The organism is Pseudomonas antarctica (genome assembly GCF_900624995.1).
GTDB lineage: Bacteria > Pseudomonadota > Gammaproteobacteria > Pseudomonadales > Pseudomonadaceae > Aquipseudomonas > Aquipseudomonas antarctica.
Map to the genome: position 1 here is coordinate 228414 of NZ_UYXQ01000001.1, position 115343 is coordinate 343756.

Here is a 115343-nt window from a genome sequence, read left to right on the forward strand (position 1 = left end):
CTGCCAGTGCCCGCCTGGCGCTTTCGCGAAATGTCGCCACTGATCGACAGTGCCAACATGACCCCGGCCTACTGGCAGCGCCTGCGCACCGCCGTCGTCGAGGCCGTGGATGAGGGCTGCGACGCCGTGCTGATCCTGCACGGCACCGACACCCTGGCCTACAGCGCGGCGGCCATGAGCTTCCAGTTGCTGGGGCTGCCGGCGCCGGTGGTGTTCACCGGCTCCATGTTGCCCGCCGGCGTGCCCGACAGCGATGCGTGGGAAAACGTCAGCGGCGCTCTCGCCGTGTTGGGCGAAGGCTTGGCACCGGGCGTGCATCTGTACTTCCACGGTGCGCTGATGGCGCCGACCCGCTGCGCAAAAATCCGCAGCTTCGGCCGTCATCCCTTTGCCGCACTGCAACGCAACGGCGGCGCAGCCAAGGCCGATGCACTTCCCGCAGCCCTGGATTATCGCCAACCCAAGGCCCTGGCCAACGTCGGCGTATTGCCGCTGGTGCCGGGCATCGCTGCCGGGCAACTGGATGGGTTGATCGACAGTGGCATCCAGGCGTTGGTGCTGGAATGCTTTGGCAGCGGCACCGGGCCCAGCGATAACCCGGCGTTCCTCGCCAGCCTCAAGCGTGCACAGGCGCTGGATGTGGTCGTGGTGGCAATCACCCAATGCCATGAAGGCGGCGTGGAGCTGGATGTGTATGAAGCCGGCAGCCGTTTGCGCGGCGTGGGCGTACTGTCCGGCGGCGGCATGACCCGCGAAGCGGCGTTCGGCAAGTTGCAGGCCCTGCTCGGTGCCGGGCTTGCGACCAGCGAAGTGCGCCGTCTGGTGGAACTGGACCTGTGCGGCGAACTGAGCTGACCGGCATGTAACTTGCTCCACTTCCAGCCATCCCCTGGCTGGAAGTTCCCATGCTGCACTCCCACCTCACCACCCTCAATGCCGTCTCTTTGGTGCTCAATACCTTCAAGGCCGAAGGGTTGCCTTTTGAGGCGCTGCTGGCCGGCAGTGGTATCTGCGCGGCGGACCTGAGCCGCTCCGACACACGCATCACCACCAACCAGGAAATGCGCGTGTGCGCCAACGCCGTGGCCCTGCGCCAGGATATAGGCCTGGAGCTGGGCCGCCAGATGCATGTTTCAGCCTACGGCATGCTCGGTTACGCGCTGCTCACCAGTGCCACCTTCGGTGACGCTTTGCGCTTGGCGCTGCGTTATCCGGCGCTATTGGGAACACTGTTCGAGCTGAGCCTGGAGGCGGACGGTGAGCGCATCTGGTTCACCGCCAGCGACTACCGCGAACATCCCGCGCTGAAAATGTTCAACGTCGAACTGTGCCTGGCCTCGCTCAAGGTGATCTGCGACGACCTGCTTGGCCAGCCCCTGCCGCTGCTCGCCGCGCGCTTTGAACATGACGCCCCGCACTACCGCACTCGCTACGCAGAACGCTTTCCTTGCCCGTTGCAGTTTCAGGCCACCGCCAATGCCTTTGCCTTCGACAAACATTGGCTCGACCAGCCGCTGCCGTTGGCTGACGCGGTTACCCACCAGGCCATGGCCGAGCGCTGCCGTAAACAGAACCTGGAGTTCACCGGACGCCAAGCCTGGCTGGGCAGGATTCGCCAACTGCTCACCACCCAACTCAATGCCGCGCCCGGCCTGGAAGGCCTGGCCGAGCAGTTGAACTGTTCGGCGCGTACCCTGCGCCGCCATCTGCATAACCTGGGCAGCAGCTATCAGGAACTGCTGGACGAGCTGCGCTTCGAGCGTGCCAAGCAGTTGCTGACTGAAGAGCAATGGCCGATTTACCACATTGCCGAGGCGCTGGGGTTCAGCGAGACCGCCAGTTTCAGGCATGCGTTTGTGCGGTGGAGTGGCGTGGCTCCGAGCCAGTTTCGCCCGCGACGCCCCATTGAGGAGCGAATTTCGGACAGATAATTTGGCCGTATTTATCCCCTTTTGGCCGCTCCTGCCGTTCTCATAAACACGGCCCGCCGCAAGACTGCATCCACCGATACAGCCTGCGGAGAACAACAAATGCTGACGATCTACTCGGACGATCATCACCTGCATCACGGTCGTTGTGAATTGATGGACGGGCAACTGATGCCCTGCTTCGAAATGCCGTCGCGCGCCGACCATGTGCTGCAACGCGTCAAGGACCGCGAACTGGGCCCGGTGCAGGCGCCGCAGGACTTTGGCCTGGCGCCGCTGCAACGCATTCATAGTCGCGACTACCTGAACTTCTTCAAAGGTGCCTGGGAACGCTGGACCGAGTTCGGCCAGGACGGCGACCTGCTGCCCTACACCTGGCCCGCCCGCACCTTGCGCCGGGTGCTGCCCACCAGCCTGCACGGCCAGTTGGGCTATTACAGTTTTGATGGCGGCGCCCCGATTACGGCCGGCACCTGGCAAGCCGCCTACAGCGCGGCCCAGGTCGCACTGACCGCGCAACAAGCAATCATGCAAGGTGCGAACGCCGCCTTTGCTCTGTGCCGCCCGCCGGGCCATCACGCCGCTAGCGATTTGATGGGCGGTTATTGCTACCTCAATAACGCGGCCATTGCCGCCCAGGCATTTCTGGACCAAGGCCATAAAAAGGTCGCGATCCTCGACGTGGATTACCACCACGGCAATGGCACCCAATCGATTTTCTATGCCCGCAGCGACGTGCTCTTCACCTCGATCCATGGCCACCCGGAAGCGGAATTTCCGTTTTTCCTGGGGTATGCCGACGAGCTGGGAGAAGGCACAGGCGAAGGTTTCAACTTCAACTATCCGCTGCCGGCAGGTTGCGGCTGGGACCGTTGGAGCGCTGCACTCGCACAAGCGTGCCAACAGATCGAGCGCTACGGCGCCGATGTGATCGTGGTGTCCCTGGGCGTGGACACCTTCAAGGACGACCCGATCTCACAATTCAAGCTCGACAGCCCCGATTACCTGGCGATGGGCGCACGCATCGCCCACTTAGGCAAACCGACGCTGTTTGTCATGGAAGGCGGCTACGCCGTGGAAGAAATCGGCGTCAACGCCGTCAACGTTCTCGAAGGTTTTGCAGAGTCCACCCAATGAACATGCTCAAGTCACTCGTCCTCTGTGCAGCCGTTATCGGCGGCGCAGCTCACGCCGAAGAGAAAACGCTGAAGGTCTACAACTGGTTCGACTACATCACGCCCAAGGCACTTGAAGACTTCAAGGCACAGACCCCCAAAATCAAACTGGTGTACGACATCTTCGACACCAACGAAGCCTTGGAGGCCAAGCTGCTCACCGGCAACTCCGGCTATGACGTGGTGGTGCCGTCCAATGTGTTCCTGGCCAAGCAGATTGAAGCCGGCGTGTTCCAGCCGTTGGACCGCAGCCAGATACCCAACTGGAACCACCTCGACCCCAAGCTGATGAAGTTGATCGAAGCCAACGACCCCGGCAATAAATTCGCCGTGCCTTACATGTACGGCACCATCCTCATCGGTTTCAACCCGGCCAAGGTCAAGGCGGCGCTGGGCGATAACGCGCAGGTGGACAGTTGGGACCTGATCTTCAACGAAGAGAACATCAGCAAGCTCAAGCAATGCGGGGTCGCCCTGCTCGATTCGCCCTCGGAGATCTTACCGTTGGCCTTGCAACACCTGGGCCTGGACCCCAATAGCAGTAACCCCAAGGACTACGTCAAGGCGGAAGCGCTGCTGATGAAAATCCGCCCCTACATCACCTACTTCCACTCATCCAAGTACATGGCCGATATCGCCAACGGCGACATCTGCGTAGCCGTCGGTTATTCCGGCAGTTTCGCCCAGGCCGCCAACCGTGCTAAAGAGGCCAAAAATGGCGTGACCGTGGACATGCGCCTACCCAAAGAAGGTGCGCCGATCTGGTTCGACATGCTCGCCATTCCCAAGGGTGCGCAAAACCCGCAGGACGCCTACCGCTTTATCAACTACCTGCTGAAACCTCAGGTAATCGCGCCGATCAGCGACTTTGTCGGCTACCCCAACCCGAACAAGGACGCCACCGGGTTCGTCGACCCGGCCATCCGCAACAACCCAAATCTGTACCCCACTGAAGCCGCCATGGCCACGCTCTACACCCTCAAACCCCTGGGCCGTGATGCCGAGCGCGCCAGAACCCGGGCCTGGACCAAGATCAAGTCCGGTACTTGATCCCGAGCGGGGCGGGCGGGCTCGCCCCCTATTTATCTACCGTCCTCGCCACATCCGGACTCATTACCTTGCGCATTCCAAGGCCCGTCGCCGTCGCGACGGCCAACGCTTGCCAAGGAGCTGCAGATGCCTCACGACACGCCCGCCACGGACGCCTCACCAAACAACCGCCCGCCCGATGCCTATGAACTGCTCACCCAACTGACCAGCGTTCCCACCACCCGAGAAGTGGCCTCCACCACTTTGCGCACCGCCCTGCGCGAGCTATACCCCACGCTGGATATCGACCCCGACCTTGCCATGGTGTGCAGGCCACGCTGGCGAGTCGTCGGCGATACGATCGTCTCGTTCAGCGGCTATGCCGAGTCACTCACCTCCGTCCTTGCACGCCAGGCCATCTCACCCAAACCCGTGATCTATCTCGACGGCGAGCATTATCTTTCACTGCAACCCGAGGACTTTAATGCCGTGCACCTGCCGGTGAAGATTGATGCCGTCGGGCGCTTGATCAACGAGCTGTCGCCGCTGCTGTTCACCGCCTTTCAGGAACAGCAACTGGATTACTGGAACCAGTCCAACGGCGGCAAGGGTCCGCGCTGGCAAGTGTTCGCCAACTCACTGAGCAAGGTGTGGAACGTGACCACGGTTGACGGTTGGGACGCCGACGACTGCGCCATGGCCAGGACGCTGTATCACGCCCCACAGTGGGAGACCCGCACCCTTAAGGATTTATACAAGAGCCGGGCTTATCTGATCGATGTCGATTTGCTGCACGATGACCAGCGTCGTCATGTCAGCGTACTGGACAAGGCCGTACTGATCGGCACGCACGAGGAAAAACCCAAGATCCTCGTCTACTCACTGGTCGGCGGCTACGAAAAATTCGACTCACTGGCAGCGCTCGGCGAAAGCCTGCCGTCCAAGGTGACAGAGGCGAGTGGCGATATGACGCTGCAATGGCGTTTGTCCGAGCCGGTCGGCAATTTTTTCGACAGCCTGGCCTGCGCGTTGATCAGCATACAAATCGATACCATCGCAGACCTGAGTAACGCACAGGCCAACGAGCCACTCGAACTGGCCCAGGCCCCTTCGACCCTTACCCGCTCCCTGCCCAGCATTGAAGACCTGAACGACCAATCCTTGGCGAACATTCGCCAGATGCATCAACACATTCCCGACTGGCTGGCCGAGGCCAACGATGCCGATGTCGCCGCTTACAGCCGTTACCTCATCGACCTTTCCCAAGTGCACACCTACAACCAAGGCCGCTCGTTCCAGGACGCTATTGCGCCGATACGCGACTACACCCGTGCGCAATTGCAACGCAAATTCCAGGGCCATAAGCAGGGCGCCCAACTGAACCCTGACAAGGTCGAAGTGATCATCCGCAGCCCGGTTATTTGGGGCTCTTTCACCGTGCCTGGGCAGGTGGATATCACCCGCCGCAACCTGATCGACCTGGCCCTGGAAAACCTCACCGGCCTGCCTACCGGCGACAAAAGCGTGGTGTACAACGGCGGCGCAACACCGGATTGGCTGACCTACAGCTATCTCGAAGAGGTGATTGCACAGCTGGATATCGGCGAACAGTATCCGGCGCTGGTCAAACGCACGCTGCTCGAAGACTCAAAGCAGTCGCAGGCTCGGCGGTTGCTCTACGCCACCCAATTGCGTGTGCAGTTACCGCTACTGGCCCTGCAATGGAAAATCCAGGCGCGCAACGGCCTTACTGAACTCGGCTACCGCTATGTCGCTGCCGTGATGCAAGCCGAGGCGCATGAACGCCAGGTGGACGGGCAGGAAATCGTCATCCGCCCGTTGGCCTTTATCCCCACATTGCGCCCCGGTCACGAGCAGGATGTGGTGACCAACATGTTCGTGATCGGGCCGAAGTCAGCCGACAGAGGGCCCTGCCTGCTGTACCGCCCGCTACTGGAACCGGCGCTGCGCCAGTTCCCTACCCGGCAAAACCTGTTGTATGCGATCAAGCATGACCGACCGCTGCGCGAGTCAGTGCTGGCCTGGTTACCCGAGGCGGCACGCTTCAACTACGCGCAATACGTGTTTCCCGATACCCTGCCGTCACCATGGACCTTGGTCCGCGTGTTGATCGAGCCCGCCACCGTGGTGTACATGAGCGGCCCTATCGTCCTGAGTGACGATGTACTCGGCAATGGCGTACTGGACGCGCTGTTCAAGGCCAACGCCAACGCCATGGTCGACCTCGCAACACGCCAATCGGTGTCCAACGTTAAAAAACGCTGGGCGACCTATCGCCAGGCTGGCTGGCGAATTTTCAATGCCGCCCTGCCGTACCTTGGCCCTACCGTGGGCGTCGCGGCCTGGATGTGGCAAATCATGAGTGACCTGGAGGAAGCCGGGAAAGCGATCAATACACCGGACGAGCCAACGCCCTGGACCTCGCTGGTGGACCTGTGGCTTAACTTGGGCATGGCCCTGGCCCTGCATGTAGCTCTGCGTCATCCGCCCACGCAGGCAACCGCCGAGCCGTTGAAAATCAAAGTGGCCGACGAGCCGGTGCTGATCACCGAGCCGCAACAGCCGGCGCTGCCGGCGCCAACCGTCACCCGCGTGCAGATGCCAGATCTGTCCAGCACCGAATTGTTCGCGTCGCATCAGAAATCCCTGCACGTCAGCGGCGCGCTGAGTCGCAGCCCCTCAGCCCTGAAGACGCGGCTGGACAGCTTAAAAGTCGACCGCCCCACCGATTTGGGTGAGCAGAACAAGCAAGCCGGCCCCCACCTTCACCTCTACCCGTCAGAAAATAAATGGTTTGCCCCGGTGGGTGAGCGCTGGTTTGAAGTACAGGTGGGCGCCGACGATAATGTGATGATTATCGACCCGCTCATCCCCACACGCACTGGCCCATTGCTGATCGGCAATAAGGCCGGGCAATGGTTCGTCGACACCCGCCTGCGTCTGCGCGGCGGCGGGCTGCGCAACCGTCGCAAAGCTGCCGAGGGCCCCAGACCCGCGCGCATTGACGATCTGCGTGAAAAGCTCGAAGAATTCCGTCTCAGCGAACCCGATCATCAAAAAAAGCTCTCTGACGCCCTCGCCGCCATAGGCTCGCAACCCGGCCCGTCCACCGACGCGCGCCGGCAAACCTTCATCACAGAGGTCAATAAACGCCTGCTGGAATACGACGAGCCTATTCGCCAACTCAGGGCCCTGGGCATCATCGATGCGGTACCCAACTACCAGAGCCTCATGATCAATTACATGAAAAACCAGCTGATGCTGACTGAAGCCGCCCTTGATGAGCAGCTGCCTGCTTACCGTGACACCTTGCTGGCCGCCTTGGACATGCTCCAATCGACAGAGCCGGTGGACCCCGCCATCGAGACGCAAACCGCTCAGGGTATGGCAACCCAGAGCCTGGAAATAATCATGCGGCTGGAGTACGTGGCCAGCCGTATCAAAGAGCTGGAAAACCTGGGTTCAGAGGGGGCTAAGGTCATCCAATCGACACTGCGCACCCTGCCAGATATCAGGCTGGTCGACATGAAAGCGGTGCTCATCACCGTGTCGCAGTACCTGTGCGTCAATGCCGGTGACAGCGAACTGCTGACCCGTGTGCGTACACAACTGAACGCCATCGTCGACGCCGCCGACCTTAATGTGCAGAGCGTCATTGATATGCTTGGCCTGCCTCACAACAACACCTTGAGTGAACGCATCGAAGCGCTCAACAGCCTGGCCGAGCAATTTTCGGTTGTAGACCGGCGCCTGCTGGACCTGCACGCCGATTACGCCGAACAGCTGCAGCGCACGCCCTTGGAAGCTTTGCGCCAGCGCATCGACGAGTTTCATCAACAGACCCTCGGTGAGTTGGCGCGGCTGTTGCGCGAACGCAAAGCCCTTGAGCCCAAGCCCGGCCCGTCGAAGCCACCCGAGCGGCCGCGACGCAAAATCATCAAGACCCGCTTCAAAGGCGTCGTGGTCGGAGAGCCACGGGAAAACGATGCCACGCTGGTGGACGTCAAGGCCCCGCTGACGGGCAAACTAATTGCGACCTTTCACGAAAAAAACCCGGGAAACTGGGTCGAGCACAAAACAACCAACGTACCCACGCCAACATCAAAAACCGCCGACCTGGGGGTGAGTCTCAACGCCGGGCAGCAGTTACTGGATGAAGACCGGGCCGTCACTCAACGCCTGTTGGCCCACTCGCGCAGGCCGGGGCGCATCCCGGTAGAAATTGAAGAGATGTTCCACCAGCACGCGGCACGCTTGGAGAGCGCCGCGATAGAGGTGGAAGCGGCCCTGACCCAGCTGAACCTCACCGAAAGCGACCGCCCTTCAGCGGCCACACTCAACCGCAGGCTCAATGACGGCGCCCGACGGTTCTATGAGCTGGGGACCCAAACGCGAATCACGATGACCAAGCAACAACCGCCGACAGCAGCGCGTGTAGAGTGGTTGCACGCTCAAGGGCTGGTGAAGATTGCCAAAGTGATCAATCGTCGGCGCCTCAAAGGGCCCGGAAAAGATTACTTGGACGAGTACGAAATTCGCGACTCGCAGAGCCAGTCCGTGCTGTGGTACGCGCATTTTCACTATGCCGCCCCCCAGGCCGGGGCCGACTATTTTACCGCCGCGCACCTCAAGACCCGCGAACAGCAAAAACTCGGCGGCGCAGTGCAGCGCACAGGCACCAGCGATAAAGACCAGATCGCGATTTACCGCAGTGAAATCAGCCCTCAGCTGGCCAGATCCGTGTTTTTCGACGCTTGACCTCAGCCCTTCCAGATTGACTGCAGCCGCGTCAACGCAGCCCTGATCGCCGCTTCCGGCACGGCGGCGAAGCCCAGCACCAAACCGGCGCGTTGGTCGGCGGGCGTCGCGCAGTCGGGTAGCCAATAGCTGCTCAAGCCGTTCACCTCTACGCCGACCGTGTGCGCCTGCGCAAGCAACTGCTGTTCACGGGCCAGGCTGGCCACGCGCACGGTCAGGTGCAACCCGGCCGCCACCCCAGGCAAGGCGCCGACGCCGGGCAAATCGTTCGGCCAACCGGCAAGCAAAGCGTTACGCCGGCTCAACGCCGCGCGACGCATGCGCCGGATGTGTCGTTGAAAATGCCCAGCCGCCATAAACTCGGCCATCACCGCCTGGGTACTGACTTCCGAATGGCGCATGTCCACGGCGCGACGCCGGGTGAAAGCGTCCACCAGGCCCGGTGGCAACACCAAGTAACCCAGGCGCAAGGCCGGGAACGCCACCTTGCCGAAGGTGCCGACGTACAGCACGCGCCCACTGCGATCCAGTGCCGCCAACGGTGACAGCGGCGCGCCGCTGTAGCGGTACTCACCGTCGTAGTCGTCTTCGATGACCCAGCCGCCCGTACGCTCGGCCCAGGCCAACAGTTCCAGGCGCCGCGCCAGGCTCATCACCACACCCAGCGGGTACTGGTGGGAAGGCGTGACATACGCCACCCGGCAATCACCAAGGGTGTTCAGCACTTGGCAATCAATGCCTTCGGCGTCCACCGGCACACCCTGCAGGCGCCCGCCAGCCAAGGCGAACGCATGGCCTGCTGCGCGATAGCCGGGATTTTCCACCGCCACCCCGTCGCCAGGCTCTACCAGCAACTGTGCACAAAGGCTTATTGCTTGCTGCGCACCACTGGTGATCACTATTTGCTCAGCCGTGCACTGCATGCCTCGCGAGCTGCGCAAGTAAGCGGCGATCAACCCGCGCAGGCGACCGTCACCTGCCGGGTCGCCGTAGCACAGCTGTTCCAGGTCCGGCTTGCGCCAGAACGCCCCATTCAGCTTGGCCCATACCTCGAATGGGAACAGATCAAAGGCGGGCACGCCCACGCGAAAGGCCCTGGGCGGCCCCGATGGAGGCAAGGAAAGGTGATTGTTTTTTACCCGCGCCAGGCCTGCGCTGTGGATAACTTCAGCGTCGAGATCTACGGGTAAATCCTGCCATTTTGTGGATAAACCTGGGGATAACCCTGTTAGTAACCCTGTGGACACTTTTGTGGATAGTTTTTTTGCCGTGGGCAATTGAGCTACGTAAGTGCCATCGCCAACCCTGCTCTCAATAAACCCTTCCGCATACAGCTGGTCGTAGGCGCGCACCACGCTGTTACGCGAGATCGACAATGCCTTCGCCAAGTCACGGGTGGCGGGTAACCGCGTGCTACTGACCAGCCGCCCGTCCAGCACTCGCTGGCGCAAGGCTTCATATAGCTGGCGAGTCAGGCCTTGGCGACGGTCCAATTCAATACCGGCAGGGTTAAATGACAGCGGGGGCGAAATGGGCGGCATATTGGACCTATGAAATGGGCACTAGATGGCTCTTACAACGAGCCATTAGCCTGCCTAGGATGCAGGCATTCGCCAAGGAAAATTTCCATGTACACACCCCGCGCCTTTGCTCTCGACGATTTGCCCGAATTGCAGCAACTGATCCAGCACACTCGCTTGGCGCAGTTGGTGACCTTTGGTGAGCCAGGCCTGCAGGCCAGCCACTTGCCGCTGTTGCTCAACCCCGATGAAGGCCCGAATGGCACCCTCTACGGTCACCTGGCCAAGGCCAATCGCCAATGGCGCGACCTGCAAAACGGCAGCGAAGCCTTGGTGATCTTTGCCGGCGCCGAGGCCTACATCAGCCCGGCGTTTTACCCGGCCAAGGCCGAGCACGGCAAAGTGGTGCCGACTTGGAATTACATCGCGGTGCATGCGTACGGCAAGGCAGAAGTATTTACCGACGCCGAGCGTTTACTCGCCTTGGTCACGGCACTCACCGATCGCCATGAAGGCAGCCGCGCCCAGCCGTGGAAAGTCAGCGACGCCCCGGCCGACTACATTGACGGCATGCTCAAGGCCATCGTCGGCTTCGCTCTGCCCATCGACCGCCTGATCGGCACGCGCAAACTCAGCCAGAACCGCAGCCAAGCCGACATCAACGGCGTGCGCGAGGGCCTGGCTGCCAGCATCGATGTGCGCGACCAGACCCTCGCGCGCTTTATTCCTCAAGGAGCTTCAGAATGAGCCAGATCGACATCCGCCAGGTCACTGCCGCGGACCACGCCGCGTGGCTGCCGCTGTGGCAGGCGTACTTGGCGTTCTACAACACCGAGTTACCGGACGCCGTCAGCCACAGCACCTGGCAACGCCTGATCGACGCCAATGAGCCGACCCATTCGGCGCTGGCCTGGCAGGATGGCAAGGCGGTGGGCCTGGTCAACTTCATCTACCACCGGTCCAACTGGAGCATCGAGAACTCCTGCTACCTGCAGGACCTGCTGGTGCACCCGGCCCAGCGCGGCACCGGCGTGGGCCGCAAACTGATCGAATTCGTCTACGCCACCGCCAAGGCCGATGGTTGCTGCAAGGTCCATTGGTTGACCCATGAGACCAATGCCACTGCGATCCAACTCTACGAACGCATTGCCGAACGTCCTGGCTTTATCCAATTTCGCAAAGGTCTTTAAGGAGCGCAGCATGCCTATCTCACCCGCCGACTGGAAAGGCGTCCCGGCGCCTACCGTTGAACTGCTCGAAGGGCGTTTTATCCGCCTGGAAAAGCTCGACCCGGCCCGCCACGCCGACCAACTGTGGCAAGCCCTCGAAGGCCCCGGCGCCGACCCTAAATTGTGGGACTACTTGCCTTACGGCCCGTTTGCCGAGCGCGCCGCGTTCGATGCCTGGCTGAATAACCACGCCGCCAATGCCGACCCGTATTTTTTCAGCGTGATCGACCGCGCCAACGGCCAGGTGCAGGGCATCCTCAGCCTGATGTCCATCGTCCCGGCCCAGGGCCGCATCGAAATCGGCCACGTCACCTTCGGCGCCCCGATGCAGCGCTCGCCGAAAAGCACCGAGGCGGTGTATTTGCTCGCCCAGTACGCGTTTGAACAGGGCTACCGTCGCCTGGAATGGAAGTGCAACAACGGCAATGCCCGCTCCAAATACGCGGCGGAGCGCTTGGGCTTCAGTTTTGAAGGCGTGTTCCGCCAGCACATGGTGGTCAAGGGGCAGAACCGCGATACCGCGTGGTATTCGATCCTGGATTCGGAATGGCCGACGGTTGGGGCAGGGTTTGAAGCGTGGCTGTCCGAGGCGAACCAGAGTGGTTCCGGCCAACTGAAAACACTGGCCGAGTGCCGAGCCTAGTTCTGAAAACACCCTCGATCAATGTGGGAGCCGGGCTTGCCCGCGATGGCGGCGGGTCAGCACTGCAGATGCTGGCTGACACACTGCCATCGCGGGCAAGCCCGACTCCCACATTAGATTTTCAGCGGTTTCGAACAACTCACAAACGTCTACGAACCTTCACCACGCCCATCTTCAACCCAAACGGCCTGAACACCGCATTCAACGATTTCAGCGTCTGATTCCCCTCGCCATGTTCGATATGCACCAAGGTGCGCACAGAGATTTTGCACATCTTGGCGAACTGGCTTTGATGCAGGCCTGTGACTTCGGTGCGCAAGCGGCGTACCGCTTCGGCGATTTCCAGCGTGCCATCGGCCAAGGCATCCTGAATGCTTTCAATCAGCAGGGTTCGTTCATCAACGGTCAGGCTCATTTCAATCCCCACTCTTTCAGGCGCTGCGGCTCTCAGGCCTTCGAACAGTTCCTGGCTGTCGACGAGGTCACCCAACAAATGACACACCCCCCGCCAGTCCACCTCGCCTGCCCGTTCCAGCTCTCGTGGCCATTGGGTGGTGCGCGTGATGCCTTCGTCGTCCATCACCATGGACGCCAACTCGTAAATAGGGGCAAGGCGTCCTGCCACTTTCCTTTGGTGTAGATTTGTAGCGTCAGGCTGACCATGGCTTTTACCTGCAATTTAATGCGTCTATCAGCTAAAAAGTGCCAACTGCTATGTGGACGCTGCGCACCTGTTAAAACTGCAATAACATGCATGAAACAAAAAACCTTGGCGCTATTTACGCAATAAAATGCAGAGACAGTACGCGTCACACCACTGACACACTCCTGCAATCCCCCTGCGCTATACAGGTCGACTCGTTTCCATAACAAGGTCGTCTGCCATGCCCCCGTCGCCCCACCGCCTCGCGCTTGCCATCACCTTATTGGCCAGCGGTGTCGCGGAAGCGGCGCCTACGCCGACCAAAACCATGCAGATCGACACACCGACCACCACGGCGCAAACCCTGACCGACAGTGATTCGCTGACCACCTCGGCGCCAGGCAGCATTTCCACCTCCGGCGTAGCCGTCACACTCAAGGACGGCACCGGCGGCGCGGGCGTGGTGATCACTAACGCGGGCCAACTGGTCTCTACCGGCGGGCGAGGCATCGACAGTTCGGGGACGATCACCGGGGCACGCAACTACAGCATTTACAACCTCGCGGGTGGCGTAATCCAGGGCGCCAACGATGCGCTGCGCATCAATAGCAACTTTGCCAGCGGCAGTCTGTTGATCGACAACAGCGGCACCATTCGCTCGGCCACTGGCCAAGGCTTGGACCTGGATGCGATCCGCAGCAACAACGTCACCACCACCCTCATCAACCGCGCAGGCGGCCTGATTCGCGGCGATGCCAGTGACGGCATGAAGACCGGCGCCAACGCCAGCATCACCAACTATGGCCAGATCTCGACCGGCGACACATTCTCGCGCGACGACAAATTCGACGGCGTCGATATCGACTCCGCCACCGGCGTGACGGTGACCAACTACGGCCTGATTTCCGGTGGCCGCCACGGCATCACCACCGACCTGGGCGCCACGCTGACCAACTACGGCACAGTGATCGGCCGTAACGGTTCGGGCTTTGGTTCCGATGGCGACGGCACGGTGATCAACCACGGCACCCTCACCGGCGCTTACTCCGGGCTGCAACCGGATGGCGACGGCGACGGCGTGGACATCGACAAAATCGCGCATATCGAAAACTACGGCATCATCCAGGGCATCGGCGCCGGGGGTGTCGACAAGAACGGCTTTGCCAACGGCAGCGAAGGCATCGCCTTGGGGGGCGGCTATGTGTACAACGCCCGCGGCGCGCTGGTCAGCGGCGCCAATAACGCGATTCTGGTGGACGACGGCAGCGACGGCCCGGGCCTCGCCGCCACCACGCTGGAAAACCACGGCACCATCCAAGGGCTGAACGGCTTTGGCGTGAAGTTCGTCGGCAATTTCGCCGACACCGTGATCAACGGCGGCACCATCAGCGGCAGCAACGGCCTGGCCCTGGACCTGGGCGGCGGCGATGACACGTTGGTGTTGCAGGGCGGCAGCCGCTTTGTCGGGCTGGTGGACGGCGGCACCGGCTATGACCGGCTGAGCATGGATGACACCGCGGGTGGCCGTTTCGGTGACAGCCGCAACGTCGAATGGCTGGACGTGAAACACGGCACCTGGACGCTCACCGGCAGCGGCGACTTCAGCGATGGTGGCGAGATTTTCAGCGGCGCCAAGCTGATCAACCAAGGCGGGATTGCCGGCAACGTAACGGTCGATGCGGGAGGCATTTACGCCGGTGGCGGCACAGTGGGCAGCCTGGTGGTCAATGGCACCTTGCAGACCAGCACGGCGCTTGGCACCGCGACCGTCACTCGCGACCTGACCTTGGGCAGCGGCGCGACCCTGGCGTATGGCGTCAACGCCGATGGCAGCAGCGCGCCGATCAACGTCGGCGGCACCGCCAACCTTAACGGCGCAACCTTGGCGGTTAACCCTGGCGAGGGCACGTACCCGTGGCAAAGCCACTACACCGTGCTGCAAGCCGGTAGCATCAACGGCTCCTTCGGCACGGTCACCAGCGACTACGCCTTCCTCACGCCGACAGTGGATTACAGCCCCACTCAGGTCGGCCTGACATACACCCGTAACGACATTGCCTTCAGCCAGTTCGCCAGCACCGACAACGGCACCCGCGCGGCCAACAGCCTGGCGGGCCTGGGCCAGAACAACCCGCTGTATACCGCCTTGCTCAACACCACCACCGCTACAGCTGGCGTTGCCATTGATCAACTGGCCGGCAGCAGCACCGCCAACCTCACCAGCGCCACGCTCGGCGCCAGTGCCCAAGTGGGCAGTAGCATGCTCGCGGCGATGCATCAGCTGGGCGGCGGCGCAGGCTTGCTGGTCGGGCTTGCTGAAAAAGACACCCCCGTGCTCGCCGCCACCGGCGTGCCTGCACAGGCACGCAACCTCAACGACCCGAACGCCCGTGGCCGGCTGTGGCTGCAAGGCATCGGCAGCTACGGCAAACTCGATGGCGACCACGGCAGCAATGGCCTGACCCAACGCACCCAAGGCACTGTATTAGGCGCCGATTGGGCCCTCGACAGCGACTGGCGCGTGGGCGTGCTGGGTGGCTACTCCAAGACCGACCTGGACGCTACCGGCGTCGACGGCAACGTCGACAGCTGGCACGCCGGCGTCTACGCCCTGCGCCAGAGAGGGCCACTGGCCTTGCGCCTGGGTGCGGCCTACAGCGGGCACCAAGGCGACAGCAAACGCACGGTGGCCTTCAACGGCTTCAGCGACCGCCCCAACGGTGACTATGACGCCAACAGCCAGCAAGCCTTCGCCGAACTGGGTTACGCCATGGGCAATGGCCGCCTGAGTGCCGAGCCGTTCGCCAGCCTTGGCTACCAGCGCTACCAGCGTGAGAGCTACAACGAAAAAGGCGGCGCCGCCGCGCTGCATGTCGACGGCCAAACCCAGGACAACTTCAGCAGCACCTTCGGTTTGCGCCTGGCGCACCTGAGCCAACTGGACAACGGCATCAGCCTCACTCCACGCCTGAGTGCAGGCTGGAAGCACACCTACGGCGATGTCGACAGCAATACACGCCAGTCTTTCCTGGCTGGCGGCACAGCCTTTAACGTCGAAGGCAGCGCCTTGGACCGCAACAGCCTCTTGCTTGAAGCCGGGATGGACGTAGGCTTGTCAGCTCGCCATAGCCTGGGCCTGGGCTACACCGGCGAACTGGGCAGTAACAGCCGCAACCATGCACTGACAGGCCAATGGCAGATGCGTTTTTAATCGCGTCGCGGTACAGACAACTCCCGCAAAACAGGGGTCGATGACCTGACAGTTATCACCTCGCCATCTCGCTAAATTCCCGGCCTCATTCATCAGAGGTTGGGATTACATGTTCGTTACCCCCCAAAGAATCGCAATAGTTATCAGCCTTGCGGTTGTCGCCAGTTTTCAACCTGCACACGCAAGAGGCGATATCGAATACAAACCCTATCAACCCTACGACGCAGCAGACGATTCGTGGGCGTTTATGCCTACGCTTGATACGCCACCGCCCCCGGCGCCATTCGATGGTTTCCTCATCCAGCAGGCGACCTCGCACAACGGCCTACAGGTCGCAAAAGTCCTTGAGCCCGCATTGATACAACTTGTGGCGACCGGCGAAATGGACAGGGAAGATCTCAACGACTTGCAAAAGTCACTCGAAGCGCTTGGTAAGCAGCCCGGTGGGGTCGGCGCAGCCCTTGAACAGTTGGCGGGCAGCCAAAACGCCAACCTGGCCGGCGCAACTCAGAACACCACGCAGCTACTGAGCAGCCAATTGCTCTCGACCCTGCGCACGCTGCCCGCTGAAGACGAAGGCCACTTTTGGGTGCAGGGCCTGAGCAATGAAGGCAGCCTCGACAGGCAAGGCGGCAGCGCCGGTCTGAAACACGCTACACAAGGCTTGCTGCTAGGCGCCGACTGGGCACTGGAGCAGGACTGGCGCGTGGGTGTGATGGGCGCAAAAACCACCAGCCACTTTGATGCACGACGTTTGCGCGCCGACCTCGACAGCTGGCACCTGGGCGCATACGCCTTGCGCCAGGACGGCCCGCTGGCCCTGCGCTTGGGCGCGATCTACAGCGACCATGCCGGACGGAACAATCGCGGCGTCAACCTGCTTGATTACAAGGAGCGGCTCACGGGCAATTACAACGCCCAAAGCCAAACCGTATTCTCCGAACTGGGCTATCAGTTGGGCAGCGAGGATGTGCACGTAGAGCCCTTCGCAGGCCTCGGTTTTCAGCGCTATCACCGCGACAGCTTCAAGGAAAAAGGGGGGGTGACCGCGTTAAACGTCGGCTCACAAACCCAACAAAACCTGAGCAGCACCTTTGGCCTCCAGCTGTCCACGGTGTATCGGCTCGACAACCAGATGGGTCTCACCCCCCACTTGAGTACCCGCTGGAAACACCTCTATGGCAGCGTCGACAGCCAGGTGCGCCAATCCTCTCGCTACGCATCAGGACTCATTGACAGCTTTACCATCAACGGTACCCCGCTGGACCGTAACAGCCTTGACGTGCAGGCTGGCCTGGACCTCGCATTGTCCACACAACATACCGTCGGCCTGGCCTACAGCAGCCAAACCAGCACCAACAGTCGCAACCAGGGCTTGATGGGGCAGTGGAGAATGAGTTTTTAACCGAACACCCAACGACTTAACGTGCAAGACACCGTCGGCTCTGTCGCACGGCATAACGCGTTAAGCGCACATCCATATATAGCGAGCCCTCTTACAACCAAAGGCCGCGCCAGCCGACATCAACTGGCCCTTGCCTACGTTAGCTTTCGACCTCAGCCACCCAAGAGGTCGAAACCTAATGTTACGCGTATGCCCTCATCCTACTGTCTACACGCCTATGGCCCTGAGTTCCGGGGCGGCGTCTTCTAGCGCTCCCATCGCCCCTCTACGTGTTGAAACAGGTAATGCCATCGAGATCAACACAGGAGGCCAATTCAGCAACAGCGGGCACATTTCCACCGGCCCGTCAAAACGGTTTAAGGAGTCCTACAACGCAATAAGCCTGAGCCACGCAGGAGGCACGGTCATCAATCAGGGGGTTGCAGTGGGCGGCAGCAATGGCATAAAGGCTACAGACGAGGTGACGCTTCTCAACACCGGCGTCCTGACCGGCAACAAAGGGGCAGGGCTAAAGTCCAAAGGCGCTGCGCGCGTCATCAACTACGGCATCATTACGGGGGCCGATACTCGGCGTTCCAAGCAGAACGATGGCGACGGCGATGGCCTGGACATCGACAAGCGCGCCCAGGTTTACAACTACGGCATCATCCAGGGTACAGGGGCCAATGGTGAGGACAGGAACGGAGCACCCAATACCAGTGAAGGCATCGCCATGGGCGGCGGCGATATCTACAACTATGGGGTCATCCGCGGCGCCCACCATGGGATGCTGGTAGACAATGGTGACGTGGGGCCGGCCCATGCGCAGACCCTGTTGATCAACGAGGGCACCCTCAGTGGCCACAACGGTTACGGTGTGAAACTGGTCGGAGATTTCAACGACAGGGTCACCAATAACGGCTTGATCAGCGGTGCAAACGGCGTCGCCTTGGACATGGGCGGTGGCGATGATGTGTTGACCGTTCGTGGCGACGCGCACTTCGAAGGTAAGGTTGACGGCGGCAGCGGCACCAACCAAGTTATCCTGGACGATGCCAGGGGTGGCACCTTCAACGGCGCCAGCCAGATGCAGCACCTGAGGGTAAGCACCGGCACCTGGACCTTGACCGGCGCGCTGGGGTCCAACCAGCAAGGCAAGGTCTATAGCAATGCGACGCTGATCAACCAGAGCCGCATCGGCGGCGCAATGACCGTTGAGCCCGACGCCACCTACACCGGTGGCACAGTCGACACGCTCAATGTCGCGGGCACACTGCTACTGAACCCGACCAATAAGAGCCGTACCCGCATCAAGCACGATCTACAAATGGGGCAAGGCTCAACCTTGACGTTCACCATCGGCAAAGGAGCAGCCCACAACACCTTGAAAGTCGGCAATCGAGCCAACCTCGATGGCGCCACACTGACTATCCAAGTCGAGGACGAAAGCGATGAACTGCTCACTCGTCAGTTGCGCATCGTCGATGCCGAACAGATCACAGGCCGATTCACTGGCATCACCAGCAACTTGAAAACCCTAACCCCCGCGCTGATCTACACCCCAAACGGGCTCTTTATCGGCTTCAAACGCAAAGCGCCTGTCGCCACCTGAATGCAAGGCAAAAAAAAGGGGAGCACCTGCCCCCCCGAGGATTAAGCGGTAGTGTCGAAGGCTGAATCAGCCTTCGATCTCAATCAGGATTTCGCCAGGGTTGACCCGGTCGCCTTTGGCCACGTGAACAGCGGTTACCTTGCCGGCAATGGCTGCCTGCACTTCGGTTTCCATTTTCATGGCTTCGGTGATCAGCACGGCCTGGCCGGCCTTGACCACGTCGCCTTCCTTGACCAATACGTCGACGATATTGCCCGGCATCGCCGTGCTGACATGGCCCGGCTCGGTGGCGTGCTTGCGCTTGCTGCCGCCACTGCTGACAAACTCGTTGAGCGGTTCGAACACCACTTCTTCCGGCATGCCATCGATGGACAGGTAGAAGTGACGCTTGCCTTCAGCCTTGACGCCAACACCCGTGATATCCACGCGGTAGCTTTCGCCGTGCACGTCGATAACGAACTCGGTCGGCACGCCTTCGCCACCCGCACGCGCCACGCCGCCAGCCTCAGGGATCGGCAACAGCACTTCAGGCGTGAGGGTGCCTGCGTCGCGTTCTTCGAGGAACTTGCGGCCGATGTCCGGGAACATGGCGTAGGTCAGCACGTCCTCTTCGGACTTGGCCAACGCACCGATTTCGCCGCGCAGCTTGGTCATTTCCGGCTTGAGCAGGTCAGCGGGACGATGGTCGATCACCTCTTCGCTGCCAATGGCCTGGCGACGCAGTTTTTCATTCACCGTGCCCGGTGCCTTGCCGTAGCCGCCTTGCAGGTAGAGCTTCACTTCGTTGGTGATGGTCTTGTAGCGCTCGCCGGCCAGCACGTTGAAGAACGCCTGGGTGCCGACGATCTGCGAGGTCGGCGTCACCAGCGGCGGGAAACCGAGGTCTTCACGCACGCGCGGGATCTCTGCCAGCACTTCGCTCATGCGGTTCAGCGCGCCCTGCTCTTTCAACTGGTTGGCCAGGTTGGAGATCATCCCGCCCGGCACTTGGTTGACTTGCACGCGGGTGTCGACTGCGGTGAATTCGCTTTCGAACTGGTGGTACTTTTTACGCACGGCGTAGAAGTACAGGCCGATCTCCTGCAGCAGTTCCAGGTCGAGGCCAGTGTCGAATTCGCTGCCTTTGAGGGCGGCAACCATCGACTCGGTGCCCGGGTGGCTGGTGCCCCAGGCGAAGCTGGAGATGGCGGTGTCGATGTGGTCGGCGCCGTTTTCGATGGCCTTGAGTTGGCACATCGCGGCCAAACCAGCGGTGTCATGGGAATGGATAAAGATCGGCAGGCTCTGCTCGGCCTTCAGCGCCTTGACCAACTCGCCGGTGGCGTACGGGGTCAACAGGCCGGCCATGTCTTTGATGGCTACCGAGTCGCAACCCATGGCTTCCATTTGCTTGGCCTGAGCCACAAACGCTTCGATGGTGTGCACCGGGCTGGTGGTGTAAGCGATGGTGCCCTGGGCATGTTTGCCGGCGGCTTTCACGGCTTCGATGGCCACGCGCAGGTTACGCACGTCGTTCATCGCGTCGAAGATGCGGAACACGTCGATGCCATTCACGGCCGCCTTGGCGACGAAGGCTTTGACCACGTCGTCGCTGTAGTGGCGGTAGCCCAGCAGGTTCTGGCCACGCAGCAGCATTTGCAAGCGCGTGTTGGGCAACGCGGCGCGCAGTTGGCGCAGGCGCTCCCACGGGTCTTCTTTGAGGAAGCGTACGCAGGCGTCGAAGGTCGCCCCCCCCCAGACTTCCAGCGACCAGTAGCCGACTTTGTCGAGCTTGTCGCAGATCGGCAGCATGTCGTCGGTGCGCATGCGGGTTGCCAGCAACGATTGGTGGGCGTCGCGCAGGATGGTGTCGGTGACAAAAATTTTCTTGGACATTGTTGTATTCCTCACAGGCCTGCGTGGGCGGCGATGGCGGCGGCGATGGCCAGGGCCAGCTCTTCGGGTTTGCGCTTGATCGAGTAGTTGGTCAGCTCTGGGTGGCTTTCCACAAAGCTTGTATTAAATTGGCCGCTGCGGAATTCCGGGTTGCGCAGGATTTCCTGGTAGTAGGCGGCGGTGGTCTTCACGCCTTGCAGGCGCATGTCGTCCAGGGCACGCAGGCCGCGGTCCATGGCTTCTTCCCAGGTCAACGCCCACACCACCAGTTTCAGGCACATGGAGTCGTAAAACGGCGGGATGGTGTAGCCGGTGTAGATCGCCGTGTCGGTACGCACGCCGGGGCCGCCGGGCGCGTAGTAACGGGTAATCTTGCCGAAACTGGGCAGGAAGTTGTTCTTCGGGTCTTCGGCGTTGATACGAAACTGCAACGCGAAACCACGGTGCTGAATGTCTTCCTGTTTCACTGACAGTGGCAGGCCAGAGGCGATGCGGATCTGCTCGCGAACGATGTCGATGCCGGTGATTTCTTCGGTGATGGTGTGTTCCACCTGCACCCGGGTGTTCATTTCCATGAAGTACACCTCGCCCTCGGCGAGCAGGAACTCCACGGTACCGGCGTTCTCGTAGCCCACGGCCTTGGCCGCACGCACCGACAGGTCGCCGATGTAAGCGCGCTGTTCCGGGGTGAGTTGCGGGCTTGGGGCGATTTCGATGAGCTTCTGGTTACGGCGCTGGATCGAGCAGTCGCGCTCGAACAAATGCACCACATTGCCGAAGCTGTCACCGAGGATCTGCGCCTCGATGTGCTTGGGATTGACGATGCATTTTTCCAGGAACACTTGCGCCGAGCCGAACGCCTTGGTGGCTTCGGAGATCACGCGAGGGAAGGCGTGTTCGAGTTCTTCGCGGCTGTTGCAACGACGAATACCACGACCGCCGCCACCGGAGGTGGCCTTGAGCATCACCGGGTAACCAATGCGGTCGCCTTCGGTGAGGGCTTCAGCGATGTCGGCGACGTTGCCTTCAGTGCCGGGCGTCACTGGCACGCCGGCCTTGATCATGCTGCGGCGCGCTTCGGTTTTGTCGCCCATGCGGCGGATCACTTCCGCCGACGGGCCGATGAATTTGACCCCACGTTCGGCGCAGATGTCTGCCAGCTCGGCGTTTTCCGACAGGAAACCGTAGCCGGGGTGCAGCGCATCACAGCCGGTTTCCACGGCCAGGTTCACCAGCTTGCGCGGGTTCAGGTAGCCGGCCAGGGGCTCGGCACCAATGCTGTGGGCTTCGTCGGCACGTTTGACGTGCAACGCATGGCGGTCGGCGTCCGAGTAAACCGCGACCGAGCGAATGCCCATCTCGGCGCAGGCACGCACGATTCGTACGGCAATCTCACCCCGGTTGGCGATCAGGATCTTTTTTATCACTTGGAAATTCCCTTGAGCCGATTGCTGCGTCTTCGACCCGCTGGTTCCGGGTCGGCGCGTGACCAAATGTTTCATGACAGTCGCGAGACACACACTATGCGCACCGGAGGATTAACAAAAATCAATAATTGTTGGGCTGTGTATAAGTAAAGACTTATAGTTGACCTCAAAGTGGCGCTAGGAAGGGTTTAAACAGTGCGTAAGTCATTGATGCGTATGACATTGCGTCAACTGCAGATTTTCAACGAAGTCTGTGATTTGCGCTCTTACAGCCGCGCAGCTGAGGAAATGTCACTCACACAACCGGCCGTAAGCCTGCAAATTCGTCAGTTGGAAGAGCTGATCGGCCAGCCGCTGTTCGATTACGTCGGCAAAAAGCTCTACATGACCGAGGCCGCCGAAGCCCTGCAACGCGCCAGCCGGGATATTTTCGGGCGCCTGGAAAACCTCGATATGCAGCTGTCGGACATGCAGGGGTCGCTGCAGGGCCAATTAAAATTGGCGGTGGAATCGAGCGCCAAGTACTTCGTGCCGCACCTGTTTGCCGCCTTCAAGCGCCAGCACCCCGAGGTGCAATTGCACCTGACCGTGGTCAATCGCGCCCAAGTGATCCGCCGGCTTTCGGACAACCGTGATGACTTGGTCATCATGTCCATGGTGCCGCAGGACATGGGCCTGGAATTCCTGCCGTTTCTGAACAACCCGATTGTCGCCGTGGCGCCGCCCGACCATCCGTTGAGCCTGCAGGGCCCGCTGCGCTTGCAGGACCTGGAACCTTACACGCTGCTGCTGCGCGAACCAGGTTCCGGCACGCGGCTGGCTTGCGAGGAGTACTTCAAGGAGAAACGCGTGCACTTCACCCAGACGGTGGAAGTGGCCTCGGCCGAGGCGCAGCGTGAGTGTGTGAGCGCAGGGTTGGGCGTGGCGCTGCTGACGCGCCACGCGGTCAACCTGGAACTGGCCATCGGCGGGCTCAAGGAGCTGCCGGTAGACGAGCTGCCGCTGTACCGCAGTTGGTGCCTGGTGCAAGCCAAGGCCAAGCGCCTGTCACCGGTGGCCCATGCGTTCCTGGGCTTTATCCGCAGCGAGCGGGTGCAGATCAGCGCGTTGGCTGAACGTTTCGCTGGGCAGCCGCGGGTGCCTGCCAGTGGAGTTCCGGGTAGTCACTAATGCTCTGAAGCAATTGACGCGCCTCACAACGGTCTTCGATTGCACGACGAAACGCCATGCGGCGCTGGTCTTCCTGCTGACGACGGGTTTTGACGGTGCTGCTGTCTTCGTATTGCCGGGCCATGTTGAGTCTCCCAATGCGAGTACGGGGAGGTCAGGATGGGCGCGGGGGATGACGGTTTGGCGGCGCGCGGGTTACAGGACGATGAATATTTGGAAATTGGCGCAAAGCCAGCTCCCACATTTTTGACCGCGCTCAGCCTTTGATCAGTCGTCGAGGGCTTTGACGGACTTAGGCGACAACCGCAGGCTGCGCAAGCTGCGCTTCACGCTCTTGAGGTGGTTGACCAGGCTCGGCCCGCGTGCCATGGCGACACCCATCGCCAGCACGTCAATCACCACCAGGTGGGCGATGCGCGAGGTCAGTGGCGTGTAAATTTCGGTGTCTTCGTGCACGTCGACCGCCAGGTTGACGGTAGACAGCTCCGCCAATGGTGTCTGGCTTGGGCACAGGGTGATCAGCGTCGCGCCGCTTTCACGCACCAGGTTGGCGGTGATCAGCAGGTCTTTGGAGCGGCCGGACTGGGAAATGCAGATCGCCACGTCGGACGGCTTCAAGGTGACCGCCGACATCGCCTGCATGTGCGGGTCGCTGTAGGCCGCTGCGGTGAGCAGCAGGCGGAAGAACTTGTGTTGGGCATCGGCTGCCACGGCACCCGACGCACCAAAACCATAAAACTCGACACGCTGGGCCTGGGACATGGCGGTCACGGCCTTTTGCAACTCAACCGGGTCGAGCTTCTCGCGCACTTCCATCAGGGTGTGCAAGGTGGTGTCGAAGATTTTCAGGCTGTAGTCAGCGACGGAGTCGTCTTCGTGAATCGCAAACTGCCCGAAGCTCGCACCAGCAGCCAGGCTCTGGGCCAGCTTGAGTTTCAAATCCTGGAAACCCGAGCATCCGATGGCGCGGCAGAAGCGCACGATGGTTGGCTCACTGATGCCCACGCTGTGGGCCAGGTCGGCCATGGAACTGTGCATCACGGCCGCAGGGTCAAGCAGCACGTGATCGGCAACCTTGAGTTCCGATTTGCGTAACAGGTGGCGCGACTGGGCGATATGTTGCAACAGGTTCAAAGGGCAGGACTCTTGTTATTGGCAGGTGCCAGGGATGTAGCAAGCTTGTAGTTATACTACAAGAATTGCTGTTTTGCCCGTCCGATGCATCACTAAATCGCCCTGATGCCCTTTGAATCAGCGGGCGGCCGCGATGTAGCCACACGGGCGGCACGGCGGTCTTTAAGGAAAGTCTGCATTTTTGCGTAACAATTCTGCCAGCCCGTGCGCCTCCATCGGCCGGCTGATCAGGTAGCCCTGCACCTCGTCGCAGCATTCTGCGCGCAGGAAATCCAGCTGCTGCTGATCTTCCACACCTTCGGCCACCACCTTGAGCGCCAGCCCATGGGCCATGGCGATGATGGCCCGTGTAATGGCCGCGTCCTCACGGCCTTGGCCCAGGCCGCGAATAAACGTCTGATCGATTTTCACGTAGTCCACGGGGATACGTTTGAGGTAGCTCAGCGACGAATAGCCCGTGCCAAAGTCGTCGATGGCCAGCTTCACGCCCAGGTCGCGCAGTTGCTGAAAGGTGGCAATGATGTGCTCGACGCTATCGAGCAGCTGGCTTTCAGTCAGTTCCAGCTCGAGGTATTGCGGGTCGAGACCGGTTTCTTCCAGCACCTGGCGCACCAAGCTGACCAGCTTACCCTGGCGCAACTGATGCACAGAGAGGTTCACCGACACCCGAATCGGCGCCAGCCCCTGGCGCTGCCACTCGCACGCCTGCCAGCAGGCTTGGCGCAGTACGAATTCGCCCAGCGGCACAATCAAACCGGTTTCTTCAGCCAGGCCGATAAAGTCGCCCGGCGGCACCATACCCCACTGCGGATGCTCCCAGCGAATCAGCGCCTCGGCGGCGTTCAGCTTGCCCGTGACCAGGCACAGTTTCGGCTGGTAGAACACCGTGAGCTGGCGCTCGTCGATGGCCTTGCGCAGATGGTTCTCCAGTTGCAAACGCTCAAGCGTGCTGGCTTGCAAGCTGTCGGTGTAGAACTGGAAGTTATTGCCGCCCAGATGTTTAGCGTGCTGCATGGCCATGTTCGATTGACTGACCAGCGCAGAAATTTCCCGCGCATTGTCCGGCAGCAGGCTGACCCCCATCGAGGCGCTGACCACCAGTTCATGGCCCTCGACCGTCACCGGCACGCGCAGCTTGGCGAGCAGCCGTGTGGCCACACGCGCCAGACTCGACAGGTTACCGTAGGCGTCGAACAACACGGCAAATTCATCCCCGGACAAGCGCGCAATGGTGTCGGCCTCGGGCAAGGCGTTGATCAGCCTGCGTGACATTTTCTGCAACAGCTGGTCGGCCACTTCATGACCCAGGCTGTCGTTTAACAGCTTGAAGCGGTCCAGGTTGATATGCAGCAGCGCAAGGCTGCGCCCGCCCTGGCGCACGCGCTGATGAGCTTCACGCAAGCGTTCGCGGAACAGTGAACGGTTGGCCAGCCCCGTCAACTCGTCATAGTGGGTGAGGTAGCGCATGCGCTCTTCGGATTCACGCCGCGCCGACAGATCGGCGAAGAAACCCACAATGTGGCTGACATGTCCTCGCGCATCGCGTACCACGTTCAGTTGCAGCCACTGCGGGTATAACTCGCCGTTCTTGCGTGTCTCCACCAGCTCGCCCTGCCAAGTGCCATGGCTGAGCAGCGCCTGGCGAATCACCGGAAAATGACGGCGGGCGTCACGGCTGCTGGGCAGTTCCACGACATTGCGGCCGAGCATGTCCTCGATTTCAAAGCCGGTAACGCGGCTGAACGCCTGGTTGACGGCGATCAGCGCGTAGTTCGGGTCAAGAATCACGATGCCTTCGCTGGCAGCCTCAAATACCGTCGACGCCAAGCGCTGCTGTTCTTCCAGGGCTTTATCGGCGCTGATATCGCGGCGCGTGCCGAGCATGCGCGTGACCCGTCCGTTGGGCGCGCGCTCCACGGCACGGCCGCGGTCTTCAATCCACACCCAATGGCCGTCGCCATGGCGCACACGGTATTCAACCTGGTAGTCCTCGCTGCGGCCTTTCAAATGCTCCACCAGCGCGCGCTTGAGCAGCGGCAAGTCGTCGGGGTGCAGGCGCGGCTTTAGGTGGCTGAGCATCGCTGTGACGTACTCGGGCTCCAGACCGAACAGCTCCTTGAGCTGGGTGTGATGGACCTCGTCGGTTTGCAGGTTCCAGTCCCACAGGCCCAGTTCGCTGGCTTGCAACGCCATGGCCAGGCGCGCTTCGCTTTTGTTCAGGGCCAGGCTGGCAGCGTCCAGCTCTTGGCTGCGTTGCGCCACCCGGTCTTGCAGGCCGATCTGGGCTTCGCGCAGCTCCTGTTCGACCTGGCGGCGCTGTTCGACTTCGCGTACCAAGTCCTGATTCAACTGCTCGCTACGCTGCTGCGCCTGTTGAAGATGCTCGATCAGCGCGTGGTTCTGAAAGCGGCGCAACAAGCCACGCTGGATCAGGCGGTTGACCTGCCACGCGACCAGACTTAAAGAGCCCAGCAGGATCAGGCCGAGCACGCCCCAACCTTGCTGCTGTGCGGTGCCGTTCCAAAACAGAGAGAGGATGACCGGCACCAGGCACGGCACGGCAAATGACAGGAACGCGGGCAGGCTCACCGCATAGGCGACGCTGGCCGACAGTGTCGCCGCGCCGATCAGGCCGAACACCCAGGCCTGCTGCATGAAGCTGTCCGCCGGCACCAGGGCAATGGCAGCGGTGGCCAGGGTCAGGCCGCTGATCGCCGAGCCAAGCAAGAACATGCGTCGCCAGATCGGTTGGGCCTGGCGGCTGGGCATGGCCGAATCAAAGGCGGCCACCTGGATAACGCGCAGGGCCACGAGGGCGAGCAGCCAGACCAGCCAGATACTGTCCAACAGGTATTGCTTGGGGTTCCACAACAGCCAGGCGCAAACCAGGCCGTTCACCAACATCAATAAAGTCGGCAGCAATGACCCTTGGTACAGCAGGCGAGTGCGTTCGACCGCCATCTCGGTTGCGTAATATTTACGGATGACTTGCGCAGGCGCCGCCGAGGGGCCGAACAGGTCGGGACTGAGAGTCATAGGCAGTGTTCTTATAATGGTGAGCCCGAAACGTGGACGGAGCATACACAAGCAAGCGCGCGGGCCAAACTGCTCCACGTCATAAAAACCGCGTGATAAACCGCCGCAAACCTCGGGGCCAGACAGCTTGAGCGAGACGCTGCGCGGCCTGCGGCCTATGACCGACCGGTCATCATCCTCAGCAGAATGTTTCCCCGGCACGAAACACGACGGACGTTTTCTGCCGACCACCTGGCATTGGGATTTGCCCCACTCCCCCGGGCACCCTAGAATGCGCCGATGCGCGATGATCTCTCCCTTTTGCTGAACTCCCTCAACGATGCCCAACGCCAGGCCGTAGCAGCCCCCGTTGGCCGTCAGTTGGTCCTGGCCGGTGCTGGCTCCGGTAAAACCCGAGTGCTGGTGCACCGTATCGCCTGGTTGATCCAGGTCGAGAACGCGTCCCCGCATTCCATCCTGTCGGTGACCTTCACCAACAAGGCCGCTGCCGAGATGCGCCACCGCATCGAGCAACTGATGGGCATCAGCCCGGCCGGCATGTGGGTGGGCACCTTCCACGGTCTGGCGCACCGCCTGCTGCGGGCGCATTGGCAGGAAGCGGGGCTGAGCCAGACCTTCCAGATCCTCGACAGCGATGACCAGCAACGCTTGGTCAAGCGCGTGATCCGCGAGCTGGGCCTCGATGAACAGCGCTGGCCCGCCCGCCAGGCGCAGTGGTTTATCAACGGCCAGAAAGACGAAGGCCTGCGCCCGCACCATATCCAGGCCAGCGGCGATTTGTTCCTGGCCACCATGCGCAGCATTTATGAAGCGTACGAGGCCGCCTGCGTGCGCGCCGGTGTGATCGACTTCTCCGAGCTGCTGCTGCGCGCGCTCGACCTGTGGCGTGACAACCCAGGCTTGCTGGCCCATTACCAGAAACGCTTCCGGCACATCCTGGTGGACGAGTTCCAAGACACCAACGCCGTGCAGTACGCCTGGCTGCGCTTGCTGGCCAAAGGCGGCGACAGCCAGATGGTGGTGGGCGATGACGACCAGTCGATCTACGGCTGGCGTGGCGCGAAGATCGAGAACATCTACCAGTATTCCGACGACTTCCCGGACGCGATCACTATCCGTCTGGAGCAGAACTACCGCTCCACCGCCGGCATCCTCAAAGCTGCCAACGCACTGATCGCCAATAACACCGGGCGCATGGGCAAAGAGCTGTGGACCGACGGCGGCGAAGGCGAAGCGATCAACTTGTACGCCGCGTTCAACGAGCACGATGAAGCGCGTTACGTGGTGGAAACCATCGAAAGCGCGCTGAAAACCGGCTTGGCGCGCAGCGATATCGCCATTCTGTACCGTTCCAACGCCCAATCGCGGGTATTGGAAGAAGCCTTGCTGCGCGAGCGCATCCCGTACCGCATCTATGGCGGCCAGCGCTTCTTCGAGCGTGCGGAAATCAAGAACGCCATGGCCTACCTGCGTCTGCTGGAAGGGCGTGGCAACGACGCGGCGCTGGAGCGGGTGATCAACATCCCAGCGCGTGGCATTGGCGAGAAAACCGTCGAGGCCATCCGCGACCACGCGCGCCACGCCGATGTGTCGATGTGGGAAGCCATGCGCTTGCTGATCGCCAATAAAGGCCTGACCGGCCGCGCCGCCGGTGCCTTGGGTGTGTTTGTCGAGCTGATCGAGAACCTGGCCGCCAAGTGCACAGAAATGCCCCTGCACTTGATGACCCAGACCGTGATCGAACAGTCCGGGCTGATTGCCTATCACGAAGCGGAAAAAGGCGAGAAAGGCCAGGCCCGGGTAGAAAACCTTGAGGAACTGGTCAGCGCCGCCCGCGCGTTCGAAAACACTGAGGAAGATGAAGAACTGACCCCGCTCGCCGCCTTCCTCGGCCATGCTTCGCTGGAAGCGGGTGATACCCAGGCCGATGAGCATGAAGACAGCGTCCAGCTGATGACCTTGCACAGCGCCAAGGGCCTGGAATTCCCATACGTGTTCCTGGTGGGCATGGAAGAAGGCCTGTTCCCGCACAAGATGAGCCTGGAAGAGCCCGGCCGCCTTGAAGAAGAACGCCGCCTGGCTTACGTGGGCATCACCCGCGCCATGCAGAACCTGGTGATGACCTACGCCGAGACACGACGCCTGTACGGCAGCGAGACCTACAACAAGGTGTCGCGCTTCGTACGTGAAGTGCCGAAGGGGCTGATCCAGGAAGTGCGCTTGTCCAACAGCGTCAGCCGCCCGTTCGGCGGCGGCCAGCAGCAGAGCTCCAGCAGCCTGTTTGCCGGCTCAGAAATTCCGGAAACCCCATTCAGCCTTGGCCAGCAGGTCAAGCATGCGATCTTCGGCGAGGGCGTGATCCTCAACTTCGAAGGTGCCGGCGCCCAAGCGCGGGTGCAGGTGAACTTCGCCGAAGGCAGCAAGTGGCTGATGATGGGTTACGCGAAGCTCGAAGCCGTCTGACCTGATCGTTCCCTGCGCGGAGCGTGGGAACGATTGATCGGTAGGCTGGCCCTTGTTTTTGAGGAGTGCGGGCCAATATCTGTAACTAGTCCTACAGACCCTTCGGAATCGGTCTTACGCAAAAGCCCGAAACATTATGCCGCTAGCCAGTGTCACGACACCTGTGCAACATGGCGCGCGTGCAATCCACAAATGGGAATTCCCTTGATGAAACGTTTTCTTAGCATCGCCATGGCGTTGTGCATCGGCCTGACGATGAGCCTCGACGCCAACGCCAAGCGCTTCGGTGGCGGCAAAAGCATGGGCTCGGCACCGACTCACCAGACCAGCCAAATGGCTCCTTCCGCCGGTGCCGGCGGCGCTGCGGCTACCGCGGGCGCGGCGGGTGCTGCTGGCGCCGCTGCCAAGGCGGGCGGTGCTTCGCGCTGGTTAGGCCCTCTGGCCGGTATCGCTGCCGGTGGCCTGCTCGCTTCCATGTTCATGGGCGGCGGCTTCCAAGGCATGCAGATCTTCGACATCCTGATCATGGCGGTCATCGCCTTCCTGATCTTCCGCTTTATTGCCGCCCGTCGCCGCAAGCAGCAGGAGCATCTGGCTCCAGCCGGCGCGCCGATGCAGCGTGAAGCGTTCGAGCAAAAACCAGCCATGGGCTCGATCTTCGGTGGTTCGGCTGCACCTGCTGCCGCTCGTCCGGTCATCAACGCACCGGCCTGGTTCAACGAAGAGCGTTTCGTCGAAGCGGCCCGCAGCCACTTCCAGTCCCTGCAGCAACACTGGGACGCCAACGAAATGGACAAGATCTCCGAGTTCGTGACCCCGCAACTGCTGGAGTTCCTCAAGCGCGAACGCGCAGACCTGGGCGATGCGTTCCAGTCGACTTACATCGACGACCTGCGCGTACAGCTGGAAGGTGTGGATGATCGCGCCGACAAGACCATCGCAACTTTAACCTTCAGCGGCGTGTCGAAGACTTCGCGTTTCGACCAGGGTGAAGTGTTCAGCGAAAGCTGGAACATGGAACGCGCACCAGGCGACAACCAGCCATGGCTGGTTGCCGGTATCCGCCAGAACGGCTGATCACTGCGCGTTTGAGCACTTGGTAATAAAAACCCCGGACATGTTCCGGGGTTTTCTATTTCACGGTTGCACTTATAGCGAGCTACTGTATAAAACGCCCCTATTAACCGCGCCATCTAGCAAGAGGATCCCGGCCGTGGAAGAAATCATCGAACAATTGCGTGAAGCCAACGAACCGGTCCCGGTGCCTCTGGAGCTGCCTGACGAAGACCAACTGGTGGAAATCGAGGAACAACTGTTCATCGACATCCCGTTTGTCTTCCGCGAATTCCTGCTGACCGTCAGCGACGTGGTGTATGGCAGCCTGGAGCCGGTGACCGTCACCGACCCGCAGTCCCACACCTACCTTCCGGACGTTGCCGCCAACGCCTGGGATGCCGGTGTTGACCGCAGCATGATTCCGATCTGCCAGGATGGCGACGACTACTACTGCGTCGAAGAAGACGGCACCGTGGTGCTGTGGTCCGGCGAAGAAGAACTCGTCACCGAAGAAACCTGGGAATCGGTATGGCACTGGGCGCGGGACGTCTGGCTGGAAAGCTGAGCCCTACACCCCGGCCTCTAGTGCTCCGGCGTATCTTTGTGGTTATCCAGGGTCTCCAGCAAGGCGACCTGCATCCGCGTATGCACGCGAATGAACCACCGCCAGAGCACCGCCGCCACTGCTGCCGCCACCACGGCGATCAGCACCAGCAACTTGTTGGTCGGCAAAATACTGGCCGACAAGGCTGCCAGCAGCAGGAAAATCACCAGCAGTGAGAGGATGGGGATCAATTCGGCGATCACCCGCCGCACGCGCTGGGTATGCCGCCCGGCCATTTCCGGCTTCACGCTCATCTCCGCCAGCAACATCGACAGCGCCTTGAGCTTGCGGTACGCCGCAATCAAAAACGGCAGTGACAACAACAATGCCCCGCCCCAGATCAACGCCTTCTGCCAGCTTGGGTCAGTGATCCAAACCTCCAGGTACCCGCCAATGCGTGCCGCGAAGAAGCTGCCGGTAAAGAAGATCGCCACCACCAACGCCAGGTTTACCCCCACTTGCAGGATGATCTTGCGAATCATCGACGCGAGCATTGCGCCCTCGCCCTGAGGCTGAATGCTGCGCAACCATTCGCCATACATGCCGAACACTCGGCTCATGCGTTTGGGCATCACCGCCGCAATCTTCAACGACAACGGGTCGGCGCCGCGAATCAGGTACGGCGTGAGCAACGTGGTGATTGCCGACACGGCCACGGCCACCGGATAGAGGAAATCGCTGGTCACCTGCAAGGTCATGCCCAGCGCGGCGATGATGAAGGAAAACTCGCCAATCTGTGACAGCCCCATGCCCACCCGCAACGAGGTGCGGCCGTCATTGCCGGCGATAAACGCTCCCAGGCCGCAGGACAACATCTTGCCCAGCACCACCGCCACGGTAATGACCGCGATCGGCCACGCGTATTGCAGCAGGATCTGTGGGTCGATCATCAAGCCAATCGCCACAAAGAAGATCGCGCTAAACATGTCGCGAATGGGCTCGATCAGGCGCTCGATCTTAATCAACTGACGAGATTCGGCCATGATCGCACCTATCAGGAACGCGCCCAGCACCATGCTGTATTCGAGCTTCACCACCAACAGGCAGAAGCCGAAACACAGGCCCAATACGGTGATCAACAGCATCTCGTTACTTTCGAACTTGGCCACGTACGCCAGCAGGCGTGGCACCAGCAGAATGCCAATCACCAGCGCGACGATCATGAACAGCGAGAGCTTGCCGACCGTGGAGAACACCTCGCCGGAACTGACCGTACCGCTCACGGCAATGCTCGACAGCAAGGCGATGATGCCGATACCGAGGATGTCCTCAACGATCAGCACGCCGAAAATCAGCTGGGCGAAGCGCTGGTTTTTCATCTTCAGGTCGTTGAGCGCCTTGACGATGATGGTGGTTGAGGAAATTGCCAGGATCGCGCCGAGGAACAGCGAGTCCATGGTGTTCCAGTCGAACCAGCGACCGATTTCATAGCCGATCCAGATCATCAGGATGATCTCAAGGAACGCGGCGATAAACGCCGTGGCGCCGACCTTGAACAGCTTGCGAAGGCTGAACTCCAGGCCGAGGCAGAACATCAGGAAGATTACGCCGAGTTCGGCGAGGGTCTTGATCGTGTCTTCGTCGTGGATCAGGCCGAACGGCGGAGTGTGAGGGCCGATGATGAACCCGGCGACGATATACCCGAGTACCACGGGTTGCTTGAGGCGGTGAAACAAGATGGTAACAAACCCAGCCACTAGCATGATCACGGCCAAGTCCTGAATAAAGCTAATGGCGTGCATGGCGAGGGGCTCCTTGAGGGTACTGATGCTTTTCCCACTTCCGTACGCGCCTTTGAACGGTCGCAAAGAACGGAAGGAAAAGTCGGCCTTGATCGTAAGAAATGCCCTGAGACGAGCTTTTGAAGGTTAACACCGCGACTTCCGGCAGAAAGCCGGTGCAATATATGGAAACAGATCGGTGCACGCGTGACGGCAAGCCGCCCACCGGCGTCCCGATAGGGAGAGCGCTGTAAAGATTCCAGCACCCGCAGAGGTGCCTCCCCAACCGATGCCTACAACCCGTGAGTGTGCTATGGAACCCGGAAACGCCCAGCTGTCGATGACGGTATTGATGACCCCTGACATGGCCAACTTCTCAGGCAATGTGCACGGCGGCACTCTGCTCAAGTACCTCGACGAAGTGGCCTATGCCTGCGCGAGCCGTTATGCCGGTGGGTATGTGGTGACCTTGTCGGTGGACCAGGTGATTTTTCGTGAGCCGATCCATGTCGGCGAGCTGGTAACCTTCCTCGCCTCGGTCAACTACACCGGCAACACGTCGATGGAAGTGGGTATCAAGGTGGTGACCGAGAACATCCGCGAGCGCTCGGTGCGCCATACCAACAGCTGCTTCTTCACCATGGTGGCCGTGGACGACCAGCGCAAACCCGCCGCCGTACCGCCGCTGCAGCCGCAAAACAGCGAAGACAAGCGCCGGTTCGTTCAGGCGCAGCAGCGTCGGCAGGTTCGCCAGGAGCTGGAAAAGCGCTACCAGGAAATCAAAGCCGACGGGCCGTAAGGCTCATTCCAACACGCAAAGAGGAAAGTGAGCACACACGCCGAAGCGCTGATCCAGCTGGTTCATGCGTTTCACGTGGTCTTCGATCGTGTCTCGCTCGGCTTTCTCGTTGATGTCACGGTAGAACTGGGCCATGAGCCTATCGATCGCAGCTACCCGAGTGCGTACGGCAGGGCCCACCGGTTGCAGCCATTGCTCAAGCACAGCACTCTCGGTATCGCGAAGGTATGAACGGTACTTGTCGCGATAAATGCCCAACGTGCGTGCGTGTTGTTCCGTGACACCTTTATAGAACAATCGGAAGTTCTGCCGAAACTGATTCCAGTAGTCCTCAGGCAGAGTAAAACTGCCCAGGAACGCCTTGCGATCGGCAACGGACTCATCCTCAAGCAGTGCCGGCGAGATCGGCTGGCGATCAGTAACGTTGGGCTCGCGATGCTCGATCGATTGCACGCCGGCCTCGATGATCTTATCCATCATCGCCGTTCGCTTCAGGGTGTCCGGTAATTGGCCGGGTATGACGGGGCGCTCGGTCACGCCAGACTCACTGACGTGAGGGCTGCAACCGCCCAGCAGCAAGGTCAGGGCCAGCGCAGCAGAATTCAGTGACGAATGCGACATGATCGTCCTCATTGAGCGTAAGGGGCCAAAAGCCCGGAAGCCTATCGCTGCCCCTTGCGGTATTCGATCAGACTAATCCCTAAAAGCTGATCGGTGTCGCCTCAAAACGCACTCGAGGATGGGCGATGCGGTCCTGGGCGCGCACCAGTTCCAGCTCGTAGCTCGCGCAGGCCTGGGTTTCCAGCAGCACTTCATGCACCGCCGCCGCCGTGAACTCGAAGGCCGCCAACAGGCTGTCGCCCAACAGCACCCGCGCCAGGAACAATCCCGACGTCAAGTCGCCCACGCCCACCGGCTGACGCGGGAAGGCCAGCAACGGCCGACGCAAGTGCCAGCTGCCATCAGCCGTTACCAGCAGCATCTCGAAACCATCCGGCAGTTTGCCCGGATAATCCAAATGCTTGACCAGCACGGCCTTGGGCCCGCGGGCCAGCAGCGCCTTGGCCATGCCCAGGCAATCGAACAACGATTGCGGTTTGCGCCCGGCAAAGCTGTCCAGCTCCAGCTGGTTGGGGCAGAGGAAATCCGCCATGGCCGCCGCCTCGTCCAGCAGGAAATCGCTGACTTCCTGTGGCACGATGCAGCCCTTTTCCGGGTGGCCCATCACCGGGTCGCACAGGTATAAGGCCTTGGGGTTGATGGCCTTGATGCGCGCCACACCGGTGAGAATCGCACGGCCTTGGTCGGCACTGCCCAGGTAGCCGGACAGCACCGCATCGCAGTTACCCAGCTCGCCAATCGCGGCAATGCCTTCTACCAGCGCCGGAATTTGCTGCGACGCCAACACTTCGCCCGCCCACTGACCATACTGGGTGTGGTTGGAGAACTGCACCGTGTTGAGCGGCCAGACGTTCACCCCGACCCGCTGCATGGGGAATACGGCGGCGCTGTTTCCGGCGTGGCCAAAGACCACATGAGACTGGATCGCAAGCAGATGAGGTGTGCGTTTCATGCGGGAGATTTCCGTAAAGCCGTTGAAATTCTAGCCGCGCAGTATGCGACTAAACACAGCCTATACGACAGGCCAGCGACACAGTTAAGCTGCTCTCACTTTGTTGGAGTTCATCGCATGCTGACCCTGGGAAACATCTTCGTGTTGATGCTGCTGGCGACCGGCGCCGCGTGGGTGTGGCACAACCACGGCCTGCGCGAGCGAGCGCTGGAACGGGTCAAGCAGCATTGCGCCAAGCTCGATATCGAGCTGCTTGACGGCGCGGTGGCGCTAAAGCGCATCGGTTTTGTGAAAGATGCCAATGGCCGGCGCCGTCTGGCGCGCATCTATAACTTTGAGTTCACCGTGACCGGTGAAGCTCGCCATCCAGGGACGATCACCCAATTTGGCGCCCACAGCGCGCAGATCGAACTGGCGCCCTACCCGTTCGAGATCAAAACGCCGCTGCCCAGCGCTGAAGTGATCGAGCTGAGCCAATGGCGCCAGGACCACGCCAGCAAGAACCGTCACTGACGGCAGGCCGCTAACGCACGCTGCAAGGCGGCCACGTCCTGTGGCTGGCCGAAGATCAATTCAATACGTGAGTCACGACGCCATTCGCTGGGTTGCCAGGTGAGGGTGCTGTTATCCACAGCGTTAGCGCTGTGCCAACCTCCGGTGCTGTGGATAACCAGTTTGGCGCGGCGCCAAACCAGACTTGTCAGCCATTGATGCAGGCGCTGAGTGTCGAATTGCTGGCTTGGGTGCCAGCGCCAACCGATACTCCAGCCACCCTCCTGAGCCTGGCTGAGGCAGATAGGCTGCGCAGGGTCAGTCCAGATAGCCGGCAGCTGCGCCAAGCCTTTGGGCACGTCGAAGTTATCCACAGCCGCGCTGGCCTGCGCAGTCAGGCCTGGCAATCGCTCGAGCGGCAACTGTGCATGGCGCGTCCAGTAAAGCGGGCCGTCGGGTAATTGTTGTTCAATGGCCTGGCGCTGCGTGGCATCCAGCGACTCATCCTTGTTCAACACCAACAGCCCGGCACTGGCCAGCGTCTCGCGTTGCGCATCAGGCAAAGGTTTGCCCGCCGCCAGCGCCTGCGCATCCAGTACCAGCACGCACGGCTGAACCGCCAACACGCCCTGCCACGGTGCCTGCCGCAATTGCTTAAGCAATTGCGCCGGGTGGCCAAGGCCTGAGGGTTCGATAAACAGCCGATCCGGCTTGGCCTTACGCAGCAGGCGGCCAAGGCCTACCTGGAACGGTGCACCATTCACACAACACAGGCAGCCACCGGCGACCTCGCCCAGGGCAATGCCGTCGTCATCCTGGGTCAGCAAGGCAGCGTCCAGGCCGATCTGCCCGAATTCATTGATCAACACCGCCCAACGCTCGTTGGCCGGACGTTGGGCAAACAGCTGCTTGATCAGGCTGGTCTTGCCGGCGCCCAAAGGCCCCGCAATCACGTGGGTGGGAATGTTCTGCAGCATGTTGGGCATCTTTCAGACCGTGTAGAGCGTTTGATCCTACCCGGTTATGCGAGCCAATCCAGCGTCAGGATCAAGCGGCGTTCATCGGCCTTGAGTGCGGGCGAGCGGTGAATCAAACCATGGCCTTCATTGCCATGCCATTGGGTGCCCTTGAGCATCGCCACTTCGCCGCAGAGAATCTGCTCGATGCGCTCAGTGGGTTCCGCGTCCGGCTGGGCCAGTTTGCGGCGGTCCATCACGCCTTCGCGCAGCCACTGGCTGCCGACACCCGCGTAAGTAGTGATCAGCCGCACCGGCACGTGGTCAACGTGAAAACGCGGGCACATGGCCTTGTCCAGCAGCCGCAAGCGCACGCCAATGCGCTTGGCGCCCAGCAAACAGGCAAACGCGCTGACCAGCCACGACACATCGGCGATAAAGCCGTCGTAGCCTTCAAGATCACGGCAACTGGATGCCAAGCCCTGCAAGTTCGGCACCGCATCCTCAGTATTGAGTTCAATCACCAAGGACTCGGCCAACGGCTCATTCAGCGCCACCAGCAAAGCACCGAACTCAGCGATATGCAGCGGCAACTGGCGTTGCCAAACCGCCAGGTTCACGCCGTCATCGAGGACATCAGCCAGCGCCAGCGGGGTTTCACCACGGGCCTGGCGGATCACCGGGCGCAGCGCAATAACTGGGGCCAACATTAGGCGACCTCCTCGAACCAAGGGCCGAACGGGTCGGCCAACTGGCGCCAACCATCGGCACCCAAGGCCATCTCTTCATCGGTGAGCAAGCAGGTGTCCAACTCGGCGCGCATCTGGCTGAAGTCGATGTTTTGCCCGATAAACACGAGCTCCTGGCGGCAATCGCCAGTGCTCAGCTGCCAGTTGCCCATGATCGCCGCCACGCTGTCTTCGTCCTGGGGCCATTGGCTTTTCGGCACAAAGCGCCACCAGCGCCCGGCAAAACCATGGCGCATCAGGCCGCCGGCCTGAGACCAACTGCCCGCATCCTGATGCTTGCTCGCCAGCCAGAAAAACCCCTTGGAACGCAGCAGTTTGCCGTTCACCCACGGGCGGTCGATAAAGTCGAAAAAACGCTGTGGGTGAAACGGGCGGCGCGCGCGATAAGCCGTAGAGGCGATGCCGTACTCTTCGGTTTCCGGCACATGTTCACCGCGCAGTTCCTGCAACCAACCCGGTGCCTGGGCGGCACGTTCGAAGTCGAAGCGGCCGGTGTTGAGGATCTTGTTCAGCGGTACTTCGCCCATGACCATCGGGATGATTTGCGTCTGGGCGTTGAGGCGCTCGAGGATCGCCACCAATTCTTCGCGTTCGCGGCTGCTGATCAGGTCGATCTTGCTGATCAGGATCACGTCGGCGAACTCGATCTGCTCGATCAGCAGGTCGGTGATCGAACGTGCGTCCTCCTCACCCAAGGTTTCACCGCGTGAGGCCAGGCTTTCGGCGGCTTGGTAGTCGAGCAGGAAGTTCATGCCATCGACCACGGTGACCATGGTGTCCAGGCGCGCGATATCGGCCAGGCTTTGCTCGTTTTCGTCGCGAAAGGTGAAGGTTTCGGCCACGGGCAACGGCTCCGAAATACCGGTGGATTCGATCAACAGGTAATCAAACCGACCTTCCTTGGCAAGTTTTCCGACTTCTTCCAGCAAGTCTTCGCGCAAGGTGCAGCAGATGCAGCCGTTGCTCATCTCCACCAGTTTTTCTTCGGAGCGGTTGAGAGTGACGTCGCGCTGCACCTCGCTGCCGTCGATGTTGATTTCGCTCATGTCATTAACGATCACTGCCACCCGCAGGTTGTCGCGGTTGCGCAGGACGTAATTGAGCAACGTGCTTTTACCGGCGCCGAGAAAGCCGGACAACACAGTAACGGGGAGACGATTGGGCATCAGGTATTCCTCATCAGGGGTGGCCGGTCAAATCGCCCGTCGGTGGCGTTCGCGCAGCTCTTCACGTTCTTTGGCTTCGATACTCAGGGTCGCGGTGGGGCGCAGCAGCAGGCGTTTCAGGCCAATCGGGTCGCCGGTTTCACGGCACCAGCCGTACTCGCCACGAGCGAGCAATTCCAGCGCGTCGTCGATCTTGTCCAACAGCTTTTTTTCGCGCTCCAGCAGGCGCAGTTGCCATTGCCGCTGTTCTTCGGCGCTGCCCACATCCGCGGGGTCGCTGTTGGTTTCCTGCTCGCGTAGCACCACGAACTCGGCTTCGATGCGCGCCTGCAGTTCGTAGCGCTGGGCCAGCAGCAGTTGGCGGAAGAAACCTTGCTGAGCTTCATTCATATAGTCGGCGGGCGGTTGCGCCAGCAGGTCTTGTTCAGTCATGGAAAGCGGTTCACGGGTCAGGCTGTGCTTTTTATGTTATAGTATAACAATGCAAATAAGCCAATCCTCTCTTGCTCGTCACGACGAAGGGCGCAATGCTTGAACACTTTCTTGCCCCGAGAAGCCCTATGAAATACCTGGTGTGCGCCCTGTTGTTGGCGGTGGCAGGACCGGCCTGCGCCCAAGCGCCGAGCTTGTTGGCAAACTGCACGCGCAGCGCCAACCTGCTGGCCTGTGTGGACCCGTTGGGCAATGCCTATAGCGTGGCGACTGTAGGCAGCACCACGTACTTGCGAGGTTTCGAGGTGATCGGCAAACGCTACTGGGCACAGACCAACAGCCGCTATGGGCAGCTGACGTTCTTTACCGGGTTGGCGTCCGATGGTGAGGCGTGGGTCGGCTACTCGCGCCGCGTGGGCTGGACCACGATCAACCGGTTTTCCAGTTCAGGTGGCGCCAGCGCCAAATTCACCTGCAGCCGCCTTACCGGCTGTTAAACCTGGCCGTTCTTCTGCTCTTGAACCCAGGCCATGTAGCTGTTCATCGGTGGGTTCTTCTCGAAGTATTTTTTCAGGCCCTCGAACAGCCCATCCGCAACCGCCTGTTGATGGCGCGCCGTCACCAGCCGCTGGGCGTCCCGGGTATTGGAGATAAACCCGGTCTCGACCAGGATCGACGGCACGTCTGGTGATTTGAGCACCGCGAAACCTGCTTGCTCCACGCGCTTCTGGTGCAGCGTGGTGATGCTTTGCAAGCTGCCCAACACCGAGCTGCCCAGTTGCAGGCTGGAGGCGATGGTGGCGTTCATCGACATGTCAAGAATCACCCCGGCCAACATCGGGTCCTTGTCCTTGAGATTGAGCAACGTGGTGGCGCCCAGCAAATCCGCGCCGTTTTCGCGCTGCGCCATGAAGCGCGCCGTGGCGGAGGTGGCGCCGCCTTCAGACAACGCATACACCGACGCCCCGGATGCTGTGAGCCGTGGCGCAGCATCGGCGTGCACCGAAATAAACATATCGGCCTTGTGCTGATGGGCGATGTCCACGCGCTTGCGCAGCGGCACGAAGAAGTCGTCGTTGCGCACCAGTTTCACGTCAAAGCCCTTCTCGCGCTTCAAACGTTTGGCCAGCAATTGGGCGATGGACAGCACCACGTCTTTCTCGCGCTGGCCCTTGGAGCCGATCGCGCCCGGGTCCTTGCCGCCGTGGCCGGGGTCGACCACCACGATGATGTCGCGCTTGGGATGCGCTTTACCCACCGGCGCAATCAAGGGCGGCGGTTCGGCGGCGATTTGGCGCGGCGCGTGGGTAGCGTTGGTCAGGTCGAGTACCAGGCGATGGCCTTGGCCATCCTGCGGCGGCAACAAGAAGCTGTTGAGCTGCATCGGCGCGGCCAGGTCCAGCACGATACGCGTATCACCTTTGCCGAAATGCCCGGAACGGATCGAGGTAATCCCACTGTTCTTCAGCGCCAACTGCGAGAAATCACCGCTGAGCCCGGCGCCGCTCAGGTCGATGATCAAGCGTTCCGGCGCGGTCAGGGAAAAGGTTTTGTATTGCACTGGGCCACTGAGGTCGAACACCAGCCGCAGTTTGTCGTCGGAGCGCCACAGGCGCGCATTACGAATCTGCGTGGCGAAGGCCCCCATTGGAAAAGTAAACAGAGGGCTGACCAGCAGCAGGTTGAGGAGCTGACGTCTGTGCATGGCATATACCGCAAATGGAGGAGCGTCCCTGCTCGACATGACTGAATAAAGGCTGGAGCAGAAAAAGCATCGTCGACTCAATAGTTATAATATAACATGTCTTTTTATTTCCAACGACGGACCTGCTCATGAATGCGCTGACTCTGCCGGATATCGCCGCGCAGGCTTCACGCCAAGCCTTGCCGCTCGACTGGGTGGGCATGTGCGGCATCGCCTTGCCTATCCTCATCGACGGCCAACGCCTGGCTGCCACTGCCGATGCGGGCGTCAGCCTGGACGACGGCGAGGCCCGTGGTATTCATATGTCTCGCCTGTACCTGGCCCTGGAAATGCTCGACCAGCAGCTTCTTACGCCTGCACTTCTGCGTAATGTACTGCAGCGCTTTCTTGAGAGTCATGAAGGTTTATCTAAGAACGCCTACCTGCGAATTCACACGGATTTGCTGCTAAAACGTCCGGCGCTGGTCAGCCCATTAGCAGGCTGGAAAGGCTACCCGGTGTGCATCGAGGCACGCCTGGAAAACCAAATGTTCCACGTGGAACTAAAAATTGACGTTACGTATTCCTCAACCTGCCCGTGCTCCGCTGCGCTCGCCAGGCAATTGATTCAGCAGCAATTTCTTCAAGATTTCGCCAACACGCCGCTACAACACGAGGATGTGCTGACCTGGCTCGGCAGCACCGACGGCATTGTCGCCACGCCGCACAGCCAACGCAGCAGCGCAGCGCTTTCCATCCAGCTGGACGCCAACCAGTCCACCTTACCGCTCACCGACCTGATCGACGACGTCGAAGCCGCCCTCGGCACCGCCGTACAAACCGCGGTGAAACGTGCGGACGAACAAGCCTTCGCCCTGGCCAACGGGCAGAACCTGATGTTCTGCGAAGACGCCGCTCGCCGCCTGAACCTCGCCTTGAAACGCTCGGATGCCGTCAAAGCCTTCCACCTGAAAGTGATCCATGCCGAAAGCCTGCACGCGCACGATGCCGTGGCTGAAAGCCGCTGGACGAGAGACTCTGCATGATCACCTGTAACGCTTTGCGTTGGGGCGCACCTGGGCAACCACTCACTCCAGCGCTGGATTTGACCCTGGAAAAAGGCAGCCTAACCGGCATCATCGGCGCCAACGGCACCGGCAAAAGCAGCCTGCTCAAAGTCATCGCAGGCCTGCAAAAACCGCTGGCGGGAAAAGTCAGCGTGGAGGTTCCACGCCGTAGAGGCCTGTCGTTCCTGCCACAGCAACAACACCTGGATCGCCAGTTCCCGATCAGTCTGCAGGAGTTGGTCGCCGCCGGTTTCTGGGGCACCCAGCTCACACCGCCACAACGCAACGAACGCCTCCAAGCCGTCTTGGAGGACTGGTGCCTAAGCGGCCTGGAACACCGCCCGCTGATGGCCTTATCCGGCGGCGAACTGCAACGCGCCCTGCTCGCCCGCATGAGCCTGGCCGAAGCGCCGGTGTTGTTGCTCGACGAACCCCACGCCGCCCTCGACGAAGATGGCCAGGCGCTGTGCTGGAAACACATCCACGCCTGGCACGACCAAGGCCGCACGATCATCGTCGTCTGCCATGACCTGGCATCTGTGCGCCACCACACCCAACACGTGGTGCAGATCAAAAGCACCGGCTGCGTGTTCGGCCCCAGCAAAGAACTGATCCGCCCGCAACCTCACATGCAGGTGGCCTGATGCACTTCGCCGCCCACTTATGGATGCCTTTTTTCGACTTCGTATTCATGCGCCGCGCGCTGATCGGCGGGCTGGTGCTCGCCTGCAGCACCGCGCCACTGGGTGTGTTTCTGATCCTGCGGCGCATGAGTCTGATCGGTGACGCCGTCGCCCACGGCATTCTGCCTGGCGCCGCATTGGGCTTCTGGTTTGCCGGCCTCAGCCTGCCCGCGCTGACCATCGGCGGGCTCGGCGCGGGCCTGAGCATGGCCGGTTTGTCCGCCTGGATCACCCGCCGCACCGGCCTGCGCGAAGACGCCAGCCTCGCGGCGATCTACCCCATCTCGCTGGCCGCCGGTGTGCTGATCCTCGGCCTCGCCGGTAAGCGCCTGGACCTGCTGCACCTGCTGTTCGGCTCAGCCCTGGCGGTGGATGAAACCACCCTCACCGGCATGCTTTGGGTCTCCGGTTTCAGCCTGATCGCCATGGCGCTGATCTACAAACCGCTGCTGCTGGACACCCTCGACCCGCTGTTCCTGCAAACCGTCAGCCGTCTCGGCCCGATCGCGCACGGGTTGTTCCTGACCTTGGTGGTGCTGAATCTGGTGATTGGTTTCCAGGCCATCGGCGCGTTGATGGTGGTGGGTTTGATGATGTTGCCGGCGATTGCTTCACGCTTCTGGAGCCGGCGCCTGCCGGTGTTGATCGCGGTATCGGCGGTGCTGGGATGCCTGTCGGTGTGGTTCGGTTTGTTGCTGTCGTTCTACTACTCGCTGCCCAGCGGCCCGGCCATCGTGCTGGTGGCTGGCGGTGGGTATTTGCTGTCCGTGATCTTCGGTCCGGTGCACGGCTTGCTGCGCCGCCCGCCCTTGCTTACATCCCAATGAGGTGTTTCCCGATGCGCGCTCTACTCGTGCTGTTCAGCCTGCTGCTGCCCTTGTCGATGGCCCAGGCCGCCGACAAACTCCAAGTGGTTACCAGCTTCAGTATTCTCGATGACATTACCCACCAGATCGGTGGCGACCACATCCAAATCAGCAACATGGTTGGCCCGGACGCCGACGCCCACACCTACGAACCCACGCCGGATGACGCCAAAGCGCTGCTCAAGGCCAAGCTCATCATCAAGAACGGCCTGGGCTTCGAACCCTGGCTGGACCGCCTGGTGACCAGCACCGAAACCAAAGCCACGGTCGTGACCGCCAGCAAGGGCGTGATCTCCCACACCATGGACGAAGACGGCGAAACCATCCCCGACCCGCACGCCTGGCATAACTTGGCCAACGCCGAAATCTATGTGAATAACATCACCAAGGCGTTGATTGCAGCCGACCCAGCCAACACGGCCGACTACCAGCGCAACAGCCAAACCTACCTGAAAGAAATCTACCGCCTGCTGGCCGAAGCCAAGACCAAGTTCGGCGCGCTGCCACCGGGCAACCGTCGCATCGTCACCTCCCATGACGCCTTCGGTTACTTGGGCCAGGCCTATGGCATCCACTTCCTGGCGCCCCAAGGTCTGTCGACGGAACGTGAGCCGTCGGCCGCCGAAGTCGCTGCGCTGATCACTCAGATCCGCAAGGACAAGGTCAAAGCCGTGTTCATGGAAAACATCAAAGACTCGCGCCTGCTCAAGCAGATTGCTGACGAAAGCGGCGCGCAGATCGGCGGCACGTTGTACTCCGACGCCCTCGCCGCCGAAGGCCCGGCCAGCACCTTCACCGGGCTGTTCGAATACAACCTCAACACCCTGTGCGCCGCCCTGAGCAAGCCATGACCTTGAGCATGCTCGACCTGGAAGCGGCCGCCATCGGCAGCCGCTTTCCACTCGAACCGGTGCTCGACGCCCTGCCATGGAACAGCGATGGCCTGATTGCCGCCATCGCCCAGCAGCACGGCAGCGGCGAAGTGTTGATGCTGGCCTGGATGAACCGCCAGGCCCTCAGCGAAACCCTGGCCACCGGGCAGGTCTGCTACTGGTCGCGCTCGCGACGGCAGCTGTGGCGCAAAGGCGAACGCTCCGGCCACCGGCAACGACTGGTCGAGGCACGTTTGGACTGCGACGGCGACGCGGTACTGCTGATCGTCGACCAACAAGGCCCAGCCTGCCACACCGGCCGGCCGACCTGTTTCTACAACGCCATCGACGGCGCCTACGTTCATATCATCACCTCGCCCCTTAAAAAGGAGCCCACTGCATGATCCGCAAGAACCCTTCCGGCGATCTGCCGGTGATTGCCGAGTCAGCCTACGTCGATAAAACCGCGATCATCTGCGGCAAGGTCGTCATCGGCGAGAACGTGTTCGTCGGCCCTTACGCCGTAATCCGCGCCGACGAAGTCGACGCCACCGGCGACATGGACCCGATCACCATCGGCGCCAATTCGAATATCCAGGACGGCGTGGTCATCCACTCCAAGTCCGGCGCGGCGGTGACGATCGGAGAGTTCACCTCCATCGCGCATCGCTCCATCGTCCACGGCCCGTGCACCGTTGGCGACCGCGTGTTTATCGGTTTCAACAGCGTGCTGTTCAACTGCGCCGTCGGTGATGGCTGCGTGGTTCGCCACAACTCGGTGGTCGATGGGCGCGACCTGCCCGCCGCCTTCTATGTACCTTCCACCACCCGCATCGGCCCTCACACCGACCTGTCGCAATTCCCGCCGGTGAGTGTCAGCGCTTCGGAGTTTTCCGAAGACGTGGCGCGCACCAACGTCGACCTGGTGCGTGGTTACAAAGCCCTGCAAAACGAGTTCTGAACCATGAGCCGCCTGCTGATTCGCAATGCCCGCCTGGTGAATGAAGGCCGGGAGTTCGATGCCGATGTACTGGTCGCCAATGGCCGCATCGAGAAGATTGCCACCAGCCTCGAAGGCTACAACGAGCCGGTAGAAATTGATGCCCAAGGCCAATGGCTGCTGCCAGGCATGATCGATGACCAAGTGCACTTTCGCGAACCTGGCGCGCCCGACAAAGGCAGTTTCTACAGCGAGTCCCGCGCGGCGGTGGCCGGTGGCATTACCAGCTTCATGGACATGCCCAACACCAATCCCGCCACCCTGAACCTCGAAGCCCTGGCCGATAAGAAGCGCAGGGCCGCGTTAAATTCGGTGGCCAACTACGGCTTTCACTTTGGCGTGAGCAACGACAACCTGGACACCGTCGCCGCCCTCGACCCGCGCGAAGTGGCCGGGGTCAAAGTGTTCATGGGCGCCTCCACTGGCAACATGCTGGTGGACGACCCGCGGATTCTGGAGCGGCTGTTTGCCGACGTACCGACCATCCTCCTCGCCCACTGCGAACACACGCCGAGCATCCTGGCGAACGAGCAGCGCCTGCGTGAGCGCTTCGGCGAGCACATCCCCGCCGTCGCCCACCCGCTGATCCGCGATGCCGAAGCCTGTTATCGCTCATCGTCTTTTGCGGTGGAGTTGGCCCAGCGTCACGGCACGCGCCTGCACGTGCTGCACCTCACCAGCGCACGCGAGCTGGCCCTGTTCGAAGACAAACCCTTATCGGAAAAGCGCATCACCGCCGAGGTCTGCCTGCACCACTTGCTGTTCGATGACCGCGACTATCACCGCCTCGGCCACCAGATCAAATGCAACCCGGCGATCAAGACCCGCGCCGACCGCGACGCGCTGCGCGTGGCGTTGCTCAGTGATCGTCTGGATGTGATTGGCACCGATCATGCGCCGCATACCTGGGCGCAGAAGCAGTTGGGCTATCGCGAAGCCCCGTCAGGGCTGCCGCTGGTGCAGCACGCGTTGCCGGCGTTGTTGGAGTTGGTGATCGACGGGTACTTGCCGCTGACCACGCTGGTGGCGAAGACCAGTCACCGTGTGGCCGACTTGTTCGCCATCCCGGATAGGGGCTATCTACGCGAAGGCTATTGGGCCGACCTGGTGCTGATCAAGCCCGAGCCTGAAGGCAACCCCGTCAGCAGCCAACCGATCCTCGCACGCTGCGGCTGGACGCCCTTTGCCGAGCGCAGCTTTCGCCACAGCGTCAGCACCACGCTGGTGTCTGGCCACTTGGCGTGGCACAACGGCCAGGTGGTCGACAGTTGCCAGGGGTTGCCCCTGCATTTTGTGCGTTAAGCGCGGGGTTTGACCGTACCGCAATCGTTGCCCAGCCACTGGGTGTGCGTGTCCAGGCTGCCCTTTTGCTGGATGCCGGTGGCATTGAAGGTGCCGTTAACGGTGGTGGTGAATTCCTGCTGGCTCTGGAAGGTCGCAACGCCAGTGCCTTGGGCTTTCGGGCAACTGAAGCGGAATTTCCATTGGTTGCCGGTCTTGTCGGTCACTTCCTGTTTGCAGCCCGATTGTGGGTCGGTCAACGGGATCGAATCAGAAGCAACCTGGGCAGGCGTGAGGCACACCTGCACGCCTTTACCCGCCATGGTGATGCCCTGTTTCTCGAGCATGGCGCGCTGTTCAGGCGTCATCTGTTGTTTCAGTTGACCAAGGATCAGCGACAGGTCCGGCAAGTCCTGGTTATCGACTTTCATATTGCTGGTGGTCAATTCCCACAAGCCCGGCGCCAACATCTGCGCCTGAGCCGCCACGGGCAGCGTCAATCCAACAACCATGGCCAAACCAAGCAGACGAGCATTCATCGGGTAACTCCTGGGTAATTGTGGGCGTTAGACGCCGCAAAGTTGCCAGTGTTGCACGGCAAATAAAATAGCGACATTCGCAGCCTTTCATGGTCTGTTACGCACTGGATTGTCTGGAGTTAAGTCGTTCATGGATTTTTTTGGCCCGCACCTGCTCGCCTACTTCATTGCCACGCTGCACTTTCTCGGGACGCTCGCCGCGATCCACGCGGTGCTGACCGTCAGGACCGCCCAAGGCTCGATCGCCTGGGCCTTGTCGCTGATGTTCATGCCTTACCTCACGCTGATCCCCTACCTGATCTTCGGCCGTAGCACCTTCGACGCTTACATCCAGGCACGCCGCCAAGCCAACCAGGAAATGCACACCGCTATCACCGAGCTGAACTGGCGCCCGTGGGTCGAAGAAGCCCTGGCTGCGCGCAACTCCAGCGCCTACGCGTCCCTGCGCGCCATGCCCAAGCTGGGCCGCATGCCGTGCCTGGCCAACAATGAAGTGCGCTTGCTGATCAATGGCGATGCCACGTTCAGCGCGATCTTCGAGGCGATTCGCAACGCCAAGACCGCCGTGCTGTTCCAGTTCTTCATCATTCATGACGACGATCTCGGTCGCCAACTGCACACCTTGCTTAAAGAAAAGGCCGCCGAAGGCGTCAACATTCACGTGCTCTACGACCGCATCGGCAGCCACGCCCTGCCCTACAGTTATGTGCAGTCGCTGCGCGACGCCGGGGTCAAAGTCAAAGCATTCGCCACCCGCAGCGGCTGGCTCAATCGGTTCCAGGTCAACTTCCGCAACCACCGCAAAATCGTGGTGGTGGACGGCATCACCGGGTTTGTCGGCGGGCATAACGTCGGCGATGAATACCTGGGCAAAAAGCCGCCGCTGGCACCGTGGCGCGACACCCATGTGCAGGTCACAGGCCCTGTAGTGGCGTGCCTGCAGGAGTCGTTTGCCGAAGACTGGTTCTGGGCCGCACGGGAATTGCCGCCGCTGATCCTGCCGGACGCTTACCCCGAGGACGGTGTGCTCTGCCAATTGCTCGCCAGCGGCCCAGCCGACCCGTACGAGACCTGCTCGCTGTTTTTCGTCGAAGCCATCCACGCGGCGACCGAGCGGGTGTGGATCACCAGCCCGTATTTCGTACCCGATGAAGCCGTGTTCGCCGCCCTGCGCCTGGCGGTTTTGCGCGGGGTAGATGTGCGCCTGCTGCTGCCGTCGCGGCCTGATCACCGTATCGTCTATGCCGCGTCCAGCCTCTACGCCATCGAAGCAGTACGCGCCGGCGTGCGCGTGTTCCGCTACAAGCCGGGCTTCCTGCATCAGAAAGTGGTTTTGGTGGACAGCGAAATCAGCGCCATCGGCAGTGCGAACATGGACAACCGTTCGTTCCGGCTGAATTTTGAAGTGATGTTGCTGACCGTCGATGAAGCCTTTGCCAGCGAGGTGGAGCAGATGCTGCTGGATGACTTCGCCTTGGCCCATGAAGTCAGCCAAGAGGAAAGCCGCGAGACCCGTCGCCTGCAACAACTGGGCATGCGGGTGGCGCGGCTTATTTCACCCATCCTCTGAACGCAACAGCTCCCACATTTTTTTGCCCTTCGGTGTTCCTAAGTCAGCGGTAGATATCTTCCCGCGTCCACGGCAGTTCATGGCTGCCATCGGCATGCGGTTTTACCGCCAATATCTGGTGCAAGTTGATCCAGCCTCGCGCAAACGCATACGCGCAACCCGCCAAATACAGCCGCCAGATGCGCAACGCTTGCTCCGGTACCATCCTCGCCGCCGCCTCCAGGTTGTCTTCCAGGCGTTCACTCCAATGGTCCAGCGTGCGTGCGTAGTGCAGGCGCAGGCTTTCGACGTCGACAACCTCCAGCCCGACTTCGCTGATTTCTGCCGTCATCATCGCCAAGTGCGGCAGCTCACCGTTGGGGAACACATAACGCTCGATAAACTCCCCGGCGCCACGGCCAACCGGGCGGCCGTCGGTGTGTTTAGCGGTAATGCCATGGTTCATCACCAGGCCGCCTTCACGCACTGCGCCAAACAGAACTTTGCAGTACTCCTCCAAGTTGGCGTGACCGACATGTTCAAACATGCCCACGCTCACTACCTTGTCGAAACGACCGTCCTGCGGTAAGTCGCGATAGTCGAGCAGCTGCAGGTCCACTTGACCTTCCAGGCCTTCGGCCTTGACCCGTTCGCGGGCCAACGCCAATTGCTCTTTGCTTAGGGTGATACCAAACACTTTGACCCCAAACTCACGCGCCGCAAAACGCGCCAGCCCGCCCCAGCCACAGCCTACGTCGAGTAAATATTCGCCTGGCTGCAAACGCAATTTGCGGCACAGGTGGCGAAATTTGTCTTGTTGAGCCTGATCGATGGATTCGCTACCGGTTTCGAAATAACCGCAGGAGTACGCCATGTCCTGGTCCAGCCACAGCTGGTAGAACTCGTTGGACAGGTCGTAATGGTAGGAAATGGCCGCTGCGTCAGTGGCCTTGTCGTGGATCGAGCGCACCGGACGACTCCCCTCGTCGTCATCAATCAGAGCGTGACTCAACTCGTCACATACCCGGATCACTTCGGTGATGGAGCCTTCGAGCTCCAATTTGCCCTCGACGAAGGCTTCGCCCAATGAGTCGAGCGTTGGATGGGTCAGACTGGACACAACCGTGGGGTCCTTCACCACGATGGTCACACTGGGCTCGGGGCCCAAGTTGAATTCATGGCCGTCCCAGAGTCGAAGGCGTAGCGGTAGCTTAAGATTCTGTAAGGCCGGTGGAAGTTGCGCGAGCATGAGTAATCCCCCCTTGTTTCAGACGTCTGGTTTGAGGGTAGACCATCCGAAGACAAAGTAGGAGGCTATCGAATTGATAGCGCTATTCTATGGGGCTCGTCGCTCGAGCAAACCGTCCTGGATCCACTGTTTCAGCCACGTAACCGCTTGCAGTGGCGCACCCTCTCCAGTAGTGACTGCCAACGCTGCGCACAGTTCTGAAAAACGCCAGCCAGTGGTCACCATTCCCGCCAACGCGCAGGCTTCGGCCGGCTCCAGGCTACGGTAATGGCACACGTTCTGGTGACGCCACACCAGGCAAATTTGCGCCAATTCCAATGCCTGGCTGTCAGGGAAATCCGACTCATCTTTGCTGGCCCGCCAGATCGCCACGCTGTTGAAATGGCACAGCACCTGCTGCACCGAAGGCGCCAGGGTGACCTGCAAACCCGGCCAGTCTTCGGGTGCCAATTGCGCCATGTCATTCAGGCTCAACGGCTCGCCCTGCGGCGCGTCAAAGGCCAGGGTAAACGCCCACTCCAACCGCGCCAGCTCGGCCAGCGGCGCGCTTTGCGCTGCCACCAGATGCTCAACGAGAAACGTCGGGAACCGCTCGCCCAGCCAGCGCAGGCTGTAATGGGCAGACGGATAACGCCGCACATAGGCGTCTGTCAGTAACGCGAATTCGTCGTCCCCCAGCCAATACCAAATGGCGCCGAAGTCATGCCGCAACACTTCTTGCAGTCGGGCGACATAGGCGTTGTGATAAATCGCCAGGCCCGTGTCCACGTCCAGGGTCGGCCCGCCCAACAAGGTGGCGGCAAACCCGCTGTTGGCCATCGAGCTCTCGGACAACAGGTGCTGTTCAAACGCCAACTGCCAATCGCTCAGGCGCATAACGCCCTCCTGGCCAATGCGATAGCGCCCAGCTCACGAGCCTTGCTCAGCTCGGTGAGCAGCTCTTCGAAGGGCGGGAAATGGTCATCGCGCTCCAACAACGTCGACACCGGCCCCAACAGCTCAAGCGTTTGCTGATAAAGCGCCCACACCGGGTCGCAGACCGGATGGTCGTGGGTATCGACCACGTAATCGCCGTAATCCATATGCCCGGCCAAATGCAGTTGGCGAATGCTTTCGGGCGGCAGGCTGCGGATAAAAGTCCAGGCGTCGAACCCATGATTACGCGAGCTGACATACACATTGTTGACGTCCAGCAACAGCTGGCAGCCCGTGAGATGAGCCAAGGCATTGAGGAATTCCCACTCGGTGAATTCATCCGCCTTGGAGCGCACGTAGCTGGAGACATTTTCCAATACTAACGGGCGCTGTAACACGTCCTGCACTTGGCGCACGCGGCCGGCCACGTGATAAAGGCTTTCTTCGGTGTAAGGCAGTGGCAGCAAGTCGTGCAATTGGTGCGTGCTGCCGCGGCTCCAGCACAGGTGATCGGAAATCCACGCCGGCTGAATGCGCTCGGCGAGCTGTTTGATGTGTTTGAGGTAATCGGTATCGAGGGCATGCGGCCCACCGATGGACAGGGACACACCGTGCATCACCAAGGGATAACGCTCGGCTATCGCGTCCAGGTAATACAAGGCTTTACCGCCCTGGACCAGATAATTCTCGGAGATCACTTCGAACCAATCCACGGCCGGCGATTGTTCAAGGATCTGCTGGTAGTACTCACTGCGTAAACCCAGGCCGTAACCCAGACTTGGAAGGGACGCGGACATGACTCACTCCAAGGCAAAGTGTCCGCAGCGGTGGGGGGCATCCGCTGCGGGTGCACTTGGTTGCCGGTTATTCGCCGACGGTGCCGCCTTTCTGGTCGCACATGGCTTTGCTCATGGAGAGGAAGCCCTGGCCTTTGCAAGAACCCTGACCTTTGCAGGCGTGGTCTTTGGTTTTGCAGTCGTTCTGGCCTTTGCAGGCGTTGACGCCATAGCAATGCACAGCGGTATCAGCGGCTTGAGCCTGAGTGACAACACCAGCAAACATAGTAGCGGCAGCCATTGCGAGGGCGGCACCAGCAGCAGCGGATTTGATGTTCATCGTGTATTCCTCATGATCGGTAGTGGAGCCGGTCTGAACGGATTGTTCAGTCTCGACATACCACTAGAGTGAGGTCCCTTAACGGCGTTACAGCTGTGTGCAAATATTTCTGAAAATTATTCTTCGAGCTTCAAAAGCGGCTCCTGAAAGCGCAGCAAACGCCCGGCGTTGCCCAGTACCAGCAAGGTGCTGAGGTTATGCAACACCGCCGCAATCATCGCGCCTGCGGCCCCCAGCCAGCCAAACGCGGCGAACACGACGATGGCCAAGGTCCAACCCAAACCGATGATCACGTTGACCTGCAACGTATGGCGGCACTGGCGACTCAAACGCACACAGGTGCCCAGGCGGCGCAGGTCGCTGCCGATCAACACCACATCCGCCGAAGCGAGTGCAATGTCCGCCCCGCCCGCGCCCATCGCCACGCCGACCACGCCCGCCTTGAGCGCCAGCGAGTCGTTGATACCGTCACCGACCACCATCGGGCGGAAGCCGCTGCTGATTTCCCCCAGCACGCGGTTGAGCTTGTCTTCCGGCAGCGCTTGAGCTTCGACGTCGCTGATGCCCACGTCCAGCGCCAGGCTGTCGGCCACGCTTTGACGGTCGCCGGTCAGCAGCAGTTGGCGGCCCAGGCCCAAGTCCCGTAGTTCTTGCAGTGCCTGACGCGCTTCCGGCTTGATGCTGTCAGCCAGCAACAGCCAGGCGAGGAAGTGCCCGTTCAGCGCCAGCCCGGCAATCGGGCCGTCATGGTTCGGGACTGCAGTAGTGGCAATACCCAGTTGCTCAAACAACTCCGGGCGCCCCAAGGCCGCTTCGCCCTGCTCGGTCTGCGCTACCACGCCCAGGCCCTGGCGTTCGCGGATATCCGTGAGCCCCAGCATTTGTTCCTGCGTCGCCAACCCCGCCAGCGCACGGCTGACCGGGTGGCTGCTGGCCGAACCCAGGCTGGCCGCCAGGTTCAGCAGCACCTGCCGATCCGGCGCCGTGGTTTCGACAGATTGCAGGCGCAGCGTGCCAAAGGTCAGCGTGCCGGTCTTATCCACAACCAACGACGTCAGGTCCGCCAGCTCTTCGAGGAACGCCGAGCTGCGAATCAAAATCCCGTGCCGCGCCGCCACAGCAATCCCGGCAATCGCCGTGGCCGGTGCCGACAGCACCAACGCACACGGGCACGCCGCCACCAGCACGGCGAGCATTGCCTGCGCGTCATGGGTCACAAACCAGGTCACTGCCGCCAGCAGCAACACCAGCACCATATAGCTGCCGGCGTAACGCTCCAGCAGCCGCGTGATCGGCGGCTTGGAACGCTCGGCGTTCTGCATCAGCGCGATGACCTTGCCCAAGGTCGATTCATTACCCGTGCGGGTCACTTCAAGGCGCAGAAAACCGTCGAGGTTGATCGCGCCACCAAACACCTGCACGCCGACACTGGCTTCCAGCGGCACCGACTCCCCCGTAATGGGCGCCGTGTCCAGGCTCGCCTGGCCCGACAGCACCACGCCATCGGCGGGTACGCGGTCACCGGCACGCACTTCGACGATATCGCCCGTGCTCAGCGTGCCGTTATCCACTTCCACAATGCTGCCGTCAGCCTGCACCAAACGCGCATGGCTGCGGGTCAGCTTGCCCAGCGCATGAATCGCTTCCTGGGAGCCGATCACACTGCGCTCTTCCAGTACATGGCCGAAAATCATGATGATCGGCAGCAAGGCGGCGGTCAGCAGGTCGCCCGTGGCCCACGCGCCCATCATCGCCAGCGCGATCAATTGGTCGGTGATGCCATGCAGGCTTGGATAACGCAGGCTGTACCAGGCCGAGCGCATCACCGGCACGGCCACCAGCAAGGAGGCAACGCCGAGTAGCAGTTGGCTCACACCGTTCTGGTCCGGCGCCAGCCAGCGCCACACCAACCCCAATACCAGCAAGCCCAACGCCAACATGGCCAGGGTCAATTGCCGGGCAGCACTGCGCTGCTCGGCGGACGTCAGCATAGGCGCACTCATTGTTCGGCTCCCTGAATGATCAAGCGGGAGTCGTCTTTGGGATCGACCGTGGTCACGGAGCCGGCCTGGCCGAGAATCTTCGGCAGGCGCTCGCGGTACAGCCGTAGCATCAAGCCCGGGTCTTTGACCTGGGCCAGGCTTGCGACGGTGGCGGTTTGCGCCTGGGCATTGGCCAGGCGCTCGCTGGCCTGGGCGTGGGCGACTTGCACCACGCGGTCGGCCTCTTGGTTGGCGGTTTGGGTGAGTTTTTCTGCGTCGGTACGCGCATTGGCCACAGCTTTGTCGGCTTGCTGGCGGGCGGTCAGCACTGCGTTGAATGCATTCACCGCCGGGCCCGGCAGGCTCGATTGCACATCGACACGGGTCACTTCGATGCCCAGTCCCAAACCGGTGGAAGCCAACTCCGCCAGACGCTTATTGATGCCTTGCACCAGGTCACCCCGCAGCCGCTCACGGCGCTCGGCGGCGCCGTTATCGCTGCCGATCAATTCCGGACGCGCCACCAGAATCGTGTCCAGATCGCGCGCGGCCGTCAGCGCCAAGGCGCTGCGCGTCACCAGGCGATCCAACGCCGGCAGCACGTGCTCGCCTTGCAGCACAAACGCGTAGGGTTCAGTGACCTTGTAGAACACCCGTACATCCAGTTGCACCACACCGGCATCGCCGGTCAGCAGGTAGCCGGAACCGGCCAGTGCGTCGCTCAACGGCGTGGCGAAACTGGCCACGCGGTCGGCCTGCGTTGCCGCGTCGGAACGCAGAAGGTTCTCCACCCGACGTTCGATCACACGATCCGCCGCTGGCAACAGCACCACTTGCTCGAAGGGCTGCGGCCACGCCAGCAGCAACCCGGCATTTTGAATACGGTCCAGCGCGCCGAAGTGCAACACCACCGCACGGTTCTGCGGGTCGATCTGGCGCACATTGGAAAACGCCCAGGCCAACGCCGCCAACACGGTCACCGCGTACAGCGCCAGGAAGGTCAGGCGCCCGGCCTGGATCCATGGGCTGTCCGGGCTGTCACGCTCACTCATGGTTGAACGTCCTTAGGCCCGTCCACCAGCGCTCGGAACGGCGCAGCGTCGGTGCGCAGGATGATCTTGGTGCCCGGCGTCACCACCGTGCCCAAGGTGTCCAGCGAGCGCAGCAGTTTATACAGCTGCGGATTACCGGCGTAGGCACGGCCATAAATCTGCGCGGCTTCGACCCGCGACTGTGCCTCGATATCGGCGGCTTTCACCGTGGCGTCAGCCTGCACGATGCGCGCATCACGCTCAGCAGCGGAGCGAATCTGCGCCGCTTCACGTTTGCCCACGGCCGTGCGCTCGGTGGCGATGGTTTCGCGCTCGGCACGCATGCGGTCGACGGTGGCAGTGAGGGTCACCGACGGTAAGGTCAGGCGTTCAACACCGACTTGCGCCACGCGCACGCCATAAGTGGTGAGCAATTGTTGATCAATCTGCTGGCGCAACTGCGCCTCGAAATCGGCGAGGCGCACTTGGCTGGCGTCGGTGTTGATCAGGCTGGACAGGTCGAAGCTCGCGGCGGTGGTTTCCAGCGCCGAGCCGACAAAGGTGCGTATCTGCCGCGCCGCTTCATCCGGCTGGTTCTGCACCGCCCGCATAAAGCGCTGCACATTGTCGGCATCACCCTGCACCTGCCACGCCACATAGGCCTGCACGATAATCCGCAGGCCATCGCGGGTGCCCACGTCCTGCAAACCGCTGGAGGTGGTGCGCAGGCGCAGGTCCACCGGGATCGCCGCTTCGAACGGCGCTGGCCAACGCCAGGCCAGACCAGGTTCCAGCAGCACCCGCGACGGGCTGCCGAACCGCGTGATCACCGTGGCTTCGCCGGAACGCACCTGCACCAGGCTGGCGGCCGCCACCGCAAACAGCACCAGCAACACCGCCCAGGCCATGCGCCGCCAAGGGAACGGGCCCGCCGCTTGCTCATCGCCGTGATGATGATGGTGGTGGTGGCCGTGATGATGACCATGATCGTGAGAGTGAGCGCTCAACAGACAGACTCCTTATTGAACGGCTTTACGCGGCGCCATCGGGTCGGCCGGCAAAGTAAAAGAACGCAGATCAATCGTCGGTGCGCCATCGGCGCCCAGGCGGTGATCCAGAATAAGCAGCTTGGCGTGGGCCAGGCCTTGGCTGAGTTGGCCGAGGTACTGTTCCAGCACGAAGGCTTGGCCTGCGGCGGCGTAGGCTTTTTGCTCAGCGCTAAAGCGCAGGTCGGCGGCTTGGGCACCGGCATTCACTTCGCGTGCGGTGGCCAAGGCCTGATCGCGCGCGATGCTCGCTTGCAGCAAGGCTTGGTTGGTCTGTTCGCTGGCGGCGCCGCGCTCTCGGGCGATCAGCGCTTGGGCGCCGATCTGTGCAGCCTGTACGGCGTGGTAGGCATTGGCGGCGCCGGCCGGTGGGTGAATCGCTTCTACCACCGTGGCCAGAATCTCCACGCCGCTGTCGAGCTTTTGCAGATCGGCCTGCACCGAGCGGCCGATTTGATCGGCCAGCTGGGTACGTTGTTCGCCAAGCAATTCGTCGAGCGTGCGCGAGGCAAAGTCATGAACCAGGATGCGGCTGGCGGTGCTGCGGATCAGCGTCGGCACATCGGCGCTGTTGTAAGTGGCGGCCAGTGCGGCCTGATCCGTCAGCCCGATACGGTAGACGAAACGCACGTCCATACTGACAATCTGGAAGCTCTGCTTGTCGCCGCTGCTGCTGGCGATCACCTGGGACTTGTCATTCACATGGCTGGCGTCCCACAGCCGGTTGGCGATCAGTGGCGCCGGGCCTTCAGCAGAAACCCGCTCAGGTGTGGAGCCGTCGCTGACGCTGGTGGCCAGTTCATGCACCACGCCATTTTCGATGTTGATGACGCGGCCCAACGGCCAGGGCAACCCGGCATGCAAGCCAGGGCCGAACACTTCCACCGGTTTGCCGAAGCGCTCATAAATCCCACGGCCTTGCAGGGGCACTTCATGCACACCGGTCAGCGCCCAGCCGACCGCCAGCACCACCAGCAGCACCGGCAGGAATGCCCTGCGCATGTAGGTAAACGCCCAGATCTGACGCAGGTCGATGCCGAAGCGGTTGTGCAATTCGTGCTGCAACGCCAGCAAGGGTCGTGGCGGCCAGCGCAGCAAGTCGGCGATAAAACTTTGCGCCATCAAGCGCGGTTCGAGGCGCGGCTGGCGTGGGCTGAACAGTGACAATACGGCCCTGAGCAAAAACTCCACGGCGACCAGCCCCGGCAGCAGGCCGATCAGCACGGCCAAACGCAAGGGCCAAACAGATTCCGCGCCGGCAAACAGCAGGCAGATCGCACTGACCACCAAACAGGCAATCGCCACCCGACTTAATTGCGCCAGCTGTGAGGCTTCCGGCCATTGCGCGGCGGTTTCCTGCGCCAGGCGGCGCTCGAACACCAGCAAACCAAAGGCCAATGCCAGCCCCAGCGCGGCGCCAACACTTGCCGATTGCCCCACAGCCGCAGCGGGCAGCGCCAGGTTCCAGAACTCGATAATGCTGACCAACGCCAGCAACGACCAACCGCTCAGCCACAACACCGGCGCGCCAATCTGCGCCAGCAGGCCGCTGCCAAAACGTGCGACAAATCGCGCGTACCAGCCGGCGTCTTCAACGGGCGGTTCGATCAACTCAACCGTCGGTTCTTCCAGCGCCTGGGCCCGCCAATCGGCGACCCACCATGCCGACTGCAGGCCCGCCACCAACACCCACAAGGCCGACGCGCAGTTGATCAGCACCACCGGCCAGATCGACAGCGGCGCAAACAGGGCGACAAATAACGCCAGCACCCAGCCGGAAACGGCCAGGGCTGTCAGGGCGATGCCGGCCTGGCGCAATCGACGGGCATGAAACAGCCCTTGCTGAAAACGCGGCAGGCCTTCCACCGAAGCGCCGTCAGCTTCTAGATCCACTTGCATCTACCCTACGCCCGCTTACACACAGTTCGTTACGATATAACACGCGCCGTGAAATTTTTGTTCGAAAACAACCTTGTTGAACCCGACAGAGATTCCCTGTGGCAGGGAGCTTGCTCCCGATAGCGGTGTATCCGCTGCAGATTAGCTGACTGACCCGCTGCTATCGGGAGCAAGCCCCCTCACACATTTGTACGTCATTGCATTCGAGATCGTGACTAACCCCCCAGAAACACGCGCCATCACTGGTGCAGGCGCGGATAAATCGGCACACTCCAACCAGTTTTTCGCGGGTCCACGGACAAGGAAGCGTCATCCCCCATGATTTCGATCTATCAGCTCAAGCCGCGTTTTCAAAACCTGCTGCGCCCCCTTGTGCAGCGCCTCTACGATAACGGCACCACGGCCAATCAGATCACCGTGCTGGCCGGCGTAGTTTCCCTGCTGGTCGGCCTGTTGATCGCAGGCTTTGCCCAACACCTCTGGCTGTTTGCGCTGATCCCGCTGTGGATGATCCTGCGCATGGCCCTCAACGCCATTGACGGCATGCTCGCCCGCGAATTCGGCCAGCAGTCGCGCCTGGGCGCCTACCTCAATGAACTGTGCGACGTGATCGCCGACAGCGCGCTGATCCTGCCTTTTGCACTGATCCCCGGCGTGAGCCTGGCGCCGGTGCTGCTGGTCACCTTGCTGGCGGTGTTCAGCGAATACGCCGGTGTGCTCGGGCCGATGGTCGGCGCGTCAAGGCGCTATGACGGCCCGATGGGCAAAAGTGATCGCGCGTTTGTACTCGGCGTATTGGCCACCGGCGTGGCGCTGGGCTGGCTCGGCGCGGGTTGGGTCGACACGGTAATGTGGCTGGTTGCCGCCCTCCTCGCCTACACCTTGGTCAACCGCGTGCGCCAGGGCATCAAAGAAGAACAACACACGTCCCCTTCTGCATAAGGATTTTGCGATGCGCGAACAGCAAGAGCACAGCTTCAGTACCCATGATGGCGTCGCGCTTTTCTACCGTCACTGGCCGGCCACCGCGCCGCTTGGCGATGAGCCGCGCAAGGCGATCCTGCTGTTCCATCGCGGCCACGAGCATTCGGGGCGTATTGCCCACTTGGTTGACGAACTCGACCTGCCGCAATTCGATTTCTTCGCCTGGGACGCCCGTGGCCACGGCCAATCCCCCGGCGCGCGCGGTGACAGCCCCAGCTTCGCCACCAGTGCCCGCGACGTGCAGACCTTTCGCGACCACATCGGCGCCACTTACGGCATTGAAGAAGAAAACAGCGCCGTCATCGCCCAGAGTGTCGGCGCGGTGATCGCGGCAACGTGGGTGCACGACTACGCGCCGAAAATCCGCGCGCTGGTGCTCGCCTCCCCGGCCTTTAAGGTCAAGCTCTACGTGCCGTTCGCACGGCAGGGCCTGGCGCTGATGCGCAAGTTTCGCGGCAACTTTTTCGTCAACAGTTACGTCAAGGCCAAGTTCCTCAGTCATGACCCTGAGCGCGTCGCGTCCTACGACAGCGACCCGCTGATCACCAAGGCGATTTCGGTGAATGTGCTGCTTGGCCTGTACGAAGCCGCCGACCGCGTTGTAGCCGATGCCCAGGCGATCCAAGTGCCGACCCAACTGCTGATCTCCGGCTCCGACTTTGTGGTGCACCGCAAACCCCAGCAGCAATTTTTCGACCGCCTGGGCAGCCTGAAAAAAGAGCTGCATGTCCTGCCTGGCTTCTTCCACGACACCCTCGGCGAGCGCGACCGCGCTGTCGCCGTGAGCAGCGCCAAGCGCTTTATCCTGCAGAATTTCGCCCACCCGCTGGACCGGGCCTCTTTGCTGGATGCCGACAAGCTGGGCGCCACCTGCGCTGAGTCCGAGTCTCTCGCCGCGCCGCTGCCGCGCAACTCTTTGCGCGACCTCTATTGGCGCATGACCCGCGCCAGCATGGGCCTGGGCAAGAACTTGTCGGACGGGGTGAAGCTGGGCTTCGACACCGGCTTCGACTCCGGCAGCACCCTCGATTATGTGTACCGCAACACTCCCACCGGCAAGGGCGGGTTGGGCCGGATGATCGACACCAACTACCTAAACTCGATCGGCTGGCGCGGCATTCGCCAGCGCAAGTTGAACGTCGAAGAACTGCTGCGCCTGGCCATGGCCAAGTTGCGCAGCGATGATCGCGAAGTGCGCATTGTCGACATCGCTGCGGGCCACGGCCGCTACATTCTCGAAGCCTTGCAGGGTGTGTCGCCGTTGCCGGAGTCGATCCTGCTGCGCGACTACAGCGACATCAACGTGCGCGACGGTGGCGCGCTGATTCGCGAGAAAGGTCTGGGGGGTATCGCCCAGTTCGTCAAAGGTGATGCGTTTGATCGCGCGGACCTGGCGGCGCTCGACCCCAAGCCGACCTTGGCGGTGGTGTCTGGTCTGTATGAATTGTTTGCCGACAACGCCATGGTCGGCGGTTCGTTGGCCGGCCTTGCCGAAGCCGTGGAACCCGGCGGTTACCTGGTCTACACCGGCCAGCCGTGGCACCCGCAGCTGGAACTGATCGCCCGCGCGTTGACCAGCCACCGCCAAGGCCAGGCCTGGGTGATGCGCCGACGCAGTCAGGCGGAAATGGATCAATTGGTCGAGGCGGCAGGCTTTCGCAAGATCACCCAGCGTGTGGATGAGTGGGGCATTTTCAGCGTGTCCCTGGCGCAGAAGATCTGAGCATGCGCGAACCCGGTTTATTGAAACCTGCAGTCCTATGGCTGTTGCTGTTGGCACCGCTGTTTTTCAGCACCTACGGCTTCGCCACCTGGGTCACCAGCCAGCGCAGCGACGTCGGCACGCTGGTGTTCGGCTGGGAAACCCATATGCCGTTCTGGGCCTGGACCATCGTGCCCTACTGGTCCATCGACCTGCTCTACGGCTTTTCGCTGCTCTTACCCACTAGCCGCCATGAACTGAAACAACACGCGCTGCGCCTGCTGACCGCCCAGGTGATTGCCGTGAGCTGCTTCCTGATCTGGCCGCTGCGCTTCACGTTTGAGCGGCCGGAGCTGGATGGCGTGTTCGGCTGGCTGTTTGCGGTGCTGGCGGGCTTCGACAAGCCGTTCAACCAGGCGCCATCGCTGCACATCGCATTGCTGGTGATCCTGTGGATCATGTACCAGCGCCACAGCCAAGGCGTGTGGCGCTGGGTGGTGCACGGTTGGTTCGCGTTGATCGGTATTTCGGTGCTGACCACTTATCAACATCACTTTATCGACTTACCCACAGGCGCCCTCGCCGGCTGGGTTTGCGTGTGGCTGTGGCCGTTGGAACACCCGAGCCCGCTGCTGAATGCGCGGCTTACGCGGGATAGAAAACGCTGGCGGCTAGGCGTGCGCTACGGCCTGGGCGCCTTGGCCTTGGTGATTCTCGCGTTGGTGCTCGGCGGTGGGTGGCTATGGCTGCTGTGGCCAGCGGTTTCCCTGGGGTTGATCAAGGCCAATTACTTCGTACTCGGCGCGCCGGGCTTTCAGAAACGCGCCGACGGCACACTGACGCCTGCCGCGCGCTGGCTGTATGCGCCCTACTTGGCGGCGGCGTGGGTCAACTCACGCCTGTGGACACGTAAACATCCACAGCCGGACCGGGTTGTGGATAACGTTTGGTTAGGGCGAATCCCCACGGAGCGTGAGCAAGGTTCATTCAAGGCCATCGTCGATCTGTGCGCCGAATTACCGATTAATCCACAAAACCGCTCGTATGAATGCATTCCCGTGCTGGACCTGATCGCGCCGACACCCGCCGAATGCCTGCAAGCCGCCCAAGCCATTGAACGCCTGCGCGCAAGCGGGCCATTATTGGTGTGTTGCGCCCTCGGGTATTCACGCAGCGCCACCGCCGTGGCCGCATGGATGCTGCACAGCGGGCGCGCCGCAACGGTGGATGAGGCACTGGCTATTATTCGTACAGCGCGGGCCAACGTGGTCTTGCATCCCGCTCACCGTGAAGCTCTGGAGGGCTTAGCCCATGCCCGCTGATATGGAACTCCAAGTGGTTGCCAGCCTGCTGCGTCGCGGCCGCTCGCTGGATCAGTTATCCACACGCCTGACGCTGCTCGGCGTGTTATTCGGTCTGGCTCAGTTGCTGCTGGCGAGCATTTCGCCGATCTGCCTGCTGCTCAGCCTGTGGATGATTGTCCTCGGGCTGCTGCAAAAGTACTGGGCGCTGCGCGTAGCCTTCGATGCCGACTTATTCGCCTTGCTGGCGCGTGACACCGAGCGCACCCCGGACCTCGACCACGCCCTGCAAACCCTTGGCCTGCAATCGGCCAAACGCGTCGGCCGGCCGTGGACCGAACGCCGTCGCGGCGCCCTCAAACTGCTGCGCAAGCAAGCCTGGCTGTTGGGCGCGCAAGTATTGCTGACCCTGGCCGTGATCCTCGCCAGCCCTTGGCTACCTTTCGCCGGATAAGGAATTCCCATGTTCGAACCCGTGGTTGCCACGCTGATAACCTCGATGGCCCGCACCGTCACCGGCGCCCGTAGCCTGTGGCTGGGCTGCGCGCCGGTGCCGGTGCAACGCATCTACTTCGCCAATCACAGCAGCCACGGCGACTTCGTCCTGTTGTGGGCGTCATTGCCGCAAAACCTGCGCAAATTCACGCGACCGGTCGCCGGCAGTGATTACTGGAACAAGAGCGCACTGCGCCGCTACATCATCAACCGCGTGTTCAATGGCGTGCTGATTGATCGCGAGCGTAAAGACCCCGTGGATAACCCATTGCAGCCCATGCTCGCCGCCCTTGAGAGTGGCGACTCGCTGATTATCTTCCCCGAAGGCACACGCAATCTGGACGACGGTTTGCTGCCATTCAAAAGTGGCCTGTATCACCTGGCGAAAAGTTACCCACAGGCCGAACTGGTCCCGGTGTGGATCGCCAACCTTAACCGAGTCATGCCCAAGGGCCGCGTGCTACCGCTGCCTCTGCTGTGCACCACCAGCTTCGGCGCGCCGCTGCAATTGGAAGATGGCGAAGACAAAGCCGCCTTCCTCGCCCGCACCCGCGACGCCCTGCTCGCCCTTGCCCCGGAGCCTGTCTGACATGGATAGCCAAACCCTGATGTTGTTTGGCGGGATCGGCGCCATCCTGGTGCTCGCCTCGCTGATCGGCCTGATCCTCAAGCTGCGCACCCGTGGCACGCCGAATGCGGTGATCGACAACCTCAACGCCCGCATCAACGCCTGGTGGGTGATGGTGGTGGTGATTGGCATCGCCTTCTGGCTGGGCACCGGCGCGGTGATCCTGCTGTTCTATGCGGTGTCGTTCTACGCCCTGCGCGAATTCCTTACCCTCACTCCCACTCGCCGCAGCGATTACCCGGCGCTGGTGGCCGCGTTTTACTTGGCGTTGCCAGTGCAATACCTGCTGATCTACTCAGACTGGTATGGGCTGTTCTCGATCTTCATCCCGGTGTACGTGTTCCTGCTGCTGCCGATCCTCGCTTCGCTGGGCGGCGACAGCACGCACTTCCTGGAACGCGCATCGAAGGTGCAATGGGGCCTGATGATCGCCGTGTTCTGCGTGTCGTTCGTACCGGCCCTGCTGACCCTCGACATCCCTGGCTACGAAGGCCGCAACCTGTTGCTGATCGCCTACCTGGTGATCGTGGTGCAACTGTCGGACGTGCTGCAGTACGTGTGCGGCAAGCTGTTCGGCAAACACAAGATCGCGCCCAACCTGTCACCGTCCAAAACCGTCGAAGGCTTTGTTGGCGGGATTCTGCTGTCCTCCCTGATCGGCGCAGCGCTGTGGTGGACCACGCCGTTTAACCCGTGGCAGTCGTTCTTGATCGCGCTGCTGATCAACCTGCTCGGGTTTGCCGGCGGCATTGTGATGTCGGCGATCAAGCGCGACCGCGGCGTGAAGGATTGGGGGCATATGATCGAAGGGCACGGCGGGATGCTGGATCGGCTGGATTCGGTGTGTTTTGCCGCGCCGATTTTCTTTCACCTAGTGCGGTACTGGTGGACCTGACCCCACCGAACACAAGCCAGCTCCCACATTGGTTTTTGGGTGTTTTCAAGGCCTCAGCCTGGCAAATGCCCCAGCGGCAAGGCGCCTGGGGTTTTCACGGTCTGGATCGCGAAGTTGCTGCGGATATCCCTCACGCCCGGCAGCTTCAACAGGCTCCCAGTAACAAACCGCTCATACCCACGCAAATCCGGCACCACCACCTGCAATAGAAAATCCGACTCGCCCGACACTAAAAAAGCCGAGATCACCTCGGGCAACGCCGTCACCGCCTCACGAAACGCATTCGCCTCGGTGTCGTTATGCCGTTCCACCTTCACGCCGACAAACACCATCATGCCCAAGCCGACTTCATCGCGATCCAGCGTCGCCTGATAGCCGCGAATCACCCCGGCCTCTTCCAACAGGCGCACGCGCCGCAAGCAGGGTGAGGCAGACAGGCCGATCTCATCCGCCAGTTGTACATTGCTCAGGCGCCCGTCCCGCTGCAGGGCTTCAAGAATCTTGCGGTCAAACGCATCGAGTTTTAGATTTGGCATAAATGAATGGTCGTTGGCTTTATAAGTGGCAGATAGTGCCAAGACTAGACGCTTTTCTAGCTGACTACGCAAGCACCTGCCTCACCCTCCCGCCCTAGAATTAGCCGACAATTTAAGGGGGTGAAACATGGCGCAGCTCTGGTTATTTTTGGTGGCGCTGTCGGTGGTGTATCTGCTGCCGGGGCCGGACATGATCCTGCTGCTGCAAACCGGCGCACGCCAGGGCAAGGCGTTGGCGCTGACCACGGCCATCGGTTTGGGAATCGCCCGGGCGTGCCACGTGGCGTTGGCGGGCATGGGGCTGGCGACCTTGTTCAAGGTGGCACCATGGACCTTTGATGTGGTGCGCCTGGGCGGTGCGGCCTATCTGTTATGGCTGGGCGTGCAATGCCTGCGCGCCAATATGCTGCCAGCGCTCGAAGCCTCTCACGGCGCCCCGCCAGCCCATGCCTGGCGCGCGGCCTTTCAACGCGGCCTGCTGACCAATCTGCTCAACCCCAAGGCGCTGTTGTTCTGCTCGGTGCTGATGCCGCAATTCATCAACCCGCAAAGCGGCCCGGTGGCGGCGCAATTTGCGTTGCTGGGCGTGATCCTGGTGGGTGTCGGTTTCGTCTTCGATTGTTGCTACGCCCTGGCCGGCGCACGCATCGGCCGCTGGCTGGCACGTAATCGCTCGGCACAACGTATGCAGCAGTGGTTATTCGGCAGTCTGTTGATCGGTTTTGCGCTGCGTCTCACTTTTGTGCAGCAAGCCTGAGCCCTGCGGTGTATCCACGTCATCTTTTGTATCAAAGACGCTGTAAGATACGCCGCACTTAGCCAGGGATGCTCACCATGTTCGATACGTTGAAAGCGATCAGCCGCCGTTTTCTCAGCCTGTTAACCACTGTGGTGAGTGCCCTGTTCGGCCAATGGCAACCGCCATCCTGGCTGCGTGCTATCGGCCATGGCCTGGCGAACCTGGGCCGCAAGGCCCGCGCTTACCCGCGACAGGCTGGCGCCGGGGTGTTGGCGCTGGTGTTGCTGGCCGCCGCCGGCTTCTATGGCTGGCATTGGTATTCGAACCTGCCGCAGCCGCACACCGTGGGTTATTCGCTGCACAAACCCAACCTGACGGATTACACCCAGCAGCCGCCGGTTGTGGATAACGTGCAGGTGCGTTTCGCTGAATCCGTGGCCCCGTTGGCGGCGATGGGTAAAACGGTTACCGAAGGCATCACGCTCAAGCCCACAGTGGCGGGCGCCTGGCGCTGGTCCGACGACCGCACCTTACTGTTCGTGCCGGAAAAAGACTGGCCCATCGACACCCATTACACGCTGGATCTGGCGAAGAAAAACCTCCTGGCCGATGGCGTGCTGCTCAGCCAGTACAGCAGCCAGTTTTCCACCCAGCCGTTCCGCGCCACCCTGACTCACAACGAGCTGTACCAAGACCCATCCAACCCGACGCTGAAACAGCTGGTGGCGACCTTCCACTTTTCCCACCCTGTGGATGAAGAGAGCCTGCGCAAGCGAGTGTCCGTGACCCTCGGCAAAGGCCTGGCCTACCGTGACGCGCAGCTGCCTAACCGCCCGGAAATCACCTTCGACGACACCAAGCTCAACGTCTACGTACGCTCCGCCGCCCTGGCCACGCCGCTGGAAAGTACGCCGGTCAGCGCCAAGCTTGATGAAGGCATCAAGGCCCGCGAGGGCGGCAATGCCAGCAACGCGCCGCTGGTGGCGGAAGTCACCGTGCCCGGCCGCTATCGCCTGACCTTTACCGGCGCCGAGGTCAGTTTTGTGGATAACGAACGCGGCGAGCCGGAGCCGGTACTGATGTTCAGCAGCTCCAGCGCCGTGGCCGATGACACCATCGCCGGTAAGGTGCAGGCCTGGCTGCTGCCGGAAAAAGCCCAGGACGACACCCGCCCCTACACCAGCAACGACATCGACGACGCAATGCTTGCCCGCAGCACCAAGGTCAACCTGACCCACGTGCCCAGCGTCGAGCCGCTGAACACCCTGCACGCCTTCAAGTTCAAGGCACCGGCTGGCCGCGCGCTGTATGTGCGCGTGCCCGCCAACCTGGAAGCCATCGGTGGCTACCTGGCGAAGAATCCTACGACGTCCTTGATCAGCATGCCGGCGTATCCGCGCACGTTGCAGTTCCTGTCTGACGGCGCCTTGCTCAGCCTCAACGGCGAAAAACGTCTGGGCTTCATGGCTCGTGGCGTGCCCGGCGCCCACGTGGAAATCGCCCGCCTGCTGCCCAACCAGCTGCAACACCTGGTGGACCAGAGCAGCGGCAGCTTTGCCCGACCGAATTTCGGCAATGAATACTTTGATCGGATGGTTGAGCGTCAGTCGCTGGATATCCCGCTGTCGTCCAATGACCCAGCGAAAACCGTCTACGACAACATTGACCTGAGCCACTACCTCACCGCCAACGGCGGGCGTCGCGGCATTTTCGTGCTCAAGCTCAGCCCACAGGATGACCCGGCCCCGCGTACTTTCGAGTACGACCGCAGCAGCACCAGTGACCTGCGTTTTATCGTGGTCACCGACTTGGGCATCATCGCCAAGCGCGCAAGCGACGGCAGCCATGATGTGTATGTGCAGTCGATCGGCAATGGTTCGCCGGTGGCTGACGCGCAAGTCGACATCATTGGTCGCAACGGCCTGCCGGTGAGCAATGGCCGCACCGACACCGAAGGTCATGTGCATTTCGCCAAGCTGGATGAACTTCGCCGCGAGAAAACGCCGCTGATGTATGTGGTCACTCGCGGCAATGATCAGTCCTTCCTGCCGATTGCCCGCCAGTCCCAGCAACTGGATCTGTCGCGTTTCGATGTAGGCGGTTTGGAAGAAGACGGTGCGATTGATCGCCTCAGCGCGTACCTGTTTACCGACCGTGGCCTGTATCGCCCGGGCGAGACGGCGCACGTGGGCATGATCTTGCGCAGCGGCAACTGGAAAGGCGCCCTGCAAGGCCTGCCGGTGGAGCTGCAAATCACCGACCCGCGTGGCCTGGAGGTGATTCGCCAGCCGCTGAAGTTGTCCACCAGCGGTTTTGAAACCTTTGACTTCCCCAGCAGCGAAGTCGCCCCCGCCGGGGATTACACCGCGACCTTGCAACTGATTGGCCAGAAAAACACGCGCATCGACCTGGGCAACGTCAGTTTCAAGGTCCGCGATTTCGAGCCGGACCGCATGAAGGTCAGCCTGAGCCTGCACGAAACGCCGGTGTTGGGCTGGATCCCACCGGACCAGGTGGTGGCCAAAGTCACCGCAATGCACCTGTTCGGCGCCCCGGCGTCCGGCCGCCGGGTCACGGCGAAGATGTCCCTGAGCCCGACGCTCGCGGCCTTCGACCGTTATCCCGATTACCGCTTCCGCCTCAACGATTCGCTGGAAGACGCCAGCACCGAAGACCTGGCCGAAACCACCGTCGACGACAACGGCCAGGCGGTGCTTGACCTCAACTTGCAACGCTTCGCCAACAGCACCTATCGCCTGCAAGTGATGACCCAAGTGTTCGAGGCCGAAGGTGGCCGGAACGTGGCGGCGCAAAGTGCGCTGCTGGTGTCGTCCGCGCCGTATCTGGTGGGCGTGAAAAGTCAGGACTCGCTGTCGTACGTCGCCAAAGACGCACCGCGGCAGGTGCAGTGGCTGGCCGTCGCGCCGGACCTCACGCCACTGGCGGTGAACGGCCTGACCACCGAAGTGGTCGAGCACCGTTATGTGTCGGTGCTGGTGAAACAGTCCAACGGCACCTACAAGTACGAGTCGCGCATCAAGAACATCAGCCAGCCGGCCTCACCGCTGACGATGACCAAAGACGGCGCCAAGCAGACCCTGAGCACCGGCACGCCGGGTGATTTCACCCTGCAACTCAAGGATGCCAATGGCAACCTGCTCAACCAGATCGACTACAGCGTGGCCGGGCGTGGCAACACGTCGCGCTCCCTGGAGCGTAATGCCGAATTGCAATTGCGCCTGGATAAACACAGCTACGCCAGCGGTGATGAAATTGCGATCAGCATCCGCGCGCCGTACACCGGCGCCGGTTTGATCACCATCGAGCGCGACAAGGTTTACACCCAGCAGTGGTTCAAGGCCGACAGCACCAACAGCGTGCAACATATCCGCGTGCCTGCAGGGCTTGAGGGCAATGCCTACGTGAACGTGCAGTTTGTGCGGGACATCGGCTCGTCCGAGGTTTATATGAGCCCGCTGTCCTACGGCGTGGTGCCGTTCAGCATTAACCTGGATGCCCGACGCATGGCGCTGAAGGTTGAAGGCCCGGCGAAAATTGAGCCGGGGCAGACCTTGGACATCAAGGTCACCGCCGACCGCCCAGGCCGTGCGGTGGTTTACGCAGTGGACGAAGGCATCCTGCAAGTGGCGCGCTACCAGACACCGGACCCGTTAGGCTTCTTCTTCCAGAAGCGCGCGTTGGAGGTCGGCACCAGTCAGATTCTTGACCTGATCCTGCCGGAATTCAGCCGCCTGCTCAGTGGGGCTGCGCCCGGTGGCGATACGGAAGGCGCCCTGGCCAACCACCTCAACCCGTTCAAGCGTAAACATCAGCCGCCTGTGGCCTGGTGGTCCGGGCTGGTGGACCTACCGGCCGGTGAAACCGTGCTGCATTACCAAGTGCCGGACAGCTTCAACGGCAAGCTGCACCTGTTTGCGGTGGCTGTGGATGCCGACAGCGTGGGTGTCAGCGAGGCCAGCACCGAGGTGCGTGGGCCGATCGTGATCACGCCGAACGTGCCGGCTTTCGTGGCGCCGGGGGATGTGTTCAATGTGAGCGCCGGGGTGTTCAGTAACCTCGATGCGGCGGCAGAGGTGAAGTTTGAACTGCTGACCAGCGACGGCCTCAACGTGCAGGGCAACAAGGGCAGCACCTTGTCATTGCAGCCGCGCAAAGAAGGGACCGCCGAATTCAAGATCAAGGTCGGCGAAACCCTCGGCTCGGCGGACCTGCAATTTATCGCGGTGCTGCCGGACGGCAAGCGTATTCAAGTCGCAGAAACCACCTCGATCCGCCCACTGAGCGAGCATCGCGTGGCCCTGAGCCTGGGACGCTTCGACAGCGCCAGCAAAGCGCTCAAACCAACGCGAGAACTGTTCAGCCAACTGCGCGACGTGCAGTTGGGCGTAGCGGCCTCGCCGCTGGTGTGGGCCAACGGCCTCAAGCATTACCTGGATGACTACGGCTACGCCTGCACCGAGCAATTGGTGTCCAAGGCCATGCCGGCGTTGATCTGGGGCGGCACGGCGCCAGAAGCCGAGCAAGCGTTCAGCAGCGCGGTGCGCATGTTGCGTCAACGCCAGAACCAAGCCGGCGGCTTCGGTTTGTGGGCGGCCAACCCGGATGTGGCGCCATACGCCAGCCTGTACGCCACCGACTTCCTGATCGAAGCCAAGGAACGCGGGCTGCCGGTACCGGAAGATTTGCTGGTGCGCTCTAATGCCTACCTGACGGACCTGGCCAACGGCCCGAGCGAAGGTCTGTCGGAATTGCGCAACCGTGCCTACGCCAGTTACTTGCTGAGCCGTCAGGGGATTCTGGTGAGCGGCGCCTTGAGCGATATCCGCGAGCGCTACGAGAGCTACTTCAAAGACACCTGGCAGAACGACCTGGGCGCCGCTTACCTGGCCGCCAGCTACAAACTGCTCAAGCAGGATCGCCAGGCCGATACGCTGTTCCGCAAAATCCCATGGCGCTCCCTTGTGGATAAGTGGGTCAGCGACGGCCTGTATTACGACCCGCTGGTGCACGACGCCGAACACTTGCACCTGCTGGCGCGGCATTTCCCAGAATTGCTCGACGATGTACCGACAGCGCTGCTGGATAAACTCGGCAAACGCCTTAACGAGCAACGCTACAACTCGCTGTCGGCCGCCCTGCTGCTGCGTGCCCTGGACAACTATGGCCAGCGCGCGCAGAACGACATGACCCTCAAGGCCACCGCCTGGCTGGGCGACAAGCAGCAGCAATTGCTGGAGATGGCCGGCCAGCCACCGCGCGCCGCCGTGCCGGGTGCCACGCAGAAGCTGGTGATGGAAAAAACCGACGGCCCGGCCGCGTTCTACATGCTCAGCGAAGCCGGTTTCGACAAGGGCGCCAAGCTCAAGCCGATCAACAATGGCCTGGAAATCATCCACGAATACCTCGACCTCAAGGGCGACCCCGTGAGCAAGGTGGCGGTGGGCGATGAGTTCCTGGTGCGCCTGCGTCTGCGCGCCACCGACCGCGACCAAGTGCAGCAAGTGGCCGTGGTCGACCTGCTGCCGGGCGGCGTCGAGCCTGTGTATAACTTGCCGCCGGAACCAGAGGCCGCAAGCGCCGATGAAAGTGAAGGCGACGATTCGGAGTACGTGGAAACCGCCGACGGTGATGAAACTGACGCCTGGCAAGCGCCCATCGGCGAAACCGAGCTGAGCAACTGGCAGCCGGACTACGTGGATGTGCGTGATGATCGAGTGGTGTTGTACGGCACCGCACTGCGCGACGTAGCCACGTTCGTCTACCGCGTGCGCGCCACCAACGCCGGCACCTTCAACACGCCACCGGCCTACGCCGAAGGGATGTACGAAACCACCCTGCAAGGGCGCGGCAAAGTAGGCCAGCTTGAAATTACCAAGCCTTAAACGCCTGACGCCGCTGCTGGCAACGGCGGCGGTGCTGGTGGGGTTGCGGCTATGGCCACATGCCCCGCTGGAACAGGCCGTGACCTCCTCGCGGGTGGTGCTGGCCGACGACGGTGCGTTGCTGCGCATGACGTTGGCAGCTGACGGCCAATACCGTTTATGGCTACCGCTTGCGCGCATGTCGCCTTCATTAGTCGAAGCCTTGCTGCTCAAGGAAGACCGCAATTTCTACTGGCACCCGGGGATCAATCCCCCGGCGCTGCTGCGTGCAGCCATAGCCACCTACAGCGGTGGCCAACGCCAGGGTGGCTCAACCTTGAGCATGCAATTGGCGCGGCGCCTGTGGGACTTGAACACCCGCCAAGTGCCGGGCAAGTTGCAGCAGATGGCCTTGGCGCTGTGGCTGGAAGCGCGTTACAGCAAGCACGACATTCTCGAGGCCTACCTGAACCTGGCGCCCATGGGCGGCAATATCGAAGGCGCCGAGGCGGCCAGCCGGATTTACTTTGGCAAGTCGGCGGCGCAGTTGTCGTTGTCTGAAGCGCTGGCGCTGGCGGTGATTCCCCAGCAGCCGGGGCGGCGCGCACGCTTTGGGCCGTCGCTGCAAAACGCGCGGCTACGCTTGATGGCCGACTGGCGTGAAACTTATCCACACGACCCACGCAACAACAGTTTGCTCGACTTGCCGCTGGAAGCGCGTAACCGTCAGCAGATCCCCTTTCTGGCGCCGCACCTGAGCGAACAGTTGCTTGCGTCACAGGCAGGTAACGAGCTCAACACCACCCTCAACCTGGCGCTTCAGCAATTGCTGGAGCGCCTGATCACCGGGTTTATCGCCGAACGGCGCAGCACCGGAGTGGAAAACGCCACGGCGATCCTGATCGACAGCCGCGACCAGAGCGTCAAGGCGCTGGTGGGCTCGGCGGATTACTTATCCACAAGCATTCACGGGCAGGTCAACGGCGTCTTGGCGCGGCGCTCGCCAGGCTCGACCCTCAAGCCGTTTCTGTATGGGCTGGCGCTGGATCAGGGCGTGATCCACCCGATGAGCATCCTCAAGGATTTGCCGAGTAACTTCGGCTACTTTCAGCCGGAAAATTTCGACGGCAGTTTTATCGGGCCGCTGACCGCTCGGGACGCCTTGATCCGTAGCCGCAACATCCCGGCGGTGTGGCTCGCCAGCCAGGTCAAGTCGCCTTCACTGTACGGCTTGCTGCAGCGCGCCGGCATCAAAGGCCTGCGCGGCGAGAGCCATTACGGCCTGGCCTTGGCGCTGGGCGGCGGCGAGATGACGCCGCAGGAGCTGGCGCAGCTGTATGTGATGCTGGCCGGCGACGGGCATTTGCGGCCACTGCGCTATTTGCAGGAACAGCCGCAATCTACCGGCCCCCAACTGCTCACACCGCAAGCCGCGTTTATGGTGCGCGACATGCTGCGCCGCAACCCACGGCCGGATGGCTTGCCGGGCCGCCATTGGCGCACCGCGTGGAAAACCGGCACCTCCTGGGGTTTTCACGATGCCTGGAGCGCAGGCCTGGTCGGCCCGTACGTGCTGGTGGTGTGGGTTGGCAACTTCGATGGTCGACCGAACCCTGCGTTTATCGGCGCCAAGACCGCTGCGCCGCTGTTCTTCCGCGTCGCCGATGCCCTCCCCCTGGCACTGCCCACGGTGGTGATAAAACCCGACAAGCCACCCGCCGGGCTGGTGCGCATTGATGTCTGCGCGGCCTCCGGGGAATTGCCCAACCGCTGGTGCCCGCAAACCCGCAAGACTTGGTACGTGCCCGGCGTCTCGCCGATACGTGTGTCCAGCCTGCACCGCCCAGTGCTGATCGACACGCGCACCGGCAAGGCCGCGTGCCCGCCCTTCGATGCGCAATACACCCGCGAAGAAGTCTTCGAATTCTGGCCCAGCGACGTGCAGCGCCTGTACCGCGCCGCCGGCCTGCCCCGGCGCACGCCGCCCAACGTAATGAAGAACTGCCAACCCAACCGTGTCAGCGATCAGAGCGAAGCGCCGCAGATACGCTCACCGTTAACTCAAGTGAGCTATCAGTTACGCCTGTCCCAGCCGCAGGAAAGTATCCCGCTGAATGCCAACGCGGCCAGCGACGCAACGACGCTCTATTGGTTCGCCAACCAAACGCTGATCGGCCAAGGCCCTGCGCAAACTACGCTGAACTGGCGACCGGGCAAGTCGGGGGAATACCGGTTACGGGTCAGTGATGATCAGGGACGTAGCGCGAGCCGGGGGTTGAAGGTGGAGTTTGTGCCGTGATCAGCCTAGAGCACTGAGTAAGCGCAACACGCGTGGCGAGCGGAGCTCGGGATGGGATGCGTAGCAGCCCCGGAACCAGACACTGAGGTCCATCAGAAAAACCTCAGCGTCTGGATGGGGCCGGGCAAATGCATCAGGACTCTGCCATGGCCGCAATGATCGGCTGGTGTCCCGCCAACTCATCGTAAGCACTGCATAAACCCGACGTTCAAAGCGCTTTGCTGATCCCGGATGCTGTGCTCCCGATTCCCTCAGGAGCCAGCTCGCCATGATGCCAAAGTCGAAAAAGTGTATCTGCATCCCAAACCGGTCGACTTCCGAAAATCCATCGACGCCTTGGCTGCGCTGGTCGAGTTGGATATTGAAGTCGCAGTATTGGACCCCGTTTTTTTCGTTTTCCTCAACAAGTCCCGCAACCGAGTGAAGCCTTTATAAGGCTCGATGGCTTTGACCTTTGGCCCAATCGCCCTCATCAAGTGTTGACGCGGCGATTCGTAGCCTGATTCGGTATATTCCGGGGCATGAATTCCTTGTCCGAAACCTTCCAGATGATCCCGTTCTGCTCAAGCAAATGCTTGGGCAGATGCTTGGGCAGATGCTCGACGAGCGTCAGTTGGATAAAGGAAAATTGTTCGGCTGACTAAGCTCGCCACCCACCTTTAAGTCGGTGGGGTTTCTGGAGCGCTTACCTAAGACCTGACCGACGGATACCTCGGTTAAAGCACACTGGGCGTGCATGCCGAAGTGAATCGGCCGAGGGTGTCGCGACCAGGAAGCGAATAGGAGGGAGACGTCTTGGGAAGACGTTCAAGAATTGGCGACCGTTTGAGTTAAAAACACGCCGATAAAGAATACGGCGTGCGGGTCACGAAGGTGGAAGCTGGCACTCCCCCTCACCCTGAACGTACCAAATAACTATAAATGGCCAATGCGTTGGGTTTAGGGATTGGCACGATCGGGAAGGGGACTAGCACTGGAGCTTGGTAGCATACCCGTGCAGTCGAAAGTGCCGTTGGGCAAAAAATTTATACAATGATCGGGTCCGTTATTACAGGTTCATAGATGATTGCCCAAGATAACGTAGACATCATTCGTGTAGCGTGAAGTGATCATTGGGCCCCATAAAATGCGGGGTTTTCCAAGTAGTATCACGCAATGAGCTTTGAATGTTCGACTCCACGCCCATTAGCACCGCAAACAGTGCCATTCGAATCGGTATCCCATTGTCGGTTTGTCGAAAAATGGCAAGTCTTGGATCGTTATCCAAATCCGTGCTCAAATCAAACGCTTCAGCGCGGCTGTCACGGGGCAGGGGGTGCATTACAATAACGCTGGGCTTGCAATATTTATCAATAAAACGCTTGTTAAGTTGTAACTCTGGAGAATAGTTATCGTCTTCACCCGCAGAGAACCGCTCTTTTTGGATGCGGGTGGCGTACACGATGTCTATGTCACGCACATTGTTGTCCAGCACACTGAACTGCTCAATGATATTATCGCCATTTGAAACTTCATCCAGAATATAACTGGGCATCTGCAAGGCTTTTGGAGCGATCAGTGTAAACTTAAGACCTTTATAAAGAGATAACAGTTTTATCAGTGAGTGGACCGTACGCCCATACTTTAAGTCACCGACAAGAGCGATATGCGAACCATTGATATCCTTACCCGAACGCGACAACTCTTTTATTATCGTGTAAAGATCGAGCAGCGCTTGACTGGGGTGTTCGCCGGGCCCGTCTCCGCCATTGATAACCGGTAGGTTAGTGGCTCTAGCAAACTCAGCAACCGCACCTTTTTCAGGGTGCCTTAATACAATCGCATCCACGTAACCACTGATCACGCGGCTGGTATCCGCGATTGACTCACCTTTCGCCATCGAGGACGTAGTAAACCCTGTTGTATCGCAGACGGCGCCACCCAGCCGACAAAATGCAGCCCCAAAACTAATACGGGTTCTGGTACTTGCCTCGAAAAAAAGATTCGCTAAAACAGCGCCCTCTAGAACTCTGCAAACTTTTTTACGACTGGCAACGGGCTTGAGTATGTCTGCATAATGAAAAAGAGCATTAACGCTCTCGAGTGTCATCTGACTAACAGACAAGAGCTGAGGTTTGTTTTCAGAAGAAATCAATAATGACATACTGAAGCTCCAGTTGAATTTTGACGATTGTAATTGATGAAAAACCTGCATGCAATGGCAGTAAGGGTGCAGATTTTATTTTCTGCATGCCCCGTGGGTGTGTAGGCGCCACTCACACCTCATTGCCTCGCACTTTACGTTCACCTCCGGCGCGGATTAATATTAACTTCTGCAGCCGTGGTATTTCACTAATAACCCAAAACAGTAATGTTTTGGCCTGTTCATTAATGCGCTGTTCACGTCGGGCCAAAGTATTAAATAGGTTATTACTTGTTCAGCCAGAAACACAGTTAGGCCCTGTGCGCGTACCGCGCGCGCTCACAAGAGGAAAAAGGGTACTTACGACCACGCCCCGTATATGGCGATGCGCTTGCCAGATTACTCCTGAGACTGAGACGAAACAAAGCGGCAAATCCGGATGTAAGCGGCCACACAGGGTCTGCCACCACCGTCAGCGTGACGGTCGTCGCGCCCGGGTGATCCTGTTGACCCGCGTTTTTTTCTAGACGCGGGGGTAAGTCCTCCGTGGTTCACTGCGCTGGATTATTTTCAGGGTCGCTTGATCAGTTCCATTAAGCGCCAACACTGGCATCAGGGATGTCTGGAATTTCTCAAGGAGATCAATCGCGAAACGCCCAAGCATCTTCAGCTGCATCTGATCGTCGACAATTACGCCACGCATTAGCATCCAAAGTGGAGTCCGTGAAGCCATGATTTTTCAGGCAAAAGTCCCAATGCGATGCTTTCTGCAGCCGTTGGTACGCACCAGGTCGAGGAGATGCTTGTTCAGAATGCTGAGGGTAAGTGGTTGTGATCCTGCAACACACTCGATATGCGTAGACGTTGGTATCAACCTGTACTGTTGAACGTGGGTGCCAGTTGGGCAGCGTATTTCGTAAGTGTCAAAATACTCACTCAGCCGGCATGTTCGGCTGGCCGGTTTAGCCCCGCATCCATTGAGCCCGTGGTGGCAGAAAATTTTGTCTGGCACCACGATCCGCCTCCACGCTGTGTCGTGCTACTCCACCGTCACCGACTTCGCCAAGTTACGCGGCTGATCAACGTCTGTGCCTTTAAGCACAGCGACGTAGTACGACAGCAACTGCAGCGGGATGGTGTAGAGAATCGGCGACAGGGTGTCGTGGATGTGCGGCATGTTGATGACGTGGGTGCCTTCGCCATTGGTCATGCCAGCTTTTTCGTCGGCGAACACAATCAGTTGGCCGCCACGGGCGCGCACTTCCTGCAGGTTGGATTTGAGCTTTTCCAGCAGTTCGTTGTTTGGCGCGACGGTGACCACCGGCATGTCATCATCCACTAGGGCCAATGGGCCGTGTTTCAGTTCACCGGCTGGGTAGGCTTCGGCGTGGATGTATGAGATTTCCTTGAGTTTCAGCGAGCCCTCCATCGCGACTGGGTATTGCGCGCCACGGCCGAGGAACAGGGTGTGGTTCTTGTCGGCGAACAGTTCGGCGACTTTTTCCACAGTGCTGTCCATGGCCAGGGCTTCGCCCAGGCGGGTCGGCAGGCGGCGCAGTTCTTCGACCAGCGTGGCTTCAACACCTTCGGCGAGGGTGCCGCGCACCTGGCCCAGGGACAGGGTCAGCAACAACAAGCCAACCAGTTGGGTGGTGAAGGCTTTGGTGGAAGCTACGCCGATTTCACGACCGGCCTGGGTCAGCAGGGTCAGGTCGGATTCGCGCACCAGCGAGCTGATGCTGACGTTGCAGATCGCCAGGCTGGCGAGGAAGCCCAGCTCTTTAGCGTTGCGCAGAGCGGCCAGGGTGTCGGCGGTTTCGCCGGACTGGGAGATGGTCACGAACAGCGTGTCGGGTTGCACCACCACCTTGCGGTAGCGGAATTCGCTGGCGACTTCGACCTGGCACGGTATGCCCGCCAGTTCTTCCAGCCAGTAACGCGCAACCATGCCGGCGTGGTAGCTGGTGCCGCAGGCGACAATCTGCACATTGCGCACTTTGGCGAACAGCTCGGCGGCTTGCGGGCCGAAGGCGTTGACCAGCACTTGATTCTGGCTCAGGCGGCCTTCCAGGGTGCGTTGCACCACGGATGGCTGCTCGTGGATTTCCTTGAGCATGAAGTGGCGAAATTCGCCTTTGTCGGCAGCTTCGGCGCCGTCGCGGTATTGCACGGCTTCGCGCTCTACGGAATTACCGTTGACGTCCCAGATCGCCACGCTTTCACGGCGGATGTCGGCGATATCGCCTTCTTCCAGGTACATGAAGCGGTCGGTGACCTGGCGCAGGGCCAGTTGGTCGGAGGCGAGGAAGTTTTCGCCCAGGCCCAGGCCGATCACCAGTGGGCTGCCACTGCGTGCGGCAACCACGCGGTCTGGCTGGCTGGCGCTGACCACAGCCAGGCCATAGGCGCCGTGCAGTTCCTTAACGGTAGCCTTGAGGGCGACGGTCAGGTCGCCGAGGTCCTTGAGCTTGTGGTTCAGCAGGTGGGCGATGACTTCGGTGTCGGTGTCCGAGGTGAACACATAGCCCAGGCCTTTGAGTTGCTCGCGCAGGACTTCGTGGTTTTCGATGATGCCGTTGTGCACCACGGCCAGGTCACCGGAGAAGTGCGGGTGCGCGTTGCGTTCGCACGGCGCACCGTGGGTTGCCCAACGGGTGTGGGCGATGCCGAGACGGCCGACCAGCGGCTCGCCGAGCAGGGCTTGCTCCAGCTCGCTGACCTTGCCCGGGCGACGCATGCGCTCCAGCTTGCCGGCGTTGGTGAAGACGGCCACACCGGCGCTGTCGTAGCCACGGTATTCCAGGCGCTTGAGGCCTTCAAGCAGGATGGCGGTGACGTTGCGTTCAGCGACTGCGCCTACAATTCCACACATGGTTTTTCTCCTAGATGATTGCCGCGCATATCAGCGTAATGCCGCGGGCTTGGATCTGGTCGCGGGCCTCAAGCGGCAGGCGATCATCGGTAATAAGGGTATGGACGCTGCTCCAGGGCAGTTCCAGGTTGGGGATCTTGCGGCCGATTTTGTCCGATTCGACCATCACCACCACTTCACGGGCGACCTCGGCCATCACGCGGCTAAGGCCCAGCAATTCATTAAAGGTGGTGGTGCCGCGCTGCAGATCGATGCCGTCGGCGCCGATAAACAGTTGATCAAAGTCGTAGGAGCGCAGCACTTGCTCGGCAACCTGGCCCTGGAACGAGTCGGAATGTGGGTCCCAGGTGCCGCCGGTCATGAGCAGCACCGGTTCGTGCTCCAGCTCGCTCAAGGCGCGGGCTACGTGCAGGGAGTTGGTCATCACCACCAGGCCAGGCTGATGGCCCAGCTCGGGGATCATAGCGGCGGTGGTGCTGCCGCTGTCGATGATGATGCGTGCGTGTTCACGCAAACGCATCACCGCTGCACGGGCAATGGCGCGCTTGTAGGCCGAGATGGGTTGGGCAGCGTCGCCCACCAACTCCTGGGGCATGGTGATTGCGCCACCGTAGCGGCGCAGCAACAGGCCATTACTTTCCAGAGCGGCCAAGTCCTTGCGGATGGTCACTTCCGAGGTTTCGAAACGCTTGGCCAATTCGTCCACGCTGACTTCGCCCTGTTCATTGAGCAAGGTCAGGATGTTGTGGCGTCGTTGGGGTGTATTTCGTTTCGACATGATGATCTTAAGTTTCGTTTCGAAAGATAACGAAGGTAATCAAAACCTATTGGCAGGAAATCGTCAAGCAGATCGAAAAGTCTTTTTGACACAACACTGAGCAAAATGTGGGAGCGGGCTTGCTCGCGAATGCGGTGTGTCAGTCAACTTTTCAGGGCCTGACCCGACGCTTTCGCGAGCAAGCCCGCTTCCACATTTGAACTGTGCTGATTTCGACTCTGTGGATAACTCAGGTCTTCTTGATTTTGACCGGGCGTTTCCAACCGTCGATGTTGCGCTGACGGGCGCGGGCCACCGCCAGTTGAGACTTATCCACATCCTGATTGATGGTGGAACCCGCAGCGGTGTTGGATCCGTCGCCGATGGTGACGGGTGCAATCAGCGAGTTATTCGAGCCGATGAATACGTCCTCACCGATCGTCGTCTGATACTTGTTCGCGCCATCGTAGTTGCAGGTGATCGCACCCGCACCGATGTTGCTGCGAGCACCGATGACCGCATCACCGAGATAAGCCAAGTGGCCTGCCTTGGCATCGTCGCCCATGCGCGCGTTTTTCAGTTCAACGAAGTTACCCACATGGGCCCTGGCGCCCAGCACGCTGCCCGGACGCAAGCGCGCAAACGGGCCGGCATCGCTGCCCTCGCCCATCACCGCACCGTCGATATGGCTGTTGGCTTTGATCACCACGCCTTTGCGCAGGGTGCTGTCCTTGATCACGCAGTTCGGGCCAATCACCACGTCGTCTTCGATGATCACACGGCCCTCGAGGATCACGTTGATGTCGATCAGCACGTCACGGCCCACGGTGACTTCACCACGCACATCGAAGCGTGCCGGATCGCGCAAGGTCACGCCTTGGGCCATGAGGCGTCGTCCTTCGCGCAGTTGGTAGTGGCGCTCAAGCTCTGCCAGTTGCTTGCGATCATTGGCGCCCTGCACTTCCATTGGGTCGTGGGGCTGCTCGGTGGCGACTAGCAAGCCATCACTCACGGCCATCTCGATCACGTCGGTGAGGTAGTACTCGCCCTGGGCGTTATTGTTGGACAGGCGGCTCATCCAATCAGCGAGCTTATTGGCAGGGACGGCGAGAATGCCGGTGTTGCCTTCGGTAATCGCGCGCTGCGCTTGAGTAGCGTCTTTGTGCTCGACGATAGCTGCGACCTTGCCGTCGGCGGTGCGCACGATGCGGCCATAGCCGGTCGGGTCATCCAGCTCAACCGTGAGCAGGCCCATCTGGCCGGGCACTACGTGCTTGAGCAGGCGTTGCAGGGTTTCCACTTCGATCAGCGGCACATCGCCGTAGAGGATCAACACGGTGTCGGCAGTGATGAACGGCACGGCTTGCGCGGTGGCGTGGCCGGTACCGAGTTGTTTGTCCTGCAACACGAAATTCAGGTCATCGGCGGCCAGGCGTTCACGCACCACATCGGCGCCGTGGCCAATCACCACGTGAATCCGCTGCGGGTCCAGTTGCCGGGCGCTGTGGATAACATGGCCGAGCATGGAATTGCCCGCGACCGGGTGCAGCACCTTCGGCAGTGCCGAACGCATGCGGGTGCCCTGGCCTGCGGCGAGAATGACGATTTCAAGAGACATGAATGGCTACCAATCCTGGGCGGTCCGGCTTCAGACCAGAGAAGTGTTTTGCTAAAAAAGAAAAAGGGTAGCCGAGGCTACCCTTTTTAATCAATCGCGCATGATGTACGACGGCGTAGCCGCTTACTTCTTGCGCAACTGCTGGAGCGTGCGCAGCTGAGCTGCAGCCTCGGCCAGACGTACAGCAGCAGCACTGTAGTCGAAGTCCGCGCCCTTTTCGTTCAGGGCCTTCTCGGCAGCCTTTACGGCTTCCTGAGCGGAGGCTTCATCCAGGTCGCCAGCACGTTGCACGGTGTCGGCAAGTACCTTGACCATGTTCGGCTGAACCTCGAGGAAACCACCAGAGATGTAAAACACCTCACGTTCCCCGCCTTGCTTGGTCAGCGTGATCGGACCTGGCTTCAAGCTGGTGATCAACGGCGCGTGGCCCATGGCAATACCCAGGTCACCGAGTTCGCCGTGTGCAATCACCATTTCTACCAGACCGGAGAAGATTTCCCCTTCCGCGCTGACGATATCGCAATGGACTGTCATAGCCATCTGATTGCCTCAACCTGATGAGCGCCCGTTGCCGGGCGCCGGGATTACAGTTTCTTGGCTTTCTCGATCGCTTCTTCGATGCCGCCGACCATGTAGAACGCTTGTTCTGGCAGGTGGTCGTAGTCACCGTTGAGGATGCCTTTGAAGCCAGCAATGGTGTCTTTCAGGGAAACATATTTACCCGAGGCACCGGTGAAGACTTCAGCCACGAAGAACGGCTGCGACAAGAAGCGCTGGATCTTACGAGCGCGGGATACCAACTGCTTGTCGGTTTCCGACAGCTCGTCCATACCCAGGATCGCAATGATGTCCTTCAGTTCTTTGTAACGCTGCAGCACGTACTGAACGCCGCGAGCGGTGTCGTAGTGCTCCTGGCCGATTACGTTCGGGTCCAGCTGGCGCGAAGTCGAGTCGAGTGGATCGACCGCTGGGTAGATACCCAGGGAAGCGATGTCACGGGACAGAACGACGGTGGCGTCCAAGTGGGCGAAGGTGGTCGCAGGCGATGGGTCAGTCAAGTCATCCGCAGGTACGTATACCGCTTGGATCGAGGTGATCGAACCTTCTTTGGTCGAAGTGATACGTTCTTGCAGAACGCCCATCTCTTCAGCCAGGGTCGGCTGGTAACCTACTGCCGAAGGCATACGGCCCAGCAGTGCGGATACTTCAGTACCGGCCAAGGTGTAACGGTAGATGTTGTCGACGAACAGCAGAACGTCGTTACCTTCGTCACGGAACTTCTCGGCCATGGTCAGGCCGGTCAGTGCTACGCGCAGACGGTTACCCGGCGGCTCGTTCATCTGACCGTAAACCAGTGCCACTTTGTCCAGAACGTTGGAGTCCTTCATCTCGTGGTAGAAGTCGTTACCCTCACGAGTACGCTCACCCACACCGGCGAACACGGAATAACCGCTGTGCTCGATGGCGATGTTACGGATCAGTTCCATCATGTTTACGGTTTTGCCTACACCGGCACCACCGAACAGACCGACTTTACCGCCTTTGGCGAACGGGCAAACCAGGTCGATAACCTTGATGCCGGTTTCCAGCAGATCGTTGCCACCAGCTTGTTCGGCGAACGAAGGTGCTGGGCGGTGAATGCCCCAGCGCTCTTCGGTGTCGATCGGGCCAGCTTCGTCGATTGGGTTACCGAGTACGTCCATGATCCGGCCCAGGGTCGCTTTACCGACCGGTACGGAGATGGCAGCGCCAGTGTCCAGAACATCCAGACCGCGCTTCAAGCCTTCGGTGGAACCCATTGCAATGGTACGAACCACGCCGTCGCCCAGCTGCTGCTGAACTTCCAGAGTGGTGCCTGCATCGCTTTGTACTTTCAAAGCGTTGTAGATGCTCGGTACGCTGTCGCGTGGAAATTCCACGTCGATGACGGCGCCGATGATTTGAACGATACGTCCGCTACTCATAGCTGGATCCTCTGAATATTTGAACCGTTAAACCGCGGCAGCGCCGCCGACGATTTCCGAGATCTCTTGGGTGATCGCAGCCTGACGCGCCTTGTTGTAGATCAGCTGCAAATCGCTGATCAGATCACCGGCGTTATCGGTAGCGTTTTTCATCGCGATCATCCGCGCCGCTTGTTCAGCTGCGTTGTTCTCGACCACCGCCTGGTACACCTGCGACTCCACGTAGCGCACCATCAAGCCGTCAAGCAGCTCTTTGGCGTCTGGTTCGTAGAGGTAGTCCCAGTGGTGCTTGAGTTCCTGATCCGGCGTCGCCACCAGTGGAATCAATTGCTCCACGGTTGGCTGCTGGGTCATGGTGTTGATGAACTTGTTGGATACCACGGACAGGCGGTCAATCCGGCCTTCCAGGTACGCATCCAGCATCACCTTCACACTGCCGATCAAATCATTGATCGACGGCTCTTCACCCAAGTGGCTGATAGCTGCAACGACGTTACCGCCGAAGTTACGGAAAAAGGCCGCACCCTTGCTACCAACAACACACAGATCGATCTCGACGCCGTTTTCGCGGTTTACCGCCATGTCCTTGACCAGGGCCTTGAACAGGTTGGTATTCAGACCACCGCACAAACCACGGTCACTGCTCACTACCACATAACCCACACGCTTAACGTCGCGGTCGATCATGAACGGGTGGCGGTATTCCGGGTTGGCGTTGGCCAAATGCCCAATTACCTGGCGGATACGATCCGCATAAGGACGGCTAGCAGCCATGCGCATTTGTGCCTTGCGCATTTTGCTGACCGCCACTTTTTCCATGGCGCTGGTAATCTTTTGCGTGCTTTTGATGCTCGCAATCTTACTGCGAATCTCTTTTGCGCCTGCCATGTAACACCTATCAGGTTAGCAAGCGGGAGCCTTGCGGCTCCCGCTGCGGCTTACCAGGTTTGGGTGGCCTTGAACTTCTCGATACCGGCTTTCATGCCAGCATCGATATCGTCATTGAAGTCACCCTTCACGTTGATCTTCGCCATCAATTCGGCGTGATCGCGGTTGAAGTAAGCAATCAGCGCTTGTTCAAAGCTGCCGACCTTGGTGATTTCAACGTCGGTCAGGAACCCACGCTCAGCGGCATACAGCGACAACGCCATGTCAGCGATCGACATTGGGGCGTATTGCTTCTGCTTCATCAGCTCGGTAACGCGCTGACCATGCTCAAGTTGCTTACGGGTCGCTTCGTCCAGGTCAGATGCGAACTGGGCGAATGCCGCCAGTTCACGGTACTGAGCCAGAGCGGTACGGATACCACCGGAGAGCTTCTTGATGATCTTGGTCTGAGCGGCACCACCCACACGGGATACCGAAACACCGGCGTTCACTGCAGGACGGATCCCGGAGTTGAACATGGCCGATTCCAGGAAGATCTGACCGTCGGTGATGGAAATCACGTTGGTCGGAACGAACGCGGAAACGTCGCCAGCCTGGGTTTCGATGATCGGCAGTGCGGTCAGGGAACCGGTTTTGCCGGTCACTGCGCCGTTGGTGAACTTCTCTACGTACTCTTCGGACACGCGGGATGCGCGCTCCAGCAGACGGGAGTGGAGATAGAACACGTCGCCTGGGTAAGCTTCACGGCCTGGTGGACGGCGCAGCAGCAGGGAAATCTGGCGGTAAGCCACTGCTTGCTTGGACAGATCGTCATAAACGATCAGCGCGTCTTCACCGCGGTCGCGGAAGAATTCACCCATGGTGCAACCGGAGTACGGTGCCAGGAATTGCAGCGCAGGAGATTCCGAAGCACTGGCAGCCACGATGATCGTGTTGGCCAGGGCGCCGTTTTCTTCCAGCTTGCGAACCACGTTGGCGATGGTCGATTGCTTCTGACCAATCGCTACGTAGACGCAGAAAATGCCGCTGTCTTTCTGGTTGATGATCGCGTCAATGGCCAGAGCGGTTTTACCGATCTGACGGTCACCGATGATCAGCTCACGCTGGCCACGGCCGACTGGGATCATGGCATCGACAGCCTTGTAGCCAGTCTGTACAGGCTGGTCTACCGACTTACGCCAGATCACGCCTGGAGCAACTTTCTCGACCGCATCGGTCTCGGTGTTGCCCAGTGGACCTTTACCGTCAACAGGGTTACCCAGTGCGTCGACTACGCGACCCAGCAGTTCCTTACCAACCGGAACTTCCAGGATGCGGCCTGTGCACTTGGCGCTCATGCCTTCAGCCAGACTGGTGTACGCGCCCAATACAACGGCACCTACGGAGTCTTGCTCCAGGTTGAGAGCCATACCGTAGACGCCGCCCGGAAACTCGATCATCTCGCCGTACATTACGTCGGCCAGACCGTGAATCCGCACGATGCCGTCAGATACGCTGACGACAGTGCCTTCGTTACGGGCTTGGGAGGTCACATCGAGCTTGTCGATGCGGCCCTTGATAATTTCACTTATTTCGGAAGGATTGAGTTGCTGCATTGCTCTGCTGCCCCTTCAAACTCAAAATTTCAATGCTTCGGCAAGATTCGCGAGTTTGCCGCGAATCGAGCCATCGATAACCAGGTCGCCGGCGCGAATGATGACACCACCAATCAGGGTGGCATCCTCCGCAACTTGCAGGCGCACTTCCCGGTCGAGTCGTGCACTGAGAACCTTGGCGAGTTTGTCTTGCTGTTCTTGGTTCAATGCAAAAGCACTGGTCACTTCAACGTCTACCGACTTCTCTTGCTCGGCCTTGTACAGGTCGAACAGAGCGGCGATCTCCGGCAAAAGCGGGAGACGGTCGTTTTCGGCAACGACGTGGATGAAGTTCTGCACTTTCACATCAAACTTGTCGCCGCACACGTCAATAAACGTGGCGGCCTTGTCTGCGCTCGTCAGTCGCGGGGCCTTGAGCACGCGCTGCATGGTGTCGTCTTGCGACACTGCTGCAGCCAGGCCGAGCATGGCTGACCAAGAGGCCAGCTGCTGGTGGGCCTGGGCGTGCTCGAAGGCTGCCTTAGCGTAAGGTCGGGCCAACGTGGTCAATTCTGCCATGATCGCCCTCGCTTAAATTTCAGCAGCCAGTTTGTTTACCAGCTCCGCGTGCGCGTTTTGATCGATTGTGGCACCCAGGATCTTCTCAGCACCGCCGACGGCCAGAGCACCCAGTTGGGCACGCAGCGCATCTTTGACACCATTCAGTTCCTGCTCGATCTCGGCCTGAGCCTGAACCTTCACACGGTCAGCGTCGATACGGGCTTTTTCAACAGCCTCTTCAACGATCTGATTACCGCGTTTCTTGGCTTGCTCAATGATTTCAGCTGCCTGTGCCTTAGCATCGCGCAGTTGATGGCCCGCTTTCTCTTGGGCCAACTCCAGGTCGCGAGCTGCACGAGTGGCAGCGTCCAGTCCATCCGCGATCTTCTTTTGACGTTCATGCAAAGCTGCGATGACCGGAGGCCATACGAACTTCATGCAGAAAACGACAAAAATCAAGAACGCTAAGGACTGACCAATAATGGTTGCATTAATGTTCACGCCAATACCTCGCTCGTTCGTTGCACAACACACCAATCACTCGAAAAAACGAGTGATTAACCGGCGAGTTGACCAACGAAGGGGTTCGCGAAGGTGAAGAACAGAGCGATACCAACACCGATCATGGTCACGGCGTCGAGCAGGCCGGCAACGATGAACATTTTAACTTGCAGCATTGGCACCATTTCTGGCTGACGCGCTGCGCCTTCCAGGAACTTGCCGCCGAGCAGGCCGAAACCAATGGCAGTACCCAGGGCGCCCAGGCCGATCAACAGTGCAACAGCGATAGCGGTTAGACCAACTACAGTTTCCATCTTTCCTCCCGACTTTTACGTCGTATGGTTTAGGTTTTTTAGATTTTAAAGCGGTAAAACAAATCGTTTCATAGCCCTGTTGGGCCACCTTCCCGTGTTACCGGGAAGGACATCAGACTAGTCGAGACTGGTCTTAATGGTTCTCTTCGTGCGCCATCGACAGGTAGACGATGGTCAGCATCATGAAGATGAAGGCCTGCAGGGTGATGATCAGGATGTGGAACACAGCCCACGCCCACTGCAGAACAATGCCAAGGCCGCTAAGCCAGAGCAGGCCGCTGCCAAACATCACAGCGATCAAAATGAACACCAGCTCGCCGGCATACATGTTGCCAAACAGTCGCAGGGCCAGGGAAATTGGCTTGGCGATCAGGGTCACGAATTCCAGCAGGAAGTTCACCGGGATCAGCAGGGCTTGAACAAAGATGTTCTTGCTGCCGAACGGGTGCAGGGTCAGTTCGCCGATAAAACCGCCGATGCCCTTGATCTTGATGCTGTAGAAAATGATCAACGCGAACACCGACAGGGCCATGCCCAGGGTAGCGTTCGGGTCAGTGGTCGATACTGCACGGAAGGGAATGTGCGGGTCGCCGGAGATCGCCATGGCCAACTGAGGAATCCAGTCCACCGGAATCAAGTCGACGGCGTTCATCAGGAACACCCAGACGAAGATGGTCAGTGCCAGCGGTGCAATCACCGGGCTTCGGCCGTGGAAGCTGTCTTTCACGCTGCCATCGACGAATTCGACCAATACTTCAACGAAGTTCTGCAAAGCACCTGGCTGACCGGAAGTCGCCTTCTTTGCCGCCATGCGGAAAATCAGGACGAAGATCAGACCCAATGCGACCGACCAACCCAGAGTGTCCAGGTGGAAAGCCCAGAAACCCATTTCTTTGGCTTCTGCTGCGGAGTGGGCGAAGCCCCAGCCGCCGTTGGGAAGCTGACCGAAGGTCAGGTTCTGCAAGTGGTGCTGGATATAGCCCGAAGCGGTTGTTTCTGCCATGGTTGCCTCAAACGCCCTAAGGTTTCGAAAGTCTTGTTTTCATTAGCAGGGGAGCGAACCAGCTGACCAGTTGGGTCAACACGAAGACGCCGAATACAGCCAGCGGCGCCAATGGCTTCACACCTGCAAAGGTCAGTGCAAACAGCACTGCCGTCAAAATCAGTTTCCCTGCCTCGCCAGCATAAAAAGACCGGACGATAGCCTGGGCTGCTCGGGCGCCGGAAAACCGAAAGGCCCTGTGAGCAAAATACATATTGGGCAGCAAGGCTATCAGGCCTCCGCAGAGTCCTGAATACCCGGCTACGACTCCATGCCAATACCAAAGCGCCAAAGCGGCGATCAGCAACATGACAAATTGAGCCAATAAAACCGGGAAAACGGCCAAGCGATGGAACGGCAACGTGTTTGGCGTGCGGGTTTCCATCACTCTTGCTCCTCAATAGTCGGCTGCCGGAAATCAATAACTTGGCATAATTTGTGCCGACAAAATGCGCGCAGAGTATAGGGGCGGTTCTGCCCCTATTCAACTGTCCGGTAGTGTTTTCCGATCACGCGCTACATAAGCAAATGTTTCAGCGGATATGGGCAAGGACGCCCTGAAGCTCATCGAGTGAGTTATATCCGATGACTAATTGCCCTTTGCCTTTCTTGCCGTGGCGAATTTGCACCGCAGACCCCAGGCGTTCGGCCAGGCGCTGCTCGAGGCGCGCGATATCCGGATCAGGTTTGACGGTTTCGACCGGTGCAGGTTTACCGCTGAGCCACTGGCGAACTAAAGCCTCAGTCTGACGAACGGTGAGACCGCGTGCGACAACGTGTCGCGCCCCTTCAACCTGTAGATTTTCCGGTAAACCGAGCAAAGCACGGGCATGACCCATTTCCAGGTCGCCATGGGACAGCATGGTCTTGATGACTTCCGGCAGCGCGATCAGGCGCAACAAGTTGGACACGGTCACACGGGACTTGCCTACCGCATCCGCGACTTCCTGCTGCGTCAGTTTGAATTCCTGCTGCAAACGCTGCAGGGCGATCGCCTCCTCGATCGGATTGAGGTCTTCGCGTTGAATATTCTCAATCAGCGCCATGGCGATAGCGGTTTCGTCCGGCACATCGCGCACCATCGCCGGGATGGTGTCCTTGCCGGCCTGCTGGCTGGCGCGCCAGCGGCGTTCACCAGCGATGATTTCAAAGCGACCGCCGCCAATCGGGCGGACGACGATCGGCTGCATCACGCCTTGGGCCTTGATCGAATTGGCCAGTTCTTCCAGCGCCTGAGGGTCCATATCTCGGCGTGGCTGGTATTTGCCACGCTGGATCAGGTCCAGCGGCAGGTGCTGCAGCTCGCGCTCATCGGCCTGAACCGCTTGTTCTTCAAGCGAAGTGACAGTCGGACCACTCAGCAGTGCATCCAGTCCACGTCCGAGACCTCGTTTCTTGACGGCCATGGGGATTCCTTAAGTTGGCTGGGCTGCAGCGGTGCGTGAGTTACGGCGTTGACGGCGAACCATCTCGCCGGCCAGTGCCAGATAGGCAATGGCGCCCCGCGATGATTTGTCGTACGCCAGCGCGGGCATGCCATAGCTTGGCGCTTCGGCCAGGCGGATGTTGCGTGGAATCACGGTGTCGTAAAGCTGATCGCCAAAGTGTTCCTTGAGCTGCGCCGACACATCGTTCATCAGGCTCAGGCGCGGATCGTACATGGTCCGCAGCAGGCCTTCGATTTGCAGGTTCGGGTTGAGCAACTCGGCGATACGCTTGATGTTATCCACAAGGTCGCTCAAGCCTTCAAGCGCGAAGTACTCGCACTGCATGGGGATAATCACCCCATCTGCCGCGACCAAGGCGTTCAACGTGAGCATCGACAGCGACGGTGGGCAGTCGATCAAAATGTAATCGTAGTTCTCGCGGATCGGCGCCAGGGCGCTGCGCAGACGGCTTTCTTTCATCTGCATTTCCAGCAGCACCACTTCCGCCGCGGTCAAATCGCGGTTGGCCGGCAGCAGTTGATAACCGCCGTGCTCGGAGTAGTGCATGGCCTCGGCCAGGTCGCACTCGCCAATCAGCAAGTCGTAGACCGAGTTTTCCAGGCCGTGTTTATCCACACCGCTACCCATGGTGGCGTTGCCCTGTGGATCGAGATCGATCAACAGCACCCGGCGCTTGGTCGCGACCAGGGATGCTGCGAGGTTGATGCAGGTGGTGGTTTTGCCCACGCCACCTTTCTGGTTCGCTATCGCGAATACCTTAGCCATTCTTGCTTGTGTTCCCAATCATGCCGTGCGGCGCAGTATCAGCAGATGGCGTTGGCCTTGGCAACCGGGTACGGCCAAGGCGTGTTCGCTATCGAGGTGGAAGTCTGCCGGCAATGCTAACAGCTCGTCACTTGGATGAACGCCCTTCATTGCCAGCCAACGGGTGTTGCGGTCGCCTAAGTGGCGAGTCCAGTTGCTGAAGTTCTCCATGCTGCTGAACGCCCGGGAAACGATTCCGTTGAAAGGCTGTTCAGGCGTGAAGGCTTCGACGCGACTGTGGATAACGTGGAGGTTATCCAGCTTGAGTTCGAGTTTGACCTGGGTCAGGAAGCGGGTTTTCTTGCCGTTGCTGTCCAGGCACGTGACTTGCGACTCTGGAAACAGGATGGCCAGCGGGATGCCAGGCATACCGCCGCCACTGCCCACGTCAAGCCAGCGACCGTTCTCGATAAACGGCATCACGCTCAGGCTGTCGAGCAAGTGGCGCGAGACCATTTCGTCCGGGTCGCGCACCGCTGTCAGGTTGTAAGCCTTGTTCCATTTGATCAACAGGGCCAGGTAGCCCAGCAGCAAATCGTGCTGGGCATCGGTCAGGTGCACGCCCAACTGGCGTGCACCTGTGGATAACTCTTCGGCGTGTTGCGAGGTGACCAACGAACTCAAGCGCTTTGCTCCAACTGACGGCCCGCGCCGCGTTTTTTCAAGTGAATCATCAACAGCGAAATGGCGGCCGGGGTGACGCCAGGGATACGTGAAGCCTGGCCAAGTGTCTCCGGGCGAGTTATCCCCAGCTTGCTTTGGATTTCTTTCGACAGCCCGGAAATCCCGGTGTAATCGATATCCACAGGCAGCTTGGTGTCTTCACTGGCGCGCAGGCGAGCGATCTCGTCCTGTTGACGGTCAATGTAACCGGCGTATTTGGTCTTGATTTCAACCTGCTCGGCGACCTGAGGGTCTTGTGCACCGTGGCCTGTCACTTCGACCAGACCAGCGTAGTCGATTTCCGGACGGGACAGCAGGTTCAGCAAGTTGTATTCGTGGGTCAGCGGCGTGCCGAATTTTTCGGCAATCGCGTCGCCCTGCTCGGTGCCCGGGCGAACCCAGGTACTTTTCAGGCGCTGCTCTTCCAGCGTGATGCTTTCGCGTTTTTTGCAGAAAGCGGCCCAGCGTGCGTCATCGACCAAGCCCAGCTCGCGACCTTTTTCGGTCAGGCGCAGGTCGGCGTTGTCTTCACGCAGGATCAGGCGATATTCCGCCCGGGAGGTGAACATCCGGTACGGTTCCTGGGTGCCCAGGGTAATCAGGTCGTCAACCAATACGCCGATGTACGCCTCGTCGCGACGTGGGCACCAGCTGTCTTTGCCCTGTGCACGCAGTGCGGCGTTGGTCCCGGCCAGCAAACCTTGGGCGCCGGCTTCTTCGTAACCGGTGGTGCCGTTGATTTGCCCGGCGAAGAACAGGCCGCCGATCACTTTGGTTTCCAGGCTGTACTTCAGGTCACGCGGGTCGAAGTAGTCGTACTCGATGGCGTAGCCAGGGCGAACGATGTGCGCGTTTTCCATACCGCGAATCGACTGCACGATCTGGATTTGCACGTCGAACGGCAGGGACGTGGAAATGCCGTTCGGGTACAGCTCGTGAGTGGTCAAGCCTTCGGGTTCGATGAAGACCTGGTGGCTTTCCTTGTCAGCAAAGCGGTGAATCTTGTCTTCGATCGATGGGCAATAACGCGGGCCGATGCCTTCGATCACCCCGGAATACATCGGCGAACGGTCGAGGTTCGCGGCAATAATTTCGTGGGTTCGGGCGTTGGTGTGGGTAATCCAGCAACTGACCTGTTTGGGGTGCTGCTCTTTGGAACCCATGAACGACATCACCGGGATTGGCGTATCGCCGGCCTGTTCGGTCATCACCGAGAAATCCACGGAGCGCCCGTCGATACGCGGCGGGGTCCCGGTTTTCAGGCGACCGACGCGCAGCGGCAATTCACGCAGGCGTTTTGCCAGGGCAATCGACGGCGGATCACCGGCGCGACCACCGGAATAATTCTGCATACCGATGTGGATAAGTCCGCCGAGGAACGTACCGGTGGTCAACACCACGGATTCTGCGAGAAAACGCAGGCCCATTTGGGTGACTACACCGCGTACCTGATCCTGTTCGACGATCAGGTCATCCGCTGCTTGCTGAAATATCCACAGGTTCGGCTGGTTTTCCAGGGTTTCACGTACCGCGGCCTTGTACAGGATGCGGTCAGCTTGTGCCCGCGTAGCCCGTACGGCCGGGCCTTTTCGGCTGTTGAGCACGCGAAATTGAATACCACCTTTGTCGGTCGCCATGGCCATGACGCCGCCCAGGGCGTCGATTTCCTTGACCAGATGGCTTTTGCCGATCCCACCAATGGCGGGGTTGCAACTCATGGCACCGAGGGTTTCCACGTTGTGCGTCAGCAACAGGGTTTTGACGCCCATGCGTGCTGAGGCCAGTGCTGCCTCGGTACCGGCATGACCGCCGCCGATGACGATCACTTCAAAACGGGAAGGGAAATCCACCACGCACCTCGTGCCTGCTTATGTAGGTAATTAGGAATTGATTGGTTGAGCTGGTTTTAGAGCAATGGCCGCAAGTATAGGGACTTAGCCCTTCCTAAAGAACCCTTTGCACAAAATTTAACCAGCTGTGGATGAATCACAGACAATAGAAATTAAAAGAGAGAACTTTATAAGCTCTTTGTTTTTATGTTTATTTCTACTGAGCCTACTTTCTGTGGATAGATCTCTACAGCCCCCTATTTACGTTGTGTACAGAGAATCAAAAGTCTGTGGTCATGTGCCAATGAGGCCCTTGGATAAGTGCTTTAAGCCTGTGGATTAAACAGGTGGTTATCCACAAGGGGGTTTTTACTCAGGTTTCAAGCCCTGTTATCAACTGGGCACAGGGGCGGTTATTCACAGGTCTTAATCCACCGAAAAGTGCTCGCGCGGCCAAATAACGCCCACGCAAAAACCGCCACAACCTGGGTGGTGAATCAAAAGATGCAATGGAGTGCCCTGAAGCGGGCGAAACAGACAGGCGCGAATGGCCTGTCTGTGGACAAAACGAAGGGTTATTTACCGATGCAGAAGCTGGAAAAGATCCGCCCCAGCAAATCATCTGAGCTGAATGCGCCAGTGATCTCACCCAACAGCTGCTGCGCTTGACGTAAATCCTCAGCCAGCAGCTCCCCTGCACCCGCCAAGGTCAGCTGTGCCCGACCGTGCTCCAATGCCGCGCTGGCATGGCGCAGCGCCTCCAGGTGCCTGCGGCGTGCGCTGAAGCTGCTTTCCGAGGTTTGCTCATAGCCCATGCAGGCCTTGAGATGGTCGCGCAACAATTCCAAGCCATCGCCGGCCGACTTTGCGCTCAGGCTGATGGTGACATGGCCGTCCTGGCTGGTTTCCATGGCAATGGCCTCGCCGGTCAGGTCAGCCTTGTTGCGAATCAAGGTGACCTTCGCCGGGGCCGGCCGCTGTTCGAGGAATTCTGGCCACAGCGCAAAAGGATCCACAGCCTCTGGTGCCGTGGCGTCCACCACCAGCAGTACTCGATCCGCTTCGCCGATAGCCTTGAGTGCACGCTCTACGCCGATCTTTTCGACCTGGTCGTCGGTGTCGCGCAAACCGGCAGTGTCGACCACGTGCAGGGGCATGCCATCGATGTGGATATGTTCGCGCAAGATATCCCGGGTGGTGCCGGCAATCTCGGTAACGATGGCCGCTTCGCGACCTGCCAGGGCATTCAGTAGGCTGGATTTGCCGGCATTCGGTCGGCCGGCAATCACCACCGTCATACCGTCACGCAGCAGGGCGCCCTGCCCGGCTTCGCGCAGCACTGTGGATAACTCATCACGGACCTTATCCAGCATCGCCAGCACATGGCCATCGGCGAGAAAGTCGATTTCTTCCTCCGGAAAATCAATCGCGGCCTCAACGTAGATACGCAAGCTGATCAATTGCTCGGTCAGGTTATGCACACGCAACGAAAAGGCACCCTGCAACGAGCGCAATGCGTTGCGCGCCGCCTGTGCAGAACTCGCTTCGATCAAGTCGGCAATGGCTTCTGCCTGGGCCAGGTCGAGTTTGTCATTCAGGAACGCACGCTCACTGAATTCTCCGGGGCGCGCCAGGCGGCAACCCAACTGCAGGCAGCGCTGCAGCAACATATCCAGGACAATCGGGCCGCCGTGGCCCTGCAGTTCCAGCACATCTTCACCTGTGAACGAGTTGGGGCCGGGAAAATACAGCGCCAGGCCTTCGTCCAACACCGTTTCATCGGCATCCAGAAAGGGGCCGTAATGCGCGTATCGGGGTTTCAACTCGCGGCCGCTGATGGCCTGGGCTGCCACGCTGGCCAGCGGCCCGGAAATTCGAACGATACCCACACCGCCACGACCTTGAGCGGTAGCGACAGCGGCGATGGTTTCACGAGGAGCGCTCATCAGCAGGTTCCAGAACAAAAGTGACGGAAAGCAAAACGCCCCACTAGGGGGCGTCTTGAGTGGTTATCCACACAGTAAATTATGCCGCAGCTTTGGTAGCCGCTTCAATTTTACGTGTGATGTACCACTGTTGAGAGATCGACAGGCAGTTGTTGACCACCCAGTACAGCACCAGACCGGCTGGGAACCACAGGAAGAAGAAGGTGAAGATGATTGGCATCATTTTCATTACCTTGGCCTGCATCGGATCCGGCGGGGTCGGGTTCAAGCGCTGCTGGATAAACATGGTCGCGCCCATGATGATCGGCAGGATAAAGAACGGGTCTTTGATCGACAGGTCAGTTATCCACAGCATGAACGGCGCCTGACGCATTTCCACGCTTTCCAGGAGAACCCAGTAAAGCGACAGGAACACCGGCATCTGCACCAGAATCGGCAAGCATCCACCCAGCGGGTTGATCTTCTCTTTCTTGTACAGCTCCATCATGGCCTGCGACATTTTCTGCCGGTCGTCACCATGTTGCTCTTTCAGCGCGGCCAGTTTCGGCGCTACGGCACGCATGCGCGCCATCGACTTGTAGCTGGCTGCCGACAGAGGGAAGAAGATCCCTTTGATCAGCATGGTCAAGAAGATGATCGAGAAGCCCCAGTTACCGACGATGCTGTGGATATGTTGCAGCAGCCAGAAGATCGGCTGGGCAATGAACCACAGAATGCCGTAATCCACAGTCAGTTCCAGACCTGGGGACAACTCTTTCAGTACTGCCTGGCTTTTCGGGCCGGCGTACAGAGTAGCGCTGGTTTCAGCCTTGGCACCTGGCGCGACGGTCAACGCCGGGCCAGTAAAACCAATGATGTAGTTGCCTTGGCTGTCTTTACGGGTTTGAACCAGGTTGGCTTCACCCTTGTTCGGGATCCATGCGGTCACGAAGTAGTGTTGCAACCAGGCAACCCAGCCGCCTTGCACGGTTTCTTTCAGCGCGCCCTTGTCGATATCTTTCATCGACACTTTTTTGTAAGGCTCGCTACTTGTCCACAGGGCTGCGCCCAGGTAAGTCGCAGTACCGGTGGCAGTGCTGGAAGAAGGATCAGCGCTGTTGTCACGCTTGAGCTGAGCAAACAGGTTGCCGGTCCAAGGCTTGGCGCTTTCGTTGTCGATCAGGTAAGTGACCTTCAAGTCGTACAAGCCACGGGTGAAACTGAAACGCTTGATGTAGTTGACGCCGTCGTGACTGAATTTCAGGTCAACGTTCAGCTGGTTCTGGCCATCAGCCAGTTGATAACTCTTCTGCTCGGTCGAATAAACCGGACGACCGGTAGCACGAGCATCCGGACCGTCAGTGCCGGTCAGGCCACTTTGTGCCAGATAAGTACGTTCACCACCGTTATCGAACAGTTGGAACGGAACATCCGGATGGTCTTGGCGACGTGGATACAGCGGCAGTTTCAGCTGCGCGATATCACCACCTTGTGGGTCGATAGCCAGGTCGAGCACATCCGTTTTCACGTGGATGAGGTCTTTATTGGTGACCACTGGCGTTTCTAGAGGGGCGTTTGTCTCGCCATTCGCGCTGGGAACATCGGCACTCGCGGACGCATTGTTACCCAGCGGCGTGTCCGGAATAGCCGGCGCAGCCTGATTGGTAGCAATATTCTGAGTCGGCAGGGCAGCTTGGCCGTAGTCCTGGTTCCACTTAAGAACCATGACGTAGGACACGATTGCCAGGGCGACGATCAGGATCGTGCGTTTAATATCCATGATTACTCGGCCATCGAAGAAGAACGGGAGGTAGGGATAGGCGGAACCGGGTCATAACCACCGGGATTCCACGGATGACAGCGGCCTAAACGACGAAAGGCCAGCCAGCCACCGCGCAGAAGACCATGATTTTCTATGGCCTCTAACGCGTAGCAGGAACAACTGGGGTAGAAACGACAGTGGTCAGCCATCAGAGGACTAATGGCATAACGGTAAAACTGGATCGGAACGAGGGCCAGCTTACGCATTAGTGCTGTCTACCCCTACAGTTTCGGTGCTGACTGCTGGTGCTGGCTTGTTGGTACGCGCCAAACGTTTCCAGAGCTTGCCGAAATGCTGAATCAATTCGGGGTTTTCTACGTCCCCCAAGCCTTTGCGCGCGACGATAACAATATCCCAACCAACCAGAGTGTCCTGGTGGAGGCGAAACGATTCGCGCATCAGACGCTTGAGGCGATTGCGCTCAACGGAGAGCTTTACGCTCTTCTTGCCGATCACCAACCCGAGACGGGGGTGATCCAGATCGTTGTTACGCGCAAGGAGCAGGAGATTTTTCCCCGGAACCTTGCCGGTGGGGGAGTCAAAGACTGCCTTGAAATGCCGGGGGGTTAGCAGACGCTTTTCCCGACTGAAGTCCTGACTCACCACCAGTACCGGATTATCAAACTGCCAGACGCGCACGACCTTTGGCGCGGCGACGCGACAGGACAGCACGGCCGTTCTTGGTAGCCATGCGAGCACGGAAGCCGTGAGTACGGGCGCGTTTGATGGTGCTTGGTTGGAAAGTACGTTTCATGGCGTTGTTACCTGGTTCGTCCACAACGGGCCGGAATGGCCCCCGTTTTAAGAGACCGGCGATTCTAGAGAAAGCAAGCCTCTAGGTCAATTTCCAACCAGCTTTTCCTTTAATTAGTTCTTCGCAGGCATTCCGGCCTTTTCTGTTCGCAGGCCGTTCATGAGCAATGCCATAGATATAAAAATAAAGAAGGAAGTTATTTAAAGCTTTTCTGTAAAGCTTATAAAAGCTAGGGAGGCGGTTATCTGTGGATAACTGCCTTGAGCCCATATTCTGCGTGATGTACAGAGGATGACAACTAGGCGGGGAAACGGTGCTTAGGCTGTGCTGCGCTATCGGATAAGCTGTGGGTGGAATGGCTTGTTATCCACAGGCCAGTTACCCACAGACTTTCGACCCCACTTGTACAACGAGCTTAGGGGCGCTTATCCACAGAGCTTATGCACAGACCATTGGTCGCCTTTTTTACGGTTAACGCATTGATTTTGGGTGCCCTGTGCGCAACCTACATGTGGATAAGTGGACGGCTGGCCGCTACAATGGCGGCTGTTTTTGCCTCACCGGCTTTCAACTTAGGGGATATCCGTGTCAGTGGAACTTTGGCAGCAGTGCGTGGAGCTTTTGCGCGAAGAGCTGCCTGCCCAGCAATTCAACACCTGGATCCGTCCGCTACAGGTCGAAGCCGAAGGCGACGAGTTGCGTGTCTACGCGCCGAATCGTTTTGTTCTCGATTGGGTTAATGAGAAGTACCTGAGCCGCGTTCTCGAATTGCTCGATGAACACGGCAACGGCCTTGCGCCCGTGCTTTCTTTATTAATAGGCAGCAAACGTAGCTCTGCACCGCGTGCAGCGCCGAATGCACCGTTGGCAGCGAGCGCCTCGCAGGCTCAGGCCGCAGCGGCACCTGTTAATAACTCGCCTGCGCAAATTGCCCAGACGCCTTCGAAATCCTCGGCGCAGAAAAACGCGCCTATAAATGAAGAACCGTCCCGCGACAGCTTTGACCCGATGGCCGGCGCCAGCTCTCAACAGGCACCAGTTCGTGCCGAACAGCGCACCGTCCAGGTAGAAGGCGCGCTCAAGCACACCAGCTACTTGAACCGCACGTTCACCTTTGAAAACTTTGTCGAAGGTAAATCCAACCAGTTGGCCCGCGCGGCCGCCTGGCAGGTCGCCGACAACCCCAAGCACGGTTACAACCCGCTCTTCCTTTATGGCGGCGTCGGTTTGGGTAAAACTCACTTGATGCACGCTGTGGGTAACCACCTATTAAAGAAGAACCCGAATGCGAAGGTCGTGTACCTGCACTCGGAGCGCTTCGTCGCTGACATGGTCAAGGCCTTGCAGCTCAACGCAATCAACGAGTTCAAGCGGTTCTACCGCTCCGTTGATGCCTTGCTGATCGATGACATTCAATTTTTCGCTCGCAAGGAACGTTCTCAGGAAGAGTTTTTCCACACCTTCAACGCCCTGCTCGAAGGCGGCCAGCAGGTCATCTTGACCAGCGACCGTTACCCGAAGGAAATCGAAGGCCTGGAAGAACGCTTGAAGTCGCGTTTTGGCTGGGGCCTGACCGTTGCGGTAGAGCCACCGGAGCTGGAAACCCGCGTCGCGATCCTCATGAAGAAGGCCGACCAGGCGAAAGTCGATTTGCCGCATGACGCTGCTTTCTTCATTGCCCAACGCATTCGCTCCAACGTGCGTGAGTTGGAAGGCGCGCTCAAGCGCGTCATCGCTCACTCGCACTTCATGGGCCGCGATATCACCATCGAGTTGATTCGTGAATCCCTGAAAGACCTGCTGGCGCTGCAAGATAAGCTGGTGAGTGTGGATAACATCCAGCGCACCGTGGCTGAGTACTACAAGATCAAGATTTCCGACCTGCTGTCCAAGCGCCGTTCGCGCTCGGTGGCACGTCCACGTCAGGTAGCGATGGCGCTCTCCAAAGAGCTGACCAACCACAGCCTGCCGGAAATCGGTGATGTGTTTGGCGGTCGCGACCACACCACGGTCTTGCACGCGTGCCGCAAGATCAACGAACTTAAGGAATCCGACGCGGATATTCGCGAGGACTACAAGAACCTGCTGCGTACACTGACTACTTGATGACACCAGCGCAGCTTATTAAGGCAAGGGACTAGACCATGCATTTCACCATTCAACGCGAAGCCCTGTTGAAACCCCTGCAACTGGTCGCAGGCGTCGTCGAGCGCCGACAGACCTTGCCGGTGCTCTCCAACGTATTGCTGGTTGTCGAAGGCCAGCAACTGTCCTTGACCGGTACCGACTTGGAAGTCGAGCTGGTCGGTCGTGTGCAGCTGGAAGAGCCTGCTGAACCGGGCGAAATCACTGTGCCGGCGCGCAAGCTGATGGACATCTGCAAAAGCTTGCCTAATGAAGCGCTTATCGACATCAAGGTCGATGAGCAGAAGTTGGTGGTCAAGGCCGGTCGCAGCCGTTTTACGCTGTCCACCTTGCCAGCCAATGACTTCCCGACTGTCGAGGAAGGCCCTGGCTCGCTGACCTGCAGCCTGGAGCAAAGCAAACTGCGCCGTTTGATCGAGCGCACCAGCTTCGCCATGGCTCAACAGGATGTTCGTTACTACCTCAACGGTATGTTGCTGGAAGTCTCCGAAGGCATTATCCGCGCCGTGGCCACCGACGGACACCGTCTGGCGATGTGCTCCATGCGTGCCGATATTGGTCAGCCGGATCGCCACCAAGTGATCGTCCCGCGCAAAGGTATCCTCGAATTGGCGCGTCTGCTTACCGAGCCGGATGGCAACGTCAGTATCGTTTTGGGCCAGCACCACATTCGCGCCACCACCAGTGAATTCACGTTCACGTCAAAATTGGTCGACGGCAAGTTCCCGGATTACGAGCGCGTACTGCCTAAAGGCGGCGACAAACTGGTAATTGGTGATCGTCAGGCCCTGCGTGAAGCGTTCAGCCGTACCGCGATTCTGTCGAACGAAAAGTACCGTGGTATCCGTCTGCAACTGGCCAACGGTCAGCTGAAAATCCAGGCGAATAACCCGGAGCAGGAAGAAGCGGAAGAAGAAGTGGGCGTTGACTACAACGGCGGCTCGCTGGAGATCGGCTTTAACGTGAGCTACCTGTTGGACGTACTGGGTGTAATGACCACCGAACAGGTTCGTCTGATTCTGTCGGACTCCAACAGCAGCGCCCTGGTGCAAGAATCCGATAACGACGACTCGGCTTACGTTGTTATGCCGATGCGTCTGTAATCATGTTCAGCAGAAGCTAGATGTCCCTCAGTCGCGTCTCGGTCACCGCGGTGCGCAATCTGCACCCGGTGACCTTCTCCCCTTCCCCCCGCATCAATATCCTCCACGGCGCCAACGGCAGTGGCAAAACCAGCGTGCTGGAAGCCATTCATTTGCTTGGGCTCGCCCGTTCCTTTCGTAGCGCCCGTCTTTTGCCGGTGATTCAGTACGAGCAATTGGCGTGCACGGTGTTTGGCCAAGTCGAATTGGCTGAAGGCGGCCATAGTAGCCTGGGGATATCTCGCGATCGCGGTGGGGAGTTTCAAATTCGCATCGACGGGCAAAACGCTCGCAGTGCTGCGCAACTGGCAGAAATCCTGCCGTTGCAACTGATCAACCCCGACAGCTTCCGCTTGTTGGAAGGTGCACCAAAAATTCGCAGGCAATTCCTCGATTGGGGAGTGTTCCACGTGGAACCGCGGTTCATGGCCACTTGGCAGCGCCTGCAGAAGGCCCTGAGGCAGCGGAACTCATGGCTGCGGCATGGTACACTTGACGCCGCTTCACAAGCAGCCTGGGACCGGGAACTGTGCCTGGCCAGCGATGAAATAGATGAATACCGCCGCGCCTATATCAAAGCCTTGAAACCAGTCTTTGAGCAGACCTTGAGTGAGTTGTTGGATCTCGAGGGGCTGACGCTGAGCTACTACCGTGGTTGGGATAAAGAGCGTGAGCTGAGCGCTGTGCTCGCCACTTCCTTGCAGCGGGATCAGCAGATTGGCCATACACAGGCAGGCCCCCAACGGGCTGATCTGCGCCTTAGATTAGGCGCACACAATGCCGCGGATATTTTGTCCCGCGGTCAGCAGAAGTTGGTGGTGTGTGCACTGCGTATCGCCCAAGGGCATTTGGTTAGCCAAGCTCGGCGCGGTCAGTGTATTTATCTGGTGGATGACCTGCCGTCCGAACTCGACGAGCAACACCGCCGCGCGTTATGCCGCTTGTTGGAAGACTTACGCTGCCAGGTGTTTATCACCTGTGTAGACCATGAATTATTGAGGGAAGGCTGGCAGACGGAAACGCCAGTCGCTTTGTTCCACGTGGAACAAGGCCGTATCACCCAGACCCACGACCATCGGGAGTGAAGGCATGAGCGAAGAAAACACGTACGACTCGACCAGCATTAAAGTGCTGAAAGGTTTGGATGCCGTACGCAAACGTCCCGGTATGTACATTGGCGACACCGATGATGGTAGCGGTCTGCACCACATGGTGTTCGAGGTGGTCGACAACTCCATCGACGAAGCTTTGGCCGGTCACTGCGACGACATCAATATTATCATCCACCCGGATGAATCCATCACCGTGCGCGACAACGGTCGCGGTATTCCGGTAGATGTGCATAAAGAAGAAGGCGTTTCGGCGGCTGAGGTCATCATGACCGTGCTGCATGCCGGCGGTAAGTTCGACGACAACTCCTATAAAGTCTCCGGCGGTTTGCACGGTGTAGGTGTGTCGGTGGTGAACGCACTGTCCGAAGAACTGATCCTGACTGTTCGCCGTAGTGGCAAGATCTGGGAACAGACCTACGTGCACGGTGTGCCACAAGAACCGATGAAAATCGTCGGTGACAGTGAGACCACCGGTACGCAGATCCACTTCAAGCCATCGGATGAAACCTTCAAGAATATTCACTTCAGTTGGGACATCCTGGCCAAGCGGATTCGTGAACTGTCCTTCCTCAACTCCGGTGTGGGTATCGTCCTCAAGGACGAGCGCAGCGGTAAGGAAGAACTGTTCAAGTACGAAGGCGGTTTGCGTGCCTTCGTTGAATACCTGAACACCAACAAGACTGCGGTCAACCAGGTGTTCCACTTCAATATCCAGCGTGAAGACGGCATCGGCGTGGAAATCGCCCTGCAGTGGAACGATAGCTTCAACGAGAACCTGTTGTGCTTCACCAACAACATTCCACAGCGCGATGGTGGTACTCACTTGGTGGGTTTCCGTTCCGCACTGACGCGTAACCTGAACACCTACATCGAAGCAGAAGGCTTGGCCAAAAAGCACAAAGTCGCCACCACCGGTGACGACGCACGTGAAGGCCTTACCGCGATTATCTCGGTGAAAGTACCTGATCCTAAGTTCAGCTCCCAGACCAAAGACAAGCTGGTGTCTTCCGAAGTGAAGACCGCAGTGGAACAGGAGATGGGTAAATACTTCTCCGACTTCCTGCTGGAGAACCCGAACGAAGCCAAGCTGGTTGTCGGCAAGATGATCGACGCTGCACGTGCCCGTGAAGCCGCGCGTAAAGCCCGTGAGATGACCCGCCGTAAAGGCGCGCTGGACATCGCCGGCCTGCCTGGCAAGCTGGCTGACTGCCAGGAGAAGGACCCTGCCCTCTCCGAACTGTACCTGGTGGAAGGTGACTCTGCTGGCGGTTCCGCCAAGCAGGGTCGTAACCGTCGCACCCAGGCCATCCTGCCGTTGAAGGGTAAGATCCTCAACGTCGAGAAAGCCCGCTTCGACAAGATGATTTCCTCGCAAGAAGTCGGCACCTTGATCACGGCGTTGGGCTGCGGTATTGGCCGTGACGAGTACAACATCGACAAGCTGCGCTATCACAACATCATCATCATGACCGATGCTGACGTCGATGGTTCGCACATCCGTACGCTGCTGCTGACCTTCTTCTTCCGTCAGTTGCCGGAGCTGATCGAGCGTGGCTATATCTACATTGCTCAGCCGCCGTTGTACAAAGTGAAAAAGGGCAAGCAAGAGCAATACATCAAAGACGACGACGCCATGGAAGAGTACATGACACAGTCGGCCCTGGAAGATGCCAGCTTGCACTTGAACGACGAAGCGCCTGGTATTTCCGGTGCGTCGCTGGAGCGTCTGGTTAACGACTTCCGCATGGTCATGAAGACCCTCAAGCGTTTGTCGCGCCTGTACCCTCAGGAGCTGACCGAGCACTTCATCTATTTGCCTTCGGTGAGCCTGGAGCAGTTGGGCGATCACGCTCACATGCAGAATTGGCTGGCTCAATATGAAGTCCGCCTGCGCACTTCTGAGAAGTCTGGTCTGGTGTACAAAGCCAGCCTGCGTGAGGACCGTGAGCGTAACGTATGGCTGCCAGAGGTCGAACTGATCTCCCACGGCCTGTCGAACTACGTCACCTTCAACCGCGACTTCTTCGGCAGTAACGACTACAAAACCGTCGTTACCCTCGGCGCGCAATTGAGCACCCTGCTGGACGACGGTGCTTACATCCAGCGTGGCGAACGCAAGAAGCAGGTCAAGGAATTCAAGGAAGCCCTTGATTGGCTGATGGCGGAAAGCACCAAGCGTCACACCATCCAGCGATACAAAGGTCTGGGCGAAATGAACCCGGATCAGCTATGGGAAACCACCATGGACCCGGCTCAGCGTCGCATGCTGCGTGTGACCATCGAAGACGCCATTGGCGCCGACCAGATCTTCAACACCCTGATGGGTGATGCGGTCGAGCCTCGTCGCGACTTCATCGAGAGCAATGCCTTGGCTGTGTCCAACCTGGACTTCTGATCAGGTAAACCTGCTAAAACAAAAAGGCCAACGCTTAGCGTTGGCCTTTTTTATTGGGATTTAAACAAGTAATTTTCAAATGCTCCACGTGGAACATCGAGGTTTTTAACCCGACGTTGCCGTTGCGACACTCTCCAATCGGTAGCCATACCCATAGATGGTCAACAGTTGCCAGCCTCGGTCGGCGGTCAAACCCAGCTTGTTACGCAGACGGTAGATATGTGTATCCAGCGGCCGCGACGACACCATTTCTTCATGAGACCAGAATCGCTCATAGAGGTATTCGCGGGACAACGGGCGGGCCAGGTTCGCGAATAAGCAACTGGCTAAACGGTATTCCCGCTCGGTCAAGTTGATAGGTTTGCCTGCGCGCGTGACGGTCAATTCAGCGTCGTCAAAAGTCAGGTCGTTGAAGCTCTGCACTTCATGGGTGGCGGATTTCTGCAGGCCATGGCGACGCAAAACGGCGCTGACTCGTGCCTTAAGTTCGTTAGGTCGAAAAGGCTTGCTGACGTAATCGTCCGCTCCGCTGTTGAGTGCAGTGACGATGTCGCTCTCGGCATCGCGACTGGTCAGCATGATGACGGCGGGCGGTGACTCCATGTGTTCACGAGTCCAGCGCAGCAATGCGATGCCGCTGATGTCGGGTAGTTGCCAGTCGAGTATCAGGAGGTCGAAGGTTTCCCGTCGTAGTTGACGCAATAGATCTTCACTGCGCTCGAAGCAATGAAGTGACCATGGCTGCTCTGCGGTACCGGGGATCTGTCGCAGTGTCTGCTCAACCCGACGCAATTCAGCGGGTTCGTCATCCAGTATTGCGACGCGCATGATGGGGTCCTTTCTACTAAAAATATGGCGCAAATGCCGGCCATCGAATCTGAATAATTGTGGTCAGATCCAGCGGGCCTTGAATCTATCGCTACGCTGATATCAAAGCGCCTTTAATCCATTGAAAGACCTTGATACCTAGAGGGAAGATACCCACTCCTGCCCGTAAGGAAAAGGCTCTGTATGAAGCGCTAAGGAAAGTCTAACAGTGAGACCGATATGAGCTTCATTGGGTTCAGTACATCGTTCACACCGAACAGGGAGAAACCGGGGTATATGGCGCGCTCAACTATCCACTCTCAATGCTCATACAACTCTGCGGCGTTAGCTCGGTGATGCTGTGGCGCAAAGCTGAAAAACGCCAACCCACCCGAGCACAGCTTCTGTTCCACGGTTTGGTTCGAGAGTGGCTGTGGATTGGCTTGGTCTTGCTGCCCGTCACCCTCTACCTGTCACTGAGCCCAGGCCTGGCTCTGAACAACCCTCTGTATGACAGCCTTCGGCGTCTGACACCGTTGCCGGTTGACTCGCGTATCTTGTTGGTGACCATCGATGATCAGAGCCTGAAGAAGCTCGGCCCTTGGCCGTGGCCCCGTAGCCTGCATGCCGACCTGATAGATCGGCTCAGTGCCGCTAGGCCAGCGGGAATATTGTTTGATGTGGTCTTCAGTGAGCCTGGCGATGCAGAGGATGATCAGCGACTGGCTGATGCTGTGTGCAACGCCGGCAATGTCTTATTGCCGCTGGTGAACGAAGGCACAGCAGGAGCAGGTTCAGCGGATAAAGAGTTATTGCCGCTGCTCAAGTGCGCCAAAGGCATCGGGCCTATCAATGTCGAAGCGGATAACGATGGCGTCGTGCGCAGCTTGTATTTGCGTGAGGGGCCGCCAGAAAACACACTCGCGCAGCTGGCATGGCAGGCGTATACATTGACTGGGCAAACGTCAGCCATGCCTGGGCAGCCGCAGGAGCCGAGCAACCCGCTTTGGCATCGTGAACATGCGGTTCGTGTGCCCTTCACTGTGCAAAGTCATTTTCCTAGCGTGTCCTACGCCAGCGTCTTGCATGGCGAGGTACCGCCCGAAATACTACGCGATCGGCAGATACTGGTCGGTGCCACGGCCTATGGAATGGGCGATCGGTTTGTCACACCGCTCTCCTCCACCGTTGGCTCCACAGCAGGTGTGGAACTCCAGGCCAATATCCTTAACGGCTTGCTACAGGGGCGCAGCATTGTTGATCTACCTGGTTGGCTAGCCGCCTTGATGGCGACGTCTCTGGTGGCATTATTGCTGGGGCTGCTGTTGTATCGGCCGCGTTATGCACTGTGGATGACGTTGGCTTGCATGGCTACCGCGTTGCTCGGCTCGTGGGCCTTGCTGCGCCTTGGCCACTGGTGGTCACCCGCAGCGTGCCTGATCGGCCTGCTACTCAGTTATTTGATCTGGAATTGGCGCCGCTTGAGCGTGATCCTTGCGTACTTTGGGTGGGAGCTGGCCCGGCTGGATGACGAACCCAAAGTGCTTCCCGAGCGTCGACGCGCTCCCGCCAGCCCAGGCGACGTATTGCAAGGGCGGATCTTCGCGCTTGAGCAGGCGGTAAGCCGCACGCGCGATACACGACGCTTTATGGCGGATGGCCTGGAATGTTTGCCCGTGGCTACCCTGATTACCGATCCGCAAGGCAGCATCCTGCTGGCCAACCGCGTTGCCCGTGACGTGTTCGGCAATGATCTGGTTGCTAGAAACCTCCTGGAACAGCTCGCCGATCTGGGTTATCCGCCACTGCATAACGGTGTTCGCCCTGCCCTGTCAGCGCTCGAGCTCATCGAGTTTCGTGACATCCATCAGCGCAGCTTGCGCATGGAACTGGCGCCGCTGCTGCCGGCCGAGGGTGACGTCGCCCTCGGCTGGCTGCTGAGCCTCACGGACTTAAGCAAAGAGCGCGAAGCCCAACAGCACCGCGAGACAATGCTGCGCTTCCTGTCTCATGACCTGCGTGCGCCACATTCGGTGATCCTGGCGTTGCTGGACGTGCACAATGGCGAGTCACCGATATTTGCCCAGATCGAGCAACAGGTGAAGCGTGCCTTGAGCCTGACCGAATCCTTCGTGCAATTGGCCAAGGCTGAGGCCGATGGCTACCACTTCCAGCCCACGTTGTTTGCCATGCTGGTCATGGATGCCTTTGACCAAGTGGCGGTGATCGCCCAGCTCAAGGGGATTCATTTGGTCCACGACCTGGATGAAGCGGATGAGGGCATGGTTTCAGCCGATCAATCACTGCTGACCCGAGCGCTGTTCAACGTGCTGGAAAACGCCATCAAATACTCGCCGTCAGGCACCACCGTCACCTTGGGCCATGGCAGCGCGCAAGGGTGGTTGGAATGCCGTATCAGCGATCAGGGGCCAGGCATTGCGCCTGAGGATTTGCCGGAGCTGTTCAGCCAGTACCGACGCTTCGATTCAGCCCAAGGCAGTGAAGGATTAGGGTTGGGGCTGACCATGGTCAAAGCCGTTATTGAGCGTCATGGCGGGCGCATCCAATGTGAAAGCGAGTTAGGTAAAGGCTCGATCTTCAGCCTGCAACTGCCCCTGCTCAATGACTGAAAAAACATCCTTTTTGGTTGTGCATAAAAAACCGGTCACAAGGACCGGTTTTTTTATGCCAAAAAAACTTATGCACGTTTTTTGCGATTTTATGAGTTTGAGAAATATGTAAGTAAATCAGCTTCTTATGAGCCAGAAAGGCCAATTAGCCAACAAACCGTACACAGGTTATCCACAGATGCTCAACTCGCCGACGTCTCGACTACAACAGGCTCTGGAGGCAATGAACCCAGCGCCCGTTGTTGCGCTTCGTTCCACGCTGCGGCGCGGTCATTCAAGGCGGCAATGGCGCGCGGTCCTTCACCTTCTGCGTACATCGGCTCGCCAATTACGACGGTGATAGTGCCTTCGCGTTTGGCCCAGCCAGTCTTCGGCCAGAACTTGCCGGCGTTATGCGCAATCGGCAACACCGGCAGGTTGGCGTTGACCGCCAAGGCGGTGCCGCCCCGCGAAAATTTACCCACGGTGCCGTAAGGCACGCGCGTGCCCTCGGGGAAGATCAGTACCCAAACGCCATCCTTGAGCAGCTCATCGCCCTTCTTGGCTACGTGCTTAAGCGCCGCCTTGGGGTTGTCACGGTCGATGGCGATCGGGCGCAACATCGCCATGGCCCAACCGAAGAACGGCACGTACAGCAGCTCACGCTTGAGCACTTGGCTTAGGGGCGAGAAGTACGCCGAGAGGAAGAAGGTTTCCCAGGTGCTCTGGTGGTTCGACAGAATCACACAGGGCTGGTCCGGGACGTTTTCGGCGCCTTTAATCTCGTAGCGAATGCCTAAAAACACCTTGGATAACCATAACGCGCAGCGGCACCAATAGACGTTGATAAAACGATAGCGCGCCTTGAACGGCAGGAACGGTGCAATAAAAAAGCTCAGGGTGCACCAGAGAAGCGAACTGGTGCCCAGCAGCAGGTAAAAGAAAAAGGTTCTGATGGCCTGCAAGATCGACATGGCGGCATTTACCGTTGCGGGACACGGCCCGCCTGTTAAAAGCGCACGCCCGAACAGTCCTTGGCCAGGAAGTCGAGGGCGGCTAGTTGTTGATAAGTTCTGCGGCAACCGCCGCCAGATCGTCAAAAATCAAAGTGCCTACCGGCAGGTTTTTCGCCTGGGTCTTTTCGCCTTTCCCGGTCTTAACCAAAACTGGCTGAGAGTCGACGGCTTTGGCCGCCTCCAAGTCACCGAGGCTGTCACCGACGAACCATAGCCCAGCCAGGGGCACGTTGTAATGTTCTGCAATGGTTTTCAACATGCCAGGTTTGGGTTTGCGGCATTCGCAGCCCTCATCCGGCCCGTGGGGGCAGTACACCACCAGCCCCACCTCACCACCCTGCTCGGCCACTAACGTGCGCAAGCGCGCGTGCATGGCGTCCAAGGTGGCGATGTCGTAATAGCCACGGGCGATGCCGGACTGGTTGGTGGCGATAGCCACCGTCCAGCCGGCTTTGCTCAACTGCGCGATGGCCTCGATCGAGCCGGGCAGTGGAATCCATTCCGCCACCGACTTGATGTAAGCGTCGGAGTCGTAATTGATCACTCCGTCCCGATCGAGAATCAGCAGTTTCAACATGATCAGCCCAGTACGGAAATATCAGCGATATTGATGAACAAGCCACGTAGACGCGCGAGCATGGCGTAGCGGTTTTTCCGCACGCCGGCATCTTCGGCATTGATCATCACCGCTTCGAAGAACGCATCCACCGGCTCACGCAAGGTGGCCAGGCGCGCCAGTGCTTCGGCGTAGTTGCGTTCGGCGAGCAGCGGCTTCACCGCGTTTTCTGCTTTGGCAATTGCCGAGTTCAGCGAGAACTCTTTGGCATCGGCGAACAGGCCCGGGTCGACCTCGGCATTGCCGAGGTTGTCGGCCTTGCTCAGCAGGTTCGATACACGCTTGTTCACAGCAGCCAGTGCATCGGCTTCCGGCAGCTTGCGGAAGGCCTGTACGGCCTGCACACGCTGATCGAAGTCCAGCGCCGAACCCGGTTGCAGGGCACGTACCGACAGGTACACCGAAACGTCCACGCCTTCGTCTTCGTAACGCGCACGCAGGCGGTCGAACACGAACTCCAGTACTTGCTCGGCCAGGCCGGCTTGCTTGACCTTGCCACCGAACTGGCCGACCGCAAACACCACGGCCTGGGCCAGGTCGAGGTCGAGCTTCTTGTCGATCAGGATGCGCAGCACGCCCAGGGCCGCACGGCGCAGGGCATACGGGTCTTTGCTGCCGGTAGGCAACATGCCGATACCAAAGATACCCACAAGGGTGTCCAGCTTGTCGGCGATGGCCACGGCCGCACCAGTCAGGGTGCTCGGCAGTTCAGCACCGGCACCGCGCGGCATGTACTGTTCGTTCAGCGCCAGGGCGACGTCTTCCGGCTCGCCATCATTGAGGGCGTAGTAGTAACCGGCAACACCTTGCATCTCCGGGAACTCGCCGACCATCTCGGTGGCCAGGTCGCACTTGGACAGCAAGCCTGCACGCGCGGCCCAGGCAGCATCACCACCAATGCGCGGTGCAATGTAGGCGGCCAGTTTGGAAACACGGACGGCCTTGTCGTAGACGCTGCCGAGTTTTTCCTGGAACACCACGTTTTGCAGGCGCAGGTTGAAGTCTTCCAGCTTCTGCTTCTTGTCTTGCTTGAAGAAGAACTCGGCGTCGGTCAGGCGCGGGCGAACGACTTTCTCGTTACCGGCGATAATCTGCTGCGGGTCCTTGCTTTCAATGTTGGCCACCGTGATAAAGCGCGGCAGCAACTTGCCGTCCACGTCCAGCAGGCAGAAGTACTTCTGGTTGTCCTGCATGGTGGTGATCAGCGCTTCTTGCGGCACGTCGAGGAAACGTTCTTCGAACGAGCACACCAGCGGCACTGGCCATTCAACCAGCGCGGTCACTTCGTCGAGCAGGCTTGGCGGCACGATGGCGGTGCCTTCCTGCAAGCGAGCCAGCTCTTCGGTGCGCTTGCTGATCAGCTCGCGGCGCTCATTGGCATCGGCGAGTACGTAAGCTGCGCGCAGGTCGGCGGCATAGTTGGCGGGCGAGGTGATGCGCACCGCTTCTGGGTGGTGGAAGCGGTGACCACGGGAGTCCCGGCCAGCCGTCTGGGCGAGGATCGTGCAGTCGATGACCTGGTCACCGAGCAGCATCACCAGCCATTGGGTTGGGCGTACGAATTCTTCCTTGCGCGCACCCCAGCGCATGCGCTTAGGGATCGGCAAGTCGTTCAGGGAGTCTTCAACGATGGTCGGCAACAGGCTCGCCGTCGGCTTACCGGTGATGACCTGGCTGAAACGCAGTTTGGGGCCGCTCTGGTCGATCTCGCTCAGCTCGACACCGCACTTCTTGGCAAAACCCAGGGCTGCTTGAGTCGGGTTACCTTCAGCATCAAAAGCAGCCTGACGCGGCGGGCCGTCGAGGTTGATGCTGCGGTCCGGCTGCTGGGTTTCCAGCGCGGTCAGCAACACGGCCAGGCGACGTGGCGCGGCGTAGACTTTTTTCGCGGCGAATTTCAGGCCGGCGCTGTGCAGGCCTTTTTCGATACCGGCCAGGAACGCATCGGCCAGGGTGTTGAGTGCCTTGGGTGGCAGCTCCTCGGTGCCCAGTTCAACCAGGAAATCTTGAGCACTCATTGTGCAGCCTCCAGCTTAGCCAACACTTCATCACGCAAATCCGGGGTTGCCATCGGGAAGCCCAGCTTGGCGCGAGCCAGCAGGTAGGCTTGGGCGACGGAACGCGCCAGGGTGCGTACACGCAGGATGTATTGCTGACGCGCGGTAACCGAGATGGCACGGCGGGCATCCAGCAGGTTGAAGGTATGGGACGCCTTCAACACCATTTCATAGCTTGGCAACGGCAGCGGCTGGTCGAGCTCGATCAGGCGCTTTGCTTCGCTTTCGTAGAAATCGAACAGTTCGAACAGCTTCTCGACGTTGGCGTGTTCGAAGTTGTAAGTGGACTGCTCCACTTCGTTCTGGTGGAACACGTCACCGTAGGTCACTTTGCCGAACGGGCCGTCAGCCCATACCAGGTCGTAGACCGAGTCCACGCCTTGCAGGTACATGGCCAGGCGCTCGAGGCCGTAAGTGATCTCGCCGGTCACCGGGTAGCACTCGATGCCGCCCGCTTGCTGGAAGTAAGTGAACTGCGTCACTTCCATGCCGTTGAGCCAGACTTCCCAGCCCAGGCCCCAGGCGCCGAGGGTTGGCGACTCCCAGTTGTCTTCGACGAAACGGATGTCGTGCACCAGTGGGTCTAGGCCGACATGTTTGAGCGAGCCCAGGTACAGCTCCTGGAAGTTGTCCGGGTTCGGCTTCAGTACCACCTGGAACTGGTAGTAGTGCTGCAGACGGTTCGGGTTTTCGCCGTAGCGGCCGTCAGTCGGGCGACGACTGGGCTGCACATAAGCGGCGTTCCAGGTTTCCGGGCCGATGGCCCGCAGGAATGTAGCGGTGTGGAAAGTGCCGGCGCCTACTTCCATATCGTAGGGCTGAAGTACCACACAACCTTGCTCGGCCCAGTATTGCTGGAGGGCGAGGATCAAGTCTTGGAAGGTACGCACGGCTGGCGTAGGCTGGCTCACGAAATTCACCTGTTACTTGGGCTGCGATTTAAAGAGCGGGAGTATACCCGATTCGGCCCTGCCACCACTCCCTGGAGCCTTATGCCACGCTGCTTTTGGTGTTCTGAAGATCCGCTGTACATGGCTTATCACGATCAGGAGTGGGGAACGCCGCTGCGCGATGCGCAGGGTCTGTTCGAGTTGCTTTTGCTCGAAGGGTTCCAGGCGGGCCTGTCCTGGATCACCGTTTTACGCAAACGCGAGCATTATCGAAAGGTCTTGTTCGGCTTTGATGCACAGCGCCTGGCGCGATTGACCGACGCCGAGATTGAGGCGCTGATGCTTGACCCGGGCATTGTGCGCAATCGCCTGAAACTCAATGCCACCCGGCGCAATGCGATTGCATGGCTGGCGCTGGAGGACCCGGTGGGCTTGCTCTGGTCGTTTGTCGGCGGTGTGCCCAAGGTCAATCACTTCACGGACCGCAGCCAGGTCCCGGCCATTACGCCAGAGGCCGAAGCCATGAGCCGTGCCCTGAAAAAAGCCGGTTTCACGTTCGTCGGGCCGACCATTTGTTACGCGTTCATGCAGGCCTCGGGCATGGTCATGGACCACACTCAGGATTGCGACCGTTACGCGCACTTGGCCAACGCCGGTTAGAATGGCGGCTTTGCGCACCACACACGATCAGGAGTGACCTGTGGAAAAGTTTAAAGGCGCCTTGCTGGTAGGCGCTCTTCGGTTGTTTGCCCTGTTGCCTTGGCGCGCTGTTCAAGCCGTCGGCACGGCGATTGGCTGGATCATGTGGAAAACCCCCAACCGCTCCCGCGAGACGGTGCGGATCAACCTCTCCAAATGCTTCCCGGACATGGACCCCGCCGCGCGCGAGCGCCTGGTCGGCCAGAGCCTGATGGACATCGGCAAATCCCTCACCGAAAGCGCTTGTGCCTGGATCTGGCCGGCCCAGCGTTCCATCGACTTGGTGCGTGAAGTCGAAGGGCTCGAAGTGCTGCACGACGCGTTGGCCTCCGGCAAAGGCGTGGTCGGCATCACCAGCCACCTGGGCAACTGGGAAGTGTTGAACCACTTCTATTGCAACCAGTGCAAACCGATCATTTTCTACCGCCCGCCCAAGCTCAAGGCCGTGGATGACTTGCTGCGCAAACAGCGTGTGCAACTGGGCAACCGTGTAGCCGCGTCGACCAAGGAAGGCATTCTGAGTGTGATCAAGGAAGTGCGCAAAGGTGGCCAAGTGGGCATTCCCGCCGACCCGGAGCCGGCGGAATCGGCCGGCATCTTCGTGCCGTTCTTCGCCACCCAGGTGCTGACCAGTAAGTTCGTGCCGAACATGCTCGCCGGTGGCAAAGCGGTGGGCGTGTTCCTGCATGCGCTGCGGCTGGCGGACGGCTCGGGCTACAAAGTGATCCTCGAAGCGGCGCCGGAAGATATGTACAGCACCGACACCGCCACGTCCTGCGCGGCGATGAGCAAAGTGGTGGAGCGCTATGTCGGGGCTTATCCGAGCCAGTACATGTGGAGCATGAAACGCTTCAAGAAACGCCCGCCGGGTGAGGCGCGGTGGTACTGATATACGACTGACTTACGGTCGATGCAAAACCAATGTGGGAGCGGGCCTGCTCGCGAATGCGGTGTATCAGACACACATTAGGTGACTGACACTATGCCTTCGCGAGCAAGCCCGCTCCCACATTTGATTCCGATTAAGCCTGGCGGTCGAGTTTCTTCAGGAACACCGTCATCTCTTTTTCGGCCTGCTTGTCGCCATGCGCCAGGGCCGCTTCGATACCCTTCTCCCACGCCACCCGCGCCGCAGCACTATCACCCAACCCCGCCTGCGCCTTGCCCAACAACTTCCACGCCGCCGAATACTTCGGGTCAAACTCGACGCACTTTTGCAAATGCTCCGCCGCTTTGGCGTTGTCCTTCACGTCCAGATAACCCTTGCCCAAGCCAAAGCGCAGCAATGAATTATCCACACCCTTGGCGAGCATTTTTTCCAGTGACTCAAGCATACGGAAATCCTTGTAGGCGCCAGCTTGCCGGCGATGGCTTCATCAGAAAAAGCTCAACCCCACGTGGAACAGCTTCTCCACATCGCGGATATGTTTTTTATCCACAAGAAACAGGATCACATGGTCACCTGTGGCGATCACCGTATCGTCATGGGCAATGATCACCTCTTCGTCACGAATGATCGCGCCGATGGTAGTGCCTGGCGGTAAGCCGATGTCACGGATGGCCTTGCCGATCACCTTGCTCGACTTGGAGTCGCCATGGGCTATCGCTTCGATGGCTTCCGCCGCGCCCCGGCGCAGGGAGTGCACGCTGACGATATCGCCTCGGCGCACGTGGGCGAGCAAGGTGCCGATGGTGGCCAGTTGCGGGCTGATGGCGATGTCGATATCGCCGCCCTGGATCAGGTCGACATAGGCCGGGTTGTTGATGATGGTCATCACCTTCTTCGCTCCCAGCCGCTTGGCTAACAGCGAGGACATGATGTTGGCCTCGTCATCGTTGGTCAGGGCCAGGAAGATATCGGCGTCGGCAATGTTCTCTTCCATCAACAGGTCGCGGTCCGAGGCGCTGCCTTGCAGAACGACGGTGCTGTCGAGGGTGTCGGACAAATGCCGGCAGCGCGCCGGACTCATCTCGATGATCTTCACTTGGTAGCGGCTTTCAATCGCCTCAGCCAAACGTTCGCCGATCTGCCCGCCACCTGCAATCACGATGCGTTTGTAGGTCTCGTCCAGTCGACGCATTTCGCTCATCACTGCGCGAATATTCGCTTTGGCGGCGATGAAAAATACTTCGTCGTCCGCCTCGATCACTGTATCGCCCTGGGGCAGGATCGGCCGGTCGCGGCGGAAGATCGCCGCTACGCGGGTTTCCACATTCGGCATGTGCTCGCGTAGCTGGCGCAGTTGTTGGCCCACCAACGGCCCGCCGTAGTAAGCCTTCACCGCCACCAGTTGCGCCTTGCCCTCGGCAAAGTCGATTACTTGTAGCGCTCCGGGGATTTCGATCAGGCG

General features: G+C 59.9%; 98 protein-coding genes and 1 pseudogene (2 of these 99 cut by a window edge). 45 read left to right on the plus strand and 54 right to left on the minus strand.

The window, feature by feature from the left end:
- From E0F99_RS01085 to E0F99_RS01105, 5 genes are all read left to right on the plus strand, one after another.
- Positions 1 to 855 carry the 3' portion of an asparaginase gene (locus tag E0F99_RS01085; protein WP_083356063.1) on the plus strand. It extends 123 nt beyond the left edge of the window, so only the last 855 of its 978 coding nucleotides appear in the window; the start codon falls outside the window, past its left edge; its stop codon occupies positions 853 to 855.
- A 50-nt stretch (positions 856 to 905) separates the two neighbouring features.
- Positions 906 to 1931, plus strand: coding sequence for an AraC family transcriptional regulator (locus E0F99_RS01090; RefSeq protein WP_083356062.1), 1026 nt, complete (start codon positions 906 to 908; stop codon positions 1929 to 1931).
- Positions 1932 to 2030: 99 nt separating this feature from the next.
- The gene (locus E0F99_RS01095) at positions 2031 to 3065 is read left to right on the plus strand and encodes a histone deacetylase family protein (RefSeq protein WP_083356061.1); all 1035 of its coding nucleotides are present in this window, start codon (positions 2031 to 2033) and stop codon (positions 3063 to 3065) included.
- The gene (locus E0F99_RS01100) at positions 3062 to 4153 is read left to right on the plus strand and encodes a polyamine ABC transporter substrate-binding protein (RefSeq protein WP_083356060.1); all 1092 of its coding nucleotides are present in this window, start codon (positions 3062 to 3064) and stop codon (positions 4151 to 4153) included. Before E0F99_RS01095 ends, E0F99_RS01100 begins: the two co-directional genes overlap by 4 nt.
- Before the next feature lie 126 nt (positions 4154 to 4279).
- Positions 4280 to 8911, plus strand: a complete 4632-nt coding sequence (locus E0F99_RS01105; protein WP_083356059.1) for a dermonecrotic toxin domain-containing protein — start codon at positions 4280 to 4282, stop codon at positions 8909 to 8911.
- 2 nt (positions 8912 to 8913) lie between these two features.
- Here the strand turns inward: E0F99_RS01105 and pdxR are convergent, their stop codons facing one another.
- Positions 8914 to 10452 carry a MocR-like pyridoxine biosynthesis transcription factor PdxR gene (gene pdxR, locus E0F99_RS01110; RefSeq protein ID WP_083356058.1) on the minus strand — a complete coding sequence of 513 codons (1539 nt, stop codon included), beginning with the start codon at positions 10450 to 10452 and terminating at the stop codon, positions 8914 to 8916.
- An 87-nt stretch (positions 10453 to 10539) separates the two neighbouring features.
- Between pdxR and E0F99_RS01115 the strand changes: the two genes are divergently transcribed.
- Genes E0F99_RS01115 through E0F99_RS01125 form a run of 3 tightly spaced genes read left to right on the plus strand, consistent with a single transcriptional unit; the run spans position 10540 to position 12303 of the window.
- Positions 10540 to 11178 (plus strand): FMN-binding negative transcriptional regulator, encoded by a 639-nt coding sequence (locus E0F99_RS01115; protein ID WP_083356057.1) that lies wholly within the window; start codon positions 10540 to 10542, stop codon positions 11176 to 11178.
- The gene (locus E0F99_RS01120; RefSeq protein ID WP_083356056.1) at positions 11175 to 11621 is read left to right on the plus strand and encodes a GNAT family N-acetyltransferase; all 447 of its coding nucleotides are present in this window, start codon (positions 11175 to 11177) and stop codon (positions 11619 to 11621) included. The genes E0F99_RS01115 and E0F99_RS01120 overlap by 4 nt, the downstream gene beginning before the upstream one ends.
- A gap of 10 nt (positions 11622 to 11631) precedes the next feature.
- Positions 11632 to 12303: a GNAT family N-acetyltransferase gene (locus E0F99_RS01125; RefSeq protein ID WP_083356055.1), complete on the plus strand. Its 672-nt coding sequence runs from the start codon at positions 11632 to 11634 to the stop codon at positions 12301 to 12303.
- A 139-nt stretch (positions 12304 to 12442) separates the two neighbouring features.
- Here the strand turns inward: E0F99_RS01125 and E0F99_RS01130 are convergent, their stop codons facing one another.
- On the minus strand, positions 12443 to 12718 hold the full coding sequence (locus tag E0F99_RS01130; RefSeq protein ID WP_083360338.1) for a helix-turn-helix domain-containing protein: 276 nt from the start codon (positions 12716 to 12718) through the stop codon (positions 12443 to 12445).
- 469 nt (positions 12719 to 13187) lie between these two features.
- Between E0F99_RS01130 and E0F99_RS01140 the strand changes: the two genes are divergently transcribed.
- The 3 genes from E0F99_RS01140 (at position 13188) to E0F99_RS01150 (ending at position 19153) form a co-directional block, all read left to right on the plus strand.
- Positions 13188 to 16157: an autotransporter outer membrane beta-barrel domain-containing protein gene (locus E0F99_RS01140; protein ID WP_083356054.1), complete on the plus strand. Its 2970-nt coding sequence runs from the start codon at positions 13188 to 13190 to the stop codon at positions 16155 to 16157.
- 109 nt (positions 16158 to 16266) lie between these two features.
- Complete coding sequence (locus E0F99_RS01145; protein ID WP_083356053.1) at positions 16267 to 17562, plus strand: autotransporter outer membrane beta-barrel domain-containing protein; 1296 nt, start codon at positions 16267 to 16269, stop codon at positions 17560 to 17562.
- Between the two features lie 460 nt (positions 17563 to 18022).
- On the plus strand, positions 18023 to 19153 hold the full coding sequence (locus E0F99_RS01150) for a hypothetical protein (protein WP_130908683.1): 1131 nt from the start codon (positions 18023 to 18025) through the stop codon (positions 19151 to 19153).
- A gap of 66 nt (positions 19154 to 19219) precedes the next feature.
- Here the strand turns inward: E0F99_RS01150 and oadA are convergent, their stop codons facing one another.
- Positions 19220 to 21028 carry a sodium-extruding oxaloacetate decarboxylase subunit alpha gene (oadA, locus tag E0F99_RS01155; protein ID WP_083356051.1) on the minus strand — a complete coding sequence of 603 codons (1809 nt, stop codon included), beginning with the start codon at positions 21026 to 21028 and terminating at the stop codon, positions 19220 to 19222.
- Between the two features lie 11 nt (positions 21029 to 21039).
- Entirely contained in the window at positions 21040 to 22455 is a 1416-nt protein-coding gene (locus E0F99_RS01160; protein WP_083356050.1) for an acetyl-CoA carboxylase biotin carboxylase subunit, read from the minus strand.
- Positions 22456 to 22650: 195 nt separating this feature from the next.
- On the opposite strand from E0F99_RS01160, the gene E0F99_RS01165 reads away from it, so the two are divergent.
- Positions 22651 to 23625 (plus strand): LysR family transcriptional regulator, encoded by a 975-nt coding sequence (locus E0F99_RS01165; RefSeq protein WP_083356049.1) that lies wholly within the window; start codon positions 22651 to 22653, stop codon positions 23623 to 23625.
- Here the strand turns inward: E0F99_RS01165 and E0F99_RS30355 are convergent.
- From E0F99_RS30355 to E0F99_RS01180, 3 genes are all read right to left on the minus strand, one after another.
- Positions 23555 to 23749, minus strand: coding sequence for a PA3496 family putative envelope integrity protein (locus tag E0F99_RS30355; protein ID WP_083356048.1), 195 nt, complete (start codon positions 23747 to 23749; stop codon positions 23555 to 23557). The two genes, E0F99_RS01165 and E0F99_RS30355, sit on opposite strands and share 71 nt — an antisense overlap.
- A 143-nt stretch (positions 23750 to 23892) precedes the next feature.
- Positions 23893 to 24759 (minus strand): transcriptional regulator HexR, encoded by an 867-nt coding sequence (hexR, locus tag E0F99_RS01175; protein WP_083356047.1) that lies wholly within the window; start codon positions 24757 to 24759, stop codon positions 23893 to 23895.
- Between the two features lie 162 nt (positions 24760 to 24921).
- Entirely contained in the window at positions 24922 to 27795 is a 2874-nt protein-coding gene (locus E0F99_RS01180; protein ID WP_083356046.1) for a GGDEF domain-containing phosphodiesterase, read from the minus strand.
- Positions 27796 to 28074: 279 nt separating this feature from the next.
- Between E0F99_RS01180 and uvrD the strand changes: the two genes are divergently transcribed.
- The 3 genes from uvrD to E0F99_RS01195 all read left to right on the plus strand — a co-directional run bounded on the left by uvrD (position 28075) and on the right by E0F99_RS01195 (position 31879).
- Positions 28075 to 30258, plus strand: coding sequence for a DNA helicase II (gene uvrD / locus E0F99_RS01185; RefSeq protein WP_083356045.1), 2184 nt, complete (start codon positions 28075 to 28077; stop codon positions 30256 to 30258).
- Between the two features lie 207 nt (positions 30259 to 30465).
- Positions 30466 to 31335 carry a Tim44 domain-containing protein gene (locus E0F99_RS01190; protein ID WP_083356044.1) on the plus strand — a complete coding sequence of 290 codons (870 nt, stop codon included), beginning with the start codon at positions 30466 to 30468 and terminating at the stop codon, positions 31333 to 31335.
- Positions 31336 to 31471: 136 nt separating this feature from the next.
- The gene (locus tag E0F99_RS01195; protein WP_017739032.1) at positions 31472 to 31879 is read left to right on the plus strand and encodes an SMI1/KNR4 family protein; all 408 of its coding nucleotides are present in this window, start codon (positions 31472 to 31474) and stop codon (positions 31877 to 31879) included.
- Between the two features lie 17 nt (positions 31880 to 31896).
- On the opposite strand, the gene E0F99_RS01200 is transcribed toward E0F99_RS01195, so the two are convergent.
- Positions 31897 to 33660: a cation:proton antiporter gene (locus E0F99_RS01200; RefSeq protein WP_083356043.1), complete on the minus strand. Its 1764-nt coding sequence runs from the start codon at positions 33658 to 33660 to the stop codon at positions 31897 to 31899.
- A 292-nt stretch (positions 33661 to 33952) separates the two neighbouring features.
- Between E0F99_RS01200 and E0F99_RS01205 the strand changes: the two genes are divergently transcribed.
- Entirely contained in the window at positions 33953 to 34438 is a 486-nt protein-coding gene (locus E0F99_RS01205; RefSeq protein WP_083356042.1) for an acyl-CoA thioesterase, read from the plus strand.
- 3 nt (positions 34439 to 34441) lie between these two features.
- Here E0F99_RS01205 and E0F99_RS01210 read toward each other — a convergent pair whose 3' ends face one another.
- Together E0F99_RS01210 and pdxY are read right to left on the minus strand one after the other, a co-directional pair.
- Positions 34442 to 35059 (minus strand): hypothetical protein, encoded by a 618-nt coding sequence (locus E0F99_RS01210; RefSeq protein WP_083356041.1) that lies wholly within the window; start codon positions 35057 to 35059, stop codon positions 34442 to 34444.
- 79 nt (positions 35060 to 35138) lie between these two features.
- Complete coding sequence (pdxY, locus tag E0F99_RS01215; RefSeq protein WP_083356040.1) at positions 35139 to 36011, minus strand: pyridoxal kinase PdxY; 873 nt, start codon at positions 36009 to 36011, stop codon at positions 35139 to 35141.
- 117 nt (positions 36012 to 36128) lie between these two features.
- On the opposite strand from pdxY, the gene E0F99_RS01220 reads away from it, so the two are divergent.
- Positions 36129 to 36524: a DUF3301 domain-containing protein gene (locus tag E0F99_RS01220; RefSeq protein WP_083356039.1), complete on the plus strand. Its 396-nt coding sequence runs from the start codon at positions 36129 to 36131 to the stop codon at positions 36522 to 36524.
- Here the strand turns inward: E0F99_RS01220 and E0F99_RS01225 are convergent.
- From E0F99_RS01225 to dksA, 4 genes are read right to left on the minus strand one after another with little or no spacing between them, the layout of a single operon-like run.
- The gene (locus tag E0F99_RS01225) at positions 36518 to 37480 is read right to left on the minus strand and encodes a CobW family GTP-binding protein (RefSeq protein WP_083356038.1); all 963 of its coding nucleotides are present in this window, start codon (positions 37478 to 37480) and stop codon (positions 36518 to 36520) included. The genes E0F99_RS01220 and E0F99_RS01225 overlap by 7 nt on opposite strands.
- Positions 37481 to 37524: 44 nt before the next feature.
- A complete protein-coding gene (locus tag E0F99_RS01230) occupies positions 37525 to 38169 on the minus strand; it encodes a DUF1826 domain-containing protein (RefSeq protein WP_083356037.1) in 645 nt (214 codons plus the stop codon).
- Positions 38169 to 39374, minus strand: coding sequence for a zinc metallochaperone GTPase ZigA (gene zigA, locus E0F99_RS01235; protein WP_083356036.1), 1206 nt, complete (start codon positions 39372 to 39374; stop codon positions 38169 to 38171). The genes E0F99_RS01230 and zigA overlap by 1 nt, the downstream gene beginning before the upstream one ends.
- Before the next feature lie 27 nt (positions 39375 to 39401).
- On the minus strand, positions 39402 to 39806 hold the full coding sequence (gene dksA, locus E0F99_RS01240) for an RNA polymerase-binding protein DksA (protein ID WP_083356035.1): 405 nt from the start codon (positions 39804 to 39806) through the stop codon (positions 39402 to 39404).
- A 128-nt stretch (positions 39807 to 39934) separates the two neighbouring features.
- Between dksA and E0F99_RS01245 the strand changes: the two genes are divergently transcribed.
- On the plus strand, positions 39935 to 40303 hold the full coding sequence (locus tag E0F99_RS01245; protein WP_083356034.1) for a glutamine synthetase: 369 nt from the start codon (positions 39935 to 39937) through the stop codon (positions 40301 to 40303).
- Here the strand turns inward: E0F99_RS01245 and E0F99_RS01250 are convergent.
- Positions 40300 to 41511 (minus strand): N-acetylmuramoyl-L-alanine amidase, encoded by a 1212-nt coding sequence (locus tag E0F99_RS01250; protein WP_083356033.1) that lies wholly within the window; start codon positions 41509 to 41511, stop codon positions 40300 to 40302. The genes E0F99_RS01245 and E0F99_RS01250 overlap by 4 nt on opposite strands.
- 128 nt (positions 41512 to 41639) lie before the next feature.
- Here E0F99_RS01250 and folE2 point away from each other — a divergent pair, with 128 nt between their 5' ends.
- Genes folE2 through E0F99_RS01285 form a run of 7 tightly spaced genes read left to right on the plus strand, consistent with a single transcriptional unit; the run spans position 41640 to position 47280 of the window.
- Complete coding sequence (folE2, locus tag E0F99_RS01255) at positions 41640 to 42536, plus strand: GTP cyclohydrolase FolE2 (RefSeq protein WP_083356032.1); 897 nt, start codon at positions 41640 to 41642, stop codon at positions 42534 to 42536.
- Positions 42533 to 43201 carry a metal ABC transporter ATP-binding protein gene (locus tag E0F99_RS01260; RefSeq protein WP_083356031.1) on the plus strand — a complete coding sequence of 223 codons (669 nt, stop codon included), beginning with the start codon at positions 42533 to 42535 and terminating at the stop codon, positions 43199 to 43201. Before folE2 ends, E0F99_RS01260 begins: the two co-directional genes overlap by 4 nt.
- Positions 43201 to 44067, plus strand: coding sequence for a metal ABC transporter permease (locus E0F99_RS01265; protein WP_083356030.1), 867 nt, complete (start codon positions 43201 to 43203; stop codon positions 44065 to 44067). Before E0F99_RS01260 ends, E0F99_RS01265 begins: the two co-directional genes overlap by 1 nt.
- Positions 44068 to 44078: 11 nt before the next feature.
- Positions 44079 to 44957 carry a metal ABC transporter substrate-binding protein gene (locus E0F99_RS01270; RefSeq protein ID WP_083356029.1) on the plus strand — a complete coding sequence of 293 codons (879 nt, stop codon included), beginning with the start codon at positions 44079 to 44081 and terminating at the stop codon, positions 44955 to 44957.
- A complete protein-coding gene (gene hisI, locus E0F99_RS01275) occupies positions 44954 to 45382 on the plus strand; it encodes a phosphoribosyl-AMP cyclohydrolase (RefSeq protein WP_083356028.1) in 429 nt (142 codons plus the stop codon). Before E0F99_RS01270 ends, hisI begins: the two co-directional genes overlap by 4 nt.
- Positions 45379 to 45939 carry a gamma carbonic anhydrase family protein gene (locus tag E0F99_RS01280; protein ID WP_083356027.1) on the plus strand — a complete coding sequence of 187 codons (561 nt, stop codon included), beginning with the start codon at positions 45379 to 45381 and terminating at the stop codon, positions 45937 to 45939. The genes hisI and E0F99_RS01280 overlap by 4 nt, the downstream gene beginning before the upstream one ends.
- 3 nt (positions 45940 to 45942) lie before the next feature.
- Positions 45943 to 47280, plus strand: a complete 1338-nt coding sequence (locus tag E0F99_RS01285; protein ID WP_083356026.1) for a dihydroorotase — start codon at positions 45943 to 45945, stop codon at positions 47278 to 47280.
- On the opposite strand, the gene E0F99_RS01290 is transcribed toward E0F99_RS01285, so the two are convergent.
- On the minus strand, positions 47277 to 47798 hold the full coding sequence (locus E0F99_RS01290; RefSeq protein ID WP_083356025.1) for a DUF3617 domain-containing protein: 522 nt from the start codon (positions 47796 to 47798) through the stop codon (positions 47277 to 47279). The two genes, E0F99_RS01285 and E0F99_RS01290, sit on opposite strands and share 4 nt — an antisense overlap.
- A gap of 130 nt (positions 47799 to 47928) precedes the next feature.
- Between E0F99_RS01290 and cls the strand changes: the two genes are divergently transcribed.
- Positions 47929 to 49368: a cardiolipin synthase gene (gene cls, locus E0F99_RS01295; RefSeq protein ID WP_083356024.1), complete on the plus strand. Its 1440-nt coding sequence runs from the start codon at positions 47929 to 47931 to the stop codon at positions 49366 to 49368.
- A 43-nt stretch (positions 49369 to 49411) separates the two neighbouring features.
- Here the strand turns inward: cls and cfaB are convergent, their stop codons facing one another.
- From cfaB to hflK (E0F99_RS01335), 8 genes are all read right to left on the minus strand, one after another.
- Positions 49412 to 50596 (minus strand): C17 cyclopropane fatty acid synthase CfaB, encoded by a 1185-nt coding sequence (gene cfaB / locus E0F99_RS01300; RefSeq protein ID WP_083356023.1) that lies wholly within the window; start codon positions 50594 to 50596, stop codon positions 49412 to 49414.
- Between the two features lie 87 nt (positions 50597 to 50683).
- Positions 50684 to 51472: an HvfC/BufC N-terminal domain-containing protein gene (locus tag E0F99_RS01305; protein ID WP_083356022.1), complete on the minus strand. Its 789-nt coding sequence runs from the start codon at positions 51470 to 51472 to the stop codon at positions 50684 to 50686.
- Positions 51463 to 52308: an MNIO family bufferin maturase gene (gene bufB / locus E0F99_RS01310; protein WP_083356021.1), complete on the minus strand. Its 846-nt coding sequence runs from the start codon at positions 52306 to 52308 to the stop codon at positions 51463 to 51465. Before bufB ends, E0F99_RS01305 begins: the two co-directional genes overlap by 10 nt.
- Before the next feature lie 67 nt (positions 52309 to 52375).
- Entirely contained in the window at positions 52376 to 52627 is a 252-nt protein-coding gene (bufA2, locus tag E0F99_RS30360) for a BufA2 family periplasmic bufferin-type metallophore (RefSeq protein ID WP_083356020.1), read from the minus strand.
- A 116-nt stretch (positions 52628 to 52743) separates the two neighbouring features.
- Positions 52744 to 54630: a cation-translocating P-type ATPase gene (locus E0F99_RS01320; RefSeq protein WP_083356019.1), complete on the minus strand. Its 1887-nt coding sequence runs from the start codon at positions 54628 to 54630 to the stop codon at positions 52744 to 52746.
- Positions 54627 to 55661, minus strand: coding sequence for a protease modulator HflK (gene hflK / locus E0F99_RS01325; RefSeq protein ID WP_083356018.1), 1035 nt, complete (start codon positions 55659 to 55661; stop codon positions 54627 to 54629). The genes E0F99_RS01320 and hflK (E0F99_RS01325) overlap by 4 nt, the downstream gene beginning before the upstream one ends.
- Positions 55658 to 56647: a protease modulator HflC gene (gene hflC / locus E0F99_RS01330; RefSeq protein WP_083356017.1), complete on the minus strand. Its 990-nt coding sequence runs from the start codon at positions 56645 to 56647 to the stop codon at positions 55658 to 55660. The genes hflK (E0F99_RS01325) and hflC overlap by 4 nt, the downstream gene beginning before the upstream one ends.
- A gap of 12 nt (positions 56648 to 56659) precedes the next feature.
- Entirely contained in the window at positions 56660 to 58585 is a 1926-nt protein-coding gene (gene hflK / locus E0F99_RS01335; RefSeq protein WP_083356016.1) for a protease modulator HflK, read from the minus strand.
- A gap of 318 nt (positions 58586 to 58903) precedes the next feature.
- Between hflK (E0F99_RS01335) and E0F99_RS01340 the strand changes: the two genes are divergently transcribed.
- From E0F99_RS01340 to E0F99_RS01365, 6 genes are read left to right on the plus strand one after another with little or no spacing between them, the layout of a single operon-like run.
- Entirely contained in the window at positions 58904 to 59527 is a 624-nt protein-coding gene (locus E0F99_RS01340) for a CDP-alcohol phosphatidyltransferase family protein (protein ID WP_083356015.1), read from the plus strand.
- Between the two features lie 10 nt (positions 59528 to 59537).
- Entirely contained in the window at positions 59538 to 61292 is a 1755-nt protein-coding gene (locus tag E0F99_RS01345) for a bifunctional alpha/beta hydrolase/class I SAM-dependent methyltransferase (protein ID WP_083356014.1), read from the plus strand.
- 2 nt (positions 61293 to 61294) lie between these two features.
- Positions 61295 to 62593, plus strand: coding sequence for a phosphatase PAP2/dual specificity phosphatase family protein (locus E0F99_RS01350; RefSeq protein ID WP_083356013.1), 1299 nt, complete (start codon positions 61295 to 61297; stop codon positions 62591 to 62593).
- Positions 62583 to 63026, plus strand: a complete 444-nt coding sequence (locus tag E0F99_RS01355; RefSeq protein ID WP_083356012.1) for a hypothetical protein — start codon at positions 62583 to 62585, stop codon at positions 63024 to 63026. The genes E0F99_RS01350 and E0F99_RS01355 overlap by 11 nt, the downstream gene beginning before the upstream one ends.
- A 9-nt stretch (positions 63027 to 63035) precedes the next feature.
- Positions 63036 to 63656 (plus strand): lysophospholipid acyltransferase family protein, encoded by a 621-nt coding sequence (locus E0F99_RS01360; RefSeq protein ID WP_083356011.1) that lies wholly within the window; start codon positions 63036 to 63038, stop codon positions 63654 to 63656.
- A gap of 1 nt (position 63657) precedes the next feature.
- Entirely contained in the window at positions 63658 to 64590 is a 933-nt protein-coding gene (locus E0F99_RS01365; protein WP_083356010.1) for a phosphatidate cytidylyltransferase, read from the plus strand.
- Positions 64591 to 64643: 53 nt separating this feature from the next.
- On the opposite strand, the gene E0F99_RS01370 is transcribed toward E0F99_RS01365, so the two are convergent.
- Positions 64644 to 65126, minus strand: a complete 483-nt coding sequence (locus E0F99_RS01370; RefSeq protein WP_016978705.1) for an Lrp/AsnC family transcriptional regulator — start codon at positions 65124 to 65126, stop codon at positions 64644 to 64646.
- Between the two features lie 127 nt (positions 65127 to 65253).
- On the opposite strand from E0F99_RS01370, the gene E0F99_RS01375 reads away from it, so the two are divergent.
- The 5 genes from E0F99_RS01375 to E0F99_RS29950 all read left to right on the plus strand — a co-directional run bounded on the left by E0F99_RS01375 (position 65254) and on the right by E0F99_RS29950 (position 74686).
- On the plus strand, positions 65254 to 65883 hold the full coding sequence (locus E0F99_RS01375; protein WP_083356009.1) for a LysE family translocator: 630 nt from the start codon (positions 65254 to 65256) through the stop codon (positions 65881 to 65883).
- Positions 65884 to 65960: 77 nt separating this feature from the next.
- Entirely contained in the window at positions 65961 to 71768 is a 5808-nt protein-coding gene (locus E0F99_RS01380) for an alpha-2-macroglobulin (protein ID WP_083356008.1), read from the plus strand.
- Complete coding sequence (gene pbpC / locus E0F99_RS01385) at positions 71749 to 74046, plus strand: penicillin-binding protein 1C (protein WP_083356007.1); 2298 nt, start codon at positions 71749 to 71751, stop codon at positions 74044 to 74046. Before E0F99_RS01380 ends, pbpC begins: the two co-directional genes overlap by 20 nt.
- A gap of 231 nt (positions 74047 to 74277) precedes the next feature.
- The gene (gene tnpB, locus E0F99_RS30365; protein ID WP_083356006.1) at positions 74278 to 74481 is read left to right on the plus strand and encodes an IS66 family insertion sequence element accessory protein TnpB; all 204 of its coding nucleotides are present in this window, start codon (positions 74278 to 74280) and stop codon (positions 74479 to 74481) included.
- Positions 74482 to 74500: 19 nt separating this feature from the next.
- A complete protein-coding gene (locus E0F99_RS29950) occupies positions 74501 to 74686 on the plus strand; it encodes a hypothetical protein (RefSeq protein ID WP_165447598.1) in 186 nt (61 codons plus the stop codon).
- Between the two features lie 447 nt (positions 74687 to 75133).
- Here the strand turns inward: E0F99_RS29950 and E0F99_RS01395 are convergent, their stop codons facing one another.
- A complete protein-coding gene (locus E0F99_RS01395) occupies positions 75134 to 76189 on the minus strand; it encodes an aspartate carbamoyltransferase (protein ID WP_232000118.1) in 1056 nt (351 codons plus the stop codon).
- 529 nt (positions 76190 to 76718) lie between these two features.
- Here E0F99_RS01395 and E0F99_RS01400 point away from each other — a divergent pair.
- Positions 76719 to 76871, plus strand: a pseudogene (locus tag E0F99_RS01400) (IS630 family transposase); the annotation flags it as partial.
- Between the two features lie 336 nt (positions 76872 to 77207).
- On the opposite strand, the gene glmS reads toward E0F99_RS01400, so the two are convergent.
- The 21 genes from glmS to rpmH all read right to left on the minus strand — a co-directional run bounded on the left by glmS (position 77208) and on the right by rpmH (position 97504).
- On the minus strand, positions 77208 to 79040 hold the full coding sequence (gene glmS, locus E0F99_RS01405; RefSeq protein WP_083356004.1) for a glutamine--fructose-6-phosphate transaminase (isomerizing): 1833 nt from the start codon (positions 79038 to 79040) through the stop codon (positions 77208 to 77210).
- 10 nt (positions 79041 to 79050) lie between these two features.
- Positions 79051 to 79821, minus strand: a complete 771-nt coding sequence (locus E0F99_RS01410; RefSeq protein WP_173667136.1) for a DeoR/GlpR family DNA-binding transcription regulator — start codon at positions 79819 to 79821, stop codon at positions 79051 to 79053.
- 226 nt (positions 79822 to 80047) lie between these two features.
- On the minus strand, positions 80048 to 81415 hold the full coding sequence (gene glmU, locus E0F99_RS01415) for a bifunctional UDP-N-acetylglucosamine diphosphorylase/glucosamine-1-phosphate N-acetyltransferase GlmU (protein WP_083356003.1): 1368 nt from the start codon (positions 81413 to 81415) through the stop codon (positions 80048 to 80050).
- Positions 81416 to 81538: 123 nt separating this feature from the next.
- Positions 81539 to 81955 (minus strand): F0F1 ATP synthase subunit epsilon, encoded by a 417-nt coding sequence (locus E0F99_RS01420; protein WP_083356002.1) that lies wholly within the window; start codon positions 81953 to 81955, stop codon positions 81539 to 81541.
- Positions 81956 to 81999: 44 nt separating this feature from the next.
- Positions 82000 to 83379, minus strand: coding sequence for a F0F1 ATP synthase subunit beta (atpD, locus tag E0F99_RS01425; protein ID WP_083356001.1), 1380 nt, complete (start codon positions 83377 to 83379; stop codon positions 82000 to 82002).
- Between the two features lie 27 nt (positions 83380 to 83406).
- Positions 83407 to 84267 (minus strand): F0F1 ATP synthase subunit gamma, encoded by an 861-nt coding sequence (gene atpG / locus E0F99_RS01430; RefSeq protein ID WP_083356000.1) that lies wholly within the window; start codon positions 84265 to 84267, stop codon positions 83407 to 83409.
- 50 nt (positions 84268 to 84317) lie between these two features.
- Positions 84318 to 85862 (minus strand): F0F1 ATP synthase subunit alpha, encoded by a 1545-nt coding sequence (gene atpA / locus E0F99_RS01435; RefSeq protein ID WP_083355999.1) that lies wholly within the window; start codon positions 85860 to 85862, stop codon positions 84318 to 84320.
- A gap of 21 nt (positions 85863 to 85883) precedes the next feature.
- Positions 85884 to 86420 (minus strand): F0F1 ATP synthase subunit delta, encoded by a 537-nt coding sequence (locus E0F99_RS01440; protein WP_130908684.1) that lies wholly within the window; start codon positions 86418 to 86420, stop codon positions 85884 to 85886.
- A gap of 12 nt (positions 86421 to 86432) precedes the next feature.
- A complete protein-coding gene (locus tag E0F99_RS01445) occupies positions 86433 to 86903 on the minus strand; it encodes a F0F1 ATP synthase subunit B (RefSeq protein WP_083355998.1) in 471 nt (156 codons plus the stop codon).
- 56 nt (positions 86904 to 86959) lie between these two features.
- Positions 86960 to 87217, minus strand: coding sequence for a F0F1 ATP synthase subunit C (gene atpE / locus E0F99_RS01450; protein ID WP_002555987.1), 258 nt, complete (start codon positions 87215 to 87217; stop codon positions 86960 to 86962).
- A gap of 133 nt (positions 87218 to 87350) precedes the next feature.
- Positions 87351 to 88220 carry a F0F1 ATP synthase subunit A gene (atpB, locus tag E0F99_RS01455; RefSeq protein WP_017736231.1) on the minus strand — a complete coding sequence of 290 codons (870 nt, stop codon included), beginning with the start codon at positions 88218 to 88220 and terminating at the stop codon, positions 87351 to 87353.
- Positions 88221 to 88236: 16 nt separating this feature from the next.
- Positions 88237 to 88644: a F0F1 ATP synthase subunit I gene (locus E0F99_RS01460; RefSeq protein WP_083355997.1), complete on the minus strand. Its 408-nt coding sequence runs from the start codon at positions 88642 to 88644 to the stop codon at positions 88237 to 88239.
- A gap of 148 nt (positions 88645 to 88792) precedes the next feature.
- The gene (locus E0F99_RS01465) at positions 88793 to 89665 is read right to left on the minus strand and encodes a ParB/RepB/Spo0J family partition protein (protein ID WP_083355996.1); all 873 of its coding nucleotides are present in this window, start codon (positions 89663 to 89665) and stop codon (positions 88793 to 88795) included.
- A 9-nt stretch (positions 89666 to 89674) separates the two neighbouring features.
- On the minus strand, positions 89675 to 90472 hold the full coding sequence (locus tag E0F99_RS01470) for a ParA family protein (RefSeq protein WP_083355995.1): 798 nt from the start codon (positions 90470 to 90472) through the stop codon (positions 89675 to 89677).
- A gap of 18 nt (positions 90473 to 90490) precedes the next feature.
- Positions 90491 to 91135 carry a 16S rRNA (guanine(527)-N(7))-methyltransferase RsmG gene (gene rsmG, locus E0F99_RS01475; RefSeq protein WP_083355994.1) on the minus strand — a complete coding sequence of 215 codons (645 nt, stop codon included), beginning with the start codon at positions 91133 to 91135 and terminating at the stop codon, positions 90491 to 90493.
- Positions 91132 to 93024 (minus strand): tRNA uridine-5-carboxymethylaminomethyl(34) synthesis enzyme MnmG, encoded by a 1893-nt coding sequence (mnmG, locus tag E0F99_RS01480; protein WP_083355993.1) that lies wholly within the window; start codon positions 93022 to 93024, stop codon positions 91132 to 91134. Before mnmG ends, rsmG begins: the two co-directional genes overlap by 4 nt.
- A gap of 554 nt (positions 93025 to 93578) precedes the next feature.
- Positions 93579 to 94949 (minus strand): tRNA uridine-5-carboxymethylaminomethyl(34) synthesis GTPase MnmE, encoded by a 1371-nt coding sequence (mnmE, locus tag E0F99_RS01490; protein ID WP_083355991.1) that lies wholly within the window; start codon positions 94947 to 94949, stop codon positions 93579 to 93581.
- Between the two features lie 79 nt (positions 94950 to 95028).
- Positions 95029 to 96708 carry a membrane protein insertase YidC gene (yidC, locus tag E0F99_RS01495; protein WP_083355990.1) on the minus strand — a complete coding sequence of 560 codons (1680 nt, stop codon included), beginning with the start codon at positions 96706 to 96708 and terminating at the stop codon, positions 95029 to 95031.
- A gap of 2 nt (positions 96709 to 96710) precedes the next feature.
- Positions 96711 to 96956: a membrane protein insertion efficiency factor YidD gene (gene yidD, locus E0F99_RS01500; RefSeq protein ID WP_083355989.1), complete on the minus strand. Its 246-nt coding sequence runs from the start codon at positions 96954 to 96956 to the stop codon at positions 96711 to 96713.
- Positions 96949 to 97353, minus strand: a complete 405-nt coding sequence (gene rnpA / locus E0F99_RS01505; RefSeq protein ID WP_026013533.1) for a ribonuclease P protein component — start codon at positions 97351 to 97353, stop codon at positions 96949 to 96951. Before rnpA ends, yidD begins: the two co-directional genes overlap by 8 nt.
- A 16-nt stretch (positions 97354 to 97369) precedes the next feature.
- Entirely contained in the window at positions 97370 to 97504 is a 135-nt protein-coding gene (rpmH, locus tag E0F99_RS01510; protein WP_003213577.1) for a 50S ribosomal protein L34, read from the minus strand.
- Between the two features lie 585 nt (positions 97505 to 98089).
- Between rpmH and dnaA the strand changes: the two genes are divergently transcribed.
- Genes dnaA through gyrB form a run of 4 tightly spaced genes read left to right on the plus strand, consistent with a single transcriptional unit; the run spans position 98090 to position 104298 of the window.
- Positions 98090 to 99610, plus strand: coding sequence for a chromosomal replication initiator protein DnaA (gene dnaA, locus E0F99_RS01515; protein ID WP_083355988.1), 1521 nt, complete (start codon positions 98090 to 98092; stop codon positions 99608 to 99610).
- Positions 99611 to 99648: 38 nt separating this feature from the next.
- Positions 99649 to 100752 carry a DNA polymerase III subunit beta gene (dnaN, locus tag E0F99_RS01520; protein WP_083355987.1) on the plus strand — a complete coding sequence of 368 codons (1104 nt, stop codon included), beginning with the start codon at positions 99649 to 99651 and terminating at the stop codon, positions 100750 to 100752.
- Between the two features lie 20 nt (positions 100753 to 100772).
- Positions 100773 to 101876, plus strand: a complete 1104-nt coding sequence (recF, locus tag E0F99_RS01525; protein WP_010565854.1) for a DNA replication/repair protein RecF — start codon at positions 100773 to 100775, stop codon at positions 101874 to 101876.
- Positions 101877 to 101880: 4 nt separating this feature from the next.
- The gene (gene gyrB, locus E0F99_RS01530) at positions 101881 to 104298 is read left to right on the plus strand and encodes a DNA topoisomerase (ATP-hydrolyzing) subunit B (protein ID WP_083355986.1); all 2418 of its coding nucleotides are present in this window, start codon (positions 101881 to 101883) and stop codon (positions 104296 to 104298) included.
- A 105-nt stretch (positions 104299 to 104403) separates the two neighbouring features.
- Here gyrB and E0F99_RS01535 read toward each other — a convergent pair whose 3' ends face one another.
- Positions 104404 to 105126, minus strand: a complete 723-nt coding sequence (locus E0F99_RS01535) for a response regulator transcription factor (RefSeq protein ID WP_083355985.1) — start codon at positions 105124 to 105126, stop codon at positions 104404 to 104406.
- Positions 105127 to 105458: 332 nt separating this feature from the next.
- Here E0F99_RS01535 and E0F99_RS01540 point away from each other — a divergent pair, with 332 nt between their 5' ends.
- The gene (locus tag E0F99_RS01540) at positions 105459 to 107735 is read left to right on the plus strand and encodes a CHASE2 domain-containing protein (protein ID WP_083360337.1); all 2277 of its coding nucleotides are present in this window, start codon (positions 105459 to 105461) and stop codon (positions 107733 to 107735) included.
- A 182-nt stretch (positions 107736 to 107917) separates the two neighbouring features.
- Here E0F99_RS01540 and E0F99_RS01545 read toward each other — a convergent pair whose 3' ends face one another.
- The 4 genes from E0F99_RS01545 to glyQ all read right to left on the minus strand — a co-directional run bounded on the left by E0F99_RS01545 (position 107918) and on the right by glyQ (position 112314).
- Entirely contained in the window at positions 107918 to 108688 is a 771-nt protein-coding gene (locus E0F99_RS01545) for a lysophospholipid acyltransferase family protein (protein ID WP_083355984.1), read from the minus strand.
- Between the two features lie 82 nt (positions 108689 to 108770).
- On the minus strand, positions 108771 to 109310 hold the full coding sequence (gene gmhB, locus E0F99_RS01550) for a D-glycero-beta-D-manno-heptose 1,7-bisphosphate 7-phosphatase (protein ID WP_173667135.1): 540 nt from the start codon (positions 109308 to 109310) through the stop codon (positions 108771 to 108773).
- On the minus strand, positions 109310 to 111364 hold the full coding sequence (gene glyS / locus E0F99_RS01555; protein WP_083355983.1) for a glycine--tRNA ligase subunit beta: 2055 nt from the start codon (positions 111362 to 111364) through the stop codon (positions 109310 to 109312). The genes gmhB and glyS overlap by 1 nt, the downstream gene beginning before the upstream one ends.
- Positions 111361 to 112314, minus strand: coding sequence for a glycine--tRNA ligase subunit alpha (gene glyQ / locus E0F99_RS01560; protein ID WP_003213601.1), 954 nt, complete (start codon positions 112312 to 112314; stop codon positions 111361 to 111363). Before glyQ ends, glyS begins: the two co-directional genes overlap by 4 nt.
- An 81-nt stretch (positions 112315 to 112395) precedes the next feature.
- On the opposite strand from glyQ, the gene E0F99_RS01565 reads away from it, so the two are divergent.
- The gene (locus E0F99_RS01565) at positions 112396 to 112953 is read left to right on the plus strand and encodes a DNA-3-methyladenine glycosylase I (RefSeq protein ID WP_083355982.1); all 558 of its coding nucleotides are present in this window, start codon (positions 112396 to 112398) and stop codon (positions 112951 to 112953) included.
- Positions 112954 to 112993: 40 nt separating this feature from the next.
- Positions 112994 to 113881 carry a lysophospholipid acyltransferase gene (locus tag E0F99_RS01570; protein ID WP_083355981.1) on the plus strand — a complete coding sequence of 296 codons (888 nt, stop codon included), beginning with the start codon at positions 112994 to 112996 and terminating at the stop codon, positions 113879 to 113881.
- A gap of 133 nt (positions 113882 to 114014) precedes the next feature.
- On the opposite strand, the gene E0F99_RS01575 is transcribed toward E0F99_RS01570, so the two are convergent.
- Both E0F99_RS01575 and trkA read right to left on the minus strand, forming a co-directional pair.
- Complete coding sequence (locus tag E0F99_RS01575) at positions 114015 to 114326, minus strand: hypothetical protein (protein ID WP_083355980.1); 312 nt, start codon at positions 114324 to 114326, stop codon at positions 114015 to 114017.
- A gap of 42 nt (positions 114327 to 114368) precedes the next feature.
- On the minus strand, positions 114369 to 115343 hold the 3' portion of the coding sequence (trkA, locus tag E0F99_RS01580; protein WP_083355979.1) for a Trk system potassium transporter TrkA. The gene runs 399 nt beyond the window's last position; the window shows 975 of its 1374 coding nt (coding positions 400-1374); its start codon lies off the right edge, out of view — the gene reads right to left on this strand; its stop codon occupies positions 114369 to 114371.

Excerpts from the sequence above, each read along its gene's own strand:
- E0F99_RS01090 (WP_083356062.1), top strand. The coding sequence starts at position 906 with ATGCTGCACTCCCACCTCACCACCCTCAATGCCGTCTCTTTGGTGCTC.
- E0F99_RS01095 (WP_083356061.1), top strand. The coding sequence starts at position 2,031 with ATGCTGACGATCTACTCGGACGATCATCACCTGCATCACGGTCGTTGT.
- E0F99_RS01100 (WP_083356060.1), top strand. The coding sequence starts at position 3,062 with ATGAACATGCTCAAGTCACTCGTCCTCTGTGCAGCCGTTATCGGCGGC.
- E0F99_RS01105 (WP_083356059.1), top strand. The coding sequence starts at position 4,280 with ATGCCTCACGACACGCCCGCCACGGACGCCTCACCAAACAACCGCCCG.
- pdxR (WP_083356058.1), bottom strand. The coding sequence starts at position 10,452 with ATGCCGCCCATTTCGCCCCCGCTGTCATTTAACCCTGCCGGTATTGAA.
- E0F99_RS01115 (WP_083356057.1), top strand. The coding sequence starts at position 10,540 with ATGTACACACCCCGCGCCTTTGCTCTCGACGATTTGCCCGAATTGCAG.
- E0F99_RS01120 (WP_083356056.1), top strand. The coding sequence starts at position 11,175 with ATGAGCCAGATCGACATCCGCCAGGTCACTGCCGCGGACCACGCCGCG.
- E0F99_RS01125 (WP_083356055.1), top strand. The coding sequence starts at position 11,632 with ATGCCTATCTCACCCGCCGACTGGAAAGGCGTCCCGGCGCCTACCGTT.
- E0F99_RS01130 (WP_083360338.1), bottom strand. The coding sequence starts at position 12,718 with ATGAGCCTGACCGTTGATGAACGAACCCTGCTGATTGAAAGCATTCAG.
- E0F99_RS01140 (WP_083356054.1), top strand. The coding sequence starts at position 13,188 with ATGCCCCCGTCGCCCCACCGCCTCGCGCTTGCCATCACCTTATTGGCC.
- E0F99_RS01145 (WP_083356053.1), top strand. The coding sequence starts at position 16,267 with ATGTTCGTTACCCCCCAAAGAATCGCAATAGTTATCAGCCTTGCGGTT.
- oadA (WP_083356051.1), bottom strand. The coding sequence starts at position 21,028 with ATGTCCAAGAAAATTTTTGTCACCGACACCATCCTGCGCGACGCCCAC.
- E0F99_RS30355 (WP_083356048.1), bottom strand. The coding sequence starts at position 23,749 with ATGGCCCGGCAATACGAAGACAGCAGCACCGTCAAAACCCGTCGTCAG.
- E0F99_RS01180 (WP_083356046.1), bottom strand. The coding sequence starts at position 27,795 with ATGACTCTCAGTCCCGACCTGTTCGGCCCCTCGGCGGCGCCTGCGCAA.
- uvrD (WP_083356045.1), top strand. The coding sequence starts at position 28,075 with ATGCGCGATGATCTCTCCCTTTTGCTGAACTCCCTCAACGATGCCCAA.
- E0F99_RS01190 (WP_083356044.1), top strand. The coding sequence starts at position 30,466 with ATGAAACGTTTTCTTAGCATCGCCATGGCGTTGTGCATCGGCCTGACG.
- E0F99_RS01200 (WP_083356043.1), bottom strand. The coding sequence starts at position 33,660 with ATGCACGCCATTAGCTTTATTCAGGACTTGGCCGTGATCATGCTAGTG.
- E0F99_RS01205 (WP_083356042.1), top strand. The coding sequence starts at position 33,953 with ATGGAACCCGGAAACGCCCAGCTGTCGATGACGGTATTGATGACCCCT.
- E0F99_RS01210 (WP_083356041.1), bottom strand. The coding sequence starts at position 35,059 with ATGTCGCATTCGTCACTGAATTCTGCTGCGCTGGCCCTGACCTTGCTG.
- pdxY (WP_083356040.1), bottom strand. The coding sequence starts at position 36,011 with ATGAAACGCACACCTCATCTGCTTGCGATCCAGTCTCATGTGGTCTTT.
- E0F99_RS01220 (WP_083356039.1), top strand. The coding sequence starts at position 36,129 with ATGCTGACCCTGGGAAACATCTTCGTGTTGATGCTGCTGGCGACCGGC.
- E0F99_RS01225 (WP_083356038.1), bottom strand. The coding sequence starts at position 37,480 with ATGCTGCAGAACATTCCCACCCACGTGATTGCGGGGCCTTTGGGCGCC.
- E0F99_RS01230 (WP_083356037.1), bottom strand. The coding sequence starts at position 38,169 with ATGTTGGCCCCAGTTATTGCGCTGCGCCCGGTGATCCGCCAGGCCCGT.
- zigA (WP_083356036.1), bottom strand. The coding sequence starts at position 39,374 with ATGCCCAATCGTCTCCCCGTTACTGTGTTGTCCGGCTTTCTCGGCGCC.
- dksA (WP_083356035.1), bottom strand. The coding sequence starts at position 39,806 with ATGACTGAACAAGACCTGCTGGCGCAACCGCCCGCCGACTATATGAAT.
- E0F99_RS01245 (WP_083356034.1), top strand. The coding sequence starts at position 39,935 with ATGAAATACCTGGTGTGCGCCCTGTTGTTGGCGGTGGCAGGACCGGCC.
- E0F99_RS01250 (WP_083356033.1), bottom strand. The coding sequence starts at position 41,511 with ATGCACAGACGTCAGCTCCTCAACCTGCTGCTGGTCAGCCCTCTGTTT.
- folE2 (WP_083356032.1), top strand. The coding sequence starts at position 41,640 with ATGAATGCGCTGACTCTGCCGGATATCGCCGCGCAGGCTTCACGCCAA.
- E0F99_RS01260 (WP_083356031.1), top strand. The coding sequence starts at position 42,533 with ATGATCACCTGTAACGCTTTGCGTTGGGGCGCACCTGGGCAACCACTC.
- E0F99_RS01265 (WP_083356030.1), top strand. The coding sequence starts at position 43,201 with ATGCACTTCGCCGCCCACTTATGGATGCCTTTTTTCGACTTCGTATTC.
- E0F99_RS01270 (WP_083356029.1), top strand. The coding sequence starts at position 44,079 with ATGCGCGCTCTACTCGTGCTGTTCAGCCTGCTGCTGCCCTTGTCGATG.
- hisI (WP_083356028.1), top strand. The coding sequence starts at position 44,954 with ATGACCTTGAGCATGCTCGACCTGGAAGCGGCCGCCATCGGCAGCCGC.
- E0F99_RS01280 (WP_083356027.1), top strand. The coding sequence starts at position 45,379 with ATGATCCGCAAGAACCCTTCCGGCGATCTGCCGGTGATTGCCGAGTCA.
- E0F99_RS01285 (WP_083356026.1), top strand. The coding sequence starts at position 45,943 with ATGAGCCGCCTGCTGATTCGCAATGCCCGCCTGGTGAATGAAGGCCGG.
- E0F99_RS01290 (WP_083356025.1), bottom strand. The coding sequence starts at position 47,798 with ATGAATGCTCGTCTGCTTGGTTTGGCCATGGTTGTTGGATTGACGCTG.
- cls (WP_083356024.1), top strand. The coding sequence starts at position 47,929 with ATGGATTTTTTTGGCCCGCACCTGCTCGCCTACTTCATTGCCACGCTG.
- cfaB (WP_083356023.1), bottom strand. The coding sequence starts at position 50,596 with ATGCTCGCGCAACTTCCACCGGCCTTACAGAATCTTAAGCTACCGCTA.
- E0F99_RS01305 (WP_083356022.1), bottom strand. The coding sequence starts at position 51,472 with ATGCGCCTGAGCGATTGGCAGTTGGCGTTTGAACAGCACCTGTTGTCC.
- bufB (WP_083356021.1), bottom strand. The coding sequence starts at position 52,308 with ATGTCCGCGTCCCTTCCAAGTCTGGGTTACGGCCTGGGTTTACGCAGT.
- bufA2 (WP_083356020.1), bottom strand. The coding sequence starts at position 52,627 with ATGAACATCAAATCCGCTGCTGCTGGTGCCGCCCTCGCAATGGCTGCC.
- E0F99_RS01320 (WP_083356019.1), bottom strand. The coding sequence starts at position 54,630 with ATGAGTGCGCCTATGCTGACGTCCGCCGAGCAGCGCAGTGCTGCCCGG.
- hflK (WP_083356018.1), bottom strand. The coding sequence starts at position 55,661 with ATGAGTGAGCGTGACAGCCCGGACAGCCCATGGATCCAGGCCGGGCGC.
- hflK (WP_083356016.1), bottom strand. The coding sequence starts at position 58,585 with ATGCAAGTGGATCTAGAAGCTGACGGCGCTTCGGTGGAAGGCCTGCCG.
- E0F99_RS01340 (WP_083356015.1), top strand. The coding sequence starts at position 58,904 with ATGATTTCGATCTATCAGCTCAAGCCGCGTTTTCAAAACCTGCTGCGC.
- E0F99_RS01345 (WP_083356014.1), top strand. The coding sequence starts at position 59,538 with ATGCGCGAACAGCAAGAGCACAGCTTCAGTACCCATGATGGCGTCGCG.
- E0F99_RS01350 (WP_083356013.1), top strand. The coding sequence starts at position 61,295 with ATGCGCGAACCCGGTTTATTGAAACCTGCAGTCCTATGGCTGTTGCTG.
- E0F99_RS01355 (WP_083356012.1), top strand. The coding sequence starts at position 62,583 with ATGCCCGCTGATATGGAACTCCAAGTGGTTGCCAGCCTGCTGCGTCGC.
- E0F99_RS01360 (WP_083356011.1), top strand. The coding sequence starts at position 63,036 with ATGTTCGAACCCGTGGTTGCCACGCTGATAACCTCGATGGCCCGCACC.
- E0F99_RS01365 (WP_083356010.1), top strand. The coding sequence starts at position 63,658 with ATGGATAGCCAAACCCTGATGTTGTTTGGCGGGATCGGCGCCATCCTG.
- E0F99_RS01370 (WP_016978705.1), bottom strand. The coding sequence starts at position 65,126 with ATGCCAAATCTAAAACTCGATGCGTTTGACCGCAAGATTCTTGAAGCC.
- E0F99_RS01375 (WP_083356009.1), top strand. The coding sequence starts at position 65,254 with ATGGCGCAGCTCTGGTTATTTTTGGTGGCGCTGTCGGTGGTGTATCTG.
- E0F99_RS01380 (WP_083356008.1), top strand. The coding sequence starts at position 65,961 with ATGTTCGATACGTTGAAAGCGATCAGCCGCCGTTTTCTCAGCCTGTTA.
- tnpB (WP_083356006.1), top strand. The coding sequence starts at position 74,278 with ATGCTGTGCTCCCGATTCCCTCAGGAGCCAGCTCGCCATGATGCCAAA.
- E0F99_RS01395 (WP_232000118.1), bottom strand. The coding sequence starts at position 76,189 with ATGTCATTATTGATTTCTTCTGAAAACAAACCTCAGCTCTTGTCTGTT.
- glmS (WP_083356004.1), bottom strand. The coding sequence starts at position 79,040 with ATGTGTGGAATTGTAGGCGCAGTCGCTGAACGCAACGTCACCGCCATC.
- glmU (WP_083356003.1), bottom strand. The coding sequence starts at position 81,415 with ATGTCTCTTGAAATCGTCATTCTCGCCGCAGGCCAGGGCACCCGCATG.
- E0F99_RS01420 (WP_083356002.1), bottom strand. The coding sequence starts at position 81,955 with ATGGCTATGACAGTCCATTGCGATATCGTCAGCGCGGAAGGGGAAATC.
- atpD (WP_083356001.1), bottom strand. The coding sequence starts at position 83,379 with ATGAGTAGCGGACGTATCGTTCAAATCATCGGCGCCGTCATCGACGTG.
- atpG (WP_083356000.1), bottom strand. The coding sequence starts at position 84,267 with ATGGCAGGCGCAAAAGAGATTCGCAGTAAGATTGCGAGCATCAAAAGC.
- atpA (WP_083355999.1), bottom strand. The coding sequence starts at position 85,862 with ATGCAGCAACTCAATCCTTCCGAAATAAGTGAAATTATCAAGGGCCGC.
- E0F99_RS01440 (WP_130908684.1), bottom strand. The coding sequence starts at position 86,420 with ATGGCAGAATTGACCACGTTGGCCCGACCTTACGCTAAGGCAGCCTTC.
- atpE (WP_002555987.1), bottom strand. The coding sequence starts at position 87,217 with ATGGAAACTGTAGTTGGTCTAACCGCTATCGCTGTTGCACTGTTGATC.
- atpB (WP_017736231.1), bottom strand. The coding sequence starts at position 88,220 with ATGGCAGAAACAACCGCTTCGGGCTATATCCAGCACCACTTGCAGAAC.
- E0F99_RS01460 (WP_083355997.1), bottom strand. The coding sequence starts at position 88,644 with ATGGAAACCCGCACGCCAAACACGTTGCCGTTCCATCGCTTGGCCGTT.
- E0F99_RS01465 (WP_083355996.1), bottom strand. The coding sequence starts at position 89,665 with ATGGCCGTCAAGAAACGAGGTCTCGGACGTGGACTGGATGCACTGCTG.
- E0F99_RS01470 (WP_083355995.1), bottom strand. The coding sequence starts at position 90,472 with ATGGCTAAGGTATTCGCGATAGCGAACCAGAAAGGTGGCGTGGGCAAA.
- mnmE (WP_083355991.1), bottom strand. The coding sequence starts at position 94,949 with ATGAGCGCTCCTCGTGAAACCATCGCCGCTGTCGCTACCGCTCAAGGT.
- yidC (WP_083355990.1), bottom strand. The coding sequence starts at position 96,708 with ATGGATATTAAACGCACGATCCTGATCGTCGCCCTGGCAATCGTGTCC.
- yidD (WP_083355989.1), bottom strand. The coding sequence starts at position 96,956 with ATGCGTAAGCTGGCCCTCGTTCCGATCCAGTTTTACCGTTATGCCATT.
- rpmH (WP_003213577.1), bottom strand. The coding sequence starts at position 97,504 with ATGAAACGTACTTTCCAACCAAGCACCATCAAACGCGCCCGTACTCAC.
- dnaN (WP_083355987.1), top strand. The coding sequence starts at position 99,649 with ATGCATTTCACCATTCAACGCGAAGCCCTGTTGAAACCCCTGCAACTG.
- recF (WP_010565854.1), top strand. The coding sequence starts at position 100,773 with ATGTCCCTCAGTCGCGTCTCGGTCACCGCGGTGCGCAATCTGCACCCG.
- gyrB (WP_083355986.1), top strand. The coding sequence starts at position 101,881 with ATGAGCGAAGAAAACACGTACGACTCGACCAGCATTAAAGTGCTGAAA.
- E0F99_RS01535 (WP_083355985.1), bottom strand. The coding sequence starts at position 105,126 with ATGCGCGTCGCAATACTGGATGACGAACCCGCTGAATTGCGTCGGGTT.
- E0F99_RS01545 (WP_083355984.1), bottom strand. The coding sequence starts at position 108,688 with ATGTCGATCTTGCAGGCCATCAGAACCTTTTTCTTTTACCTGCTGCTG.
- glyS (WP_083355983.1), bottom strand. The coding sequence starts at position 111,364 with ATGAGTGCTCAAGATTTCCTGGTTGAACTGGGCACCGAGGAGCTGCCA.
- E0F99_RS01565 (WP_083355982.1), top strand. The coding sequence starts at position 112,396 with ATGCCACGCTGCTTTTGGTGTTCTGAAGATCCGCTGTACATGGCTTAT.
- E0F99_RS01575 (WP_083355980.1), bottom strand. The coding sequence starts at position 114,326 with ATGCTTGAGTCACTGGAAAAAATGCTCGCCAAGGGTGTGGATAATTCA.